The sequence below is a fragment of the Hansschlegelia sp. genome, assembly GCF_035538955.1.
GTDB lineage: Bacteria > Pseudomonadota > Alphaproteobacteria > Rhizobiales > Methylopilaceae > Methylopila.
The window spans coordinates 279,821-370,380 of the sequence record NZ_DATLJK010000010.1 but is presented as its reverse complement, the minus strand read 5'-3'; the positions used below and the strand labels follow the sequence as shown (position 1 = coordinate 370,380).

85 protein-coding genes, 3 tRNA genes and 2 pseudogenes (1 of these 90 cut by a window edge) are annotated in these 90,560 nt (G+C 68.4%); 32 read left to right on the top strand and 58 right to left on the bottom strand.

The window, feature by feature from the left end; genetic code table 11:
* A pseudogene (locus tag VM780_RS08095) lies at positions 1-167 on the bottom strand (sulfate adenylyltransferase small subunit); the annotation flags it as partial.
* Positions 168-776: 609 nt separating this feature from the next.
* Between VM780_RS08095 and VM780_RS08090 the strand changes: the two are divergent.
* From VM780_RS08090 to VM780_RS08075, 4 genes are all read left to right on the top strand, one after another.
* Positions 777-1,142, top strand: coding sequence for a hypothetical protein (locus VM780_RS08090; protein ID WP_325446749.1), 366 nt, complete (start codon positions 777-779; stop codon positions 1,140-1,142).
* 211 nt (positions 1,143-1,353) lie between these two features.
* Positions 1,354-4,464: a CheR family methyltransferase gene (locus VM780_RS08085; RefSeq protein WP_325446748.1), complete on the top strand. Its 3,111-nt coding sequence runs from the start codon at positions 1,354-1,356 to the stop codon at positions 4,462-4,464.
* Between the two features lie 10 nt (positions 4,465-4,474).
* Positions 4,475-4,855: a response regulator gene (locus tag VM780_RS08080; RefSeq protein ID WP_325446747.1), complete on the top strand. Its 381-nt coding sequence runs from the start codon at positions 4,475-4,477 to the stop codon at positions 4,853-4,855.
* Positions 4,856-4,977: 122 nt separating this feature from the next.
* On the top strand, positions 4,978-5,412 hold the full coding sequence (locus tag VM780_RS08075; RefSeq protein ID WP_325446746.1) for a heme-binding protein: 435 nt from the start codon (positions 4,978-4,980) through the stop codon (positions 5,410-5,412).
* Between the two features lie 288 nt (positions 5,413-5,700).
* Here VM780_RS08075 and VM780_RS08070 read toward each other — a convergent pair whose 3' ends face one another.
* A complete protein-coding gene (locus tag VM780_RS08070) occupies positions 5,701-7,206 on the bottom strand; it encodes a GSCFA domain-containing protein (RefSeq protein WP_325446745.1) in 1,506 nt (501 codons plus the stop codon).
* A 250-nt stretch (positions 7,207-7,456) separates the two neighbouring features.
* Between VM780_RS08070 and VM780_RS08065 the strand changes: the two genes are divergently transcribed.
* A complete protein-coding gene (locus VM780_RS08065) occupies positions 7,457-7,762 on the top strand; it encodes a hypothetical protein (protein ID WP_325446744.1) in 306 nt (101 codons plus the stop codon).
* 322 nt (positions 7,763-8,084) lie between these two features.
* On the opposite strand, the gene VM780_RS08060 is transcribed toward VM780_RS08065, so the two are convergent.
* The 9 genes from VM780_RS08060 to VM780_RS08020 form a co-directional block, all read right to left on the bottom strand.
* Positions 8,085-8,161: transfer RNA gene (locus VM780_RS08060), tRNA-Asp, on the bottom strand.
* A gap of 167 nt (positions 8,162-8,328) precedes the next feature.
* Positions 8,329-8,404: transfer RNA gene (locus tag VM780_RS08055), tRNA-Val, on the bottom strand.
* Positions 8,405-8,487: 83 nt separating this feature from the next.
* Positions 8,488-8,763, bottom strand: coding sequence for an HU family DNA-binding protein (locus VM780_RS08050; protein ID WP_325446743.1), 276 nt, complete (start codon positions 8,761-8,763; stop codon positions 8,488-8,490).
* A gap of 230 nt (positions 8,764-8,993) precedes the next feature.
* Positions 8,994-11,426: an endopeptidase La gene (lon, locus tag VM780_RS08045; RefSeq protein WP_325446742.1), complete on the bottom strand. Its 2,433-nt coding sequence runs from the start codon at positions 11,424-11,426 to the stop codon at positions 8,994-8,996.
* A gap of 560 nt (positions 11,427-11,986) precedes the next feature.
* Positions 11,987-13,252: an ATP-dependent Clp protease ATP-binding subunit ClpX gene (gene clpX, locus VM780_RS08040; protein WP_325446741.1), complete on the bottom strand. Its 1,266-nt coding sequence runs from the start codon at positions 13,250-13,252 to the stop codon at positions 11,987-11,989.
* 214 nt (positions 13,253-13,466) lie between these two features.
* The gene (locus tag VM780_RS08035; RefSeq protein WP_325446763.1) at positions 13,467-14,099 is read right to left on the bottom strand and encodes an ATP-dependent Clp protease proteolytic subunit; all 633 of its coding nucleotides are present in this window, start codon (positions 14,097-14,099) and stop codon (positions 13,467-13,469) included.
* A gap of 67 nt (positions 14,100-14,166) precedes the next feature.
* A complete protein-coding gene (tig, locus tag VM780_RS08030) occupies positions 14,167-15,552 on the bottom strand; it encodes a trigger factor (protein ID WP_325446740.1) in 1,386 nt (461 codons plus the stop codon).
* 100 nt (positions 15,553-15,652) lie between these two features.
* Positions 15,653-15,737: transfer RNA gene (locus VM780_RS08025), tRNA-Leu, on the bottom strand.
* A gap of 115 nt (positions 15,738-15,852) precedes the next feature.
* Positions 15,853-17,325 (bottom strand): NAD(P)H-hydrate dehydratase, encoded by a 1,473-nt coding sequence (locus VM780_RS08020; protein ID WP_325446739.1) that lies wholly within the window; start codon positions 17,323-17,325, stop codon positions 15,853-15,855.
* 285 nt (positions 17,326-17,610) lie between these two features.
* On the opposite strand from VM780_RS08020, the gene VM780_RS08015 reads away from it, so the two are divergent.
* Both VM780_RS08015 and glnA read left to right on the top strand, forming a co-directional pair.
* Positions 17,611-17,949, top strand: a complete 339-nt coding sequence (locus VM780_RS08015) for a P-II family nitrogen regulator (RefSeq protein WP_325446738.1) — start codon at positions 17,611-17,613, stop codon at positions 17,947-17,949.
* Between the two features lie 70 nt (positions 17,950-18,019).
* Positions 18,020-19,429, top strand: a complete 1,410-nt coding sequence (gene glnA / locus VM780_RS08010) for a type I glutamate--ammonia ligase (protein WP_325446762.1) — start codon at positions 18,020-18,022, stop codon at positions 19,427-19,429.
* 85 nt (positions 19,430-19,514) lie between these two features.
* Here glnA and VM780_RS08005 read toward each other — a convergent pair whose 3' ends face one another.
* The 3 genes from VM780_RS08005 to VM780_RS07995 are packed head-to-tail and all read right to left on the bottom strand — an operon-like array spanning position 19,515 to position 22,686.
* Positions 19,515-19,931 carry a hypothetical protein gene (locus VM780_RS08005; protein WP_325446737.1) on the bottom strand — a complete coding sequence of 139 codons (417 nt, stop codon included), beginning with the start codon at positions 19,929-19,931 and terminating at the stop codon, positions 19,515-19,517.
* A gap of 11 nt (positions 19,932-19,942) precedes the next feature.
* On the bottom strand, positions 19,943-21,535 hold the full coding sequence (locus VM780_RS08000; protein ID WP_325446736.1) for a GMC family oxidoreductase: 1,593 nt from the start codon (positions 21,533-21,535) through the stop codon (positions 19,943-19,945).
* A complete protein-coding gene (locus VM780_RS07995; RefSeq protein WP_325446735.1) occupies positions 21,532-22,686 on the bottom strand; it encodes an acyltransferase in 1,155 nt (384 codons plus the stop codon). The genes VM780_RS08000 and VM780_RS07995 overlap by 4 nt, the downstream gene beginning before the upstream one ends.
* 628 nt (positions 22,687-23,314) lie before the next feature.
* Between VM780_RS07995 and VM780_RS07990 the strand changes: the two genes are divergently transcribed.
* Complete coding sequence (locus VM780_RS07990) at positions 23,315-23,674, top strand: hypothetical protein (RefSeq protein WP_325446734.1); 360 nt, start codon at positions 23,315-23,317, stop codon at positions 23,672-23,674.
* A gap of 61 nt (positions 23,675-23,735) precedes the next feature.
* On the opposite strand, the gene hflX is transcribed toward VM780_RS07990, so the two are convergent.
* The 8 genes from hflX to dusB all read right to left on the bottom strand — a co-directional run bounded on the left by hflX (position 23,736) and on the right by dusB (position 34,037).
* Positions 23,736-25,076 carry a GTPase HflX gene (gene hflX, locus VM780_RS07985; RefSeq protein WP_414652804.1) on the bottom strand — a complete coding sequence of 447 codons (1,341 nt, stop codon included), beginning with the start codon at positions 25,074-25,076 and terminating at the stop codon, positions 23,736-23,738.
* Between the two features lie 48 nt (positions 25,077-25,124).
* Positions 25,125-25,394, bottom strand: a complete 270-nt coding sequence (gene hfq, locus VM780_RS07980) for an RNA chaperone Hfq (protein ID WP_325446733.1) — start codon at positions 25,392-25,394, stop codon at positions 25,125-25,127.
* Positions 25,395-25,586: 192 nt separating this feature from the next.
* Positions 25,587-26,450 (bottom strand): D-amino-acid transaminase, encoded by an 864-nt coding sequence (locus VM780_RS07975; protein WP_325446732.1) that lies wholly within the window; start codon positions 26,448-26,450, stop codon positions 25,587-25,589.
* 139 nt (positions 26,451-26,589) lie between these two features.
* Entirely contained in the window at positions 26,590-27,954 is a 1,365-nt protein-coding gene (locus VM780_RS07970) for a sigma-54 dependent transcriptional regulator (protein WP_325446731.1), read from the bottom strand.
* Between the two features lie 41 nt (positions 27,955-27,995).
* Entirely contained in the window at positions 27,996-30,239 is a 2,244-nt protein-coding gene (locus tag VM780_RS07965; protein ID WP_325446730.1) for a PAS domain-containing sensor histidine kinase, read from the bottom strand.
* A 186-nt stretch (positions 30,240-30,425) separates the two neighbouring features.
* Positions 30,426-31,865, bottom strand: a complete 1,440-nt coding sequence (gene ntrC / locus VM780_RS07960; RefSeq protein ID WP_325446729.1) for a nitrogen regulation protein NR(I) — start codon at positions 31,863-31,865, stop codon at positions 30,426-30,428.
* A gap of 7 nt (positions 31,866-31,872) precedes the next feature.
* Positions 31,873-33,006, bottom strand: coding sequence for a two-component system sensor histidine kinase NtrB (locus VM780_RS07955; RefSeq protein ID WP_414652801.1), 1,134 nt, complete (start codon positions 33,004-33,006; stop codon positions 31,873-31,875).
* Positions 33,003-34,037 (bottom strand): tRNA dihydrouridine synthase DusB, encoded by a 1,035-nt coding sequence (gene dusB, locus VM780_RS07950; protein WP_325446727.1) that lies wholly within the window; start codon positions 34,035-34,037, stop codon positions 33,003-33,005. Before dusB ends, VM780_RS07955 begins: the two co-directional genes overlap by 4 nt.
* Positions 34,038-34,145: 108 nt before the next feature.
* Here dusB and VM780_RS07945 point away from each other — a divergent pair, with 108 nt between their 5' ends.
* Positions 34,146-35,396, top strand: coding sequence for a bifunctional 2-C-methyl-D-erythritol 4-phosphate cytidylyltransferase/2-C-methyl-D-erythritol 2,4-cyclodiphosphate synthase (locus tag VM780_RS07945; RefSeq protein WP_325446726.1), 1,251 nt, complete (start codon positions 34,146-34,148; stop codon positions 35,394-35,396).
* Positions 35,393-35,896 (top strand): nicotinamide-nucleotide amidohydrolase family protein, encoded by a 504-nt coding sequence (locus VM780_RS07940; RefSeq protein ID WP_325446725.1) that lies wholly within the window; start codon positions 35,393-35,395, stop codon positions 35,894-35,896. The genes VM780_RS07945 and VM780_RS07940 overlap by 4 nt, the downstream gene beginning before the upstream one ends.
* A 156-nt stretch (positions 35,897-36,052) precedes the next feature.
* Here VM780_RS07940 and nusB read toward each other — a convergent pair whose 3' ends face one another.
* The 10 genes from nusB to VM780_RS07890 form a co-directional block, all read right to left on the bottom strand.
* Positions 36,053-36,517 (bottom strand): transcription antitermination factor NusB, encoded by a 465-nt coding sequence (nusB, locus tag VM780_RS07935; RefSeq protein WP_325446724.1) that lies wholly within the window; start codon positions 36,515-36,517, stop codon positions 36,053-36,055.
* Between the two features lie 3 nt (positions 36,518-36,520).
* On the bottom strand, positions 36,521-37,003 hold the full coding sequence (gene ribH / locus VM780_RS07930; RefSeq protein ID WP_325446723.1) for a 6,7-dimethyl-8-ribityllumazine synthase: 483 nt from the start codon (positions 37,001-37,003) through the stop codon (positions 36,521-36,523).
* A 30-nt stretch (positions 37,004-37,033) separates the two neighbouring features.
* On the bottom strand, positions 37,034-37,648 hold the full coding sequence (locus tag VM780_RS07925; RefSeq protein WP_325446722.1) for a riboflavin synthase: 615 nt from the start codon (positions 37,646-37,648) through the stop codon (positions 37,034-37,036).
* 32 nt (positions 37,649-37,680) lie between these two features.
* Positions 37,681-38,766, bottom strand: a complete 1,086-nt coding sequence (ribD, locus tag VM780_RS07920) for a bifunctional diaminohydroxyphosphoribosylaminopyrimidine deaminase/5-amino-6-(5-phosphoribosylamino)uracil reductase RibD (protein WP_325446760.1) — start codon at positions 38,764-38,766, stop codon at positions 37,681-37,683.
* A 68-nt stretch (positions 38,767-38,834) separates the two neighbouring features.
* Positions 38,835-39,311: a transcriptional regulator NrdR gene (nrdR, locus tag VM780_RS07915; RefSeq protein WP_325446721.1), complete on the bottom strand. Its 477-nt coding sequence runs from the start codon at positions 39,309-39,311 to the stop codon at positions 38,835-38,837.
* 25 nt (positions 39,312-39,336) lie between these two features.
* Positions 39,337-40,644 carry a serine hydroxymethyltransferase gene (gene glyA / locus VM780_RS07910; RefSeq protein WP_325446720.1) on the bottom strand — a complete coding sequence of 436 codons (1,308 nt, stop codon included), beginning with the start codon at positions 40,642-40,644 and terminating at the stop codon, positions 39,337-39,339.
* A gap of 193 nt (positions 40,645-40,837) precedes the next feature.
* Complete coding sequence (locus VM780_RS07905; protein ID WP_325446719.1) at positions 40,838-41,056, bottom strand: DUF6898 family protein; 219 nt, start codon at positions 41,054-41,056, stop codon at positions 40,838-40,840.
* Positions 41,053-42,339, bottom strand: coding sequence for a L,D-transpeptidase family protein (locus tag VM780_RS07900; protein WP_325446718.1), 1,287 nt, complete (start codon positions 42,337-42,339; stop codon positions 41,053-41,055). Before VM780_RS07900 ends, VM780_RS07905 begins: the two co-directional genes overlap by 4 nt.
* A 325-nt stretch (positions 42,340-42,664) precedes the next feature.
* Entirely contained in the window at positions 42,665-43,177 is a 513-nt protein-coding gene (ldtR, locus tag VM780_RS07895; protein ID WP_325446717.1) for a transcriptional regulator LdtR, read from the bottom strand.
* Between the two features lie 268 nt (positions 43,178-43,445).
* Complete coding sequence (locus VM780_RS07890) at positions 43,446-43,895, bottom strand: DUF6163 family protein (protein WP_325446716.1); 450 nt, start codon at positions 43,893-43,895, stop codon at positions 43,446-43,448.
* A gap of 218 nt (positions 43,896-44,113) precedes the next feature.
* On the opposite strand from VM780_RS07890, the gene hemB reads away from it, so the two are divergent.
* Positions 44,114-45,160 (top strand): porphobilinogen synthase, encoded by a 1,047-nt coding sequence (gene hemB, locus VM780_RS07885; RefSeq protein ID WP_325446715.1) that lies wholly within the window; start codon positions 44,114-44,116, stop codon positions 45,158-45,160.
* 16 nt (positions 45,161-45,176) lie between these two features.
* On the opposite strand, the gene arsH is transcribed toward hemB, so the two are convergent.
* The 6 genes from arsH to VM780_RS07855 all read right to left on the bottom strand — a co-directional run bounded on the left by arsH (position 45,177) and on the right by VM780_RS07855 (position 49,651).
* Complete coding sequence (gene arsH / locus VM780_RS07880; RefSeq protein WP_325446714.1) at positions 45,177-45,887, bottom strand: arsenical resistance protein ArsH; 711 nt, start codon at positions 45,885-45,887, stop codon at positions 45,177-45,179.
* Positions 45,884-46,300: an arsenate reductase (glutaredoxin) gene (gene arsC / locus VM780_RS07875; RefSeq protein WP_325446713.1), complete on the bottom strand. Its 417-nt coding sequence runs from the start codon at positions 46,298-46,300 to the stop codon at positions 45,884-45,886. Before arsC ends, arsH begins: the two co-directional genes overlap by 4 nt.
* A gap of 10 nt (positions 46,301-46,310) precedes the next feature.
* Positions 46,311-47,366 carry an ACR3 family arsenite efflux transporter gene (gene arsB, locus VM780_RS07870; RefSeq protein WP_325446712.1) on the bottom strand — a complete coding sequence of 352 codons (1,056 nt, stop codon included), beginning with the start codon at positions 47,364-47,366 and terminating at the stop codon, positions 46,311-46,313.
* Positions 47,367-47,378: 12 nt separating this feature from the next.
* Positions 47,379-47,891: an arsenate reductase ArsC gene (locus tag VM780_RS07865; protein ID WP_325446711.1), complete on the bottom strand. Its 513-nt coding sequence runs from the start codon at positions 47,889-47,891 to the stop codon at positions 47,379-47,381.
* Complete coding sequence (locus VM780_RS07860) at positions 47,881-48,288, bottom strand: metalloregulator ArsR/SmtB family transcription factor (protein WP_325446710.1); 408 nt, start codon at positions 48,286-48,288, stop codon at positions 47,881-47,883. The genes VM780_RS07865 and VM780_RS07860 overlap by 11 nt, the downstream gene beginning before the upstream one ends.
* An 82-nt stretch (positions 48,289-48,370) precedes the next feature.
* Positions 48,371-49,651: an MFS transporter gene (locus VM780_RS07855; protein ID WP_325446709.1), complete on the bottom strand. Its 1,281-nt coding sequence runs from the start codon at positions 49,649-49,651 to the stop codon at positions 48,371-48,373.
* Between the two features lie 101 nt (positions 49,652-49,752).
* Between VM780_RS07855 and VM780_RS07850 the strand changes: the two genes are divergently transcribed.
* Complete coding sequence (locus tag VM780_RS07850; protein ID WP_325446708.1) at positions 49,753-51,621, top strand: ABC-F family ATP-binding cassette domain-containing protein; 1,869 nt, start codon at positions 49,753-49,755, stop codon at positions 51,619-51,621.
* A complete protein-coding gene (locus tag VM780_RS07845) occupies positions 51,618-52,850 on the top strand; it encodes a YeeE/YedE thiosulfate transporter family protein (protein WP_325446707.1) in 1,233 nt (410 codons plus the stop codon). The genes VM780_RS07850 and VM780_RS07845 overlap by 4 nt, the downstream gene beginning before the upstream one ends.
* Here VM780_RS07845 and VM780_RS07840 read toward each other — a convergent pair.
* The 4 genes from VM780_RS07840 to VM780_RS07825 are packed head-to-tail and all read right to left on the bottom strand — an operon-like array spanning position 52,847 to position 56,848.
* Positions 52,847-54,391 carry a S10 family peptidase gene (locus VM780_RS07840; protein WP_325446706.1) on the bottom strand — a complete coding sequence of 515 codons (1,545 nt, stop codon included), beginning with the start codon at positions 54,389-54,391 and terminating at the stop codon, positions 52,847-52,849. The genes VM780_RS07845 and VM780_RS07840 overlap by 4 nt on opposite strands.
* Before the next feature lie 25 nt (positions 54,392-54,416).
* Positions 54,417-54,860 carry a DNA polymerase III subunit chi gene (locus tag VM780_RS07835; RefSeq protein WP_325446705.1) on the bottom strand — a complete coding sequence of 148 codons (444 nt, stop codon included), beginning with the start codon at positions 54,858-54,860 and terminating at the stop codon, positions 54,417-54,419.
* 16 nt (positions 54,861-54,876) lie between these two features.
* Positions 54,877-55,317: a GNAT family acetyltransferase gene (locus VM780_RS07830; protein WP_414652803.1), complete on the bottom strand. Its 441-nt coding sequence runs from the start codon at positions 55,315-55,317 to the stop codon at positions 54,877-54,879.
* A gap of 7 nt (positions 55,318-55,324) precedes the next feature.
* The gene (locus VM780_RS07825) at positions 55,325-56,848 is read right to left on the bottom strand and encodes a leucyl aminopeptidase (RefSeq protein WP_325446703.1); all 1,524 of its coding nucleotides are present in this window, start codon (positions 56,846-56,848) and stop codon (positions 55,325-55,327) included.
* 543 nt (positions 56,849-57,391) lie between these two features.
* Between VM780_RS07825 and VM780_RS07820 the strand changes: the two genes are divergently transcribed.
* The 4 genes from VM780_RS07820 to rsmA all read left to right on the top strand — a co-directional run bounded on the left by VM780_RS07820 (position 57,392) and on the right by rsmA (position 62,872).
* Positions 57,392-59,932, top strand: coding sequence for an LPS-assembly protein LptD (locus tag VM780_RS07820; RefSeq protein WP_325446702.1), 2,541 nt, complete (start codon positions 57,392-57,394; stop codon positions 59,930-59,932).
* Positions 59,933-60,078: 146 nt separating this feature from the next.
* The gene (locus tag VM780_RS07815) at positions 60,079-61,002 is read left to right on the top strand and encodes a SurA N-terminal domain-containing protein (RefSeq protein ID WP_325446701.1); all 924 of its coding nucleotides are present in this window, start codon (positions 60,079-60,081) and stop codon (positions 61,000-61,002) included.
* Positions 61,003-61,004: 2 nt separating this feature from the next.
* Positions 61,005-62,033, top strand: coding sequence for a 4-hydroxythreonine-4-phosphate dehydrogenase PdxA (gene pdxA / locus VM780_RS07810; protein WP_325446700.1), 1,029 nt, complete (start codon positions 61,005-61,007; stop codon positions 62,031-62,033).
* Entirely contained in the window at positions 62,030-62,872 is an 843-nt protein-coding gene (rsmA, locus tag VM780_RS07805; protein ID WP_325446699.1) for a 16S rRNA (adenine(1518)-N(6)/adenine(1519)-N(6))-dimethyltransferase RsmA, read from the top strand. The genes pdxA and rsmA overlap by 4 nt, the downstream gene beginning before the upstream one ends.
* A gap of 10 nt (positions 62,873-62,882) precedes the next feature.
* Here the strand turns inward: rsmA and gmk are convergent, their stop codons facing one another.
* The 7 genes from gmk to fabD form a co-directional block, all read right to left on the bottom strand.
* Entirely contained in the window at positions 62,883-63,554 is a 672-nt protein-coding gene (gene gmk, locus VM780_RS07800; RefSeq protein ID WP_325446698.1) for a guanylate kinase, read from the bottom strand.
* A gap of 5 nt (positions 63,555-63,559) precedes the next feature.
* Positions 63,560-64,450: a YicC/YloC family endoribonuclease gene (locus VM780_RS07795; protein ID WP_325446697.1), complete on the bottom strand. Its 891-nt coding sequence runs from the start codon at positions 64,448-64,450 to the stop codon at positions 63,560-63,562.
* A 108-nt stretch (positions 64,451-64,558) separates the two neighbouring features.
* A complete protein-coding gene (gene mltG, locus VM780_RS07790; RefSeq protein WP_325446696.1) occupies positions 64,559-65,806 on the bottom strand; it encodes an endolytic transglycosylase MltG in 1,248 nt (415 codons plus the stop codon).
* 222 nt (positions 65,807-66,028) lie between these two features.
* Positions 66,029-67,294 (bottom strand): beta-ketoacyl-ACP synthase II, encoded by a 1,266-nt coding sequence (gene fabF, locus VM780_RS07785; protein WP_325446695.1) that lies wholly within the window; start codon positions 67,292-67,294, stop codon positions 66,029-66,031.
* Between the two features lie 60 nt (positions 67,295-67,354).
* Positions 67,355-67,597 (bottom strand): acyl carrier protein, encoded by a 243-nt coding sequence (locus VM780_RS07780; protein ID WP_325446694.1) that lies wholly within the window; start codon positions 67,595-67,597, stop codon positions 67,355-67,357.
* Between the two features lie 256 nt (positions 67,598-67,853).
* The gene (gene fabG / locus VM780_RS07775) at positions 67,854-68,591 is read right to left on the bottom strand and encodes a 3-oxoacyl-[acyl-carrier-protein] reductase (protein ID WP_325446693.1); all 738 of its coding nucleotides are present in this window, start codon (positions 68,589-68,591) and stop codon (positions 67,854-67,856) included.
* A 14-nt stretch (positions 68,592-68,605) separates the two neighbouring features.
* Entirely contained in the window at positions 68,606-69,565 is a 960-nt protein-coding gene (gene fabD, locus VM780_RS07770; protein ID WP_325446692.1) for an ACP S-malonyltransferase, read from the bottom strand.
* Positions 69,566-69,861: 296 nt separating this feature from the next.
* Here fabD and rpsF point away from each other — a divergent pair, with 296 nt between their 5' ends.
* From rpsF to VM780_RS07720, 10 genes are all read left to right on the top strand, one after another.
* Positions 69,862-70,299, top strand: coding sequence for a 30S ribosomal protein S6 (gene rpsF, locus VM780_RS07765; protein ID WP_325446691.1), 438 nt, complete (start codon positions 69,862-69,864; stop codon positions 70,297-70,299).
* On the top strand, positions 70,299-70,547 hold the full coding sequence (rpsR, locus tag VM780_RS07760) for a 30S ribosomal protein S18 (RefSeq protein WP_325446690.1): 249 nt from the start codon (positions 70,299-70,301) through the stop codon (positions 70,545-70,547). The genes rpsF and rpsR overlap by 1 nt, the downstream gene beginning before the upstream one ends.
* Positions 70,548-70,727: 180 nt before the next feature.
* Complete coding sequence (locus VM780_RS07755; RefSeq protein ID WP_325446689.1) at positions 70,728-71,699, top strand: DUF2232 domain-containing protein; 972 nt, start codon at positions 70,728-70,730, stop codon at positions 71,697-71,699.
* A gap of 33 nt (positions 71,700-71,732) precedes the next feature.
* A complete protein-coding gene (rplI, locus tag VM780_RS07750; RefSeq protein WP_325446688.1) occupies positions 71,733-72,323 on the top strand; it encodes a 50S ribosomal protein L9 in 591 nt (196 codons plus the stop codon).
* 233 nt (positions 72,324-72,556) lie between these two features.
* Positions 72,557-74,047 carry a replicative DNA helicase gene (locus VM780_RS07745; RefSeq protein ID WP_325446687.1) on the top strand — a complete coding sequence of 497 codons (1,491 nt, stop codon included), beginning with the start codon at positions 72,557-72,559 and terminating at the stop codon, positions 74,045-74,047.
* On the top strand, positions 74,044-75,156 hold the full coding sequence (gene alr, locus VM780_RS07740; protein WP_325446686.1) for an alanine racemase: 1,113 nt from the start codon (positions 74,044-74,046) through the stop codon (positions 75,154-75,156). Before VM780_RS07745 ends, alr begins: the two co-directional genes overlap by 4 nt.
* Positions 75,157-75,160: 4 nt before the next feature.
* Positions 75,161-76,558 carry a DNA repair protein RadA gene (radA, locus tag VM780_RS07735; RefSeq protein ID WP_325446759.1) on the top strand — a complete coding sequence of 466 codons (1,398 nt, stop codon included), beginning with the start codon at positions 75,161-75,163 and terminating at the stop codon, positions 76,556-76,558.
* Positions 76,559-76,643: 85 nt separating this feature from the next.
* Positions 76,644-77,306: a CvpA family protein gene (locus tag VM780_RS07730; RefSeq protein WP_325446685.1), complete on the top strand. Its 663-nt coding sequence runs from the start codon at positions 76,644-76,646 to the stop codon at positions 77,304-77,306.
* Positions 77,307-77,360: 54 nt separating this feature from the next.
* A complete protein-coding gene (purF, locus tag VM780_RS07725; protein ID WP_325446684.1) occupies positions 77,361-78,848 on the top strand; it encodes an amidophosphoribosyltransferase in 1,488 nt (495 codons plus the stop codon).
* 145 nt (positions 78,849-78,993) lie between these two features.
* Entirely contained in the window at positions 78,994-79,743 is a 750-nt protein-coding gene (locus tag VM780_RS07720) for an SDR family NAD(P)-dependent oxidoreductase (RefSeq protein WP_325446683.1), read from the top strand.
* An 11-nt stretch (positions 79,744-79,754) separates the two neighbouring features.
* Here the strand turns inward: VM780_RS07720 and der are convergent, their stop codons facing one another.
* The 4 genes from der to VM780_RS07700 all read right to left on the bottom strand — a co-directional run bounded on the left by der (position 79,755) and on the right by VM780_RS07700 (position 82,789).
* Positions 79,755-81,110: a ribosome biogenesis GTPase Der gene (der, locus tag VM780_RS07715; protein ID WP_325446682.1), complete on the bottom strand. Its 1,356-nt coding sequence runs from the start codon at positions 81,108-81,110 to the stop codon at positions 79,755-79,757.
* 64 nt (positions 81,111-81,174) lie between these two features.
* Entirely contained in the window at positions 81,175-81,402 is a 228-nt protein-coding gene (locus VM780_RS07710; protein WP_325446681.1) for a hypothetical protein, read from the bottom strand.
* 42 nt (positions 81,403-81,444) lie between these two features.
* Positions 81,445-82,128, bottom strand: coding sequence for a tetratricopeptide repeat protein (locus VM780_RS07705; RefSeq protein WP_325446680.1), 684 nt, complete (start codon positions 82,126-82,128; stop codon positions 81,445-81,447).
* A gap of 91 nt (positions 82,129-82,219) precedes the next feature.
* A complete protein-coding gene (locus tag VM780_RS07700; protein WP_325446679.1) occupies positions 82,220-82,789 on the bottom strand; it encodes an NnrU family protein in 570 nt (189 codons plus the stop codon).
* A gap of 152 nt (positions 82,790-82,941) precedes the next feature.
* Here VM780_RS07700 and VM780_RS07695 point away from each other — a divergent pair, with 152 nt between their 5' ends.
* Together VM780_RS07695 and queC are read left to right on the top strand one after the other, a co-directional pair.
* The gene (locus tag VM780_RS07695) at positions 82,942-83,355 is read left to right on the top strand and encodes a L,D-transpeptidase (protein ID WP_414652802.1); all 414 of its coding nucleotides are present in this window, start codon (positions 82,942-82,944) and stop codon (positions 83,353-83,355) included.
* A gap of 33 nt (positions 83,356-83,388) precedes the next feature.
* On the top strand, positions 83,389-84,105 hold the full coding sequence (gene queC, locus VM780_RS07690; RefSeq protein ID WP_325446677.1) for a 7-cyano-7-deazaguanine synthase QueC: 717 nt from the start codon (positions 83,389-83,391) through the stop codon (positions 84,103-84,105).
* Between the two features lie 80 nt (positions 84,106-84,185).
* On the opposite strand, the gene VM780_RS07685 is transcribed toward queC, so the two are convergent.
* Together VM780_RS07685 and VM780_RS07680 are read right to left on the bottom strand one after the other, a co-directional pair.
* Entirely contained in the window at positions 84,186-84,335 is a 150-nt protein-coding gene (locus VM780_RS07685) for a lmo0937 family membrane protein (RefSeq protein ID WP_325446676.1), read from the bottom strand.
* Positions 84,336-84,446: 111 nt separating this feature from the next.
* Entirely contained in the window at positions 84,447-86,264 is a 1,818-nt protein-coding gene (locus tag VM780_RS07680; protein ID WP_325446675.1) for a chloride channel protein, read from the bottom strand.
* An 87-nt stretch (positions 86,265-86,351) separates the two neighbouring features.
* Here VM780_RS07680 and VM780_RS07675 point away from each other — a divergent pair, with 87 nt between their 5' ends.
* Positions 86,352-86,804: a MarR family winged helix-turn-helix transcriptional regulator gene (locus tag VM780_RS07675; protein WP_325446674.1), complete on the top strand. Its 453-nt coding sequence runs from the start codon at positions 86,352-86,354 to the stop codon at positions 86,802-86,804.
* 4 nt (positions 86,805-86,808) lie between these two features.
* On the opposite strand, the gene VM780_RS07670 is transcribed toward VM780_RS07675, so the two are convergent.
* Complete coding sequence (locus VM780_RS07670) at positions 86,809-87,153, bottom strand: ArsC family reductase (RefSeq protein ID WP_325446673.1); 345 nt, start codon at positions 87,151-87,153, stop codon at positions 86,809-86,811.
* A gap of 141 nt (positions 87,154-87,294) precedes the next feature.
* Here VM780_RS07670 and VM780_RS07665 point away from each other — a divergent pair, with 141 nt between their 5' ends.
* Positions 87,295-88,386: a hypothetical protein gene (locus VM780_RS07665; RefSeq protein WP_325446672.1), complete on the top strand. Its 1,092-nt coding sequence runs from the start codon at positions 87,295-87,297 to the stop codon at positions 88,384-88,386.
* Positions 88,387-88,640: 254 nt separating this feature from the next.
* Here the strand turns inward: VM780_RS07665 and VM780_RS07660 are convergent, their stop codons facing one another.
* Both VM780_RS07660 and VM780_RS07655 read right to left on the bottom strand, forming a co-directional pair.
* Positions 88,641-89,909: a type II toxin-antitoxin system HipA family toxin gene (locus VM780_RS07660; protein ID WP_325446671.1), complete on the bottom strand. Its 1,269-nt coding sequence runs from the start codon at positions 89,907-89,909 to the stop codon at positions 88,641-88,643.
* Positions 89,906-90,148 carry a helix-turn-helix transcriptional regulator gene (locus VM780_RS07655; RefSeq protein WP_094472265.1) on the bottom strand — a complete coding sequence of 81 codons (243 nt, stop codon included), beginning with the start codon at positions 90,146-90,148 and terminating at the stop codon, positions 89,906-89,908. The genes VM780_RS07660 and VM780_RS07655 overlap by 4 nt, the downstream gene beginning before the upstream one ends.
* 302 nt (positions 90,149-90,450) lie before the next feature.
* Here VM780_RS07655 and trbB point away from each other — a divergent pair.
* A pseudogene (trbB, locus tag VM780_RS07650) lies at positions 90,451-90,560 on the top strand (P-type conjugative transfer ATPase TrbB) (it continues 879 nt past the right edge of the window).

The window sequence follows — 90,560 nt, the reverse complement described above, 5'->3', positions numbered from 1 at the left end:
ATCGCAAGATGAAGCATCACCGAGGAGTCCTTGCCGATCGAATACAACATCACAGGATTGCGAAACTCAGCCGCAACCTCCCGAATGATGTGAACCGACTCCGCCTCCAAAGCACGCAAATGAGACGATAAACGTGATGGCCGCGCCGCCTGAACCTGCTCCGTCATTGTCCCCCGCTGACCAACGCGCTGCGTCCCGGGACGCCGATCGGCGTCGTTTGTGACGCTAGCATGACTATCATGCACCGCAATAAGAGCGATCAGGAAAGCGGCAGGCCTACAATATCATCAAATGATCACCTGCTCTGCGGCGGCGATCCATACGGTCAGTCGGCCTGACGGGATAGGCGGCAGGGATGGAGCGCCTGAGCGGAGAACCCCGGCGCACCGGCGCGGCGGCGGCCCAATTGCAGCGCGCGTCTTCTGCATCCATCGCAGTGTCTTTCGCAGTTATGATGCTCCCAGCTCCAGATTAGCGGATGTAGGATGCTTAATTCTCCGGTTCATCAAATCCGTTCTATGGCATAGGCGACGAAAAGTCTGACAATAATACTTTTGTCTTAACGCGCCCTGCACGCTTCTTCATACGACCTAGCGTCGCGCTTAAATCACATACTCATTTGTGAAATAGCTTGACTGACTCTTGGTGGCCAGTGGTTGACGCTGTGTTTACCAGCGCAGGAAGTGCTCAATTGAAAACGCGCGCTTCCGACTACTTCCCGGCGTGGCGGTCGAGGCGTTCTCGCCCGCCGATTGCAACCAGCACCGGAGGAAAGCATGAGCTCGACAGCACTGGACGGCGTTCTGCACGCGGCGCTCGAGGACGTCAGCGGCCCGGGGGGCGTTCTCGACGACCTTCAGAACAGCCCCGACCCGACGGGAGTCCAAAGCTCGATCGACGACGGCAGCACGGTCCTCGGCGACCTCTTCGGCAATAGCGGCGTAACGGACGACCTCACGGCGGGCGACGGCAACACGGTCGGCGACGTCGGGCAGGACATCGCAGGCCCCGGCGGCGTGATCTACAATCTCGCCAATGACGACGGCCTCGGCCTTGGCCATCTGTTCGGCAGCGACACCGTCCTGGGCGATCTCGCCGGCGACGGCGGCACGACGGACCACGCCCTGAGCCTGCTGTTCTGATCGTCCAGGGGAGAGCGGCCCGGAAAGCGGCCCCTCTCCCCGCCAGCCGGCGGAGGCTTCCTCCAGGACTCCCGCGCTGACCGGAGGCGCGGCGGCTCCCTGCCTTTGCCCGGCCGCCGAGACGCGGGCCCCATGTGCGGCGGCGCCCGGCGTGCTAGGTAACAAGGCGCGGGGGTGCCGCGCCGCTCAGACCTCTGGGCTGGAGAAGCCCATGTCGTCTGAGCCGCAGCGCTTTCCAATCGTCGGCATCGGGGCCTCCGCGGGCGGCATCCAGGCGCTGGAGAGCTTCTTCCGGCCGTTCCCGGCGGAATGCGGCCTCGCCTTCGTGATCGTCACGCATCTGAGCCCCGAGCGCGAGAGCCTGCTGCACGAGATCGTGGCGCGCTACAGCGCGATGCCGGTCGCCGTCGCCCAGGACGGCCTGCGGGTCGAACCCGGCAACATCTATGTGATGCCACAGAACGCAATTCTCTGGATCGAGAGCGGCGCGCTCCGGATGCGCGGGCTGAACGCAGTGCATCGCGAGCGCAAGCCGATCGACATCTTCTTCGCCGCGCTCGCCAAGGATCAGGGGGAATATGCGGTCGGGGTGATCCTGTCGGGGGGCGACGGCGACGGCACCCTCGGGGTCAAGGCGATCAAGGAGCGCGGCGGGCTGACGCTTGCCCAGACGGCGGACGGGACGCGGCCGCGGCATCCCGCCATGCCGGACAGCGCGATCTCGAGCGGCCTGATCGATTTCGCCACGCCGGCCGAGGAGATGGGCGAGAAGCTGGTCGCGTTCGAGCGCGGCCTCGGCATGCTGGACAGCATGATCAAGGCTGGGCTGGACGAAACCGACAGGGAGCTTCAGCAGGCGAAGGAGGCGATCTACGCCATCCTGCGTGAGCAGGCTTCGCACGATTTCTCGGGCTACAAGACCAGGACCTTCCTGAGGCGCGTCCGCCGCCGCATGCAAGTGGTGCAGGTCGACACGATGGCGGCCTACGCCACGCGGCTCAGCGAGGACCGCGCGGAGGTCCGGAACCTGTTTCGCGACCTGCTGATCAGCGTCACCAACTTCTTCCGCGATCCGGGAGCCTATGAGTCGCTGGAAGCGCTGGTCGTTAGGCCGCTGTTCGAAAGCCGCGCTCCCGAAGACCCGATCCGGGTGTGGGTGCCGGGATGTGCGACGGGCGAGGAGGCCTACTCGCTCGCCATATTGATGCGCGAGCGCATGGCGGCGAGCGGCGCGAAGCGCCACGTGCAGATCTTCGCGACTGACATCGACGAGCCGGCGCTGTCGGTGGCGCGCAGCGGACGCTATCCGGAGACCCTGCTGGAAGGCGTGGCGCCGGCCCGGCGCGAGCGCTTCTTCACGCAGGACGGCAGCAGCTATGTGGTCAACCGGGAGGTGCGCGACATGTGCATCTTCTCGTCGCACAGCGTCATCCGCGACCCTCCATTCTCGCGCATGGACATGGTCTCCTGCCGCAACCTGCTGATCTATTTCGGGCCCGACGTGCAGGAGCGGATGCTGCCGACGTTCCACTACGCGCTGAAGACCGGCGGCTTTCTGTTTCTCGGCACGTCCGAGCACATCCGCAAGCACGGACAGCTGTTCGCCACGCTCGACAAGAAGCACCGCATCTTCCAGAGCCGCGACCATCCGGCCGCGATGCTGCGCCTGCCGACCGGTCTGCTGCAGAACGCCCGCCCCAGGCAGCACACCGGTCGGGACTGGCGGCCGGACCGCAACCCGTCCCGCCTGAGGCAGGCGGTCGATTCACAGCTGCTCGAACGCTTCGCGCCCGCCCATGTGGTGGTCAACGCCGAAGGCGACGTCGTGCATTACTCGGCACGGACCGGGAGGTACCTCGAGCCGCCCGCCGGCGTGCCTAGCCACCAGTTGATGACGATGGCCCGGAAGGGCCTCAGGCGCGACCTGCGAGCGGCGCTCCGGGAGGCGGTTGAGAGCCGTCAGCAGGCGGTCCGCGACAACATCGCCGTCGAGGGCGATGACGGCCGAATCCAGATGATCACCCTGACCGTCGAGCCGCTGGAGAACCGCGCCGACGCGGAGCCGCTCTTCCTGATCCTGTTTCAGGATCACGGCGCCGAGCGGCCGTGGTCGGAGGATGGCGAATCCGGTCACGGATCGGGCGACGCCACCTCGGCGGAGCTGGAGCGCGAGCTCCGGGACACACGGGAACGCCTGCAGGCGACCATCGAGCAGTACGAGACCGCGCTCGAGGAACTGAAATCCTCGAATGAGGAGCTGGTCTCCATCAACGAGGAAGCGCAGTCCAGCAATGAGGAGCTCGAAGCGTCGAAGGAGGAGATGCAGTCTCTGAACGAGGAGCTCAGCACGATCAACGCCGAGCTCAACCAGAAGATCGAAGAACTCGACCACGCCAACAGCGATCTCAGGAACCTGTTCGAGAGCTCGCAGATTGCGACCATCTTCCTCGACCGCAATCTGGTGATCCGCATCTTCACGCCGGCCGCCTCCACCTTCTTCCGCCTGATTCCGGCCGACATCGGCCGTCCGCTGACCGACCTTGCGGGGCAGATCGCGCATGCCGGGCTGAAGGAGCAGATCCAGCGGGTGTTCGAGACGGGCGAGCTCATCGAGCACCAGCTGCGGGACGCGCAGGGGGCGCATTATCTGGCCCGCATCCTGCCCTATCGGAACTCGGACACGCGGATCGACGGCGTCGTCGTCGCGTTCCTCGACGTCACCAATCTGGCCGAGGCGGAGGAGCACCAGAAGGTTCTGATCGCGGAGCTAAACCACCGCGTGAAGAACATGCTCGCGGTGGTCATCAGCATCGCTCAGCAGACCATGACGCGGACGACCTCCCCGGAGCAATTCTACGAGTCCCTCGTCGGCCGCCTGTACGCCATGGCGCGCGGCCACGAACTGCTGTCCCGCGAGCAATGGACCGACGCCTCCCTCCGTCAGCTGGTCGTGCAGGAGCTGTCGCCGTTCGGAACCGACAGGATGCAGATCAATGGCGCTGAGGTTCGGCTCAAGCCGAAGCAGGGCCTGTCGCTCGCCATGGTGGCGCACGAACTGGCGACGAACGCCGCGAAGTATGGCGCGCTTTCCAAGTCGGACGGCCGGCTCGAGATCGAATGGTCGGCGGACGGCGAAGCCGAGCGCGTCCTGACGTTTCTCTGGAGGGAGCGGGACGGCCCGCCGGTGGAGATGCCCAAGAAGGACAATTTCGGGCTCAGGCTCATACGGCGCGAGATCGAGTACGGCCTTGGAGGCGAGGCGCAGGTCGATTTCGCGCCTGACGGACTGATCGTGAAGCTCAAGATCCCGCTGAAGGACTGAGGTGACGTCGGTGACCGGATCATCACAGGGAGCTTCGCGGAGGGGGCGTTACGTCCTCGTCGTCGAGGACGAATGGCTGATCGCCGACGCCGTGGCGCATCAATTGAGCGGGGCGGGTTTCGAGGTCGTCGGTCCGGTCCCGACGCTCGCCAAGGCGCGACGCCTGCTGGAGACCTCGACGATCGACGCCGCCGTTCTCGACCTGCGCCTCGCCGACGAAGCCACCTACCCGCTCGCCGCCGAGCTCGCCGGCCGGTCGATTCCCTTCCTGTTCCTCACCGGTCACAACCGGGAGGACATCGATCCGGCGTTCCGAGGGCGGCCATGCATCGGCAAGCCGCTCGCGGACGGCGCGCTGCCGCCGATGCTGGACGAGCTTTTGCGCCTGTAAGGCGGACCGCCGCCGTCGCCGGAGACGCGGCGCCGCCACGGGCGGCCGATCTCGCGCGCCGGCATCGCTCGCCGCCGGCTGCGCCCTATCTCCGGCGCATCACCGGCCAGAAGGAGAATGCCATGCACGTGACAATCGAGAACGCCGAGCGCGCGATCGCCAGGGCCGTCGAGAAGGCCCGCGAGATCGACACCTTCATGTGCATCGCGGTGGTGGACTCCGGCGCCGACCTCAAGGCGTTCCGCCGGATGGACGACGCCTGGGTCGGGAGCATCGACATCGCGATCAAGAAGGCGAAGACCGCGGTGTTCTTCGGCATGCCGACCGGCGAAATCGGCAAGCTGTCGCAGCCCGGCGGCTCGCTTTACGGCATCGAGCACTCGAATGGCGGCCTCATCACCTTCCCGGGCGGCCTGCCGATCGTCGACGAGAACGGCGTGATGGTCGGCGCGATCGGCGTCAGCGGCAGCTCCGTCGACAATGACCACGCAGTCGCGCTCGCAGGCGCGCAGGCGCTCGGCTCCGCCGAACTGCCGTCCCACCCCTGGCGGACCTGAGCCCCGCCGGCGGACGGCGGCCTCCAGTCGCCGCCGTTCGCCGGCCGCTCATGGTGGCGTCTGAACACGCGCTCGCCGCAGGCGCGTGTCGCCCCAGGCAGGAGCGCGGAAAGTCTTGCCGCTGCTCAGTTGCGGATGAAGCCGGGCGACCACGACGGCGCTTGAGCTGGGCCGCCGCTCGTCGCCTTCCGACCTGAAAAGATCCAGCGTCGGCCCCCAGGGCGGACGGGTCGCGGGCGCAGCTGAAGGACATGGGGGCTGGCCGCGGAGGGCCAGCCCAAGAGGGCGTCAGGCCGGGACCGCCTCAGCGGGCAGGAACGGCCGCAACTCATTCAGCTTGTCGCTACGACCGGCAGCCGCGAGCACAGCGACCATTCGTTTCGTGACCCAGCGCTTCTTAGCCGCCGCCGTCTGGTCGCTGAGGATGGCGTCAGCGGCGGACAGCGCGCCTGCCAGTTCGACCTGAGCGTCTCCCATGTCGCGGCCGACCTGCATCTCCCAGCCGCTGGCGTGGATAGCGGTGCGCGGGTTCTCTCGCGCCTTGCGAATGAGAGACAGCGCGGACGAGTAGTCTCCGCCGAGCGCCAAGGCTCTGCCGCGGAGAATCTCCGCCCACGGACCGGGGTTCTTCTCCATGAGGACGAGCGATACCCGATCCGCCTCCTCGGCCTTCTTGGCCTCGACCGCCGCCAGGCAATAGGAGAGCCAGAAGGAGCGGTCGTCGGCGAAGTTTGGCTCAAGGGCCTTGAACGCCTTGAACGCCTCCTCCGCACGACCTGCATCGAGATCGTTCTTGGCTTTTGCATAGGCCGCCGTCGCGTCCTCGGCCTTCGCCGCGTCATCCCCTGTGAAATAGCTGGCGAAGAACTTCTTCATCACCTCGCCGACCATCGTGTCCCTGACGTGTCGGAGATCCTGCTCCCAAGCCATGTCCGGAGGAGACATGGTTACGATTTCATAGCTCGGGAAATAGTCGACGAACGAGTATTTCCTGGCCATCTCCTGCGCGATCACACGAAGGACCGCCTTCGAATAGGCATTGGCGACGATGACGTCGTCCTCGGTGAATGTACGACCGAGCGGGACCGGAGAAGTTGTGAGGATGACATGCGCAGACGGGTTTACGTCATGAACGATATCGAGAGACGCCTCGACTAATGCGCGATTTTCCGCAAGATCCAGCTGCCTGAACGCGAACCGCCCGGGGTAGAGCTTCTCCACCCGGGGACCAGGCCGAGAATTGATGTAGATGCCAAGCTCGTTGTCGTACCAGTGCTCGATCAAGCCCAGCGTGATAACGACGACGGAGACATTGGCGATGCCCGCGAACAGCTCCCTTATCTGCCTGCGCCGTTCCATCCCCCGCTCCAGCGTCACGGCCGGGTAATCGAACGGCAGCATGACGTCATGGTAGCCGCCGTTCTTGTCGGTGGCGACGAGGTACCTTTCATCAGGAAGCGGATCTACGCGTCCGAACGCTGACGCGATCTCCAGGTGGATCGACCCGGGCGTGTACTTCACAAGCAGATCGTTGCGCCTGGAGTTCGCCTTCAACTCGCTGTTCGGGAAATCAAGGTCGTATGTAGCGACCCGGACGCCGGCGCGTCCCAGATACTCTTCGATGTTTCGGGCAAAGCACGACCCGATCGTAAAGAAGCTGCTCTCCTTGGAGAACTTGAAGCGCGGCTCATGGTAGGGATCGCATCCCCCGACCAGCCGCGAGCCCGCCTCACGTTTCGGCCATTGAGAATGGAACAGCTTCTTCCCGCTTCTCAAAGGAGCGCCCTCGTTCATCTTGCCCCGCATCTCTCGACAGCGATTGACGATATTACCTGCTGTTGGGCTGATATTGCCCCTGCGGGTGGAGAAGCACAAGGCAGGCGAGTCTGCCCGACTCCGTGGACGAGCCGCCGCTTCGGCTTAGCGCGTCCTGCGCGGAGCGCCGTCCGCCATTAACGAACCGGCAACCATGGCGGGGTTCCATCGTCGCTCGATCACGCGTTGATGGAGAGACGCCATGAACACGATCAGCGTGGGGGAGGTCATGGAGCTCGCCGCCGCACAGGCGGCGCGCTACGCCGCCGCAGGGGGGCCGGATCTCGAGCAGCATGTCGAGACGTTCGTCGACGGAATCGCCGAGGCGGTCGAACGCCCGACAGTCAATGTCGAACGCTTCGCAGACTGCCTGTTCGAGCGGCTCGATTCGGCGATCATCCGCCTCGAAAGCTGCGATTCGCCCAAACGCGGCGGCCCGGACGGCGATGAGCTTCACCGCCAGAAGGTGTTTTTCGCGGCCGTCGCCGACCGCCTGAGCGCAAGGCTGCAGCAGCGGCTGGACGCGGAGGCATGACGTCCTGAAGGGAATTCGTTCGCCACAGCGTCCGCCGGCCGGGACGTGCGGACACCGGCCGTCCTGGCGGCGAGCGGCGCGATTCCTCGGCGTTCCGCGGCCGGGTCGGCTGCCCCTCCGCCGCGAGCGCCGGCCAGCCCCGGGCATCGCGCCGTTCGGCCCAAGGCCATTCACGGCCAGCCAGACGCATGCGAACTGAAGGTCCTGGCGGCCCAGAAGGCCGCGGCGGCCCGCAACAACGAGATGGGTGGATGATCTATCGTCTCGCCGGCCCGCTTGGCGGAACCGGGTCCAGAGGTTCTGTCCAACCTCTGGAGAGTAATGGCGGGAGTGACGGGACTCGAACCCGCGGCCTCCGGCGTGACAGGCCGGCGCTCTAACCGACTGAGCTACACCCCCGAAACGGGGCTGGCCCCGTGACGTGCGGCGGTTGGTACGGGACGGGGGGGCGCCTGTCAAGCGGGCCGAAGCCCCCTGCCGTCTCTGTCCCCAGGGCGACCGCCGTCGCTCTAACCGCTTTGAGAGACCGGCTTTTCCGGACTCCACGCGCCGCCTAGGGGCGCCAATGGTGGGCGGTGACGGGCTCGAACCGCCGACCCTCTCGGTGTAAACGAGATGCTCTACCAACTGAGCTAACCGCCCATCCGCGGCGTAGGCGCGCCGCTGCGACGGACAAGCCCCGCGCCGGGCCGGGACGCTCGAAGAACGCCCCGCCCGAACGCCGATCAGCCGTTGACGGCGTCCTTGAGGGCCTGGCCCGCCTTGAACTTAGGCGTGTTGGACTCAGGAATCTTGATCGTTTCGCCAGTGCGCAGGTTGCGGCCGACGCCGGCGGCGCGCTTCACGACCGCGAAGGTGCCGAAGCCTACGAGGCGGACTTCCTCACCCTTCTTGAGAGCCGCGATGACGGCGTCGAAGGTCGCGTCCACGGCCTTGGCGGCGTCGAGCTTCGACAGGCCGGAGGTGTCGGCGACTTCGGCGATGAGATCGGATTTGTTCATCGTTCTCTCCATTGAGCGACGGCGGGACTCGGGCCTGCAAAGAACCGGTCCCGAAAAGAGGCGCGCACCCTTGATCGAAAACGCTGCGGTGGCAAGGACGGACAGGGAGAAAACGGTGAGTTTCGACGCCTTTCGCGCCTGTTCGGCTGACGAAAAAGGCCCGGGACGGGGTCCCGGGCCTGTCTCATGCTCTCGAGCAGAGCGGGCGTGCCACAATGGCACGCTCAGCGTCAGTGCGCGCGGATGGCCGCGCCGTCTTCGTCGACCGCGGCGGCCCGCGGCGGAGCGGGCTGCTCCTCTTCCCACTCGATCGGCTCCGGCCGCCTCAGCAGCGCCCGGCTCAGCACCTCGTCGATGACGCGGACCGGCACGATCTCCAGACGGCTCTTCACGCTGTCCGGAAGGTCCGCCAAATCCTTGGCGTTCTCCTCCGGGATCAGCACCGTCTTGATGCCGCCGCGCAGCGCCGCGAGCAGCTTCTCCTTGAGCCCGCCGATCGGCAGCACGCGGCCGCGCAGGGTGATCTCACCCGTCATCGCCACGTCCTTGTGGACCGGGATGCCGGTCATCACCGACACGATCGCGGTCGTCATGGCGACGCCCGCCGAGGGTCCGTCCTTCGGAGTCGCGCCTTCCGGCACGTGGACGTGGATGTCCCGCCGGTCGAACAGCGGCGGCTCGATGCCGAAATCGATGGCGCGGCTGCGGACATAGGACGCGGCGGCGGAGATCGACTCCTTCATCACGTCCTTGAGGTTGCCCGTGACCGTCATCTTGCCCTTGCCGGGCATCATGACGCCTTCGATCGTCAGCAGTTCGCCGCCGACCTCCGTCCAGGCGAGACCCGTGACCACGCCGACCTGGTCCTCGCTCTCCGCCTCGCCGTAGCGATACCGCGGCACGCCGAGGAAGTCGGCGACCTTGGCTTCCGTCACCTTGATCGTCTTCTTCTTGCTCTTGGCGAAGACGAGCTCCTTGACGGCCTTGCGGGCGAGGTTGGCGAGCTCACGCTCAAGATTGCGCACGCCCGCCTCCCGCGTATAGCGGCGGATGACGGTGAGCACCGAGGCGTCGTCGATCGAGAACTCCTTCGGACCCAGGCCATGCTTCTTCATGACCTCGGGCAGAAGGTGACGCTTGGCGATCTCGAGCTTCTCCTCCTCGGTGTAGCCGGCGATCCGGATGATCTCCATCCGGTCCATCAGCGGGCCGGGGATGTTCAGCGTGTTCGCCGTCGTCACGAACATCACGTTCGACAGGTCGTAGTCGACCTCGAGGTAATGGTCGTTGAACGAGAAGTTCTGCTCGGGGTCGAGCACCTCAAGCAGCGCGGACGCCGGGTCGCCCCGGAAGTCCATGCCCATCTTGTCGATCTCGTCGAGCAGGAAGAGCGGGTTCGCCTTCTTCGCCTTCTTCATCGACTGGATGACCTTGCCGGGCATCGAGCCGATATAGGTGCGCCGGTGGCCGCGGATCTCAGCCTCGTCACGCACGCCGCCGAGCGACATGCGGACATATTCGCGGCCCGTGGCCTTGGCGATCGACTTGGCGAGCGAGGTCTTGCCCACGCCGGGAGGTCCGACGAGGCACAGGATCGGCCCGGTCAGCTTGTTCGCCCGGCTCTGCACCGCCAGGTACTCGATGATCCGCTCCTTGACCTTCTCGAGCCCGAAGTGATCGGATTCGAGAATCTTCTCGGCCGCCGGCAGGTCCTTCTTGACCTTCGACTTGACGCCCCACGGGATCGACAGCAGCCAGTCGAGGTAGTTGCGGACCACCGTCGCCTCGGCGGACATCGGGCTCATCTGCCGCAGCTTCTTGAACTCGGCGTCGGCCTTTTCGCGCGCTTCCTTGGAGAGCTTGGTCTTGGCGATCCGCTCCTCGAGCTCGGCGAGGTCGTCACGACCCTCGTCGTCCCCGAGCTCCTTCTGGATCGCCTTCATCTGCTCGTTCAGGTAGTACTCGCGCTGCGTCTTCTCCATCTGGCGCTTGACGCGCGTGCGGATACGCTTCTCGACCTGAAGGACCGAGACTTCGCTTTCCATCAGCGAGAGCACCCGCTCCAGCCGCTCGAGCACGTCGAGCAGCTCCAGCACCGACTGCTTCTCGGGAATCTTAACCGCGAGATGCGAAGCGATGGTGTCGGCGAGCTTGGAGGCGTCGTCGATCTGCGTGACGGCGCTCACGACCTCCGGCGACACCTTCTTGTTCAGCTTCACGTAGTTCTCGAAGTCGGAGACGACCGAGCGCGCCAGCGCCTCGACCTCGACCGGCTTCTCGACGACGTCCTCCACGGCCTCGATGCGGGCCTCGAAGAACTCCTTGCGGTCCGTGTAGCCGAGCACGCGGCCGCGCGATTGGCCTTCGACCAGCACCTTCACGGTGCCGTCCGGAAGCTTCAGCAGCTGCAGCACGGAGGCGAGCGTCCCGATCTCGTAGATCGCGTCGGGCGCGGGATCGTCGTCGGTGGCGTTCTTCTGGGTGGCGAGCAGGATCGGCTTGTCCGCCTTCATCACCTCTTCGAGCGCACGGATGGATTTCTCGCGGCCGACGAAGAGCGGCACGATCATGTGCGGGAAGACCACGATGTCCCGCAACGGCAGCACGGGATGGACGTCGGCTTCGCCCGGCTTCACGGGCGCGCGCGATTTGGCGGCGGTCATACTCTGATCCTTTCATGGCGCGCGCCGGGGAGGACGGCGGTACGCCTTGCGAGGCGCGGACTTGTCGCGGCCCAGATGGCCCCGCGAATGTCCGCCCTAGGGGATGCGTCGAACACCAAGCGGACTCGGAGATCGCAGCGTTGCTGATTAGGTGGCCACCGCCCCGTGGGGTGTCAAGAAGACGTTCCGCACGCTCCACCGCAGGCGCATGGCTCCCCCTCTCCCCGTGCGAGACGAACCTGGAGTGAGAGCCTGTCGCAGCGCGAGATCGCGCTTCTGGCCGTGGCCGACAAAGGCTCTCGCGTGAGGCCGACGCGCCCTCATCCTTACCTTCTCCCGCGAGCGTAAGAAGGGGGCGGCCATGTCGCCACGAAGCCTCAGAGGGCAGTGAGACGCTACGACCCCCCTCTCCCGCCTGCGGGAGACGGTCGGGGTGAGGGCCTCTGGCATCGCTCTCGCGCCGAACCCTCGATCACTGCTCCGCTCGCCGCATCGACGAAACAAAAAACGCCCGCGGGGACGACCCGCGGGCGTTTCGTGGTCTTAGCGGCCGGACGCGGTCAGGCGCTCGCGCCGGCCTCGCTGGCGCGGTCGGCGTAGATGTAGAGCGGCCGGCCCTTGCCGTCGGCGACGTCGCCCGAGATCACCACCTGCTCGACGCCTTCAAGGCCCGGCAGGTCGAACATCGTGTCGAGCAGAATCTGCTCCATGATCGACCTGAGGCCGCGGGCGCCGGTCTTGCGCTCGATCGCCTTCTTGGAGATCGCCGACAGCGCGTCGTCGTTGAACGAGAGCTCGACGTTCTCCATCTCGAACAGCCGCTGATACTGCTTCACCAGCGCGTTCTTGGGCTCCGTCAGGATCGTCTTCAGCGCCGCCTCGTCGAGGTCCTCGAGCGTGGCCAGCACCGGCAGACGGCCGACGAATTCCGGAATCAGACCGAAGCGCAGCAGATCCTCCGGCTCGACATGGCGGAAGATCTCTCCCGTCTTGCGATCGTCGGGCGCCGCCACCTTGGCTCCGAAGCCGATGGAGGTCGATTTGCCGCGACCCGAGATGATCTTGTCGAGGCCCGCGAAGGCGCCGCCGCAGATGAACAGGATGTTGGTCGTGTCGACCTGCAGAAACTCCTGCTGCGGGTGCTTCCTGCCGCCCTGCGGCGGCACGGAGGCGACGGTGCCTTCCATGATCTTGAGCAGCGCCTGCTGGACGCCCTCGCCCGACACGTCGCGCGTGATCGACGGGTTGTCCGACTTGCGGCTGATCTTGTCGATCTCGTCGATGTAGACGATGCCGCGCTGCGCCCGCTCGACATTGTAGTCGGCGGCCTGCAGCAGCTTCAGGATGATGTTCTCGACATCCTCGCCGACATAGCCGGCCTCGGTCAGCGTCGTGGCGTCGGCCATCGTGAACGGCACGTCCAGGATGCGGGCGAGCGTCTGCGCGAGCAGCGTCTTGCCGCAGCCGGTCGGGCCGATCAGCAGAATGTTCGACTTCGCGAGCTCGACGTCGTTGTGCTTCGTCGCGTGGTTGAGCCGCTTGTAGTGGTTGTGGACCGCGACCGAGAGCACTTTCTTGGCGTGGTCCTGCCCGATGACATAGTCATCGAGCACCTTGCGGATCTCCTTCGGCGTAGGGATGCCGTCACGGGACTTGACCAGCGAGGACTTGTTCTCCTCGCGGATGATGTCCATGCACAGCTCGACGCACTCGTCGCAAATAAAGACGGTGGGTCCGGCGATGAGCTTGCGCACCTCGTGCTGGCTTTTGCCGCAGAAGGAGCAGTAGAGGGTGTTCTTGGCGTCGCCGCCGCCGACCTTGCTCATCTCAATAGTCCCTTTCGGGTCGATGTCGCCCGCACTGAGTCGCGTCGCTCCATCAATGACGTGATACGCCGACCGAACTTAACCAATCGGCGCCGTCACGTAGGGACCCGGCCCGCGCGACGCAACGCCGAGGTGCGATGATAGGCCATTGTGCGCGCGCAGCAACAGCCTGCCGCCGCGAGCGACGCCGAAGATGGCTGACGATGTGTTTTCGTCACGCAGCCTTCTGATCGCCTTCGCCCTCGCTCGGGCGCTTCTCGAACACCTGGTCGATCAGCCCGAAGTCACGGGCCATGTCGGCGGTCATGAACGTGTCGCGATCGAGGGTGCGGTCGATCTCCTCATAGGAGCGGCCGCAGTGCTTCACATAAATCTCGTTCAGCCGACGCTTGATCTTCACGATGTCCTCGGCGTGGCGCTCGATGTCCGAGGCCTGACCCTGGAAGCCGCCCGACGGCTGATGGACCATGATGCGCGCGTTCGGCAGCGCGCCGCGCATGCCCTTCTCGCCCGCGGTCAGCAGCAGCGAGCCCATCGAGGCGGCCTGGCCCATGCAGAGGGTCGCGACCGGCGGGCGGATGTACTGCATCGTGTCGTAGATCGCGAGGCCGGAGGTGACCACGCCGCCCGGCGAGTTGATGTAGAGCGAGATTTCCTTCTTCGGATTCTCGGCCTCGAGGAACAGCAGCTGGGCGCAGATCACCGACGCCATGTCGTCCTGGACCGGGCCCGACAGGAAGATGATGCGCTCCTTGAGCAGGCGGGAATAGATGTCGAACGAGCGCTCGCCCCGGTTGGTCTGCTCGATGACCATCGGGATGAGGAAGCTCGTCGCCTGATCGTACATGTCGCGCATCGTCGTCACCCTTGCGTGTAGGCGGTCTTGAGCGGCCCTGGGGCCGCTCCGCCGGAGGTCACTCCGACGCCTTGGCCTTGTCGCCGTCTTCGTCGGCTGCGAGGAGCTCCTCCTTGCTGACGGAGCGCTCCTCGACCGTGGCGCCCGCGAGAATCGCGTCGACGACCTTCTCCTCGAAGATCGGCGCGCGGAGCTCCGCGATCGCCTCCTGATTCTGGCGATAGTAGTCCCAAACCCGCTGCTCTTGGCCAGGGAATTGGCGCGCCCGCGCGATCAGCGCGTCGCGAACCTCGTCCTCGGTGACCTTCACATCGTGCTTGTCCCCGAGCTCCGCAAGGACAAGGCCGAGGCGCACCCGGCGCTCGGCGATCTTGCGGTAGTCGGCCTCGGCCTCCGCCTCGGTCGTGCCCTCGTCCTCGAAGGTGCGCTTCGACGCCACGAGATCGGCCGAGACCTGGCGCCAGACGTTCTCGAACTCCTGCTCGACCAGCGTCGGCGGCAGATCGAAATCGTACTGAGCGTCGAGCGCGTCGAGCACCTGGCGCTTGACCTTCTGGCGCGAGACGCGGGCGTATTCGGTCTCGATCTGCTGGCGCGCGGCGGCCTTGAGCGCGTCGAGGCTGTCGAGCCCGAGCGACTTGGCGAACTCGTCGTCGATCTTCAGCTCGGCCGGCGCCTCGATCGCCTTCACGGTGACGTCGAAGGTCGCTTCCTTGCCCGCGAGATGCGGCGCGCCGTAGTCGTCGGGGAACTTCACCGTCACGACCTTCTGGTCGCCGGCCTTGACGCCGACCAGCTGGCTCTCGAAGCCGGGGATGAAGCTGTTCGAGCCGAGCTCGAGCGGCTGGTCTTCCGCGGCGCCGCCCTCGAACGGCTCGCCGTCGATCTTGCCGACGAAATCGATCGTGACGCGATCGCCCTCGGCGGCCGTCGCGCCTTCTTCCTTGGCCGAAAAGCCCCGATTCTGCTTGGCGATCCGCTCGACCGCCTCGTCGACCTCGGCGTCCGTGACCGCAGCGGTCAGCTTCTCGACCTTGAGCTCCGCGAGCTCCTTGAGCTCGACCTTGGGCAGCACCTCGAGCTTCACCGTCAGCGCGAGGTCGTGCTTGCCGGCCATGACGCCTTCGACGGCGGCCTGCTCGTCGTCCTCGCCCTCGGCGGTCACGCGCACCTGCGGCTGCATCGCGAGCCTGAAGCCGTTGTCGTCGACGATCTTGCGGTTCGCGTCGGCCACGACCTGCTCGAGCACCTCGGCCATCGCGGCCTTCCCATAGAGCTTCTTGAGGTGCGGCAGCGGCACCTTGCCCTTGCGGAAGCCGTTGATGTTGACGCGGTCCTTCATCGTCGACAGGCGCTCATTGACGCGGCTGTCGAGATCGGCGGCCGGAACCACGATCTTGAACTCGCGCTTCAGGCCTTCGTCGAGGGTTTGCGTCACCTGCATGGCGTCGGTCTCTTGTAAGAGTCTGTGCGGGGCGCCGCGCCTGAGAAGCGCGCGCCCGCGCAAAACGTTTCACGGGAAGCGGCGGGCTTGAGGTCCGGCTTGGTGCGGGCGGAGGGGCTCGAACCCCCACGGCTTGCGCCACGGGAACCTAAATCCCGCGTGTCTACCAGTTCCACCACGCCCGCGCCGGGCGCAACGCCTCGCCTGAAACAACGGCGCGAAGCGCGCGCGGTCTATAGCATGGCGATCACGGCGCGCACCAGAAAAGTGAGGCCCCCGTTCGCGCCTCGCCACCGGGCGCTACAGCCGCCGCAGCACCGTCGGCAACGCTCCCGGCAGATCGTCGGCGATCAGGCCGCGTCCCACCACCCTCGCCGCCTCGCCGTGCAGCCAGACCGCCGCCGCCGCCGCCTCGAAAGCCGGGACGCGCTGCGCCATCAGGCCCGCGCAGATGCCGGCGAGGACGTCGCCGGCGCCGGCGGTGGCGAGATCGGGCGGCGCATTGTCGGCGATCGCGGCGCGGCCGTCCGGCGCGGCCACGACGGTGTCGGGCCCCTTGAGCGCGACGACAACGCCGAGCCTTGCGGCTGCGGCCTTGGCGCGCTCGAGCCGCGAGCCGGCCGGCGCGGCGTCGCCGAACAGCCGCCCGAACTCGCCGTCATGGGGCGTGAGCGCCGCCCCGCCCTGCCCTGTCGCGATGAGCTTCGCGAGCCCTTCCGGGTCGCCCGGAAACAGGCTGAAGACGTCGGCGTCGATTACTGTGGCGCAGCCGGCGGCGCGCGCCTGGGCGAGCGCGAGCCGCGTGCGGTCAGTGATCCCCGCCCCCGGCCCGACCACCACGGCTGCGACCCGGCGCTCGTGCAGAATATCGGCCCAGCCGCCATCGGCGCTCGGCTCCCGCAGCATGATGGCTGTGACATGCGCGGCATGGACCTGGAGGGCGTCGCGCTCGCCCACGATGGTGACGGCGCCGGCGCCGGCGCGGAAGGCCGCCATGGCGGCGAGCCGGGCCGCGCCGGTGCGCAGCGCCGGTCCGCTCCAGACGGCGGCGTGTCCGCGGGTGTATTTGTGGGCATCGATCGCAGGCGTTGGCACGGCGGCGCGCCAGAGCTCGGGCCGGTTGAGCCAGGCGGCGGGCGTGGCCGCGGCGAGCGCGGAGCCCGGCGTGCCGATGTCCGCAAGGTCGACCGGACCGCAGAGCGACCGGCCGGGAAGCAGGATGTGGCCCGGCTTCAGCCGCACGAAGGTGACGGTGGCCGCAGCCTGAACGCAGAGCCCGCCGAGCGCCGCCCCGGTCGCGCCGTCGAGCCCGCTCGGCACGTCGACCGCAAGCGCCGGCGCGCCGGCTGCGTTGGTCCGCCGGACGGCCTCCGCCGCGTCGCCCTCGAGCGGACGCGACAGGCCGGCCCCGAAAAGAGCGTCGACGATCAGGTCCGGCCACGCGTAATCGGCCCGCGCGAGCGGGCGCGTCTCGCCCGTCCAGGCCTTGGCGGCCTCCGCCGCGTCGCCACGCAGGGCCTCGCGCTCGCCCAGCGTCGCGACTACGACCTCGAGGCCGCGCTCGGCGAGAACCCGCGCCGCCACAAAACCGTCGCCGCCATTGTTGCCCGGACCGGCGAGCACCAGAATGCGGCGCGCATCGGGCCAGCGGCGGCGGGCGCAGGCGGCGACAGCGCGGCCCGCATTGTCCATCAGCGTGGCGCCGCTCACCCCCGCCCTGACGGAGGCGCGGTCGACCTCCGCCATCCCCTCCGGCGACAGGAGCTCGATCATCGCGTCGGCTCCCAGCAGTGCGGCGCTGCTGGTCCCTGCCCAATTCGCGCGCGGCTCGGGCGCATCGGCGGGCAATCTGCGGCGTATTTTTTCATCAGTCTGCCTAATTTGCGCTCATGACGGATGGCGCCGACTTCTGTTTGACTCCGTCACGTCGTAGGACACCTTGCCATCGGCGGCGGGGGGAGCGGCTGGGCGGATTGGCATGCTTGCTGCTATCAGGCGGCGTCCCGTCCGCGCGGCCGCCAGGCGGCGCGACCGGACGGGACGAGGAGGCTCAGCGACGTGAAGAAAATCGAAGCGATCATCAAACCGTTCAAGCTCGACGAGGTGAAGGAGGCGCTGCAGGAGGTCGGGGTGCAGGGCATCACGGTGACCGAAGCCAAGGGTTTCGGCCGCCAGAAGGGCCACACCGAACTCTATCGCGGCGCTGAGTACGTGGTCGATTTTCTCCCCAAGGTGAAGATCGAGGTCGTGCTCGGAGACGATATGGTCGAGCGCGCCGTCGAGGCGATCCGCAAGGCGGCTGCGACGGGCCGGATCGGCGACGGCAAGATTTTCGTGTCTCCGGTCGAGGAAGCCATCCGCATCCGCACCGGAGAGGTCGGCGTAGAGGCCATCTGATTCTCGGACGGCCGTCGGGGGGCGGCGTCCAACGCCAAGAACACCAGCTCAAGGAAAGAGAAGAATGGCGATGAAATCCGCCGCCGACGTCATGAAGTTCATCAAGGACAACGACGTCAGATATGTGGACCTCCGGTTCACCGACCCGAAGGGCAAATGGCAGCACGTCACCTTCGACATCACGATGGTGGACGAGGATTTCTTCGCCGAAGGCCAGATGTTCGACGGCTCGTCGATCGCCGGCTGGAAGGCGATCAACGAGTCCGACATGCTGCTGATGCCGGACGTGAAGACCGCCTGCATCGATCCGTTCTTCGCCGCCTCCACGCTCTCGGTCGTGTGCGACGTGCTCGAGCCGACCACCAACGAGCCCTATGAGCGCGACCCGCGCGGCACGCTGGTCAAGGCCGAGGCCTATCTGAAGTCGCTCGGCATCGGCGACACCATCTATTTCGGCCCCGAGGCCGAGTTCTTCGTGTTCGACGACGTTCGCTTCGCGGCGACGCCGTACAACACCGGCTTCAAGCTCGACTCCGACGAGCTGCCGACCAATTCCGACGCCGAATACGACACCGGCAATCTGGGCCACCGGATCCGCACCAAGGGCGGTTACTTCCCGGTGCCGCCGATGGACAGCGCGCAGGACATGCGCGGCGAGATGCTCGCCGCCATGGCCGCGATGGGCGCGAAGGTCGAGAAGCACCACCACGAGGTGGCTTCCGCCCAGCACGAGCTCGGCCTCAAATTCGAGGAAGCCGTGCTGATGGCCGATCACACGCAGGTCTACAAATACTGCATCCACCAGGTGGCGCAGTCCTACGGCAAGACCGCGACCTTCATGCCGAAGCCGGTCTATGGCGACAACGGCTCGGGCATGCACTGCCACATGTCGATCTGGAAGGACGGCAAGCCGCTGTTCGCCGGCGACAAATACGCCGGTCTGAGCCAGGAGTGCCTCTGGTACATCGGCGGCATCATCAAGCACGCGAAGGCGGTCAACGCCTTCACCAACCCGACGACGAACAGCTACAAGCGCCTCGTCCCGGGCTTCGAGGCGCCGGTGCTGCTGGCCTATTCGGCCCGCAACCGCTCCGCGTCCTGCCGCATCCCGTTCACGACCTCGCCCAAGGCGAAGCGCGTCGAGGTCCGTTTCCCGGACCCGTCGGCGAACCCCTATCTGTGCTTCGCCGCGCTGATGATGGCCGGCCTCGACGGCATCACCAACAAAATCGATCCCGGTCAGGCGATGGACAAGGATCTCTACGACCTACCGCCGAAGGAACTGCGCAAGATCCCGACCGTCTGCGGCTCGCTGCGCGAGGCGCTGCAGTCGCTCGACAAGGACCGCGAGTTCCTGAAGAAGGGCGGCGTGTTCACCGACGACCAGATCGACAGCTTCATCGAGCTCAAGATGCAGGACGTGATCCGCTTCGAGCACACGCCGCATCCGGTCGAGTTCGACATGTACTACTCGGTCTGAGGACTTCCTTCCGTCGGGCCACGGGCCCGCGATCGTCAGGGGACGCCGCGAGGCGTCCCCTTTTTTCGTTTCACGGCGATCCGGTTCAGACCGGTTGAGCGCTCAGCATCCGGGCGGCGCAGAGGCTGGCCTCGGTCTCCGAGAGCACCCAGCCGTCGACCACGACGGTGCGGTCGTCGGCGAAGTCCAGCGCGCACTGGTCCTGCACCAGCGTCTTGCGCGTGGTCGGGCAATCCTCGGCGATCGCCTGCCGGATGAGCGGGCGGTCCGTCAGCGCGGCCGCGAGGCTCGGCAGGTCCCGCGCCAGCCCGTCGGCCGCGAGCGCGCTGCGGCCGAGCCGCCGGACCGCCGGCTCGTCCGGCACCATGTCGAGCAGCGAGAAGAAATCCGGATGGTTGCGCGGCACGAAGCGGCAGGCGACGCGGCTGCCGCCATAGGCCAGGCCGCCGAGCGCAACCACGCCGACCGAACCCAGCAGCGCGCGGCGGGTGAAATTTCCCATGCGGGCCTCCGTTAAGCCGCGACGGCGAGATGCTCGGCGAGCCGGATCGCGAGCGTGACGACGGTGAGCGTCGGGTTGGCGCAGCCGCCGGTGGTGAAGGTCGAGCTGCCGGCCATGTAGAGATTGGCGACCGAATGCAGCCGGCAGTCGCGGTCGACCACGCCCTGGCGCGGATCGTCATGCATGCGGGTCGTGCCCATGTGGTGGTAGGCCGAATAGGCGAGCTCGAGGTCGGGCTTCTCGCCGATGCCGAGCCGCATGCGGCCGAGCCCGGCGGCCCCGATGGCGGCGCCGATCACCTCATGGGTACGGCGCAACTTGAGCAGATCGTCGGCCGAGACGCGCCAGTCGAGGGCGATGCGGTTGAAGCCGAGCGGGTCCTTGTCGGTGATCAGCGTGACGCGGCTGTCCGGGTTCGGCGACTGTTCGGCGTCCTGCCTGAGCTTGTAGACGCGGGCAGGATGCGCCGGCGGCATGAAGCTGCGCACGGCGTGCCGATACACGCCGGTGGCGACCTGGCCAAGATCGTCGGTCATGTCGCAATAACGCTCCGCGAAGCGGTCCGGAACGTGCCCGCGGCTGAACGTCTTCAGCATCGTGGAGAACGCGATCCAGCCATAGTTGCGGAAGTCGTCATTGTAGACGTCCTTCTCATACTGCGGCACGAGGAACGCCGAATTGTTGTTGAGGCCCATGGACTTGATCAGGTCCGGGTTGAGCTTCAGGCCGATCAGCAGCTTGGTCCCGCCGGCCTGCATGTCGGCGGCGTAGAGCGAGGTGTCGACGCCCTCGTTGAACATGATGGTGGTGGTCTCGACCGTCATGTGATCGGTGTAGTAGCGGCCGACGAGATCATGCTCGTTGCCGAGACCCGCAGGCCGCTGCTTGCGGCAGTTCAGCAGGATGCGGGCGTTCTCGAGCCCGCCGCAGGCGATCACATAGGTCTTGGCCTTCACGGTCGTCCGGCGGCCGTCGAGCGTGCTGGCGGTGACGGACTGGACCACGTCGGAGCCGTCCCGCAGCGTCACGTCGGTCAGGCTGGCGTGCAGCCAGCACTGGATGCGCGGCTCGTTGGCGACGGCGTCATAGAACTTCTCGGCGAACCGCGTCGGCGGGCTCTCCTGATAGACGTCCGTGAACACCTTCGCCGGGTCGAGCGGCAGCGCCTTGTGCGGGAGCGCGGCGCTCCAGTCGGCGAGGTCATATTTGAACGGGCCGAGGTCGAGATAATCCTGGGCGCGGGCGTAGAACGGGTTGAGCTCCTCGCGCGTCACCGGCCAGCCATGGGTCGGCATGTCAGCGCGCTTCTCGAAATCGAGCGGGTCGAGCGGCGCGCAGAGGCCGGTCCAGTGGCCGGACGTGCCGCCGAACTGCCTGAGCCGGGAATTGGCGACGTCGATATTGTCGTGGCCGGTGACGGCGCCTCGGTAGAGGTCCTGGGAATCTTCCTCATAGGCCGGGCCGCCGCCTTCGAGCAGCACCACGGTCTTGCCCTTGCGGGCGAGCTCCAGCGCAAGCGTGATGCCTGCCGGGCCCGTGCCCACGACGCAGACATCCCCTGTGATCTCGGCCGGCGCGGCTCCGGACCTGAGGTCTGCGATCATTTTCCGGCGCCTGCCTGATCGGCCGCCGCCGCCAATGCGCGGGCGGGCCGGGGTTGCGAAAACAGGCGCGCCATCAGGCCGCGCCCGGGCTTCTCCACGAGCGTGTAGGCCGCTTGCGCGACGAACACCGTCGCGGCCAGCGCCGCGAATCCGAGCGCCGCCCGCTGCGCGAACGTATGACCGAACCCTAAAAATTTGGCGCCTGTGAACGCGATCTGCAGCACGATCGCGTGCGTCAGATAGATCGCGTAGGAGAGCTCGCCGAGCCACGCCAGGAGCCGGCCGCGCAGCAAGCCGGGCGCGGGCTGCGCGGCGCGGGACGCGAGCGCCGCGGTCAGCACCACCATCGGCGGCCACAGCGCGTCATAGGTCGCGTTCATCGCGATCAGCGCGGCGCAGACCGCCAACACCCCGCCGACGACCGCCGCATAGCCGCGCGGGCTCATGGCGAGCAGCGCGGGCTCGTCGTCGAACATCCGCCTGAGCAGCATGCCCGCGAAGAAGGAGGGAATGATGCGGAACGCGCCGCCATCATAGGTCAGCGTGACGAGATCCGCGCCGAGCGCGAGCTCCGAGAACGCCGCGCAGGCGACGAACAGGCCGAGCGCCACCGCGATCCGCGCCGTCGATCCGCGCACCCGGTCGGCGGCGAGGAAGAACAGCGGGATCGCCAGATAGGCGCACCATTCCGCGCTGACCGACCAGGACGGCCAGTTCCAGGCGAGGTCGCTGGTCGCCCAAGTCGAGTGCAGCATCAGAAAGGTGACGGCGAAGCTCCAGAGCGTGTGCGGGTTCTCGGTCTCGAGCCCGACCCCGCGGCCCGCCAGCACCAGCGCCGCCACCACGACAAGGGTCGCGACATGCAGCGGCCAGAGCCGCGCCAGCCGCTTGCCCAGGAAGGTGAAGTAGCGAAACCGCCCCTCCCGCCACGCCGGATCGTACACATGAGCCAGCACGAAGCCGCTCTGGACGAAGAAGAAGTCGACGATGATCCGGGCGTATTCGACGGAAGGCGGCACGCCGCCATGGCCGCGCGTCGCCATCGACAGCGCATGCGCGCTCACGATCGCGACAGCGGCGATCCCGCGCACGGCGATGAGCTCCGGAAGGAGCGCGCCGGCCTGCAGAGTTCGTCCCGAAGCAGTCGTCATGGCGCGGCCCTGGCGCATTCCGGAGCGCCCGGGTCGGAGGCTGCGGATGGGCGTCTGGACGCGATTCTACGCGGCGAAGGTTGAGAGGACGTTGGCGCGAGCGCCGACTCGCGCCCGGCCCAAGAAGCGAATCGATGACGGGTTGACGACAGGATCGGACGGGCGCATCCTGATCTCGTCAACACAGACACCGGAGGTCTAGAAAAATGACTCCGCCGAAGCGTGTAGACTGACCGCTACGCCGCGTATCCGGATCGCGGACCGAGCGGAAAAAGGAAAAATTTAGCTGACTTGCCGAAGCGTGTGCCTTGAGTGACTCTGCGGATGCTTGCCGATGGATCGGAACGGCCGGTGACGTCGGGATCAGGCAAGGCAAATACTTCGGAATAGATCGACGACGCACAGGTTCATGACAAGCCGAGACACCTCTTCGAGGCCCGGCCCACACCCGTGAGAACCTGGATCATCGACGTCCATGAAACGCCTCGCCGGCCCTGTCGGCGGGGCGTTTCTGCGTTCAGGGCCTTTCTCCGCCGACAGCGAAGTCGGCAAGGCGACGTTTGCTTGTAGCGAAGCCGGCGCACTACCTTGGGCGTCGGCCGCAATGGCCGGCTTCGGGGGAAAGATCATGCGCAGTTTCGTGGCGGCCGGCGTCCTCGCCTGCCTGATGGCGAGCTCGGCCTATGCGGCCGAATTCGCGGCGCGCTACGACGTCAAAGGCGAGAGCCCAGGCGGCGGAGGCGAATATGAAGGCGTGGTCACGGTGAAGAAGACCGGCGACGCGACGTACCAAGTGGTTTGGACGATCGGTCCCGACAAATTCGTCGGCACTGGCATCGGCGGCCCGGATGGGCTCGCGGTCGGCTACAAGTCCGGCTCGAACACCGGGATCGCGATCTACAGCGTGGAAAAGGGCGGCGTGGTCGGGGGCTACTGGACCTATGCCGGTGGCAAGCAGGTCGGCACGGAGACCTGGACGCCGCGCTGAGCTTCAGCCCATCGCGAAACCGAGGCGGCGCCGCGCTGCGGCGTCGCCTCGGACAAGCGGGTTAGATGGCGTTCACCGAGTCAAAGCGCCGGCGCAGGCCATCGACCCGCTCCGGCTCGACCCGAACCGTGACCTGAACCGCGCCGTCCTCGGCGACCTTGCGGTCCATCACGTCGCCATGCCGGTGCAGCCAGTTCTCGCCCGCGCCGTCATCCGCCGCGATCGTGACGACCACCGTCTCGCGCCGCGCCGAGAGCCGCGCCTCGATTGCGGCCAGCAGGGCGTCCTCGCCCTCCCCGGTCAGCGCCGAAACCAGCACCGGCCGCCTGTCGGCCTCACGGCGGGCGACCGTCGCGGCGAGGCTCGCCCGCGCGTCCTCGTCGAGCCGGTCGACCTTGTTCCAGACCTCGACCACGCGCTCGTCCGTGGCCGGATCGATGCCGAGGTCGCGCAGCACCGCCTCGACGTCGGCGGCCTGCGCCTCCGCGTCCTCGTGGCTGACGTCGCGGACATGCAGGATGACGTCGGCCTCGATCACCTCCTCGAGCGTCGCCCGGAAGGCTGCGATCAGTTGCGTCGGCAGCTCGGAGATGAAGCCCACGGTGTCGGACAGGATCGCGTGCGCGCCGTGCGGCAGGCGGATCTGCCGCAGCGTCGGGTCGAGGGTCGCGAACAGCATGTCGGCCGCCGTGACCTCGGCGCGCGTCAGCCGGTTGAACAGCGTCGACTTGCCTGCGTTGGTGTAGCCGACGAGCGCGACCACCGGGTAAGGCACCCGCTTGCGCCCTGCCCGGTGCAGCCCGCGGGTGCGCCGCACCTGCTCGAGCTCGCGCTCGATCTTGAGGATGCGCTCGCCGATCACGCGGCGGTCGGCCTCGATCTGGGTCTCGCCGGGGCCGCCGAGGAAGCCGAAGCCGCCGCGCTGCCGTTCCAGATGGGTCCAGGACCGCACCAGCCGGCTCTTCTGCCAGGTCAGATGGGCGTGCTCGACCTGCAGCACGCCTTCCTTGGTGCGCGCCCGGCGGCCGAAGATCTCGAGGATCAGGCCGGTGCGGTCGATGACCTTGGAGCCGAGCTCCTTCTCGAGGTTGCGCTGCTGCACCGGGCTCAGGGCCGCATCGAGCACGACGAGCTCGACCTCTTCGGCCTTCACGAGCTCGGCGAGCTCCTCGACCTTGCCCTTGCCCAGATAGGTCGAGGGCCGGATCTCGCTCAGCGTCACCAGACGGCTTTCCGCCACGTCGAGGTCGATCGCCTCGGCGAGGCCGACGGCCTCTTCCAGCCGGGCCGCCGGAGCGCGCAACGGCTCGTCGGCGCGCCGCGAGGAGAGGATCGGCGTCACCACCAGAGCGCGCGTGCGCGCGTTCCGGCTGCTGTAGCCCTGCCCGTTGTGACCCGTGATTTCGTTCAATCGCTTACCCGCTCGCCGCAAGGGCCAACGAGAGCGCCATCAGCGTCCGCGGCCCGCACCCGCCGTCTCGGCCTCTTCCTCCGGCTCGAAGAGCTGGATCGGATGGCCCGGCATCACGGTTGATATGGCGTGCTTGTAGACGAGTTGCGAGTGGCCGTCGCGGCGCAGCAGCACGCAAAAATTGTCGAACCAGGTCACGACGCCCTGCAGCTTAACGCCGTTCACAAGGAAGATGGTGAGGGGCACCTTGTTCTTGCGGACATTGTTCAGAAAGGTGTCCTGGAGGTTCTGAACGCGCTCGGCGGCCATGTTCTTGTTCTTTCGTTTGAGCTCAAGCGATCGCGCGGACGCCTCTGACGGCGCGAGCGGAAGCGCTGCGGATTCTGCGCCGCGGCTTGCCCCCGTATCTCGCGCGTCGGCGGAGGATGACCGCGCGCGGGGTTATTAACGCCGCTGCGCGGGAATTTCGCAAGGGCGACAGGGCGTCGCCGGGCCGCCGGGTCACCCTCGCGCGCGCTCCGCGAACTCATGGAATCGGCGCCGAAGCTCGCGCGCGACCGGCCCGGGCGCGCCATCGCCGACTGGCGCGCCGTCGATCATGATCACGGACGTCACGATCGTCGTCGCAGCCGTGATGAAGGCCTCCCGGGCGGATTTGGCTTCATCCACAGAAAAGGCGCGCTCCTCGACGCTGAGGCCGAGCTCGCGCGCGATGTCGAACACCGTCGTGCGGGTGACGCCGCGCAGGATTCCCGCATCCGCCGGCCGGGTGACGAGCGCGCCGGCGGCGGTGACGATCCAGGCGTTGGTCGAGCCGCCCTCGGTGACGAAACCCTGCGGGTCGACGAACCAGGCCTCGCGCGCGCCTGCCTCGCGGGCCTGCTGCTTGGCGAGCACGTTGGGCAGCAGCCCGATCGCCTTGATGTCGACGCGCGGCCACCGGTTCTCCGGCACGGTGATGACCGCGGCGCCGGCCGCGGCGGTCGCCTCGACCTTCGCCCGGTCCGAAGAGCGCGCCGTCACCACCAGGGCCGGCGATACGTCTGCGGCCGGGAAGTAGTGGTCCCGACGCGCGACGCCGCGGGTGACCTGGAGATAGACGATGCCGTCGCGCACCCGGTTGCGCCTGACGGTCTCGCGCAGCACGATCTTGAGCGCCGCCTCCGGCATCGGCGGCCGGATCTTGAGCTCGCCGAGCGAGCGGGCGAGCCGCGCGAGATGCCGCGTCTCGTCGATCAGCGCGCCGTCGCGCACCTCGCAGACTTCATAGACGCCGTCGCCGAACTGGTAGCCGCGATCCTCGATGTGCACCGCCGCCCTCGCATGCGGGACGTAGCGGCCGTTCACATAGGCGATGCGGGACATGTGTTGGATCCGCAGATGGAGAAAGGCGTCATCCCGGCCGAAGCGCAGCTGAGAGCCGGGATCGTGCTCCGGAGGAGGCGCTTAAATAGGACGACGATCCCGGCTCTGCGCTGCGGCTTGGCCGGGATGACGATCGCTGTCACCCGATGCCGAGCGCCTTGAGCTTGCGGTGAAGCGCCGAGCGCTCCATGCCGATGAACTCGGCGGTGCGGGAGATGTTGCCGCCGAACCGGCTGATCTGGGCGAGCAGATATTGCCGCTCGAAGATCTCGCGCGCCTCGCGCAGCGCAAGCCCCATCAGCTGCTCGCCCCCCGCGCCGGCGGGGGTCGGCGGCACCATGGTGCCAATCTCGGACGGCAGCATGTCGGCCGTGACCACCGCCTCCGCGTCGCCGCCGGCGAGGATCATCAGCCGCTCGACATTGTTGCGGAGCTGCCGGACGTTGCCCGGCCAGTCATGGCTCTGCAGCACCGCCATGGCGTCCTCGCCGATCTTGCGCTTGGCGAGGCCGGTCGCGGCCGAGATCTGGTCGAGGAAGAAGTCGATCAGCTCGGGAATGTCCTCGCGCCGTTCGGCGAGCGCCGGCACCCGCACGGGCACCACCGCGAGCCGGTGGAACAGATCCTCGCGGAAGCGGCCCTCGGCGATCTCCTCCTCAAGATTGCGCGACGAGGACGAGATGATCCGCACGTCGACATGCACGCGCGTGGTCCCGCCGACGCGCGCGAATGTCTGCTCGACCAGCACGCGCAGGATGCGGTTCTGGGTCTCGCGCGGCATGTCGGCGATCTCGTCGATGAACAGCGTGCCGCCATGCGCCTCCTCGAGCGCGCCGATCTTGCGCTGGCCGTCGGCGCCTTCGACGCCGAACAGCTCCTCCTCCATCCGCTCCGGCGTGATCGCAGCGGCGTTGATCAGCACGAACGGGCCGCTCGCCCGCGCCGAGCGGGCATGGATCACCCGCGCCGCGAGCTCCTTGCCGGAGCCGGAGGGGCCGGCGATCAGGATACGGCTGTTGGTCGGCGCCACGCGTTCGAGGGCGCCGCGCAGCTGGTTCATCACCGTGGAATGGCCGATGAACTTGGTGGCTTGCCCGGAGCCGCGCCGCAGATCCTTGAGCTCGCGCTTCAGCGCGAAGGATTCGAGCGCGCGCTGCGCGATCAGCACGAGACGGTCGGCCTTGAACGGCTTCTCGATAAAGTCGTAGGCGCCGCTCTTGATCGCCGAAACGGCGGTCTCGATGTTGCCGTGTCCGGAAATCATGACGATCGGGATTTCCGGGTGGTCGCGGTGGATCGCGTCGAGGATCTCGAGCCCGTCGAGCTTCGAGCCCTGCAGCCAGATGTCCAGGAACACGAGCTGCGGACGCCGCTTGGCGATTTCCGCCAGCGCCTCGTCGGAATTCCGCGCGGTCCGCGTGCCGTGGCCTTCGTCCTGCAGAATGCCGGCGACGAGTTCGCGGATGTCGGCTTCGTCGTCGACGATGAGGATGTCGGTCGCCATGAGGAGAAAAGAAGCTCCGGAATAATGTTGGCTTGAACAGATCAGGCGGCGGGCGCCGCGGCGGTCGGTACAGTGGCGGAGGAGCCCGGACTGCGGGCCTGGAACCAGAGACGGACCATGGCGCCGCGCCCGCCGGATGCCACCGAGGGCGCATCGAGCAGCTCTACGCCGCCGCCATGCTCCTCCATGATCTTGCCGACGATCGCGAGACCAAGCCCGGTCCCCTTCTCGCGGGTCGTCATATAGGGCTCGAGCAGCCGCTGCCGATTCTCGGTCGGCAATCCGGCGCCGTTGTCGACGACCTCGATGACCGCGAGGTCGCCTTCGCGGCGGACCGCGACGTCGATCCTGCCCTGGCCGCGAATCTCTTCGGGCACCGAATGGACCGACTCGGTCGCGTTCTTGACGATGTTGGTGACGGCCTGAGCGATCAGCCTCCGGTCGAACCGGGCGAGCACCGGCGTGTCGGCGCCATGGGCCTCGATCCGGATGTCCGGATAGCCGACCCGCATCATGAAGACGCCCTGCTTCACGACGTTGGCGAGGTCCTCCTCCTCGATCGTCGGCTTCGGCATTCGGGCGAAGGAGGAGAACTCGTCGACCATCCGCTTGATGTCGTCGACCTGGCGGATGATCGTGTCCGTGCACTGGTCGAAGATGTCCCGCTCCTCGACGATGACCTTGCCGTATTTGCGCCGGATGCGCTCCGCCGAGAGCTGGATCGGGGTCAGCGGGTTCTTGATCTCGTGGGCGATGCGCCGCGCGACGTCGGCCCAGGCGGAGGTGCGCTGCGCGGCGACCAGCTCGGTGATGTCGTCGAGCGTGACCACATAGCCGTGGTCGTCAGCGGTCGAGGTCTCCGTCGTGAAGCGGACGTTGAGGTTCCGCTCGCGCCCGGCCCGCAGGATCGTCACCTGCCCCTGCACCAGGCGCTGCGAACGCCCGAGCGCGGCGTCGATCAGCGGCCCGAACTCCGGCGCGGCGTCGCGCAGCGGCCGGCCCAGCAGCGTCTCCTCCGGCGCGCCGATCAGCTTTTCGGCGCTGCGGTTCATCAGCGTCACGGCGCCGGCGGGGTCGATGCCGATGACGCCTGCGCTGACGCCGGCCAGCATCGCCTCGGTGAAACGGCGGCGGCTGTCCATCTGCTCGGCGGCCTCGACGAGCCGGTTGCGCTGGCTCCTCAGCTCCGAGGTCATCTTGTTGAAGGTTTCGGCGAGCGCGCCGAGATCGCCCTCCTGCTTGCGGGTGATCGGCACCTGGACGTTGAGGTCGCCGAACGAGACGCGGTCGGCCGCGGTGATCAGGCGGCGGATGGGCGACACCAGCCGGTTCGCGAAGGCGAGGCCGAGCCAGATCGCGGCGAGCAGCAGGGACAGGGAGACCAGCACGTAGAGCAGCGCGACCGTCGTCTGGATGTCGCGCCGCCTGAGCGTCAGCGAGCTGTATTCGGCGGAGCCCTGCTCGACGAGCTGCATGTAGCTGTTGGCGCGCGGATCGACGGGACGGGCCACGAACAGCACGAGGTCGTCATAGTTCGCGAGCTTGAGCACCGCGCCGATCGCGTTCTGCTTGCCCGGCGCGAGCAGCGTTGGCTCGTCGGTCGGCGCGTTCTCGACGTCGAGCTGCGGCGGTTTCGGAAAGTCGCGGCCGATCTGGATCTTGGCGCGCTCGACGACCGTCATGTCGGGCTTCAGGAGCTGCGCCTCCGGCAGGCCGCGGATCGTCGCCTGCGCGGTGAAGAACTCCGAAAAGCGCTCGTGGTCATTGTCGAACAACGGGCGGGCGCGGTTCACGTCGCTCGCCATCGCGAGGATCTCGCCTCGGATCGAGCGCGCGTGCTCGTTGAGATAGGCGCGTGCGACGACCAGCGAGTTGTCGACGATCTCGCGCACGCGGGTCGAGAACCAGCTGTCGAAGCCCTTGTCGATCGTGATCAGCGCAAACACGGCGAGCAGGGCCGCGGGCGTCACCGCCACGATCGAGAACAGCGCCACCAGCCGGCCGTGGATCTGCGAGCCGGCCTGGCCGCGCCAGCGCGCCAACACGAAGGCGCGGATTTCCCAGAGGATGATGACGACCAGCAGCGCCGCGAAGCCGCCATTGACGTAGATCGCGATCTGGCTGGCGTGCTCGGTCGGCTCGATGTCGGCGCGTCCGGTCAGCACCATGAAAGTGACGAGCGCGGAGATCAGCGCCGCGATGACGCAGACCGGCCCGAACACGCCTGGGCCGCGGCGCTCACGCGGCGCGATCGGCTCTGGCTGATGGTCGGCGTCGGCGGCCAAACACGGCTCCCGGGCGAACGGCGGTCATGGCGACGGGAGCCGCGGCGACGATGAATCGCTGGTCCCCCGATGATGCAGCCGTACCACACTGTTGTCGCAATGCGACAACTTCTGGGCAGCCAGAGCATGTTTTGAACGGGGCGCGGGCCGCCGCCCTCGGGCGCCCGCGCGCGTGCCGTCAGCCGGTCAGCGCGTCAGCCGCACCACCTGGACGTCGAGATCGCGGATTTTCTTGCGCAGCGTGTTGCGGTTCACGCCCAGCAGCTCCGCGGCCTTGATCTGATTGCCGCGCGTGGCGGCGAGCGCCGCCGAGATCAGCGGATACTCCACCTCGCGCAGGACGCGGTGGTAGAGGCCGGGCGGCGGCAGGTTCTCGCCGAAGTCCGAGAAATAGCTCGTCAGGTGCCGCTCCACCGAGCCGCCGAGCGTCTCGGCCGCCGCGCCGTCCTCGCCGAGGCTGTTGGTCGCCGGCTGGGAGAGTTCGGCGTCGATGATCGAGGCGCCGATCATCTCCTGCGGATAGAGCGCGGCCAGCCGCCGGATCAGGTTCTCGAGCTCGCGGATGTTGCCGGGCCAGCGATAGCGCTTCAGCCGGTCGAGCGCGGCGGCGTCGATCTGCTTGGCCGGCAGGCCCTCGCGCAGCGCAAGCGCGAAGAAGTGGCGCACGAGGTCCGGCACGTCCTCAGCGCGCTCGCGCAGCGGCGGAAGCCGGATCGGCACCACGTTGAGCCGGAAGAACAAATCCTCGCGGAACAGCCCCTGCTGGATCAGCAGGCGCAGATCCTTGTTGGTGGCGGCGACGATTCGTACGTCGGTCTTGATCGCGGTGCGGCCGCCGACGGTGGTGTACTCGCCCTGCTGGAGCACGCGCAGCAGCCGGGTCTGGGCCTCCATCGGCATGTCGCCGATCTCGTCCAGGAACAGCGTGCCGCCCTCGGCCTGCTCGAAGCGCCCCGACGAGCGCGCCTGCGCGCCCGTGAAGGCGCCCTTCTCATGGCCGAACAGCTCGGCCTCAATCAGGTCGCGCGGGATCGCCGCCATGTTGATCGCGACGAACGGCCCGGATCGGCGCTTGCCGTAGTCGTGCAGCGCGCGCGCCACGAGCTCCTTGCCGGTGCCGCTCTCGCCCGAGATCATCACGGTGAGGTCGGTCTGCATCAGCCGCGCCAGCACGCGGTAGATGTCCTGCATCGCGGGCGAGCGTCCGACCAGCGGGATCTCGTCGGTCTCGACATCGTCGGCGCGCTTGGCGCGGCCGCGCGGCTCGGTGAGCGCGCGGCCGACGATCGCGATCAGCTCCTTGAGGTCGAACGGCTTCGGCAGGTACTCGTAAGCGCCCTTCTCCGAGGCGCGGATCGCCGTCATGAACGTGTTCTGGGCGCTCATCACCACGACCGGCAGCTCCGGCCGCGCCTTCTTGATGCGCGGCAGCATGTCGAAGGCGTTTTCGTCCGGCATCACCACGTCGGTGATGACGAGGTCGCCGTCGCCCTGGCTGACCCAGCGCCACAGGGTCGCGGCGTTGCCGGTGGAGCGAACCTCATAGCCGGCCCGGCTGAGCGCCTGGTTCAGCACCGTGCGGATCGCGGCGTCGTCGTCTGCGACGAGGATGCTGCCCTGCGGCATGACCGGCTTAACTCCTTGGATTCTGGACGTCGTTCCCGACGAACATCGGCATCAGCACGCGGAACACGGTGCGCCGCGGCTGGGATTCGCATTCGATGATGCCGCCGTGATTGCCGACGATCTTGGCGACCAGCGCGAGGCCGAGGCCCGAGCCGGTCGGCTTCGTGGTCACGAACGGGTCGAACAGATGCGGCATCAGGTCCTCCGGCACGCCGGGGCCGTTGTCGCGGACGGTGAACTGCAGCGGCAGGCTCACCTTGGTCGAGGAGCCGGGCACGCTCAGCCGCACGCCGGGGCGGAACGAGGTCGAGAGGTGGATCTCGCCATCCGCTGCGTCTCCAATGGCTTCGGCGGCGTTCTTCACCAGGTTCAGGAACACCTGGATGAGCTGGTCGCGGTTGGCCAGCACCGGCGGCAGCGAGGGGTCGTACTCCTCGACGATCCGGACGTTGCGGCCAAAGCCTGAGAGCGCGAGCCGCTTCACATGCTCGAGCACGGCGTGGATGTTGACCGCCTCGCGCTCGATCGGCCGCTCGTCGGAGAACACCTCCATCCGGTCGACGAGCTTCACGATGCGGTCGGCCTCGTCGCAGATCAGGCGGGTCAGCGCCCGGTCCTCGTCGCTCGCCGACTGCTCCAGAAGCTGCGCCGCGCCGCGGATGCCGGACAGCGGATTCTTGATCTCATGCGCCAGCATGGCGGCGAGCGCCGTGACCGAACGCGCCGCGCCGCGATGGGTGAGCTGGCGATCCATCTTGTCCGCGATCGTGCGCTCCTGCAGCACGACCACCAGGATGCCGGGCCGCTCGGCGAGCGGGGCGACATGGACGTCGACGATGCGTTCGCCGCCGGTGCGCGGCATGCCGAGATCGACGCGGTACTCGTTCACGGGCGCGTTGCGCTCGAGCGCCTGCTCGAGCAGCGCGATCAACGGCGAGCCGAACGGCACCAGCTCCTTCAGGTCGTGGCGGCGGAGCACGATCGCGCTCAGCTCGAAGAACGCCTCCGCCGAGACGTTCACGTCGATGATGCGGCCATCTTCGCGGACGCACAGCACCGGATGCGGCAGCGTGTTGAGCACGGCCTCCGGCGCGCCGGCGCCGCTGCGCGGCCTGTCGCTGCTGGGCGGGGCCGCGTTCACGCCGCGAGCTCCCATTCGAGATCGGCCAAGGCGCGGTCGAACGCCGCGATCGCGGCTTCGGGCGCGCCGGCGGTCAGCGCCGCGGCCTTGGCGGCCGGCGGAACCACGCGCCCGACGCTCTGCGCAGCGGCGTCGAGATACCAGCCGAGGTGCTTGCGCGCATGCCGGGTCCCGGTGTCGCGGCCATAGAGCGCGAGCAGCCCTTCGTAATGTTCCAGCGCAAGCTCCCTCTGGGTCGCGAGCGCCGGCGTCGCGGTCTTGCCGCCGGTCGCCAGATAGTTCGCGACGTGGCCGGGGAACCATGCGCGCCCCTGCGCGCCGCGTCCCACCATGACGCCGTCGGCGCCTGACGCAGCGAGCATCGCCGGAGCATGCTCGACTTCCGTCAGATCGCCATTGGCGATGACGGGAATCGACACCCGCTCCTTCACCGCGCGGATCGCGGACCAGTCCGCCCTGCCCTCATAAAACTGCGCGCGGGTGCGGCCATGCACCGTCACCAGCGCGGCGCCTTCGGCCTCGGCGCGCGCCGCGAGCTCCGGCGCGACGATCGAATCGGCGTCCCAGCCAAGCCGCATCTTGACCGTCACGGGCGCGCCCGCCGCCGCCACCGCGGCCGCGATCAGTCGCGTCGCGAGGTCGAGATCCTTCAACAGGGCCGAACCGCCATGGCCGCCCACAACCTTCCTGGCCGGGCAGCCCATGTTGAGATCCACCACGTCGGCCCCGGCGCCGACGGCGAGCCGCGCGGCCTCGGCGATCCACGCCGGGTCGCGGCCGGCGAGCTGCACGACGTGGAGCGGCAGGCCCGAGCCCTCCGCGCGCAGCCGGGACTCCTCGTCCGCCCGGGCGAATTCCGCGCAGGCGACCATCTCGGACACCACCACGCCCGCGCCGAGGCGGGCGGCGATGCGACGGAACACGATGTCCGTCACGCCCGACATGGGCGCGAGCGCGACGCCGTTCGCCGCGCGGACTGCGCCGATGGGGAAGGATTTCGCGGACGGCTTAGGGATGCTGGTGGTGCTCATAAATTAGTCGCAGTCCTCTATGCACACATATTAGCCAGTTCGGCCTTTGGTACAATGCGCAATCTCGCGGCGGGACAGAACATCGCGGTTTGGCTAGAAGGCGGCGCAATGCCCGACGCGGATTCCACCTTCGAACAAGCCGGCGCGCCCCCCAAAGTGGCGGCGCTGATTTGCGCCGCCGGCGCAGGCTCCAGGGCGGGCTTCGCCGAGCCGAAGCAGTATCGCGATCTCGGCGGCGGCGAGCCGATGCTGACGGCGACGGCGCGCGCCTTCCTCGCCCACCCGGGCGTCGCGCGCCTGCGGATCGTCATAGGCGAAGGCCAGCTGGCCCGCTACGAGGCGGCTATCGCGCCGCTCCTGGGATCGGCGAAGCTCGGACCGCCGGCGATCGGCGGCGCGACCCGGCAGGCCTCGGTGCGCGCCGGCCTCGCCGCGCTCTCTGGAGAGGCGCCGGAGATCGTGCTGGTCCACGACGCGGCGCGGCCATTCGTCAGCGAAGCGCTGATCAGCCGCGCGATCGCGGCCGCGGCGGCGACAGGCGGCGCGACGCCCGGCGCGCCGGTGACGGACACGATCTGCCTCTTGGGCCAGGACGGCATGCGGGGCGAGACGCTCGATCGCGCAAAGGCCCGTCTGCTGCAGACTCCGCAGGCCTTTCGCTATGACGATCTCAAGGCCGCGCACGAGCGCGCAGCGGCCGAAGGGCGCGCGGATTTCACCGACGACGGCGCGCTGTTCGCCTGGGCCGGGCATGAGGTGGCGATGTTCGAAGGCGAGGCGCGCAATTTGAAGCTGACCACGCAGGACCAGTTCGACGACGCCCTGTTGCGCCGCGCCGCCGCGGCCCTGCTCGCGCAAGGCGACGTGCGGACCGGCTCCGGCTTCGACGTCCACGCTTTTGGCCCGGGCGATCATGTGATGCTCGGCGGCGTGCGGGTGCCGCATGAGTTCGGACTCGTCGGCCATTCGGACGCGGACGTCGCGCTGCATGCGCTGACCGACGCGATTCTCGGCGCCCTCGCCGACGGCGACATCGGGGCGCATTTCCCGCCCTCCGATCCCGCCTGGAAGGGCGCAGCCTCCGACCAGTTTCTCGCCGACGCAGTTCGGCGGGTGCGGGACGCCGGCGGCGCGGTGGCGCATCTCGACCTCACCATCATCGGCGAGGCGCCCAAGATTGGGCCGCACCGCGAGGCCGTTCGGGCGAAGATCGCGGAGATCGCCGGCCTCCCGGTGGGCCGCGTCGCCGTGAAGGCGACCACCACCGAACGGCTGGGATTCGCAGGCCGGCGCGAGGGGCTGGCGGCGCTCGCCTCCGCCACCATCCGCCTGCCGTTCCGCGAGGGGTTCGAGCCGTGACCGGGACCATCTACGAACTGGCCGAGGAGGCGCTGCGGCTCGCCCGCGGCGCCGGGCTGACGATCACGACCGCCGAATCCTGCACGGGTGGGCTCGTGGCCGGCGCGCTGACCGAGGTTCCCGGTTCGTCGGAGGCCTTCGACCGCGGCCTGGTGACCTATTCGAACGCCGCCAAGACCGCGCTGCTCGGCGTGCCCGAGGCGACGCTGGCCGAACATGGCGCGGTCAGCGAGGCCGTGGCGCGCGCGATGGCGGAGGGCGCGCTCGCGGCCGCCGGCGCAGGCGTCGCGGTCGCCATCACCGGCGTCGCGGGTCCGGGCGGGGGAACGGCGACCAAGCCCGTGGGCCTGGTGCATTTCGCCGCCGCCCGACGCGGTAGGCCGACGCTCCACCGCGAGCGCCGCTTCGGCGATCTGGGCCGTTCGGAGGTGAGGCGCAGATCGGTGATCGAGGCGCTGACGCTGCTCTGCGAGGCGCTCGGCGCCGAAGCCGCGGCGTAAGACGCCGTCACCGCAAGAAGAAGCTTGTCATCCTCCGGATCGACCGGAGGATCCACCTCGGGCGTCGAGCGCGGGAGCGACATGGATGGTCCGGACGAGCCGGACCATGACAAGGCCTCTGGAGCGGCGGCGCTTCAGCCCGTCGAAAAATCCGCCTCAGCCCTGCTTCTCAAAGTCCCCGGCGCGCACAGCGCGGGCGATGGCGTCCAGCACGGCGTTGACCATGCCGGCCTCGTCCCGGTCGAAGAAGGCGTGGGCGATGTCGACATATTCGGTGATGACGACCTTCACGGGCACGTCCTTGCGCTTGCCGAGCTCGAAGGATCCGGCGCGCAGGATGGCGCGCATGATCGCCTCGACGCGCTTCAGCGGCCAGCCGGCCTGCAGCGTCTTGTCGATCAGCGGATCGAGCGCGCGCTGCTCCTTGAGCACGCCCGTCACCAGGTCGCGGAAGAAGGCGGCCTCGGCGGGCTTGTACTCCTCGCCGTCGACCTCCTGTCCGAGCCAGTGCGACTCGAACTGCGCCAGCGTGTCCGGCAGCGGCGTGCCGGCGAGGTCCATCTGGTAGAGCGCCTGCACGGCCGCGAGCCGGGCCGCGGAGCGCTTTTCGCCCTTGGCCAATCCTCAGCCCTCCGCGCGGCGCTTGAGCCGCAGCATGGTAAGCGCAGCCTCCGCGGCGCCGCCGCCCTTGTCCATTTCCGTGACGCGGGCGCGCACCCGCGCCTGGACCTCGTTCTCAACGGTGAGCACGCCATTGCCGAGCGGCATGCGGCGCGCCACCGACAGGTCCAACAAACCGCGCGCGCTTTCGTTCGCGACGGTGTCGTAATGGCTGGTCTCGCCCCGGATCACGCAGCCGAGCGCGACGACGGCGTCATAGGGGTCGCCCTTGGCTTCCGCGGCGTCGAGCAGGATCGCGATGGTGGCCGGCAATTCCAGCGCGCCGGGCACGGTGACGACGTCATAGCGCGCGCCAGCGGCCTCCAGCCGGCCGGTCGCGCCCTTCAGCAGCTCGTCGGCGATAGGCTCGTAGAAACGGGCCTCGACCACCAGCACGCGGCCATGCGTGGGCTCGATCGCGGAGGCGCGGCGCTGCGGCTCGACCATGAAAAAATGCCTTCGATCGTCGGGGAGGCGTCAGTATCCGAGCGCGCTCGCCTCGGCAAGGCGTGCGGCGTAGCGGGCCATCATGTCGACTTCGAGGTTGACCCGGTCGCCGGCCCGCTTTCCGCCCCAGTTGGTCTCCGACAGCGTGTGCGGGATGAGATGGACAGAAAAGCGCGCGCCGTCGACCTCGTTGACGGTCAGTGACGTGCCGTCGAGGCAGATCGACCCTTTGACGGCGATGAAGCGCGCGATGGCGGCCGGCGCCTCAAAGCCGAAGCGGACGGTCTCGCCGAGATCCTCGCGCGTCAGAATATCGGCGACGCCGTCGACATGGCCGAGCACCAGATGACCGCCGAGCTCGTCGCCCATCTTGAGGGCGCGCTCGAGATTGACGCGGCCGCCCTCGATCCAGCCGCCGACCGTGGTGAGCGCAAGCGTCTCCGGGCCGGCCTCGACCGCGAACGCTGCGCCGCGCGGGCCGGGCTCGACCGCGACCACCGTCAGGCACACGCCGTCGCAGGCGATCGAGGCGCCGAGCGCGATGCCGGCGGGATCATAGGCGCAGGAGATCACGAAGCGCGTGACCGCCTCGGCCTCGCGCCGCGCCACGATCTCTCCGACGTCGCTGACGATTCCGGTGAACATGCGTCGCTTCCTTCAGGGGACCGCGGTGTCGGTCACGCCCGTTCGTATCTGGCCCAAAGATCCTCGCCCACGGCCGAGCGGCAGCCGGCCGCAAAGCGCGGCGAGGCGGTGAGATCGGAAAGCGCGCTGCCTTCCAGCGCGTCGACTGCGCCAGAGCCCAGCGTCCCCGGGCCGGTGACGATCGTCGCCTCGTCGATCAGGTCGGCCGCGAGCAGCGCCGATGCGACGGCCGGGCCGCCCTCGACCATCAGGCGGGTCACGCCGCGCAAGGCGAGCAGCCGGAGCGCTTCGGGGAGCGCGCAGCGACCACCGGCGGCGGCGACCCGCATGACCTCCACGCCCGCGGCGCGCAGCGCCTGTTCGCGGTCGACGGGCGCGTCTTCCGTTCCGATGATCCAGGTCGGGGTCTCGCGCGCGGTGGCGACCAGACGCGCGGCAGGCGGCGTCCGTAGCTGGGAGTCCAGCACCACCCGGATCGGTGAGCGCGCGGCCATCCCGGGAAGCCGGCAGGTCAGCGCCGGATCGTCGGCCAAAACAGTGCCGACGCCGATCAGGATCGCGTCCGCTTCGGCGCGCATCAGGTGGACCCGCGCCCGCGAGGCCTCGCCGCTGATCGCGACCGGCTTGCGGCCCGCCGCCGCGACCTTGCCGTCGCGCGAGACGGCGAGCTTCAGCGCGACATGCGGGCGGCCGAGCGTCACGCGCGCGATGTGGCCGGCGTTGAGCCGGGCGGCTTCGGCGCGGCCGACGCCGAGCGTCACCGCAAGCCCCGCCTCGCGCAGGCGCGCTACGCCGCGGCCGCTGACGCGCGGGTCCGGATCCATGGCGGCCGCGACAACGCGCGCCACGCCGGCCTCAATCACCGCGTCGGCGCAGGGCGGCGTCACGCCGTGATGGCTACAGGGCTCGAGCGTGACATAGAGCGTCGCGCCGCGCGCGGCTGCGCCGGCGCGCTCGAGCGCGATGCGTTCGGCGTGCGGACGACCGCCGCGACCGGTCCAGCCTCGCCCCAGCACGCGCCCGCCCGTCGGGTCGGGCGCGACCAGCACGGCGCCGACCGGCGGGTTCGGGGCCGTTGCGCCGAGGCCGCGCCGCCCCAGCCCGAGCGCGACCGACATCCAGCGCCGATCGATCGCGGCCTGCTCCGGCCGCAGCGCCGGGCGCTCGTCGGCCACAGCGTCCAGCCTCACGACGCCGCCGCGGGCTTCGGCTCGTCGCCCGCAAGCTCCCCGAGCAGCGTCTCGAAGTCCTTGGCTTCCCGGAAATTCTTGTAGACGGAGGCGAACCGCACATAGGCGACGTCGTCGAGCGCCTTGAGGCCCTCCATCACCAGCCGCCCGATGGTCTCGGCCTGCACCTCGGTCTCGCCGCTGCTTTCGAGCTGGCGGACGATGCCTGACACCATGGTCTCGACGCGCTCCGGATCGACCGGCCGCTTGCGCAACGCGATCGTGACGGAGCGGTGCAGCTTGTCGCGGTCGAATGGCACGCGCCGGCCGGACCGCTTCACGACCACGAGCTCGCGCAACTGCACGCGCTCAAAGGTCGTGAAGCGTTGGCCGCAGGCGCCGCACACCCGCCTTCGGCGGATGGCGGCGCCGTCTTCGGTCGGACGGGAGTCCTTGACCTGGCTGTCAGGCGCGCCGCAGTGCGGACAACGCATTCAGGGAACTCCCGCTGGCGTCAAATCACGCCGCGTAGATGGGGAACCGCTCGACGAGGTTCGAGACCTGCTTGCGGACCTTGGCCTCGACCTCGGCGTCTTCTTCGACGCCCTTCGCCGAGAGCGCGTCAAGCACCTCGGAGATCAGGTCGCCGATCTCCTGGAACTCCTTCACGCCGAAGCCGCGGGTGGTGCCCGCCGGGGTGCCGAGGCGGATGCCGGAGGTCACCATCGGCTTCTCCGGGTCGTACGGGATGCCGTTCTTGTTGCAGGTGATGTGGGCGCGGCCGAGCGCGATCTCCGAGACCTTGCCGGTCAGCTTCTTCGGCCGCAGGTCGACCAGCATCAGATGCGTGTCGGTGCCGCCGGAGACGATGTCGAAGCCATGCCCCTTGAGGTTCTCGGCGAGCGCCTTGGCGTTGGCGATGACGTTCTGGATGTAGACCTTGTAGTCCGGCTTCAGCGCCTCGCCGAAGGCGACCGCCTTCGCCGCGATGACGTGCATCAGCGGGCCGCCCTGCAGGCCGGGGAACACGGCCGAGTTGAACTTCTTGGCGAGCGCCTCGTCATTGGTGAGGATCATGCCGCCGCGCGGACCGCGAAGGGTCTTGTGGGTGGTCGTGGTCGCGACGTGGCAATGATCGAGCGGGTTCGGGTGCTGGCCGCCGGCGACCAGGCCCGCGAAATGCGCCATGTCGACCATGAAGAACGCGCCGACTTCGTCCGCGACCTTGCGGAACGCCGCGAAGTCGATCTGGCGCGGATAGGCCGAGCCGCCGGCGATGATCACCTTCGGCTTGTGCTCGCGGGCGAGCTTGGCGACCTCGTCCATATCGATCCGCTGGTCTTCCTTGCGGACGTTGTAGTTCACGGCGTTGAACCACTTGCCCGACATCGCCGCCTTGGCGCCGTGCGTCAGGTGGCCGCCGGCCGCAAGATCAAGACCGAGGAAGGTGTCGCCCGGCTGCATGAGGGCGAAGAACACCGCGGTGTTCGCCTGCGCGCCCGAATGGGGCTGCACGTTCGCGAACTGGCAGTTGAAGAGCTTCTTGGCGCGATCGATCGCGAGCTGCTCGGCGACGTCGACGAACTGGCAGCCGCCATAGTAGCGCCGGCCCGGATAGCCTTCGGCGTACTTGTTGGTCAGCACGGAGCCCTGCGCCTCGAGCACGGCGCGCGACACGATGTTCTCGGAGGCGATCAGCTCGATCTCGTCGCGCTGGCGGCCGAGCTCGGACTTCACGGCGTCGGCGAGCTCCGGATCGACCTCGGCGAGGCTCGCCTGAAAGAAGCGCGTCTCCGCCGCCTGCGCCTGACCTTCGGTGATGGACATGTCGGTTTTCTCCCTGAGGGTCGCACGACGCTTGCGCGGCCACGCCGACCTGAATTCCCCAGCCGCGACGCGGTTTTCCCGCAGGGCGCGTCGCGACGCTCTCGACGCCTCGCCTACCATATGTTGCGAAGCCGAGGAAAGCGCGCCGCCCGGTGTCGGCGCCTTCGCGGGACGCGACCTTGGGAGAAGACGCTTACCCTCTGGCGAGGCGCAGCCTGAGCTTACGCAGGGCGACGGCCTTCAGATGGGCCTCGCTCGCCGCCGCAGGACCGACCACCACGACCTCGACGCCGGTCGCGGCGTCGATCGCCGCGCAGCGCGTGGCGTTTCCGCGGACGATGAACTCGAACAGCACCTCGCCCGGCGTCGCGACGTCCCGGTGAACCGGGCCGCCGCCGGGCGCGCGACTCACTGGCCGGTCGCAGCCGAGGCCCCGCCGCCCGCCATGGCGAGCTCGCCGGTGCCGTCCATGCCGTAGATGTCCTCGCGGAACTGGACCGAGCCGTCGGCCGCGCCCCAGCCCGAAATGTAGCGCCAGTAGACCGGAACGTTCGGATTCACCTGCACGTCGATCCGCTCGCCCGATTTGATCGCCGCCGCGATCGCGCGGCGGTCCCATTTCGGGTCGTTCTTGAGCAGCCAGGCGACCAGCTCCTTGACGTTCTGGACGCGCATGCAGCCCGACGACTGGAACCGGTCATTGCCGCCGAACAGGTTCTTGGACGGCGTGTCGTGCATGTAGACGCCGTATTTGTTCGCCATGTTGAGCCGGACGGTGCCGAGCGAATTGGTCTCGCCCGGGTCCTCGCGAAACATGTAGTTGGTGGCCTCGTCCGAGAACCAGTTGACCTGCTCGGGCTGCAGCTCGTTGCGCGCCTGATCGTAGATCCGGATGTGGTTCTTGGTGAGGTATTGCGGGTCCTTCTGCATGTGCGGGATGAGGTCCTTCTTCACGATCGAAGCCGGGACCGTCCAGTACGGGTTGAAGTTGACCTGCAGGATCTTCGCGTCGAGCACCGGCGAGGCGCGGTCGACCTTGCCGGCGACGGTGGTGTAGCGGGCGACGACCTGGTCGCCCTCCACCGCTTCCGCCTCAGCGGCCGGGATGTTGGCCATCACGTAGCGGTCGCCGAGATTGCCGTTCGACATGGTGCGGATGCGCACCAGATTGGTCTGCAGCTGCCGGAGCCGCGTCTCGGCCGGGATGTTGAGCGAGGTCATGGTGTCGTCGCCGACGACGCCGACCGGGATCAGGCCGTGACGGGCCTGGAAGCGGCGCACCGCGCCTTCGACATAGCTGTCGAAGGTCGAGGACATCGAAAGGTTCGGGTCGAGGTCGCCGCTCGCCATCAGGCGCTGACGGAGCGCCACGACACGCTCGCCCTGCGAGCCAAGCTTGAGGCGCGGCCCGTTCGGCACCTGGGCCCAGCCGCCGCGGCTGACGATCGCGTTGTAATCCTCGATGGCGCGCTCGGTCGCCTGCGCCGTCTGCGGGCTGAGCGTCGGAATCCGCGAGGCGGAGGTGCGGGTGGCGGCGCCGCCGGCGGACGCGTCGAAACGGTCCTTCCACTCCGCCTGCCCGAACAGCTCCTGAGCCGCCGCCGGACCGGCGATCACGCCCGCCGCAGCCGCCCCTAGGCCGAACCGAAGCGCCTGGCGGCGCGTCGCCGCGATCATCGAAGGCCGTTCCGTCACGATTCCAAGCTCCCGCAATCTCGCCGCCAGCTTAGGCCCGGCCAAACCTGACGCGAGGCTGTCAGACCGTGGTTAACGAAACCCGACCCGACGCTCTCCGCCCTACCCGGCCCTCATCGGGCCGACAGGGTCGCAGATTCCGCAAGACGATCAGGACGGCGCTGGCCCCGAATACCTCCTCCGAAAGGCCATCGGTTTGAGGCGGAACAATGTCGAAGGCGGCGGCCGTCGGCTTGCGCAAGCGATCGTGTTCGGCGCGTCGCGGGCGCGTCAAACAAAAAAGGCGCCGCGGGCGCGGCGCCTTCAGAAGGGGTCGGGCCGCAGCTCAGAGGCGGAAGCGGATCTGGTCGGTCCAGAAGCGCTCGAGACGGACCAGCGCGACGTTGAGCGTCTTGAAGTCCTCGGCGTTGACGCCGCCCACCTGCTCGATCGTGCGGACATGCTTGGCGTAGAGCTGGTCGACGATGTCGTGGATCTCGCGGCCGCGCTCCGTCAGGCTGATGCGCACGGAGCGGCGGTCCATCCGCGAGCGCTGATGGTGCAGGAAGCCCATCTCGACGAGCTTCTTGAGATTGTAGGAGACGTTCGAGCCGAGATAGTAGCCGCGGGTGCGCAGTTCGCCGGCGGTCAGCTCGGCGTCGCCGATGTTATAGAGCAGCAGCGCCTGAACGCTGTTGATGTCGGAGCGGCCGCGGCGGTCGAACTCATCCTTGATGACGTCAAGCAGACGGCGGTGAAGCCGCTCCACCAGGGTCAGAGCCTCGAGGTAAAGCGGGCGGACTTCCGACTGGCGAGGATCTGCGGCTTCGGGCTCAACCCGGCGGGCGACGTTCTTCATGGCTGACGCCTTCCTGTATTCTCAATCATCTTGAGGCATCGACACAGTCACGCGCCTCGTTGATCAGGAAGATAGGATTGCGCCTGTGAAAATGCGCTTAAATGGCGTGATGAAATTTGTATTTATTTCTTAGACTGAACAAAGGGTTGTCGGCCTAAGTCAACAGGACCTTACCCGCTCGTTCGTGAATCGATCTTCATTTTTCCTTCAAATGCCTGAACAATTGAAAATGGTTACTGGAAAGTAGCCTGGCCGGTTGGCGGGAGGCTCAGGAGACCTCGCGGCGCGCGCGCATCGAGAGGTAGATGTAGGCCCCGATCAGGGCGAGGGAGACCAGCGCGGCGAACCAGCGTCCGGGCGCCGCCGAAGCCGCCGTCGCAGCCCAGAGGAGCTGGCCGAGCGCCGCCAGCAGCCAAATCACCACGCCCCAGGAGGTGGCGAGCCATAGCCCGACCGCCGCCACCGGATCGGCGGCGACGAAGAACGTGCAGGCGACGAACCAGGAGACGCGCGCGCCTTCGAGCGGGTTCGGCGAGCCGCCGGAGCCGATCAGCAGCCCCCAGAAGACCAGCCCCTTCACGAGTTCGAAGACCGCGACCCCGCGCAGGAACATCACGAGTCGCCAGCTCCAGGGCCGCGCCACACGGTCGGCCTGGAGGTGAGAATCCCTCAGCGAAATGCCGGGCAGTCCGGCCTCGTCGTCTGCGCCGGCCGTCATGCCGCCTCCCGAAACTCCGGCCGCGTCGGAGGTCGCGGCCGCGCGCCAATCTCGGCGACTCCGTCGCCTGGCGCAACGCGCCTGCCCTGCGCGTGGCGGGCGCCGCTTCTGCGCCCCGCCCCTGTCTGCCGGCCCTGCGCGGTGCTATGTCCCCGCCATCGGACCAGGCCGCCGGCGGATGACGGACGGCGATGCGCCCCAGTCGGGAGGCCGCAACTATGCATGAGACGATCGGCAAGCGCCGCGCTGGCGGCGAGGCTCCGCGCCCCGCGGACGGGACGCTCGACCTGCCCACCCGGTTGCGCCGCAACCGCCGCGCCGACTGGTCACGCCGCCTGACCCGCGAAAACACGCTGACGGTCGACGACCTGATCTGGCCGATCTTCCTGATCGACGGCGAGAAACGCCGCGAACCCGTCGCCGCCATGCCGGGCGTCGACCGCCTGACCGTCGACGAGGCGGTCCGGGACGTCGAGCAGGCGGCCGCGCTTGGCATTCCGGCGATCGCGCTGTTCCCCTACACCGATCCGTCGCGGCGCGACCCGGAGGGCACGGAGGCGGAGAACTCGGGCAATCTGGTGTGCCGGGCGCTGCGCGCGTTGAAGGCCGCGGTTCCGAATATCGGGCTGATCACCGACGTGGCGCTCGACCCCTATACGAGCCACGGCCATGACGGGCTGATGGAGGGCGAGCGCATCCTGAACGACGCCACCGTCGCGGCGCTGGCGCGCCAATCGCTCGCTCAGGCGGAGGCCGGCGCCGACGTCATCGCCCCGTCGGACATGATGGACGGCCGGGTCGGCGCGATCCGCGCCGCGCTCGACGATTCCGGCTTCGCGGACGTGCAGATCATGTCCTACGCGGCCAAATATGCCTCGGCCTTCTACGGCCCGTTCCGCGACGCCATCGGCACCAGGAAGGCGCTCATCGGGGACAAGAAGACCTATCAGATGGATCCGGCGAACGGCGACGAGGCGCTCCGCGAGGCGGAGCTCGACGTGCTCGAAGGCGCCGACATGCTGATGGTGAAGCCGGGCCTGCCCTATCTCGACATCGTGTGGCGCCTCAAGGAGCGCTTCAGGATGCCGACCTACGCCTATCAGGTGTCAGGCGAATACGCGATGATCCGGGGGGCCGCCGAGCGCGGCTGGATCGACGGCGACCTCGCAATGTTCGAAAGCCTGATGGCTTTCAAGCGCGCCGGGGCCGACGGCGTCCTGACCTATTTCGCCCCGGAAGTCGCGCGGCGGCTGAAGGCCGGCTGAGGCGCCCGCCGCCGGCTCAGATCGCGCGCTTCAGCGCCACCCGCGCCTCGAGCGCCGCGGCGCTCTCCTTGCGCTCGCTGTAGCGGTCGGTGAGATGCTCTGAGACGTCGCGGGTGAGCCAGGTGAACTTCACCAGCTCCTCCATCACGTCAACCACGCGGTCGTAATAGGCCGACGGCTTCATCCGGCCGTCCTCGCCGAACTCCTGGAAGGCTTTCGCGACCGAGGACTGGTTGGGGATCGTCAGCATCCGCATCCAGCGGCCGAGCACGCGCATCTGGTTGACGGCGTTGAACGACTGCGAGCCGCCCGAGACCTGCATCACCGCCAGCACCCTCCCCTGGGTCGGCCGCACCGAGCCGACCGCGAGCGGGATCCAGTCGATCTGCGACTTCATCACGCCCGTCATGGCGCCGTGGCGCTCGGGACTCGTCCAGACCTGCGCCTCCGACCAGAGCGACAGCTCGCGCAGCTCGGAGACCTTCGGATGATCGGCCGGCGCGTCGTCCGGCAGCGGCAGGCCGGCGGGGTCGAACACCCGGGTCTCGCAGCCGAAGCGCTTCAGAAGACGCTCGGCCTCGAGCGTCAGCAGCCGGCTGTAGGAGACCGGCCGCAGCGAGCCATAGAGCAGCAGCACGCGCGGCGGATGGGGCGAGCGCGGGCCGTGCAGCCGCGAAAGATCGATCGGGCGGAAACAGTCTTCGTCGAGGTTCGGCAGGTCGGTCACGCAGATTTTCCCTTCACGACCTCACCGTCCTCCTTGGTGAAGTCGCCCGTCAGCGGCTCGGGCAGGATCTCCAGCACCACCTCGGAGGGCCGGCAGAGCCGCACGCCGCGCGAGGTGAACACGAAAGGCCGGTTGATCAGGACCGGATGCTTGAGCATCGCGTCGAGGATCTGATCCTCCGTCACGCCGGGGTCGCCGAGCCCGAGCTCGGCGAAGGGCGTCCCCTTCTCAAGCGCCGCCTGGCGCGGCGTCAGGCCGGCGTCCGCGACCGCCCTGGCGAGTTCATCGCGCGACGGCGGCGTTTTCAGATACTCGACCACGACGGGCTCGATGCCGGCCGCCCGGATCATCGCCAGGGCGTTGCGCGACGTGCCGCAGGCGGGGTTGTGCCAGATGGTGGCGGAACCGGACATCTCAGCCTCCTCAGCTCGTCGTTTCGGGGGCGACCGCGCGAACCCCGCGGGCCTCATACCAGGGCTTCGAACGGTTCACGATCCACACCACCGACAGCATCACCGGCACCTCGATCAGCACGCCGACCACAGTCGCGAGCGCCGCGCCGGACTTGAAGCCGAACAGGCTGATTGCGGCCGCGACCGCGAGCTCGAAAAAGTTCGAGGCGCCGATCAGCGCGGAGGGACCCGCGACGCAGTGTGCCTCGCCGCTCGCCCGGTTCAGCAGATAGGCGAGCCCGGCGTTGAAATAGACCTGGATCAGGATCGGAACCGCAAGCAGCCCGATCACCAGCGGTTGCGCGACGATCTGCTCGCCCTGGAAGGCGAACAGCAGGACGAGCGTCGCGAGCAGCGCGACGAGCGACGCCGGCTGCAGCCGGGCGAGCAGCCGGTCTAGCGCCGGCCGGCCGCCGGAACCCAGCACGCTTCGCCGCAGGAGCTGCGCCGCCGCGACCGGAACCACGATGTAGAGCCCGACCGACAGCACCAGCGTGTCCCACGGCACGGCGATCGCCGACAGGCCGAGCAGCAGGCCGACGATCGGCGCGAAGGCCACGATCATGATCGCGTCGTTGACTGCGACCTGGCTGAGCGTGAACAGCGGGTCGCCCCGCGTCAGGTTCGACCACACGAACACCATCGCGGTGCAGGGGGCGGCCGCGAGCAGGATCAGGCCGGCGACGTAGCTGTCGATCTGCTCGGCCGGCAGCCACGGCCGGAACAGCCAGCCGATGAACAGCCAGCCGAGCAGCGCCATCGAGAAGGGCTTGATCGCCCAGTTGACGAACAGCGTCACCGACACGCCGCGCCAGTGAGAGGCGACCTCGCGCAGCGCCGCAAAGTCCACCTTCACCAGCATGGGCACGATCATCAGCCAGATCAGCAGCGCGACGGGCAGGTTGACGCGCGCGACCTCGATCGCGCCGATCGCCTGGAACAGGCCGGGCGCGGCGTAGCCGAGCGCGACCCCGACCACGATGCACAGCGCCACCCATAGGGTGAGCCAGCGTTCGAACAGCGACATGTCTCTCGCTCGTCAGGCGGCGGAAGGGTGGTTCTTGCCGATCTCGGTCAGGCGGCGCTGCAGCGAGAGCTTGTCGATCGACTTCAGCGGCAGGCTCGTGAAGATCGAGATGCGATTGGTGAGCATCCTGAGCGTCTCGGCGAAGGCGAGCGCCTTCTGGGCGTCCGTTCCCTCCACCGCCGCCGGATCCGGCATGCCCCAATGCGCAGACATCGGCTGGCCGGGCCAGAACGGGCACTGCTCGCCCGCCGCGTCGTCGCAGACCGTGAACACGAAATCGAGCGCCGGCGCGCCCGGCCTCGCGAACTCGTTCCAGGACTTCGAGCGCAGCTGCGAGACGTCGAAGTTCATGCGCCGGAGGAGATCGAGCGCGAAAGGGTTCACCTCGCCGCGCGGATGGCTGCCGGCCGAGTACGCGTTGAACCGTTCGCCGCCGTGTCGGTTCATCACGCATTCGGCGATGATCGAGCGGGCGGAGTTGCCGGTGCACAGAAACAGCACGTTGTAGGGACGCTCAAGCGACATCGCAGGTCTCCTTGGCCGGGGCGCCGTCCCGCTCGCATCGGCAGCGGTCGGCAAGCGCGTCGAAAACAGGCGCGCAGACCTCCGGGCGGCCGTTGCAGCAGTCCTCGAGCAGATAGTTCACGAGGCCGCGCATGCCGTCGAAGTCGGCGCGATAGAGGATCGAGCGGCCCTCCCGGACGCCGACGATCAGGCCGGCGCGGGAAAGGATCGCGAGATGAGTCGACAGCGTGTTCTGCCGGCAGCCCAGCGCCTGCGCGAGGACGCCGGCCGCGACCGGCTCGGGACCCATCGCGACAAGACGCCGGAAAATCCTGAGGCGCGTCGACTGCCCGAGCGCAGACAGAGCGTCGAGCGCGACGGCTTCGCGCGCTTCCTGGGACGTTGGGGACAGCGGCATCTCGACTCGACCTCCACGGCCAAAATATCGATAGTTCGGCGTTTGTCGATATATTTCGATGACCTCGGACCGGGGTCGGGGGCTAGAGCGCTCCGACGCGGGTCTCCGGCAGCCTCAGCACCACCGGCAACACGCAGAGCGCCACCACGCTGATCATCACGCCGGGCGCCATCGGCCAGCCGGCGCGCTCCGTCAGGATCTGCGCGACAAAGGGCGCGACGCCGCCGAACAGCGCGGTCGCGGTGGTGGCGCCGAGCGCGAGCCCCGACAGGCGGCCCTCCCCGGGAAACAGCTCCGCGGTCACCACCGCGCCGAGCGCGCTGACGCCGCCGGCCACGCAGGCGAGCGCCACCGCGCCGAGCAGCGCCGCAGCCGCCGAACCGCTCGTCATCAGCGCGAACATCGCGACCGGCAGCGTCGCCCCGGCGAGGGCGAAGCCGGTCAGCACGGGCTTTCTGCCGAACCGGTCTGACAGCGCGCCCGCGGCCGGCGTCACCAGGATCACCGCGAAGGCTGCGGCGGTCGAGAGCCAGAGCGCATGGCCTTCGGCGAACACGCCGGTCGAGGTCAGATAGGCCGGCACATAGGTGATGCCGACATAATAGGTGACGGAGCCGAGCGCCGAGATTGCGAAGCCGCGCAGCACGCCCCGATGGTGATGCCGCAGCGCGTGGCGCAGCGGCCTCTCGGGGGCGCTTCCGGCGTCGCGCTGGCGTTCGAAATCCGGCGATTCCTGCATCGCCGCGCGGGCGATCCAGACGCCGAGCGCCAGCGCCGCGCCGAACACGAAGGGGATGCGCCAGCCCCAGGAGTCGAGCGCCGCCGGGCTCAGCCAATGCACCGTCGCGGCGGAGGCCGCGACCGCGAGCAACGCTCCGATCTCGCTCGCCGCCGAGGCCGAGGAGGCGACGAGCCCGCGCCGCTCCGGCCGCGCGCCCTCGAGCAGATAGGCCACCACGCCGACATACTCGCCGCCGACCGCAAAGCTCATCAGGCAGCGAAGCGCAAGCAGCATCCAGCCTGCCGCAGGACCCACGGCGGCGTAGGTCGGCAGCATGGCGGTCATGAGCATCGCGCCCGTCATGACGCCGACCGAGAGCAGCATCGAGCGCCTGCGCCCGAAGCGGTCGCCGATATGGCCGAAGGCGATCGCGCCGAACGGGCGCAGCAGATAGGCCACCGCAAAGGCCGCAAGCGTCGCGGCGAGTGAGCCCGCGCCCGGGCCCAGGAACACGCGCGACAGCACGGTCGCGAAATAGAGATAGAGCGTGAAGTCGTACCACTCGACCACGGTCGACACGGTGGCGATGACGGTCGAGGCGCGGGAGACGGGAGGACGCGGCGCGCCCGGGTCGGTGATCATCCCGCCGTCTTGGGGCTGTGGCGGCCAAGTTCAACGCGCGCACCGGCCCCGCGCCTGCGCCTCTTGCGGCGCAGCAAGGCACGCGGCACAAGAGGCGCGCCATGCTTCACGCCAACGACCTCACCTGCCGCGTCGCCGGACGCGTGCTGATCGATCATGCGACCGCCGCGCTGCCGGACGGCGCCCGCGTCGGCGTGGTCGGCCGGAACGGCACCGGCAAGACCACGCTGTTCAAGCTGATCGCCGGCGACCTGCACCCGGACGACGGTTCGGTCTCGATCCCCAAGGGGACGCGCATCGGCCGCGTCGCGCAGGAGGCGCCCTCCGGACCGGAGGCGCTGATCGACGTGGTGCTCGCGGCCGACCTCGAGCGCGCCGCCCTGCTCAAGGAGCAGGAGACCGCGACCGATCCGCACCGCATCTCCGACATCGTCACCCGGCTGATCGACATCGACGCCTATGAGGCGCCGTCGCGCGCCGCCAAGATCCTCTCCGGCCTCGGCTTCGACGAGGCGGCGCAGCAGCGGCCCTGCTCGGATTTTTCCGGCGGCTGGCGGATGCGCGTCGCGCTTGCGGCGGTGCTGTTCTCCGAGCCCGACCTGCTGCTGCTCGACGAGCCCACGAACCATCTCGACCTCGAAGGCACGCTCTGGCTGCAGGACTATCTGGCCAAATATCCGCGCACGGTGCTGGTCATCAGCCATGACCGCGACCTGCTGAACGCCTCGGTCGACCACATCCTGCACTTCGACAACGGCAAGCTGACCGTGTGGAAGGGCAATTACGACGCGTTCGACCGGATGCGGCGCGAGAAGCTCGCGCTCGACCAGAAGGCCGCCAAGGCGCAGGCCGAGGAGCGCGCCCGGCTCGAGGCGTTCATCGCGCGCTTCAAGGCCAAGGCCTCGAAGGCCACGCAGGCGCAGTCGCGCGTCAAGCGGCTCGCCAAGATGCAGCCGATCTCGGCGGTCATCGAGCGCAGCGTCGTGCCGTTCCGGATTCCGGAGCCCGAGCGGGAGCTCGCGCCGCCATTGATCGCGCTCGACGGCGTCTCGGTCGGCTATGGCGATCACACGATCCTGCACAAGCTGTCGCTGCGCATCGACCCCGACGACCGCATCGCGCTGCTCGGCGCCAATGGCAACGGCAAGTCGACCTTCGCCAAGCTGCTCGCCGGCCGCCTGCAGGCGAGCTCCGGCCGGGTCAACAAGTCGGAGAAGATCCTCGTCGGGTTCTTCGCCCAGCACCAGGTCGAGGACCTCAACATCGAGGCCACGCCCTACGATCACATCCGCGCCCGCATGCCGGCCGCGAACGAGGCCCAGGTGCGGGCCAAGGTCGCGCAGATCGGCTTCACGGGCGACCGCGCGAACACGGTCGTCGGCAAGATGTCGGGCGGCGAGAAGGCGCGCCTGGCTTTCGGGCTCGCGGTGTTCGAGGGGCCGCACCTGCTGATCCTCGACGAGCCGACCAACCATCTCGACATCGACAGCCGCGAGAGCCTCGCTCAGGCGCTGAACGAGTTCTCCGGGGCCGTCATCCTGGTCAGCCATGACCGCCATCTGCTCGACGCCACCGCCGACCGGCTGTGGCTGGTCGCGGACGGCGACGTGCAGGCCTTCGACGGCGACCTCGACGACTACCGCCGGTTCATCCTCTCGGCCGAGGGCTCGGGGCGCGCCTCCAAGAAGCCCGGCGGCGGCACCGGCAAGTCGGCGGAGGCCGCGGCGAAGCGGACCGACCCCGGAACGCTGAAGAAGAAGATCGCCGCGCTCGAGGAGCTGATGGGCCAGTGCGCGCAGGAGCTCGCGCGCATCGACGGCGAGCTCGCGGCTGGCGCGGGCTTCCCGTCGAAGCCGCAGAAGGCGGCCGAGCTCGGCCGCAAGCGCGACGAGGTCGCCCGTGCGCTGGCCGAGGCGGAAGAGACCTGGCTCGCCGCAAGCGCCGACTATGAGGAGGCGGCCGCGGCGTGACGCGGCCGCTTCTCCCGAAGCACCTTTCGGTCCCCCGGCCGCGCGCGGCCGGACTTGTGATCCTCGCGGTGCTGGTCGCGACCGCCGCCCTTGCATTTCACGACGGCGGCCTGCTGCCGCGCGCCTGGGCGCTCGCCGCCGGGATCGTGTTCGGGATCGCCCTGCAGCGCGGCGAGCTGTCGCTGGTGCGCGCCTGGCGCGACCTTCTGATACTCGGCGATTCCGGCCAGCTGCTCGGCTTTCTGGCGGCGCTCGCCGTCGCCGCGAGCCTGACGCTCGGCGGACTCGCGCTCGCCGGCCATGCGGCGCCGCCTGAGGCCGCGCGGATCGGGCCGGTCAGTTGGCTGCTGCCGGTCGCGGGCCTCGTGTTCGGCGTCGGCGCGGTAATCGCGCGCGGCGGGGTGATGGTCCACATGCGGCGGCTGAGCGAGGGCTCGCTGGTCGCCGCGCCGGCGCTGCTGGCGATCTTCGTCGGCTTCATCGCGGGGCTCGCGACCTGGCCATGGGCCTACCGGACCGCGATCGCGTCCGCGCCATCGCCCTGGCTACCGGACATTTTCGGGCTGGCGCCGACGCTCGCCCTCGAGATCGCCGCGCTCGGCCTCTGCGCGGCGGCGCTGTGGCGTTGGCGACCGCGCCGCGACGCGCCGGGCCGGACGCTCGCGGTTCGCGTGCTGGTCGAGCCATGGCCAGGCGCCGCGGCTGGCGCGGTTCTCGGCGGCCTCGTCGCGGCGAGCTATGCGGTCGGCGAACCGCTCGGCCTCATCGGCGAATGCGCCGCTACGGCGCGCTGGGTCGGCGCCGGTCTCGGCCTCCTGCCGGACGCGCTGCCGGGACTCGACGACGGGATCGCCGGTTTTGAACTGCCGCCCGCAGGCTTTGGTCTGACCGGCGACGTGCTCGTGCTGTTCGGCTTCCTGGCGGGAGCCTTTGCGGCGGCGCTCGCCTCCGGCCGGTTCGCGCCGGCGACGGCGACCTTTCGCGACGTCGTCGAGATGGTCGCGGGAGGGCTACTGGTCGGCTGGGGCGCGATGACGGCGCTCGGCGGCCTCACGGGCGAAGCGGTCGCGGGCGTCGCGGTCGGCGCGGCCTCCGGCTGGTGCTTCTTCGTCTTCGCCTCGCTCGGCGTCGCGCTGGCGCTGCAGTTCGACCGGCGCGCGCCCGTCACCCATCCTGAGCCGGCGACCGAAGCGCCGCCGGAGGACGCGCCCGATCCGTTCGCGCCCTAGCGCGCCGTCGCCTCGTAGAGCGCCCGCACGTCCTTCTCGAACGCCGCGCGCGAGGCGTCCCGCGTGTAGAACATGTGGCCGCCCGGATAGACCTTCAGCGCCACCCGCTCCGGATCTCCGAAGGCCGGAAGCTGGTCGAGGACCATCTTGGATTCCATGTAGGGCGTAACGAGGTCGGTCGAGCCATGCGCGACCAGCACCCGAAGCTTGGGGTCGAGCGCGAGCGCCTCGCGCAGCGCGCCGACGGACTCCGCGGGACGCTGCCGGTCGCCCCAGCGCCACTTGCCGCTGACCTCCCCGTTCAGCAGTTCGTAGCGCCGGTCGACCCGATAGCCCATTTCGCGACCGTAGAAGTCGACCGCCGCGCGCGTGAGAGGAGCGCGCGAGGCGTCGAGAATGGCGTCTTCGAAATTACCCTCCGCCTCATACGGGCTTGGATCGAAAGCCGTAACGTTGGCGTCGTAGAGCGAGCCCACCCGGCCCTTGTCGCGGCCGAGCTCGCGCACGAACGCCTGGATGTCGACCCGGCCGCCGAGACGTCTCACGAAGTTCGGATCGAGGCCGGTGAGCTGCGAGACCTGCGTCACGATCCGCTCGACCGCCTCCTTGTCGCGTGGCCCGCGCATCAGGTCGGAGAGGAATTGCCCTGTCGCATAGCTCTCGACGTCGGAGAGGTCGGCGCGGGTCACCGGCGCTTTGCGCTCGCGCGCCGTGGCCGCCATCGAGGGCAGCGCGTTGACCCAGGGGATTGGCGAGGTCTGCTCAGCCTGCCTGATGCCGAAGTCGAGCACCGGCGAAATGGCGATCAGGCCGCGGACGCCGACGCCCTCCTTCGTCTGCAGCGCCCGGGCGATGCGCGGCGCGCGGAACCCGCCATAGCTTTCGCCGGCGAGGTAGACCGGCGACATCAGCCGGTTCTTGGCCGCAAGGTGCTTGGCGACCACCCGCGACAGCGCGTCGATGTCGCCGTCGACGGACCAGAAGTTCTTCTGCGCCTCGTCTGAGCCAAGCGCGCGGCTGTAGCCGGTTCCGACCGGATCGACGAAGACGAGGTCGGTGAAGGCGAGCCAGCTCTCGGCATTGTCGGTAAGCGCCGGCGGATCGGACGGCCCGTTGCCCTCATTGCCGAACGGCAGGCGCTTGGGGCCGATCGCCCCGAAATTCAGATAGGCGGAGGCCGCGCCCGGCCCGCCGTTGAACGCGTAGGTGATCGGCCGCGTGGCGGGATTCTCGCGGATCAGCGTGTAGCTCGTGACCACCACCTCGGCGAGCCGCTCGCCCTTCGGATCGCTGAGCGGCACCGCCTCGACGCTCGCCGTATAGGCCAGCGTATCGCCGCCGACGACGGCGTTCTGTTTGGAGGTGACGTCGGCCGGCAGGCCGCCGGGCTTCGGCTCCGGGATGGGCCACGGGCTGTCGTCGGCGCGCAGCGGAGACGCAACCGAGAGGGAGACGAGAAGCGCCGCGGCGGCGGCCCGAATGAGCGCAGGGGTCATGGCGCGGAAGGTGGAGCGCGAGCGTTCGCAAACGAGGGACTTCACGAGCTTGTCGACTCCGAGTTTGCGATCAGGCCTCGCGCTTCCACCGGCCATCCTCGCTTTGCCGCCAATAGGTCACCTCATGGCCGGCCGATTTCAGCGCCCGCCACTGCGCCCGCGTGGCGTCGAGCGCCTCGGGATCGTGGCCATCGAACAGGATCAGCGCGCGGGCGTAAGACGCGAGGTCCGGCGGCTGCGCGCCGTCGACCAGCACTCGGACATGAGCGTCGTTCGGGTTGAGCTCGGTGGTGGTGAGCCAGATGGTCTCCTCCGCCCCCTCGCCGTCTGCGGCGTGCGGCAGGAAACCGTCGTCCGAATAGGTCCAGAGCGCGTCGTCGAGCGCGGAGACGCGCTCCGGCGCGGAAGCCTGCACCACGACCTTCCAACTCCGCTCCAGGCACTTCTCGAGCAGCGCCGGAAGCGCCTTTTCGAGCGGTTGGCTGGTCAGCTGGTAGAACAGGACTTCGGTCACGCCCTACCCCTCGGCCTCACGCGATGACCTTCTGGAAGCAGGCCGCCTCAACGTCGCGATAGCCCAGGGCCTCATAGAACCCTCGCGCCGCGGCGTTGTCGCCTCGGACCAGCAACTGCAGCTTCCACACGCCACGAGCAGCGAGCCAGCGCTCCGCAGCCTCCATCATGGCGCGGCCGAAGCCTCTCCCCTGATGTTCCGGATCGACAGCCAGATAATAGACCCAGCCGCGATGGCCGTCCTCGCCGACCATCACGGTCGCCGCGACGGCCGTCAGGCAGGCGACCAGCACCGTCGAGTAGGGTCTCGAGCGGGCGAAGGCGAGGTCGCGCGACGGATCGTTCCAAGGACGTGCGACGCCCGCGGCGTTCCAGACGGAGATCACGCCGTCGACGTCGCGGTCCTCCATCTCCCGGATCAGGAGGTCCGGCGGCGAACCCGCGTGGACCGGCCGCAGGTTCACCTCACCCCTCGTAGAAGTCGCTCACCAGGCGGTCGAGCAGGCGCACGCCCCAGCCGGAGCCCCAGCTCTTGTTGATGTCGGTCGCCGGCGAGCTCATGCCGGTGCCGGCGATGTCGAGATGCGCCCAGGGCGTGCCGTTGACGTGGCGCTTGAGGAACTGCGCCGCGGTGATCGAGCCGCCATGGCGGCCGCCGGTGTTCTTCATGTCGGCGAACCGCGAGTCGATGAGCTTGTCGTATTCCGGGCCCAGCGGCATGCGCCACACGGTCTCCCCCGTCGCCTTGCCGGCCTTGGAGATGTTCTCCGACAGCGCGTCATCGTTCGAGAACAGGCCGGCATGGTCGACGCCGAGCGCGATCAGGATGGCGCCCGTCAGCGTCGCGAGATCGATCATGAACTTCGGCTTGAAGCGGTCCTGGACGTACCAGAGCACGTCGCCGAGCACGAGGCGGCCTTCCGCGTCGGTGTTGATCACCTCGATGGTCTGGCCCGACAGCGAGGTCAGGATGTCGCCCGGGCGGTAGGCGTTCCCGTCCGGCATGTTCTCGACCACGCCGATCGCGCCGACGACATTCGCCTTCGCCTTGCGGGACGCGAGCGCGTGCATCAGGCCGACCACGCAGGCCGCGCCCGCCATGTCGCCCTTCATGTCCTCCATGTTGGCGCCCGGTTTGATGGAGATGCCGCCGGTGTCGAAGATCACGCCCTTGCCGATGAAGGCGACCGGCTGCTCGTCCTTGTCCCTGGCGCCGTTCCAGCGCATCACGACGACGCGGCTTTCCTGCTCGGAGCCTTGGCCGACCGCGAGCAACGCGCCGAAGCCCGCCTTCCTGAGCGCCTTCTCGTCGAGCACCTCGACCTCGACCCCGAGGGCCTCGAGCTCCTGGGCGCGCCTGGCGAACTCCTTCGGGGTCAGCACGTTCGGCGGCTCGTTAACGAGCGTGCGGGCGATCTCGACGCCCTCCGCGAGGCCTTCCTTGGCCTTCCAGGCTTTCTTGGCCGCAGCGTCATCGGCCACCGCCAGGGTGACTTTGGCGATCGGCTGCGGCTCGTCGTCCTTCTTCTTCGTCTTGTAGGTCTCGAACACATAGCTGCGCAGCCGCAGTCCGACCCCGATCTCGGCGGTCGCCGCAAGGTCCGGGGCGACCGCGCCGGCCCCTTCGACCATCACCACCACGCTGTCGGCGGTCGCGGGTAGCTTGCCGCGGATCTGGCCGCCGAGCTTCACCCAGTCGGTCGGCTCCTTGCCGTCGCCGAGCCCGACGACGATCAGCCGATCGACGTCGGCAAGCGCCGGCGCAAGGATTTCGAAGCTCTGGCCGGCCTTGCCCTTGAAGCGCTCGGCGGACGCCGCTCGCGCGAGCGCCGCCTCGATGGGCGCGACGAACGCGGCGGTCGACGCTCCGAACGCGAGTTCCGGCGCAGCGAAGATGACGACCACGCCTGCGGGTTTCGCATCGAGCTTCTGGAACCCGATCTTGAGCGGCGTGGCGTTCTGCGTCGTCGGCTCGGAATGCTTGGACATCAGGACTCGCTCCTGCGGGAGGGGATCGGCGCCGCGGTCGTGGCTGGGAAGAACGCGGACGTAAGGGTGTTTCCTCTATACGACACGTCCGTCACGTTCCAGCGCTCGGCCGAGGCCGCAGGCTGGAACGACCTTGCATTGAACGCTGCGCGGCCCTCAAGCTGTCGCAGGGGAAGCGCTTCGCGGTCGGCCAGGCCACCGCGCGTGTCATCGGGTCAGCATGAGACTGGTGGGTCCGGACAGAACGAAGCTCGAAACGGGCTCCGGGAAACGGCTGTCCGGCTTCGAATCGACGATCGGCCGCGGCGGCCCGGCGGCCGCCGGGCCGCGCGTGCGGGCCGCGCACGGCTCTGATTGCAGCGGCGCGGCCGCGGCCGGCGAATTCGAGTGGCGCATGGGCGGGCTTCGTGCTTTATCTCGCCACCGAGTTCGCTGGCGTATCGGGGGCGGCCGGACTCGTTTGTTCGGCGTCCGCCGTCATTCTGTTTACCGCCCTCTTCTCGCGCCGAGCGACGCGGCGCCCCAGATGACGAGGGAGGACGGATGACGCTCGCGCCGCGCGCCGCCTCCCGTCGGTCAGGCGCCGTTCTCGCCGCCCTCTTGCTCGCATCCACCGCGATCGCTCTCGCGACGGGCCGCGCGTTTGCGCAGGGCGTGCAGTCCAGCAACGAGCTCATCCCGCCCCAGCCGCGCGACGCGGACAAGAAGCACGGCTCGAAACTGTTCTCCTCGAAGGCCGAACCCGTCGTCGCGGGCGCCAACGGCAAGAAGAGCGGCGGCCTCGGCCAGCGCGATCCGAACGCGCGCATGCTGATGGAGGCCAAGGAGCTCGTCTACGATTACGACAAGGAGATCGTGACGGCGGTCGGCGGCGTCGACATCTATTATGACGGGCGCGCCCTGCAGGCGGACCGCGTCGCCTACGACCAGAAGCAGAACCGCGTCCACGCCTTCGGCCACGTCAAGTTCACGGAGCGCAACGGCGACGTCGCCTATGGCGACACGATGGACGTCACCGACGACTTCAAGGACGGCTTCGTGACGCCGCTGAGAGTCGAGACCACTGACCGCACGCATTTCGCCGCCGCCAAGGGGCGCCGCGAGAACGGCAACCTGATGGTGTTCGACCGCGGCGTCTACACCGCCTGCGAGCCGTGCCGGAACAATCCCGAAAAGCCGCCGCTGTGGCAAATCCGCGCCAAGCGGATCATCTGGCGGCAGGACGAGCAGACCATCTACTACGACGACGCGACCTTCGAGCTGTTCGGCAAGCCGATCGCCTGGCTGCCCTATTTCTCGAGCCCCGATCCAACGGTGAAGCGCAAGTCCGGGGTGCTGGGGCCGAACCTGACGCGGTCGAGCCGAGTCGGCTACGGAATCGAGGTTCCGTACTTCTGGGTGCTGTCGCCCGAGTCCGACCTCACGCTCAGCGCGATGGCGACCTCCAAGCAGGGCGTCATGCTGAAGGGCGAGTACCGCCAGCAGCTGATGGACGGCTCCTATTCGATCCGCGCGGCCGGCATCCACCAGCTCAACTCGGACAAGTTCAACGGCAAGGTCCCGGCCGGGATGACCGACGCCGGCCTAAGCGTCGGGCCGGGCGACAAGGACAACCGCTGGGCGTTCCAGACCAAGGGCTCGTTCGACATCAACGAGAAGTGGTCCTGGGGCTGGGACATCAACGCGCTGTCGGACAAATGGGTGCGCGGCGACTACGACCTGTGGGGCTCGCGCACCGACGCCACCTCCACGCTTTTCCTGAAGGGCCAGGGCGACCGCAGCTGGTTCGAGATCCGCGGCTACAAATTCTACGGGCTCACGCGTTACGACCAGCAGGATCGCCTGCCCTGGGTCGCGCCGGTGCTCGACTACAACTACACCTTCGAAAATCCGGTGGCGGGCGGCGAGCTGTCCTTCGACATCAACGCCACCAACCTCTACCGCGAGGACAGCGACTACGCGCGCTACCTCAAGCGGACTCAGCCGCGCACCGACAACGCGCTGGTCGGCGCGGCCGGGACCTACAGCCGGATCTCGGGCGACATGGAGTGGCGCCGCCGCTTCATCGATCCGATCGGCCAGGTCTGGACGCCGTTCGCCTTTGTGCGCGGCGACCTGATCTACACGAAGCCCGACTACGACTCGAGCATGCCTGCCTTCCTGGATCATGAGCAGGACGTGCTGCTGCGCGGCATGGTCGGCGTCGGTATGGAGTACCGCTACCCGTTCATCGCCGTGAGCTCGTTCGGCACGCACCAGATCGAGCCGATCGCGCAGGTGATCTTCCGCCCGAACGAGAGCAAGGTCGGCAAGCTCCCGAACGAAGACGCGCAGAGCCTGCTGTTTGACGACACGACGCTGTTCTCGTGGAACAAGTTCTCCGGCTACGACCGGATCGAGGGCGGCAGCCGGGCGAATGTCGGCGGTCAGTACACCCTGACGACCAACTCCGGCGCGAGCGTCAGCATGCTGGTCGGCCAGTCCTTCGCGCTGTTCGGCAAGAACTCCTTCAACGAGCTCGACCCGACTCAGATCGGGCCGGGCTCCGGCCTCAACACCCGTCGCTCCGACTATGTCGGCGGCCTCACCATCGTTCCGAACGAACATTTTGGGCTTGCGACCCATATCCGGCTCGACGAGGACAGCTTCGCCTTCCGCAGCGCCGAGGTCGAAGGCCGCGCGACGTTCGAGCGGGTTCAGGCCAACCTGGTCTACGGCCGTTACGAACAGGCGCCGCTGCAGGGTTATGATGAAATCCGCGAAGGCGTGCTCGGCGGCGCCCGCGTCTTCCTCACGCAGGATTTCTACGTCGAGGCGGGCGCGCGCTACAATTTCGACCGCGACGCGTTCGACCGGACGCAGCTCGGCTTCGGGCTGAACGACATCAGCCAGTGCCTGTCCTTCGGCTTCAGCTACATCCGGCAGGTGGACAACACGGCAGATTCGATCAGGCTCTCGCAGGTCGACAACAAGTTCCTGGTGAAGCTGGACTTCCGGACCCTCGGCAAAGTCGGGCTTTCGACCAGCAGCAAGTCCAACGTCGAGCCCGACATGTTCGGCTCGCAGGCGTCCTTCGCTCCCTGACGGCGCCGCGTCAGCGCGCGCAAAAATCTGCGAGGCGCGCGTCATCAGGCGCTTCCCAGCGCCTCCGCAATGTTGACGACGGCCGGCGGAACACTGAAAACGGCCGGCGTGCCCGGACTGGCGGGCGTCGAAACAACGGGAACCGCATGTCCAGCTTAACGCGTCCTCGGCTCCTTCAACTCGCCATAGCGGCGGGCTTCGCGGCGACGCTGTCTTGCGTCGCGCCGGCCAGCGCTCAGTCGATCGCCGTCGTGGTCAATGGGCAGCCGATCCTGACCAGTGAAGTGCAGGCGCGGCTCGCGCTGATGAAGCTGTCGGGCGGCGCCAAGGCGAGCGTCGACGCTGCGCGCGAAGAACTCGTCGAGGACAAGCTGAAGGTCACGGAAGCGAAGCGCTACGGCATCGCGGCCGACCCGTCACAGGTCGACGCGGCCTATAGCTCGATCGCCGGCCGTATGAAGCTCACGCCGCAGCAGTTCACGCAGGCCATCCAGCAGCGCGGCGTGAACGCGCAGACGCTCAAGGACCGGATCAGCGCGGAGATCACCTGGGCGCAGCTCGTCCGCCGCAAGTTCGCCGCGCAGATCGCCTCGCGGGAGCAGGATTACATCGGCAAGGCGGCCGGCAAGGCCGACAACAAGGCGATCCAGTACACGCTGCGGCAGGTGGTGTTCGTTCTGCCGAAGGGCGCGAGCGACGCCCAGATCGCCCAGCGGCGCTCGGAGGCGATCGCCGCCAAGGGCCGCTTCCCGGGATGCGATCAGGCGGTCGAGTTCGCGTCGAAGCTGCGGGACGTCGCCGTCAAGGATCCCGTCGTCCGCTCGAGCGGCGGCATGGGCAAGGAACTCAACGAGATCCTGGCGAAGGTCAAGATCGGCGGCCTTACCGAACCGCAGCGCTCGGACGAAGGGATCGAGATGATCGCCGTGTGCGGCCGCAAGGACATCGCCGACGACAGCGTGTTCCGCCAGCAGGCCATGGACCAGGCGAGCGGCAAGCAGGTCGAGGAACAGGCCAAGAAATATCTCGAACAGATCAAGTCGCGCGCGATCATCCAGGTCCGCCACTGAACATGCCGGGCGAGCGCCGCCGGGACGCGCCGCTCGCCCTCTCCATGGGCGAGCCCGCCGGAATCGGGCCCGAGCTCGCCCTCGCCCTCTGGTCCTCCCGCCGCGTCCGGCCGATCCCGGCCTTCGTCGCGGTCGGCGATCCCGGCGTGTTCGCCTCCCGCGCCGCGCTGCTTGGCCTCGACCTCGCGATCGCAGAGACAGAGCCGGAGGGCGCGCTCGCGCTGTTCGACGACCGGTTCCCGATCTACCCGGTCGGAGCGGCGTGCCGGGCCACGCCCGGCCACGCGTCTATCGAGGACGCGGCTTCCGTCGTCGACGCGATCCGTCGAGGGGTCGAGCTCGTCCATGGCGGCCGTTGCGCCGCGCTCGTCACCCTCCCGATCGCCAAGGCCCCGCTGGTCGCCGCCGGGTTTCCACATCCGGGCCACACGGAATATCTCGGCGCGCTCGCGCAGTCGCTGTGGGGCGCCCCGGCGCGCGCGGTCATGCTGCTCTGGTCGGAGGAGGTCGCGGTGGTTCCCGTCACCGTCCACATTCCGCTCGCGGAGGTCCCGGTCCGACTGACCGAGGACGACATCGTCGAGACCGGGCGGATCGTAGCGCGTGACCTACGCCGCCGCTTCGGGATCGAACGGCCGCGGCTCGCCGTCGCCGGACTCAACCCGCATGCGGGCGAGAACGGCGTGCTCGGGCATGAGGACGAGTCGGTCGTCGCGCCCGCCGTCCGGCGCCTGCAGGCGGAAGGCATAGACGCCAAGGGCCCGCTGCCGGCCGACACGATGTTCCATGCGGCGGCGCGCGCCCGGTATGACGTGGCCCTCGCCATGTACCACGACCAGGCGCTCATCCCGGTGAAGACGCTCGCCTTCGAGACCGCCGTCAACGCGACGCTCGGCCTGCCCTTCGTGCGGACGTCGCCCGACCACGGCACCGCGTTCGACATCGCCGGGACCGGAAAGGGGGATCCGGAAAGCCTGCGCGCAGCTTTGCGGCTGGCGGAGCGGCTGTCCCACGAGCCGGCGCTGGCGTGAGCCCGATCGACGACCTGCCTCCGCTACGCGAGGTCATCCGCCGCCACGAACTGGCCGCGAAGAAGTCGCTCGGGCAGAACTTCCTGCTCGACCTCAACCTGACGGCGCGGATCGCCCGCGCCGGCGGGCGGCTGGAGGGTGTAACGGTCGTCGAGGTCGGCCCCGGTCCGGGCGGCCTCACGCGCGCGCTGCTCGCGGAGGGCGCGAAGCGCGTGGTGGCGATCGAGAAGGACACCCGCGCGCTCGGCGCGCTGGCGGAGATCGCCGCGCGCTATCCGGGCCGGCTGGAGGTCGTGGAGGCTGACGCGCTCGCGACCGACATGGCTGCGCTCGCCGGCGAAGGATCGGCTCGGGTGATCGCGAACCTTCCGTACAATATCGCGACCCCGCTGCTGACCGGGTGGGTCGCGGCCGACCGTTGGCCGCCCTGGTGGGACGGCCTGACCCTGATGTTTCAACGCGAAGTCGCCGAGCGCATCGTGGCGAAGCCGGGCGACGAAGCCTACGGCCGCCTCGCCGTGCTCTGCGGCTGGCGCTGCGAGGCCAACATCGCCTTTGACGTGAACCCGCAGGCCTTCACGCCGCCGCCGAAGGTGACCTCATCCGTGGTGCGGCTGACGCCGCGCCCGGCGCCCATGCCCTGCCGGGTCCGCGACCTCGAGACCGTCACCCAGGCGGCCTTCGGCCAGCGCCGCAAGATGCTGCGGCAGAGCCTGAAGAGCCTGGGCGACGCGGCGGCTCTGCTCGAGACCGCCGGAATCGAGCCGACCCGACGCGCTGAAGAGATTCCCGTCGAGGGATTTGTCGCGCTGGCGAACGCGCTGGCCGCCCGGCGCTAGCCGGATCGCGTCAGGACGGCTGCAGCGCAGCCAGATCCTTCACCAGGCCAGCCGCGAAGTCGGTGATCGCCGGACGGCGCGCCCGGCGCACCCGCTCGGCATGAAGCACTGCGCGGATCTCGTTCAGGCACCGTTCGAAATCGTCGTTGATGACGGCGTAGTCGTATTCGTCGACATGGCCGATCTCGACCGCCGCGTTGCGCAGGCGGCTGGCGATGACCTCCGGCGAATCCTCCGCCCGCCGTTCGAGCCGGGAGCGCAGCTCGGCGGCCGAGGGCGGCAGCACGAAGACGGTGGCGACATCCGCCCGCATCGTCTCGCAGACCTGCTTGGTGCCCTGCCAGTCGATGTCGAACAGCACGTCACGGCCTTCCGCCAGCGCCTTCTCCACGGGCTCGCGCGGGGTGCCGTAGCAATTGCCGTGGACCTCGGCCCATTCGAGCAACTCGCCGGCGTCCTTCATGGCGTCGAAATCGCGCTGCTTCAGGAACCGGTAGTGCACGCCGTCCGCCTCGCTAGGCCGCCGGGCGCGCGTCGTCGCCGAGATCGACAGCGTGATCTCGGAATCGGTGTCGAGCAGGGCCCGCGTAAGCGTCGACTTGCCCGCGCCGGACGGGGACGAAAGGATCAGCAGCACGCCGCGCCGCGGAAGCGCCGGAAGCTGCTCGGACGAGGGCGTCATCCCGCTCACTCCACGTTCTGGACCTGCTCGCGGAACTGTTCGACCACGGCCTTGAGCTCGAGGCCGATCGCAGTCAGCGAGCGGTCGTTCGATTTGGCGCACAGGGTGTTCGCCTCGCGGCTGAACTCCTGGGACAGAAAATCCAGCCGGCGGCCGACCGCGCCGCCCTCGGCGATCAGCGTCCGGGCCGCCTCGACGTGGGCGGCCAGCCTGTCGAGCTCCTCGCGCACGTCGGCCTTGGTGGCGAGCAGCGCCGCCTCCTGGTGGAGGCGGTCGGGATCGAGGCCGACGCCGGTTCCGATCAGCGCCGCCACCTGCTCTGCGAGCTTGCGACGCACCGCCTCCGGCGCGCGCGCCGGACAGGCGTCGGCCCGCATCGTCAGCTCCGCGATGGTCGCGAGCCGCTGCTCGAGCGTGGCGGCGAGCGCCGCCCCCTCGCTGGCGCGGGCCGCGGCGAGCGCGTCCAGCGCCTTGCGGAAATCCTCCAACACCGCCGCCTCGAAGCGGGCGCGCTCCTCAGGGCTCTCCTCCGCCTCGACGAACTCGACCACGCCGCGTTGTGCAAGCAGACCGTCCACCGTCGGAGGCGCCGCGCCCGGCGCCTGGGCCGCGACGGCGGCAGCGGCGGCGAGAACCGCTTGAAGCGCGTCCTGATTGATCCTGACCTCAGTCCGCCCGGCCGACCGGTCGAGGGTGAGCGCTGCCTGAACTGCGCCCCGCTTCAGCCGGACCGAGGCCTCTCCGCGAGCCGCCTGCTCGACGCCTTCGCAGCCCGGCGGCACGCGAAACCGCAGATCGAGGCCCTTCGCGTTCACGCTGCGCAGCTCCCACGTCCAGCGCGCGGCGCCCTCCCCGCCGGGAACGCGCGCAAAGCCGGTCATGCTGGCCAGAACCATTTGGGACCTTTCATCACCTGAGGCGGACGACCGCCGACCTTTGAGCACAGCCGAGGCCCCGCCGCGAGGCTGGGTCGCGCACATCCTTAAGCTCGCGGATCGCTCGGCCTACTGTCGGCGAGGCTTGCGGGAGTCGTTCGGCTTCGACTTGGGAAGAGGCGTGGAGGAAGAGGCCGCCGCGCCGGTCTCGTCGGGGTCGGCCGCCTCGTCGGCCGAGGCGTCGGGCGCCGCCTCCGCAGCGGCGTCGTCCGGCGCAAGGCGATCAGCCGGCGCGCCGCGGGCGCGCTCGACCTTCCGCCACTTGGCCACGTTGCGGTTGTGCTCGACCAGGGTGGGAGCGAAGGCGTGCCCGCCGGAGCCGTCGGCCACGAAGTAGAGGTCGCGGGTGTCCGCCGGCTGCGCCGCCGCCATCAGCGCGTCGCGCCCGGGATTGGCGATCGGCCCCGCCGGCAGGCCGGAGATCACATAGGTGTTGTAGGGGGTCTTGGAGGCGATGTCGGACCGGTTCAGGCTGCGGCCCAGGGTCCCGCGACCGCCGACGAGGCCGTACACGATCGTCGGGTCGGACTGCAGCCGCATGCCCTTCTTCAGGCGGTTCGCGAACACCGCAGCGACGCGCGGCCGCTCCTCCGGAACGCCGGTCTCCTTCTCCACCAGCGAGGCGAGCGTCACCAGGTCCTCAGGCGTCTTGACGCCCGTCACCGGCTTCCGCTCCTTCCAGATCTGCGCCAGCACGTCCTTCTGGTGCTGCTGCATCCGCGCGATGACCTGCTCGCGCGAGGTTCCGCGCGCGAAATTGTAGGTCTCGGGCAGCAGCGAGCCTTCCTCCGGGACTTCCTTGATCTCTCCCGTCAGCAGCGGCTGATCGCGCAGCCGCTCGACGATCTGGAGGCTCGTCAGCCCTTCGGGGATGGTGATGGGGTGCTCGATCGACTTGCCGGAGGCGATGATGTTCATCGCCTCGTGCATGCTGACATGGGCCGGGAACGCGTATTCGCCGAACCGCAGACGATCGTTGACGCGGTAAGCCCGGACGCCGATCTCGAAAAGCCTGGGATGCTCGATCACGCCTGCGCGCTCGAGCGCCTCGGCGATGTCGGCGACGCCCTGGTTGCGGGCAATCAGGACCGTGGTGTCGGCGGCGAGCGGCCCCGGCCGCTCGAACAGCGATTTGCCGTAGTAGAGCGCGCCCCCGGCGCAGAGCGCGAGCAGGCTGAGGAAGGTGAACAGCCCGCTCAGATAGCCGACGAGCGCGCTGTCGCGCCGTCGCCGCGGCTTGGCCGGAGGAGCGGCGTCGCCAGGCGCCGGCGCGCGCTCGGCTGCCTCGGACGCCGGCGGCTGCTCGCTAGGGCCCACAGCGCGGGGCGACGGATTCGAGGCGACGAGCCGCGGACGAGGCGAAGAGGCGCCGTCGCGACCGGCGGCGGCCTCAGTGTTTGCCTTGGGATCCGGCGGGGCTCCCTCGCTCGACACAGTCGGTTTCTCCTCTCGCCGCGTCGGAACGTCTGGCCGACGCGGTCCTCGCCCGATGCTGGCTCGGGATTGTGGCGAAAGCCGCCACGTCCGCCTGGAAGCTCGTCAGGCGGCGTAGCGCCGGAACACGAGCGACGCGTTGGTGCCGCCGAAGCCGAAGGAGTTCGAGAGCGCGATGTCGATCGTCATCGGCTTCGCCTTGTGCGGCACCAGATCGAGCGCCGTCTCGACCGACGGATCGTCGAGATTGAGCGTCGGCGGCGCGACCTGGTCGCGGATGGCGAGCAGCGAGAAGATCGCCTCGACCGAGCCGGCGGCGCCGAGCAGGTGACCGATCGCCGACTTGGTCGACGACATGGTGATCTTGCCCGCGGCGTTGCCGACAAGCCGCGTCACCGCCCCGAGCTCGATCTCGTCGCCGAGCGGCGTCGAGGTGCCGTGGGCGTTGATGTAGTCGATCTCGCTCGGCTCGACGCCGGCCCGCTTCAGCGCAGCTTTCATGCAGCGGTAAGCGCCGTCGCCGTCCATCGCCGGCGCGGTGATGTGGTAGGCGTCGCCCGACATCCCGTAGCCCACGACCTCGCCATAGATCTTGGCGCCACGGGCCCGCGCGTGCTCGAGCTCCTCGAGCACCACGATCCCGGCGCCCTCGCCCATGACGAAGCCGTCACGCAGCTTGTCATAGGGGCGCGAAGCGCGTTCCGGTTCGTCGTTGAACGCAGTGGAAAGCGCGCGACAGGCTGAGAAGCCCGCCACCGCAATCCGGCAGATCGGCGATTCCGTGCCGCCGGCGACCATCACGTCGGCGTCGCCGAGCGCGATCAGACGCGAGGCGTCGCCGATGGCGTGTGCGCCGGTGGAGCACGCCGTGACGACGGCATGGTTCGGCCCCTTCAGCCCGTGGCGGATAGAGACCTGCCCGGAAGCCAGGTTGATCAGCCGGCCAGGAATGAAGAAGGGCGAGATCCGCCGCGGCCCCTTGTCCCGAAGGATGTGGGCCGCTTCCTCGATGCCCTGCAGGCCGCCGATGCCGGAGCCGATCAGCACGCCGGTGGCGCAGCGATCGTCCTCCGTCTGCGGCGCCCAGCCGGCGTCGGCGAGCGCCTCTTCGGCCGCAGCCATCGCGAAGGTGATGAAGTCGTCGACCTTGCGCTGCTCTTTGGGCTCCAGCACCGCGTCGGCGTTGAAGGCGCCCTCGGAGCCGTCGCCGCGCGGAATGACGCCGGCGACTTTGGCGGGCAGATCATCGACCTGGAACTGGTCGATCTTGCGGAGCCCGCTCTCTCCGGCGATGAGCCGGCGCCAAACCGTCTCGACCCCGGCGCCGAGCGGGCAGACGATGCCGAGACCCGTGACGACAACCCGCCTCACGTCGTCGCCCCGAACGATCGAATCTCGTACAGCGTCATGCGCTTCGCCGCTCGCTCAGGCTCAGGCCTGAGCGGCGTTCTTCTCGAGGAAACGCGTGGCGTCTCCGACCGTCAGGATGGTCTCCGCCGCATCGTCCGGAATCTCGCAGCCGAACTCTTCCTCGAACGCCATCACGAGCTCGACGGTGTCCAGGCTGTCCGCGCCGAGATCGTCGATGAAGCTGGCGTTCTCGGTGACCTTTTCGGCGTCCACGCCGAGATGCTCGACCACGATCTTCTTCACGCGTTCGGCAATGTCGCTCATCGTTCTCAATCCCTGGCTTAGTTCCGTTCGGAAGATCGTCCCGCCGGACAGACGATCCGGACGTTTAGTCCGGTCGCGATTCCCCCGGGCGGGCTTTTTTGAAGGCGCAGCGCAATCCGGGCAACGTTTTTGTTCAGACGACCGCCCGGCCGCGGAAATAAAACGCGCCAACTGCGGCTTTATCCCCTCAAGATGGCCGGGTTCGTAGCATGATCCCAACACCCGCGCCAGACGCCCGGCGCGGCCGAAGATCCCGTCAGATCATGGCCATGCCGCCATTCACATGCAGCGTCTGGCCCGTCATATAAGCCGCCTCTCCGCTCGCAAGATAGACGGCCGCGGCGGCGACGTCCGGACCGACGCCGAAACGGCCGGCCGGGATGCGCTCGAGCGCGCCGGAGCGCTGCTTCTCGTTGAGCGCGTCCGTCATCGGGCTCTCGATGAAGCCGGGCGCGATGCAGTTCACGGTGACGTTACGGCTCGCAACCTCGGCCGCGAGCGACTTCGACATGCCGATCAGCCCCGCCTTCGAGGCTGCGTAGTTGCCCTGGCCGGGATTGCCGGTGACGCCGACCACCGAGGTGATTCCGATGAGCCGGCCGTAGCGGCGCTTCATCATGCCCTTCAGCGCCGCACGATAGAGCCGGAAGCCGGCCGCGAGATTGACCGCGATGACCTCCGACCACTCGTCGTCCTTCATGCGCAGGAAGAGATTGTCCCGCGTCACGCCGGCGTTATGGACCAGGATGTCGAGGCCGCCCATCGCGGCTTCGGCCTCTCCGGGCAGCGCGTCGACCGCGGCCTCATCCTTGAGATTGGCGGGCAGCACGTGGGCCCGCTCCCCGAGCTCCGCGGCGAGCGCGTCCAGCGCTTCGCGGCGCGTGCCGGAAAGCGCGACGGTCGCGCCCTGGGCGTGCAGCGCCCGGGCGATCGCGCCCCCGATGCCTCCGGTCGCGCCGGTGACGAGGGCGAAGCGGCCCGTGAGATCGAACATGAGGGTTCTCCGGATCAAACGGCGGACGCGAACAGGCCTTCGGCGCGAATGCGCTGGACGTCATCAGGCGAGCCGACGGACTCGCCCGAGGCTTCCGGCGCGACCCGCTTCACGAGGCCTGAAAGAACCTTGCCGGCCCCGATCTCGATAAAGCGCGTCACCCCGGCCCCCGCCATGAATGCGACCGACTCGCGCCAGCGCACCGCGCCGGTGACCTGCTCGACGAGCCGCGCGCGGATCGCCTCCGGATCGGTCAGGGGGCTCGCAGTGACATTGGCGACCACCGGCGCGCGCGGCGCGTTGATCTTCACGCCCGCGAGCGCCTCGCGCATCGCCTCGGCGGCAGGCTGCATCAGCGCGCTGTGGAACGGCGCCGACACCGGCAGCAGCACGGCGCGCTTCGCGCCCCTCGCCTTTGCGATCGGCAAGGCGCGCTCGATCGCAGCCTTCGTCCCCGAGATCACCACCTGGCCAGGAGCGTTGTCGTTGGCGGCCTGGCAGACTTCGCCTTCCGCCGCCTCTTCGGCGACCGCGCGGGCCGCGTCGAGGTCCAGCCCGAGCAACGCCGCCATGGCGCCCTCGCCGACTGGAACCGCCTTCTGCATGGCGTCGCCGCGGATCCTGAGCAACCGCGCCGCGTCCGGAACAGCAAGGCTGCCGGCGGCGGCGAGCGCGGAATATTCGCCGAGCGAATGGCCGGCGACGAACGCCGCATGGCGCGCGACGTCCAGCCCTGCTTCGGCCTCCAGCACCCTCAGCGCCGCGAGGCTGACCGCCATCAGCGCCGGCTGGGCGTTCGCGGTCAGAGTGAGCTTATCCTCCGGACCCTCGAAGATCGTGGCGGAAAGGCGCTCGCCGAGCGCCGCGTCGACCTCCTCGAACACCGCGCGCGCGGAGGCGAAGGAGTCGGCTAAGGCGCGGCCCATGCCGACCTGCTGGCTTCCTTGGCCCGGAAAGATCAGAGCGATGCTCAAGGCGCGTTTCCCGTTTAATGAAGGCGGCTGCAAAGCAGGCGGGCGCACGGCCTGTCAAGCCGCAGGGCGGCGTCGGCTCCTCTAAGCCTCCTTGTCTTGCAGTCCCTGATCCTCTATACGCGCCGCTTCACGTCGTTCGGCTGGGGGCTGAACGGAGGGGCTTGGGCTTCGCCCAGCCAGGATCGCAGGATCCGGCCTCCCGTGTCTCCGCCTTCGAGAAATCGTTCGGGCCTTTGCGGGCTCGGAGGGCTTCGCGCCGAACGGCTGACGCAACTGAACCTGAAGGTCCCGACCCCATGCCGCTCTACGAACACGTCTTCCTGGCCCGCCAGGACGTGACGTCGCAGCAGGTCGAGGAGATGACGGCCCAGTACACGCAGGTCCTGACCAGTCAGGGCGGCGAGGTCAAGAAGACTGAGTACTGGGGCGTGAAGCCCCTCGCCTACCGCATCAACAAGAACCGCAAGGCTCATTACACGCTGCTCAACATCGACGCTCCGGCCGCGGCCGTCGCCGAGATGGAGCGCCAGATGGGCATTTCCGAAGACATTCTCCGCTTCATGACCATCAAGGTCGACGAGCTTGAAGAAGCCCCGTCGGCCATGCTGCAGCGGCGCGACCGCGACGATCGTGACGATCGTCCGGGCGGCGGCCGCGGCGGCCGTGACGGCGGCTTCCGCCGTGACCGCGAAGATCGCCCGCGTCGCAGTGAATCCGGACAGGAGGCGAACTGATGGCCCCCGCAGCTTCCGGCGGCCAGCGCCGCCCGTTCTTCCGCCGCCGCAAGACCTGCCCGTTCTCCGGCGCCAATGCGCCGAAGATCGACTACAAGGACGTCCGGCTGCTCCAGCGTTACATTTCCGAGCGCGGCAAGATCGTGCCGTCGCGCATCACGGCGGTGTCGGCCAAGAAGCAGCGTGAGCTCGCGCGCGCCATCAAGCGCGCCCGCTTCCTCGGTCTGCTGCCTTACGTCATCAAGTGACTGTTCGCGGGCGCTGAGCCCGCGATCTGTCATCCCGGCCGCCGAATAGCGAACAGCCGGGATTGCGCTTCCGCTTCCGCGCCCCGGCGCGGAAGCCCCTTCCAAGGCGTCGGCTCCGGCCGAGGCCGTTGAGCCGAATGGCTCTAACCGCGCCTCGCGCGGGACAGCAGGACGAACGGCATGCGCGGCTCTCCCATCATGATCGGCCTCGGGGCAGGAGCGACCTCCGCCCTGCTCTACGCCGCAGCCGCTTCAGGCTCGCCGCTCGCGCTGCTCCTGCTTTACGCCGCTCCGCTGCCGATCCTGATCGCCGCGGCGGGCTGGCGGCATCTCGCAGGCCTCGTCGCCACCGTGTTCGGCGCCGCCTGCCTCGCCCTCGTGGTGGGCCCCAAGACCGCGCTCTACTTCACCATCGCCGTCGGGCTTCCCTCCTGGTGGCTCGCCTATCTGGCTCTGCTCGCCCGCCCTGGCGACGCGCCGGGCGCAGTGGAGTGGTACCCACCGGGCCGCCTCGTGATCTGGTGCGCGGCGCTCGGCGCGCTGCTGGTCGCGGCCTCGATCCCGCTGGTCGCGACCTCGCTGGAAGAATACCGCGCCGCCCTCCGCGAGCTTTTCACCAAAGCCTTCGAGGCGCGCAGCGATGCGCCGGGAATGGTTCCGGGCGACGAAGCCAAGCCGCTCATCGAGCTGATGACGGCGCTGGCGCCGAGCATGGCGGCGGGCTTCTGGACGGCGTCGTCGCTGTTCAACCTGTGGCTCGCCGGCCGGATCGTGCGCGCCTCCGGCCGTCTGGCCCGGCCATGGCCGGACCTGCGCCGGATCACCTTCCCCAACAAGGCCTTCCTCGGCCTTCTCGGCGGGTTCGCGGGCTCCCTTTTGCCTGATCTCGCGGGGCTCGTAGCGGAGCTGTTCGCCGGCACCTTCCTGATGGCGTTCGCGCTGCTCGGCCTCGCGGTGGTGCACGTCATGACCCAAGCCACGCCCGCGCGCGGCCTCATCCTTTTCGCCATCTACGCGATGCTCGTCCTGCAGCCCTGGATTCTGCTCTTCCTCGCAGGACTCGGCGTCGCCGAGCAGATCTTCGGCGTCAGACGACGCTTCGGCCCTCCTCCGGGCGGTCCGCCGGCCACGGCGACCGCCCCTCTTCCCTGATCACGCCTCAAACGACGGAATGGAGACTCCCCGATGCAAGTGATTCTGCTGGAACGCATCGCCCGGCTCGGCCAGATGGGCGACGAAGTGCGCGTCAAGGACGGCTACGCCCGCAACTTCCTGCTGCCGAACCGGAAGGCGCTCCGCGCGAACGACGCCAACCGTAAGGTCTTCGAGAGCCAGCGCGCGCAGCTCGAGGCCCGCAACCTCGAGCTCAAGAGCGAAGCCGAGAAGGTCGGCGAGAAGATCGACGGCACGGTGCTGGTGCTGGTGCGCCAGGCCGGCGAAACGGGCCAGCTTTATGGCTCGGTGTCGACCCGCGACGTCGCGGAGGCCCTGACGAAGGATGGCCTCACCGTCTCGCGCAACCAGATCGTGCTGAATACGCCGATCAAGACGATCGGGATGCACCCGCTTCCGGTCCGCCTCCATCCTGAAGTCGAAGTGACGATCACCGTCAACGTCGCCCGCTCCGAGGCCGAGGCCGAGCGTCAGGCCGCCGGCGAGGACCTGAGCCGCCGCGAGGAAGGTCCCGCGTTTGAGACTTACGATCCCGACGCCGACGAGAACCGCGGCGATCGTGACCGTGACGAAGAGCCGGCTGGCGACGAAGCCGAAGCCTGATCGCTTCTCCCTCGACGTCTTCAAGCGCCCGGCTCACCGCCGGGCGCTTTTCGTTTGCGCCGCCTGGCGCGACGATAGCCTGCCACGGTCAAGCGATTCGCACGCCGATCGCCGCCGCCATTTCGCGGCCTGTGGGAATCGGGGGCCGCGTCATCGCAGGCCGCATCAGGCCACGCGATCCCGACGCGGCCTGTTAAGAGTTCGTCAACTCCGTCGCACCCAAGCCGGACGCTATGGCCCTCGCTGATTCCCTCGCCCGCCGCCTGCTCGAGCCGGAGCCCGCCTACCGGCAGGCGCCGAACAACATCGAAGCCGAGCAGGCCCTGCTCGGCGCCGTGCTGGTCAACAACGACGCGTTCTGGCGGGTCTCCGACTTCCTGCTGTCGGAGCACTTCTACGAAGGGCTCCATCAGCGCATCTACGAGATTGTCGCGAGTCTGGTGCGCGCCGGAAAGGCCGCGACGCCGGTCACCATCAAGACCTTCCTGCCGCCGGACCTCGATCTCGGCGGCCTCAGCGTCGCGCAGTATCTCGCCCGCCTTGCGGCCGAGGCGACGACGGTCATCAACGCGGAGGATTACGGGCGCACGATCTACGACCTCGCGCTGCGCCGGTCGCTGATCGGCATCGGCGAGGACGTCGTGAACGTCGCCTACGACGCGCCGGTGGACATGCCGCCCCGGCAGCAGATCGAGGACGCCGAGCGCAAGCTGTTCGAGCTCGCCGAGAACGGCCGCTACGACGGCGGCTTCCAGACCTTCTCCAACGCGCTCAAGACGGCGGTCGACATGGCCGCCAACGCCTACAAGCGCGACGGCGGGCTTTCTGGCATCGCGACCGGCCTCGACGACCTCGACCGGCTGATGGGCGGCCTGCAGGCCTCCGACCTGATCATCCTCGCGGGCCGCCCCGGCATGGGCAAGACGTCGCTCGCCACCAACATCGCCTACAACATCGCCAAGGCCTATCAGGGCGAGACGCAGCCGGACGGGCGGACCAAGACCATCAATGGCGGCATCGTCGGTTTCTTCTCGCTCGAAATGTCCGCCGAGCAGCTCGCCACCCGCATCATCGCCGAGCAGGCCGAGATCTCGTCGTCGAAGATCCGTCGCGGCTCGATCGACGAGCGCGACTTCTTCAAGCTGACCGAAGCCGTCGCCGAGATGCAGCGCGCGCCGCTGTTCATCGACGAGACCGGCGGCCTGTCGATCGCCCAGCTCGCCGCCCGCGCCCGCAGGCTCAAGCGCTCGAAGGGGCTCGATCTGCTGGTCGTCGACTATCTTCAGCTGCTGTCCGGCTCCGCCAAGCGCGGCGAAAACCGCGTTCAGGAGATGACCGAGATCACCACGGGGATGAAGGCGCTGGCCAAGGAGCTCGCGGTGCCGATCATCGCCCTGTCGCAGCTCTCGCGACAGGTCGAGAGCCGGGACGACAAGCGCCCGCAGCTTTCGGACCTGCGCGAATCCGGCTCGATCGAGCAGGACGCCGACGTCGTGCTGTTCGTGTTCCGCGAAGAGTATTACGTGAAGAACAAGAAACCGCGCGAAGGCACGCCAGAGTTCGATCAGTGGCTGACGGAAATGGAGAACGTGAGCGGCAAGGCCGAGGTCATCATCGGCAAGCAGAGGCATGGTCCGACAGGGACGGTCGAGCTGCAGTTCGAGGCCGAGTTCACGCGGTTCGGGAATCTGGCGCAGACCGACCATATGCCGGAGCGGATGTGACGGCTGGCTGCGCCGGCGGACGTCTCACCATCGATCTCGGAGCGCTCCAGGACAATTGGCGGACGCTCGCCGCGCTCGCGCCGGGCAGCGAATGCGCCGCTGTGGTCAAGGCAGACGCCTATGGCGTGGGCCTGCCGGAAGCCGTGCAAGCGCTGACCCGCGCTGGCGCCCGCACCTTCTTCGTCGCGCATCTCTCTGAGGCCGCGATCGCGCGGGCGGCCGCGCCCGACAGCGCGATCTACGTGCTGAACGGCCTGCCCCCCGGCGCCTGCGCGGCCTATGCGGCCGTCGGCGCCCGGCCGGTCCTCGGCTCGACCGAGGAGATCGCCGAGTGGGCCGGCTTCGTGGCCGCGACCGGAGCGGCCGAATCCGCAGCCATCCATTTCGACACCGGCATGACGCGGCTCGGCCTGTCGCCCGAAGAGGCGCGCGCCCTTTTCGCCGCGGGCGGCCCGGGCTTCCGGCCGTCCCTGCTGATGAGCCATCTCGCCTGCGCGGATGAGCCGGATCGGCCGGAGACCGAGCGCCAGCGGGCGCTGTTCGCAGAGTTGCGCGCGCTCGCGCCGGACGTTCCCGCCAGCCTCGCGAACTCCGCCGGAAACCTACTGGGCAAGACCGCAGGCGGAGATCTCGGTTTCGACCTGCGGCGTCCGGGAGTCTCGCTTTACGGCTCGAATCCACTGAGGGCCCGATCCGCGGAGTTGAAGCCGGTGGTGCGTCTCGAGGCGCGCGTCATCCAGCTCCGCCAGGCGCCCGAGGGCACCCCGGTCGGCTATGGCGGCGTCGAGAGAACGCGGCGGCCGACGAAGCTCGCGATCCTCTCCGTCGGCTATGCGGACGGCGTGTTCCGCGCCGCCGGCGGCGCGGACGGCGCGCCCGGCGCCTGCGCCTATGTGGGCGACATCTGCTGCCCCTATATCGGCCGGATCTCCATGGACCTGATCGCGATCGACGTCACGGACGCGCCCGAGAACACGGTGAAGCGCGGCGACTGGGTGGAAATTCTCGGCGACCATGTCGGGGTCGACGACCTCGCCCGCGCCTCCGGCACCATCGGCTACGAGGTTCTGACCGCTCTCGGCAGGCGCCACGCGCGCCGGTATGTCTGAGCCGATGGTTCGTCCTAAAACCGCCTTCGTCTGCCAATCCTGCGGGGCAATCCACAACCGCTGGTCGGGCAAGTGCGACGCCTGCGGGGCGTGGAACTCGATCACGCAGGAGGCCGCTTCTGCTCCACTGCCCGGCGGGACGTCGCGGAGCTTTGGCCGCGGGCGGGTGGTCGTCCTGGAAGGGCTATCGGGCGCGCCCGACGAGGCGCCGCGGCTTGTCTCCGGCGTGACCGAGCTCGACCGCGTGACCGGCGGCGGGTTTGTTCTCGGCTCGGTTCTGCTGCTCGGCGGCGATCCCGGTATCGGCAAGTCCACCCTGCTGCTCCAGGCGAGCGCCGCGCTGGCGCGCGCCGGCCACCGCGTCGTCTATGTCTCGGGCGAGGAAGCGGCGGCGCAGGTACGGCTGCGCGCGCAGCGGCTCGGGCTTGGCGACGCGCCGGTCGCGCTCGCGGCCGAGACCTGCGTCGAGGACATATTGGCGACCCTCAAGGAGGGTCCGACGCCGCGGCTCGTGATCCTCGACTCCATCCAGACGCTCTGGACCGGCCAGGCCGAATCCGCGCCCGGCACCGTCACCCAGGTGCGCGCCTCAGCGCAGGCGGTGATCCGCTACGCCAAGACGACCGGCGCCTGCGTGATCCTCGTCGGCCACGTCACCAAGGACGGCCAGATCGCAGGGCCGCGGGTGGTCGAGCACATGGTCGACGCGGTGCTGTCCTTCGAGGGCGACGCGGGGCGCGACTTCCGCATTCTGCGCGCCCAGAAGAACCGCTTTGGCCCGACGGACGAGATCGGCGTCTTCGCCATGACCGGAGCGGGCCTCGAGGAGGTCCGAAACCCCTCCGCTCTGTTCCTCGGCGACCGCGAGCCGGACGCGCCCGGAACGGCCGTGCTCGCAGCCCTCGAGGGTTCGCGTCCGCTGCTGGTCGAGATCCAGGCGCTGGTCGTGCCATCGAGCCTCGGCACGCCGCGGCGCGCCGTCGTGGGCTGGGACGGCGCGCGGCTCGCAATGGTGCTCGCCGTGCTCGAGGCGCGCTGCGGCGTGCGGCTCGGGCAGCACGACGTGCATCTCGCGGTCGCGGGCGGGCTGCGCGTGCAGGAGCCGGCGGCCGACCTCGCGGTGGCGGCCGCGCTGGTGTCCTCGCTGATGGGGGCGCCGCTACCGGTGGACGCGGTGTTCTTCGGCGAGATCGGGTTGACCGGGGCGGTGCGCCCCGTGGCGCACCCGGGACCTCGCCTGAGGGAGGCGGCGCGGCTCGGCTTCAAGCGCGCGGCCTTGCCGCCCTCGGCCGCGGAAGCCGCGGAGGAAGCGGGCGTCGCCGCCCTTGCGGTCCCCACGCTGGACGCGCTTGTCGCCCGTCTCGCGGCCCGCGCGGACGACGCGCGTATGAAAGGCGCGTGACGGCGGCCGGCGCGCGCGTTATAGAGGGCCGCGCCCGCCCCAATGGGGCTTCGCACAGGCTCTAGGCGCGAGTTCGGCCCCGCGTATGACCATCACGCTTCTGGACCTCATCCTGCTCGCCGTCATGCTGATCTCGGCGGCTCTGGCGATGGTGCGCGGCTTCACGCGCGAGGTGTTGTCGATCGCGTCCTGGGTCGCGGCGGCCGCGGCGACCTTCTATTTCTTCGAGCCGGCGCGCGCGCTCGCCCGCGAATTCATCCACGTGAAGCCGGCGCAGATCGCCGACGTGATCGGCGCGGGCGCGGTGTTCATCATCGTGCTGCTGGTCGTGTCCTTCATCACGATGAAGATCTCGGACGCCATCCTCGACAGCCGGGTCGGCCCGGTCGACCGCGTCCTCGGCTTCATCTTCGGCGCCGCGCGCGGCTTGCTGCTCGTTGTGGTGGCCTTCATGTTTTTCACATGGCTGGTCCCCGCAAGCGGACAGCCTGAGTGGTTCAAGACGGCCCAGTCAAAGGCTATATTGCAGGACGCAGGACAGAAGCTTCTGGCGATGTTGCCGGAAGATCCTGAGAGCGCAATCCTGCAGAAGCTCAAGCATCCGGACGGATCGGGGGACGCGGCGAATAGCGCTGCGCCGCCTCCTGCGGACGCCGCCCCGGCGCCGGATGAAGGTCAGGACGTGAGCCCCGCCGACAAGCAGGGCTTAAACAAGCTGCTGGATCAGGACGCGAAGCCGCAACAATAAGGGCGGTCGCGCGTTCGGGAATGAGGCGGCCGATGCCGCCTCCGGGAGACGGACATGATGATCGGAACCCCGCCTGCGGCAGAGGTCGACGCGGAAGACCCGTTCGATCTCGACAGCGACCGCCTGCACGAAGAGTGCGGCGTCTTCGGAGTCTACGGCCATCCTGAAGCGGCGGCCTTGACCGCCCTCGGCCTCCACGCCCTTCAGCATCGCGGACAGGAAGCCGCCGGCATCGTCAGTTTTGACGGGGCCAGGTTCCACGCCGAGCGACGCCTCGGGCTGGTCGGCGACCACTTCTCGGACGCCAGGGTCATCGGCCGGCTGCCGGGCCGCTCCGCCATCGGCCACAACCGTTACTCCACCACCGGCGAGACGATCCTGCGCAACGTCCAGCCGCTGTTCGCCGAGCTCGACGCCGGCGGCCTCGCGGTGGCGCATAACGGCAACCTCACCAACGCCCTGACGCTGCGCAAGGAACTCGTAAGGGCCGGCGCCATCTGCCAGTCGACCTCCGATACGGAGGTCATTCTCCACCTCGTGGCGCAGAGCCGCCGCCCCCGTCTCATCGACCGGTTCGTCAACGCGCTGCGTGAGATCGAGGGCGCCTACGCGCTGGTCGCCCTGTTCGAGGGCAAGCTCATCGGTGCGCGCGACCCGCTCGGCATCCGCCCGCTGATCCTCGGCGAGCTGGACGGCTGCCACATCCTCGCCTCCGAGACCTGCGCGCTCGACATCATCGGCGCGAAATATGTTCGCGACATCGAGAACGGCGAAGTGGTCGTGATCTCGGAGAGCGGCGTGCAGTCGCTGCGGCCCTTCCCGCCGCAGAAGATGCGGCCCTGCATTTTCGAGTTCGTGTATTTCGCCCGGCCGGACTCCATCGTCCAAGGCAAGTCGGTCTACGAGGTCCGCAAGCAGATGGGCGTCGAACTCGCCCGCGAGTCGATGCCGGAGGCCGACGTCATCGTTCCCGTGCCGGACTCAGGCGTGCCCGCGGCGATCGGCTTCAGCCAGGAAAGCGGCATCCCGTTCGAGCTCGGCATCATCCGCAACCACTATGTCGGCCGAACCTTCATCCAGCCGACGCAGGGCGTTCGCGAACTCGGCGTGCGGATGAAACACAACGCCAACCGCTCCCAGCTCGAGGGCAAGCGCATCGTGCTCGTCGACGACAGTCTGGTCCGCGGCACGACGTCGGTGAAGATCGTCAAGATGATGCGGGACGCTGGCGCGACCGAGGTGCATTTCCGCCTCGCCTGCCCGCCGATCACCCACTCCGACTATTACGGCATCGACACGCCGGAGCGCGAAAAGCTGCTCGCCGCCACGCACACGCTCGAGCAGATGCGCGAATTCATCGGCGCCGACAGCCTCGCCTTCCTGTCCGTCGACGGCCTCTACCGCGCGATGGGCTACGAGTATCGCGACGACACCCGCCCGCAGTTCACCGACCACTGCTTCACGGGCGACTATCCCACCCTGCTGACCGACCTGATGGGCGAGGCGCCTAGGCAGCTTTCGCTGATTGCGGAAGCGAGCTGAGGCGGCTCTTTCGTCGCCTCAGTCGGGATCAGGCGCAGTCCTCCTCAGCTGAGCGAAAACCGCGCCTCAAGCGGTTCTTTTCCGCTGGCGATTGCGCTATGGGGCGCCGCTGGGCTTGAGAGCCTTGAGCGACGCAGGGATTTTCATGTCAGCAGACAAGCCTCTGTCAGGCCGCGTGGCGGTCGTCACCGGAGCGACGCGCGGCATCGGCTTCGCGACCGCGCTCGCGCTCGGCCGCGCCGGCGCTCACGTCGTGGCGACAGGCCGCACGCAGGGCGGCCTCGAGGAACTCGACGACGCCATCAAGGCGGACGGCGGCTCGACGACGCTGGCGCCCTTTGACCTTTCGGATTTCGACGCCATCGACCGGCTCGGCGGCGCGCTCTATGAGCGCTTCGGCAAGCTCGACATCCTGGTCGGCAACGCTGGCGTGCTGGGCCCGCTGTCTCCCCTCGGACATGTCGACCCGAAGGATTGGGACCGGGCGATCGCGATCAACCTGACGGCCAATTGGCGGCTGATCCGATCCCTCGATCCTCTTTTGAGAGCGTCGGACGCGGGGCGCGTGGTGTTCGTGACCTCTGGCGTGGTTCACAAGGACCGCGCCTATTGGGGGCCCTATGCCGTCACCAAGGCCGGTCTCGAGGCGCTTGCGCGCTCCTACGCCGCGGAGACGCTCAACCACACGCCGGTGCGCGTGAACCTGATCAATCCCGGGCCGCTCGCCACCGCGATGCGCGCGCGCGCCATGCCGGGCGAGGACCAGGCGACGCTCAGGAAGCCGAGCGACATCGCGCCGAAGATCCTTGAGCTGTGTCTCCCGGCATGGAGCGAAACCGGCAAGCTCTATGATTTTCCAAGCGACACCCTGCAGAGCTTCCGCGCGCCCGAGTAGCCCAAGGCGACCTACTTCTTGTCGTAAGGGTTCTCGGAAGTGCGGAAGCTGAGGCGGATCGGGACGCCTGGCAGATCGAAGGTCTCGCGCAGCCCGTTCACCAGATAGCGCACATAGGATTCGGGGAGTTCGTTCGTCCTTGTGCCGAACAGCACGAAGGACGGCGGGCGCGCCTTCGGTTGCGTGCCGTAGCGCAGCTTGATGCGCTTGCCCGCGACGGCCGGCGGCGGATGACGCTCGAGCGTGGCCTCCAGCCAGCGGTTCAACGCCGCCGTCGACACGCGCTTGTTCCAGATCTCGTGGGTCTTGACGACAGCGCCCATCAGCCGGTCGACGCCCTCGCCCGTCTCGGCCGAGAGCGGCGCGATCATCGCGCCCTTCACCTGCGGCAGCAGGCGGTCCAGCGCCTCCCGCGCCCGCGTCAAAGCGGGCCCCCGGTCATTGACCAGATCCCATTTGTTGAGTCCGAAGACCAGCGCGCGCCCCTCGCGGGCGACGAGGTCGGCGATCGACAGATCCTGCTTCTCGAAGGGGGTCGCTGCGTCGAGGAGCAGCACCACCACCTCCGCGAACTTGATCGAGCGGATGGCGTCGGCGACCGAAAGCTTCTCGAGCTTGTCGACCACCCGGGCCTTCTTGCGAAGCCCGGCCGTGTCGACGAGCCGCACGCGGCGCCCGCGCCACTCCCAGTCGACCGAGACGGAGTCGCGGGTGATGCCAGCCTCCGGGCCGGTCAGCATGCGCTCCGAGCCAACGAGCCGGTTGACGAGCGTCGACTTGCCGGCGTTGGGCCGACCAACGATCGCGATCCGAAGCGGCGCGCCCTCTTCGCTCTCCTCGTCTTCGTCGTCCTCCGCCGCCGGGAAGAACGGCGCCAGCGCATCATAGAGATCGCCGAGGCCCTCGCCGTGCTCGGCCGAGATCGGCATGGGGTCGCCGAGACCGAGCGAATAGGACTCGTACGCCCCCTCCATGCCGGCGCGGCCCTCGGCCTTGTTCGCGACCAGGATCACCGGGCGTTGCGACCGACGGACCAGATCCGCAAAACGCTCGTCGTCGGCCGTGAGGCCGGCGCGCCCGTCGATCATGAACAGGACGACGTCCGCCTCGGCGATCGCCGCCTCGGTCTGGGCGCGCATGCGACCCTCGAGCGAGCCTTCGTCGGCATGCTCAAGGCCCGCCGTGTCGACGATGCGAAAGACGAGATCGCCCAGCCGGCCTTCCCCCTCGCGGCGATCGCGGGTGACGCCCGGACGATCGTCGACCAGCGCCAGGCGCTTGCCGACGAGTCGGTTGAACAGCGTCGACTTGCCGACATTCGGTCGGCCGACGATCGCCACGGTCAGGCGGGGAGCGGCTTCGGTCACAGGCTGGCGCCCTCCCAGGCGCCGGAACCGCGCGGGAGGCCGGGTTGCGGCCGTGCGGCGGTGGTCAGGCGAACTTGATCAAGCCGGCGTCCGGCAGGGCCGAAAGCGGCTGCGGCACGGCGTCCGGCGGCGGCGGCGCCACCTGCGGCACCGGATGGCGCTCGCCCGGAAGCGGAGTCTTCTTCTCGGCGAAGGGATTCATGCTCGACAGCGTGTCGCAGCCCGCGAGCGTCCCCACCACGGACAGCGCCAGCGCCAGCCGGAGATATTTTGCGATGCGACGGTCGGTCACGAAAAGCGCCCCCAGGATCGCCGGCGATACGAGCCGGTCAGTTCAGTCGGTCGATTTCGCCGGCTCGGCCGACTTGCCGGGCTCAGCCTCGGCCGGCGGCAGAACGGCGAGCAGAAGATCGGCGCGCTGCCGGACTGAGCCGGGCGCGTCCGCCTGCGAGACGACGGCCTCGAACTGGCGGCGAGCCTCGGCCGTGTCGCCGGCCTTGTAGGCCGCAAGCCCCATCGTCTCGCGCGCAAGCGCGCTCCACGGGCCGCCGGCGGCAAGCCGCTCGGCGAGCCGCCGGACGTCGTCCAGGGTTCCGATGTCAGCCGCGATATAGGCCCCGCGGATCCGCGCGGCGTCGCGCAGCATCTCGTCGCCGGTCCCGTTCGCGATGTCCTCGTAGAGTTTCAGCGCGGCCTTCTGGTCGCTCTTGGCGACCTCGTCGGCCTCGCGCAGCTTGGCCAATAGCGCATAGCCGGCCGGCCCGTCGGCGGCGAGCGTCGCAAAGGCCGCGCGCGCTTCGTCGCTGTTTCCGTCCGCCGCGAGCTTGGAGGCGGCCTCGTAACGATCGCCGGCCTGTTCGGCGGCGCGCGTCTGATAATACTCATAGCCCCGCCACGCGCCGACGCCGATCACGACCAGCGCCGCGAGCCCGATCAGCAGGCCGCCGTAGCGGTCCCAGAGCTGCTTCAGGCGCTCCCGCCGGAGATCCTCCTGAACTTCATTGAAAATGTCGGCCATTCGGTCGGTCGCTCGTCCTGCGGCGCGCCCTTGCGGGCGCGGCGGCACCATAGCGACGCGACTCCGCGCCCGCAAACGGTTTGGGGCCGGGCTACAGCCTGAAAACCGGCACGCCAATCAGGAGCGGATGAAGGAAGATGCCGAACAGCAGATAGGTCACCGTGCCGATGACGACCGCCAGGACGTCGTTCCGCCCCGATGCAGGTTGCGGCGGACGGCCGTCACGGCGCTCGGCGCGCTTGAGCGCGATCCGGTCCACGACCCCATAGGCGAGGAACGAGCCGAACAGGATGATGCTCGCCACGTCGCCGTTCGACAGCAGATGCGCGAAGGCCCAGAGCTTCAGGGCGGCCAGCATCGGGTGCTTCGCCCTGGCTCGGATATGGCCCGGCAGATAGGCGGCGACGAGCAGGATGGAGGCGGGCCACATCAGCGCGATGGTGACATGCCGGGTCCAGTCGGGCGGCGACCAGACAGCGATGAACGGCGAAGACCGCCAGCCCACGACGATCAGGACAAGTCCCGCAAGAGACAGCGCCGAATAGGCGATCTTGTACGGACCCTCGCCGAAGCGCGCGATCAGGCGGGCGCGGTTGTCGCGCGCGCGGGTCGACAGGTGAACGCCGAGGAAGACCAGAAGCCCCGCAACCAGAACCAGCATGCCACGCCCCCGCCCGAACGGCTCCAGACTATTCGACGCCCCAGGGGAGCGCCATCGCGGCTTTGCGATTCGACTCTCCGCCACGGCGCCGCCACATTTGCCGCGCGGCCGAGGCGGGAGCGGATCGCGGGGGACGTATTGTGAGAGTGGCGTTGCTTCTCGTCGCCGTCTTGTGGGGATCGGCGGCCTGTTCGACGAAGGTTTTCGCCAGCGCGCTGGCGGTGATCAGCCTTTCGCAACAGCGCATGAATGTGTCGGTCGACGGGACGCCAGTCTATTCCTGGCCCGTCTCGACCGCGCGCCCCGGCTACGTCACGCCGCGCGGGACGTTTCGGCCGATCCGCACCGAGCGGATGTGGTACTCGCGCAAATACGACATGTCCCCGATGCCGTTCGCGGTCTTCTTCCGCGGCGGCTACGCGATCCATGGCACGCAATATCTGCGTTCGCTCGGACGGCCGGCGAGCCACGGCTGCGTCAGGCTGCATCCGGCGAACGCCGCAATCTTCTACAGGCTTGTGCGCGAGCAGGGATTGCGGAACACGAGGATCGTCATCACGCGCTGAGCCTTCGCGCAGCGCACACACGGACGTTCGACAGTGACCGACGACCGCGCCGCGCTCGTGCTGTTCTCAGGCGGCCAGGATTCCACGACCTGCCTTGCATGGGCGCTCGACCGCTATGAGCGCGTCGAGACGGTCGGGTTCGCCTATGGCCAGCGGCACGCGATCGAACTGGCGCAACGCAGCCGGATTCGGGACGGTCTTTGCGAGCTAAATCCGGTCTGGAAGGCGCGACTGGGGGACGATCACACGATTGAACTGGAGGCGCTCGGAGCGCTCTCCGACACCGCCCTCACCCGCAACGTGGCGATCGGCATGGAGGCGAGCGGCCTGCCCAACACCTTCGTGCCCGGGCGCAACATCGTGTTTCTGACGTTCGCGGCCGCCCTCGCCTATCGACGCGGCCTGCGCCGGATTGTCGGCGGCATGTGCGAGACCGATTTCTCCGGTTATCCGGACTGCCGGGACGACACGATCAAGGCGCTGCAGGTCGCGTTAAATCTCGGCATGGACCGGCGCTTCACGCTCGAAACCCCGCTGATGTGGCTCGACAAGGCCGACACCTGGCGACTTGCACAGGAGCTAGGCGGCGACGCCATGGTCGAGCTGATCGTAGAGGAGAGCCACACTTGCTATCTGGGCGAGCGCGGGGAGCGCCACGACTGGGGTTATGGCTGTGGGACCTGCCCCGCCTGCGCCCTTCGTGCGCAGGGCTTCCGCCGCTTCGCGGCGGAGAGGACGGCGACGCGCTGAGCCAGAGGACTGCGCCTCCAACCGCGCGCGTCGCGGTCCGCGTCGTCGCTGGCCTGAGACGCCGGCCAGCGTTCAGATCATCAGACCGCTCTGCGTCCCGTGAAGAGCCGCACGAGCACGACGATCACCGCGATGACCAGCAGGAGGTGGATCAGCCCGCTAGCGACGTGAAACACGAGAAAGCCGCCCGCCCAGAGGATGAGCAGGATGATGGCGAGAGCCCAGAGCATGGCGAGTCCTTCCAACTGTACTAAGGGGCCGGCGCATCAGGCGTTCGGCCATCGTGACGCGAACGCGGCCGGCCTTTAGTGGTTCCTCACGCGATTGCGACTTGGGGATGATCAGGTCCGGTTGGGCTTTGCTGCGCCGACCGCCGGCAGGGGCCGGCTTCTCCGCGGCCCGACCAGATAGGCGGCCCTGGTCGTCTCGGCCTCACGAGCCGCGCCACGCGCCTGCAGCAGATCCTTCCGCGACAGCAGGCCCACGATCCGTCCGCCATCGCGCGTCACGATCGGCGCCCGACCGACATCCGCCGCCACCATGCGGTCAGCGAGGCGGGACAGCGGCTCGTCCGGATAGCCCAGCGTGAGAGAACTGTCGGAGGCGCGCTCGAACAGCGTCTCCTCGCCATGCGCCCGCTCTGCGCTCCAGCGCAGCACATCCGCACGATCGATGATTCCCTCGACCCGGCCATCGCTCCCCACCAGCGGGTAGGATTGGTGGCGATGCTCCGGTCCGGCGAAGAACGCGACGGCGTCATCGATCTTCATGTCGGCCGGCAAGGTGTCCACCGTGGTCGCCATGACCTCGCTGACGCGCAGCAGTTCCAGCGGATCGATGCTGTATTCACGCACGACATGCTGGCCGCGCCGCGCGATCTTCTCGGTGAGGATCGACCGCTTGAGCAGCAGAACCGTGACCGCATAGGCCGCCCCGGTCGCCATCAGCAACGGCCCGAGCAATGGCAGGTCCCCGGTAAGTTCGACGGCGAACAGAATCCCGGTGAGAGGCGCGCGCATCGTGCCGCCCATCATGGCCGCCATTCCGAGCAGCGCCCAGGCGCCAGGATCGCCGGGCAGCACCTGACCTTCCAGCCAGCCGGCGCAGCCGCCGAAGATCAGCAGCGGCGCCAGCACGCCGCCGGATGTCCCCGACGCGAGCGCGACGATCCAGATCAGCGATTTGACGATCAGAATGGACGTGACGGCCGACGCCGTCACATGGCCCGCGAGCAGATCGCCGATCACTTCGTAGCCGACGCCCAGCGCGCGCGGCTCGAACAGGCCGCCGAGGCCGACGACCAGTCCGCCGATGGCGGGCCACCACATCCAGTGGAACGGGAGGGCGCCAAAGAGGTCTTCCGCCCGATAGAGCAGTCCGGTCAGAAGGCCTGACTGAAGTCCCGCCAGAACGCCGACGACGACGCACAGCAGCGGGCCCCACCACGGCAGATCCAAAGCCCCGGCGAAGGGAAACAGCGCGCCTGAGCCGATGAGCGCGGGCCTCAGGGCGAACGACGTCACGCAGGCCGTGATGACAGGGATCAGGCTGCGCGGTTTCCACTCGAACAGCAGCAGTTCCACCGCCAGCAGGACGGCCGCGACCGGCGTTCCGAAGATCGCCGTCATGCCGGCCGTCGCGCCCGCCACCAGCAGCGTCTTGCGTTCCGCGGCGCTCAGGCTGAAGCACTGGGCGAACAGCGACCCGATCGCGCCGCCGGTCATGATGATCGGCCCCTCGGCGCCGAACGGGCCGCCGCTGCCGATCGAGATCGCCGAAGACAGCGGCTTGAGGATCGCGACCTTGAGGTGCATCCGGCTGCCTCCGATCAGGATCGCCTCGATCGCTTCCGGGATGCCGTGGCCGCGGATCTTCTCGGATCCGAAGCGCGCCATCAGCCCGATCACAAGGCCGCCAAGCGCCGGCGCGGCGACCATCCAGAGCCCAGGCGAAGCGCCGGCCAAGGACGCGGAGCCTGCGTCCAGTCTCTGAAACCAGATGAGGTTGGTCACGAGGGCGATCGCCCGCAGCAGAACCCAGGCGGCGCCGGCCCCGCCGACGCCGACCAGAGCCGCCATGACGATAAGCGCCAGAACCCTGCGGTCGGTGGTGAAGTCGCCGAGCCGGGGAGCCGCGCCGGCGTGAATAGGGCGGGACATGAGGTATCCTGAGTACGAGAACAGACCGAGGGATCAGCGCACCGAGCCGGCGTTATATCGTGATACGATATATTTGGAAGAGAGGCGATGGTTCAAACGCATGCGACCGACGGTGTCGGCGAGGAGCCGCTCGCGGAGGCCGATTACGCCGCGCTGGCGGCGTTCCGTCATTCGCTGCGGGCTTTTTTGGCGTTCAGCGAGAACGCCGCCCGCGAGGCGGGGCTGTCCCCGCAGCAGCATCAGGCGCTGCTGGCGATCCGTGGCGCTTCCGGTCGGTCAGGCATGACGGTCGGCGATCTCGCACGGCAGTTGCTGCTCAAGCCGCATACCGCGGTTGGGCTTGCGGACCGGCTTGAGCGCGCGCGGCTGATCCAGCGGACGCATGACGCAGGCGACCGCCGGCGGGTGCTCCTGACGCTTACCGAGGACGGCGAAGCGGCGCTGCGAACCCTGTCGGCGACGCACTTGGCTGAAATCCGGCGCAACGCGCCGGAGCTTGTCGAACTTCTGTCCCGGCTCGCCGGACGGTCCTCAGGCTAGGCGGTCAGCCGAACGCCGCTTCGTATTGTTCGGGCCTGAAGCCGACCAGCAGGCCGCCGCCCGTCTCGAGCACTGGGCGCTTGATCATGGACGGCTGCTCGAGCATCAGCGCGATCGCGCGCGCCTCATCCAGTCCCTGACGATCAGCTTCGGGCAGTTTGCGAACCGTCGTTCCGGCCCGGTTCAGAAGCGTCTCCCAGCCCACGGCCGCGACGCAGCGCGCGAGCCGCTCCCGGTCGATCCCGGCCGTCTTGTAGTCGTGGAACGCGTAAGCGACGCCGCGCTGGTCCAGCCAGACGCGCGCCTTCTTCATCGTGTCGCAGTTCTTGATGCCGTAGAGCGTGGTCATCTCAGAGCCCCGCAAAGGCGAGCGCGTCGCCGAGCGCCGCGCCCGACGCCGTGTTGTCGAAGACGCACCAGACAGTCGCTCTCTCGGCGCGGTCTGCGTCCGCGCGAGCCTTGAGAGCGGCGAGTCGACGGGACTGACAAGTTGCTTGACGCATATCGTCGATCAAGGGCACTGAGAAGCGGCAGCGCAACGCAGCCTATTCCTCAATTGAATGATGAGGATGAACTGGTTGCTCTGCTCTCTCACTGGATGATTAAGCCGCCGGAACAGGGTCCATACTACGGCAGACGTCTCCTTGATCCTTCGCCTGCGACGAAAGAGAGCCAAGGTGTGCCGACGCTGAGGCGCCGTTTCAGGATCGGTCGCTCTGCACAGGCCGGTGCATGGCAAATCAAGCTCGTTGAGTCGGATGTGAGTCATGCCGATGACGAGATTGTGGGCGCACTCGGGTCGCTAGTCGGATTTGAAGTGTTGGCGCAGGTCGCGGCCGGCGCGGCGGAAGGCCCGCGCTATGATGACAAGATTGGGAACTCGGAACGCTCAGCCTTGCTGAGGCTCAGTGTGCTTGACCATCCGTTTCACACTACGCGAGCGCGTGTACGGATCGTTCGAAATTGGATAGACATCGACGGCGATGACAAGCCGGACATCAATCCGGTTTTCGTTCTGGCGAGCGGGTATAGTGAATGGTCTTGCGAAGGCCGGACACCTCAGCACGTTGATGGAAAGCTGCTGGACCAGGCCAAGGTGCCCGAAGCTGGCAGAGAATTGAGGGTTGTGCCGACCAACATTCCGCCAGAGGCCCGGATGCGCGAGTGGCTGAGTAAGGCTGACGCAGGCGGAGTCTTTGATGCCGGCGACGCGCTGCCTGCCGTCCTCGACGTACCCGTGTTCATTGACGTCGATGATGGCGATAAAGCAAAATCGCTGTGGGAATCCGATTGGATGCGCCACGACGGCTTCACTGTATCCGCCATGATCAACCGTACAATAACGGATATTGGTGCACGGTACGGTATTGAAGTAAGTGTTTACCCAATCCCAACACGAGAGACGACGACCGTTCGGCAGGTCCGCAATGCGGTCCCCGCCGGGAATCTGGGCACGCTGCTCAACGACCTGCAGCCAGCCGAGATTCTGAGCCTCGATGCCTGGGCGCGTTTGGCCTGGCGCGACGGCGAGGGACATGCCGTGCTGGAAGTAGACATGCCATTGACATTCAAGAACCGCTAGACGGGACACCGCCGCTTTGCCGTAGGCAATTGTAGAAGCGATTTTCAGGCGCTTGTCGAAAACCTGCCAGTCTCCTTCCGGCCCCCTAAGCGAAGGGGGACGACTTGGTGCCGAATCGTCAGCGGTTCCATGCAGCCTCAAGCGGCGCACTAATGTTGCACACCGCGTTTGGGCCTGGGATCGCCGGTTGTCGGAAGATTCCGAAATCGTCGAAATCATGCTCGACCCGGGTGGGCGGTTCTGCGTCAACCGCACTACAGGACGATTCCCATAACCGTCAAAGCACAGCGATCGGCGCGGTCACGGATCATGTTGGCAAACTGCTCGATAGCCGGTCGGTTCAACTCGGGGCGCGAAAACTCCTCTGCGACGGCGGTTGCTTTCTCCAGGACACCTTTGCTGATCTCCGCAACCCGTCGTCGTATCAGCGGCAGACCGAGACCTGTGTCCGCCGCGAATGCTGCCCAGCCCTTGGCGTCCAACTCCGCGAGCGTTGCGCACTTTCCGATCTTCATGGCGAATTTCGGCGAGAGATCGGGGTAGGCAACCGTTGCCAGCAAGTCATAGAGCGGGGCGAGGCGTGGACCTTCGGCGTCATAGAGGATCGAGAAATTCTTGCCGTGCGCGTCGGCGTTCCCGGCGATCACATTGAAAATCACGGCATCGAGGAGCTTCAGCACATCGACCGCGGGCCTTGCGGCGACGCGGCGGAGCAGCGCGAAGCAATCCTTGAACGTCGGGCCGCCCTCGCTGGCGTACTTGGTCTCCGGCGGCACGCCGAGCGCCTGGCAGAAATCCTCCTGATGTATCCGGCGCACGAAGCCATCTTCGCCGATGGCGCGGTCATAGCGCTGAACCAGCAGAAACGTTCGATCCTGCACGATCCGCTGCTCGACAGGGGCAACGTCGAGACCGATCGCGGCGGCAAGGCCCATCACGAACGCCTCGTTCTCGGTCGTGGCCGCGAAGCGGGATATCGGGGGCTTCAGAATATGCGTCGTCGGCTGGCCCGGTGCAGGCAAGGTCACCACGCCATCCACCAGAACCACCGGAACCTTCGATTGCGCGCCAGCGAGAGAGAGACGCAGGCTTTCCTCGCCAGCCAGCAATGGTCGGACGGGCAGCGCATCCAGAACCTGGATCAACCCTGCATCGTCAAGCGGGGTTGGCGGCCTGTCGGGGGCAAGAGTGGCTGGTACTTCGCCGGGCGGCAGAAGCTGGAGCGCGCCCGCCACATCGCCGCCGAGGCGATCAAGAAGGGCGAAATCATTGGCCCGCGAGACGCCGAGTGCCTGAGCCGCGGCGTCGCGCTGGCTTTCTTCCGGCAGGAGACCGCCGAAAAACGGGCGGCACTCGCGACGACTGAACGGCTCCGCCCGCTTTGGCAGCGAGGCGGACAATGGCTGCGCCTGCTCATCGTCAAGCCAAGCCGGCGCATAGGCGAAGCCGAGTTCACCGTGCTTGTCCTGCGTCAGCTGGCCTACCAGGCGCCCGTCCCACCAAATATCGAGGGTGCGCGTCATGCCTTCCGCGCTCCTTTGGTGTCAGGCGGCGGTGTGATATCGAGCGAGCATCCGAGCGCCGCCAGGACCTGAAGCGTCTTGCCTATTTGCGCGGTCGGCTTGCCCGCCTCGAGATCGACGATGAAGCGCAGGCCGACGCCAGCGGCGCCGGCAAGCTCGTCCTGCCGCAGGCCAGCGGCCTTGCGGGTTGTCCGAACAATGTCGCCGATCTCGGCAGTGGTGAGGTTGCGTCTGGCCATGATATTTACCGAACGGGAAAGTATCATGGATTCCTGAAGAATGTCTATTAGAATTTCCCGCTCGGGAAATCATACGTCTCGGGGTGGCTCCTGGACCCGAAATATTCCCGCTCGGGAAAACAGTCTGATCGAAAGCCTCAGACGCTGCCGTGGCTCGATGCCGGTCCGCCGATCACCTGTCTCTCTTCGCCACAGTACGATGACCCCTTAAGCGTTGTTGCAACGCCCCAATTCCTGCCTTTCTTACTCATCCCCGATCCAGGGCCGCGCGTCGCGCGAGCCCGCAAGCGAACGGGGACGACGTGGCGGTCAACCATCAGCAATCGGAAGCAGCCTCCCGCGGCGCACGCATGTTGCGCACCGCCTTGGGGCCTGCTGTCGCCCGATTCCTGGAAGACCCCGCGATCATCGA

Coding starts and splice junctions, on each gene's coding strand:
- VM780_RS08090 (WP_325446749.1), top strand. CDS start 777: ATGAGCTCGACAGCACTGGACGGCGTTCTGCACGCGGCGCTCGAGGAC.
- VM780_RS08085 (WP_325446748.1), top strand. CDS start 1,354: ATGTCGTCTGAGCCGCAGCGCTTTCCAATCGTCGGCATCGGGGCCTCC.
- VM780_RS08075 (WP_325446746.1), top strand. CDS start 4,978: ATGCACGTGACAATCGAGAACGCCGAGCGCGCGATCGCCAGGGCCGTC.
- VM780_RS08070 (WP_325446745.1), bottom strand. CDS start 7,206: ATGAACGAGGGCGCTCCTTTGAGAAGCGGGAAGAAGCTGTTCCATTCT.
- VM780_RS08065 (WP_325446744.1), top strand. CDS start 7,457: ATGGAGCTCGCCGCCGCACAGGCGGCGCGCTACGCCGCCGCAGGGGGG.
- VM780_RS08050 (WP_325446743.1), bottom strand. CDS start 8,763: ATGAACAAATCCGATCTCATCGCCGAAGTCGCCGACACCTCCGGCCTG.
- lon (WP_325446742.1), bottom strand. CDS start 11,426: ATGACCGCCGCCAAATCGCGCGCGCCCGTGAAGCCGGGCGAAGCCGAC.
- clpX (WP_325446741.1), bottom strand. CDS start 13,252: ATGAGCAAGGTCGGCGGCGGCGACGCCAAGAACACCCTCTACTGCTCC.
- VM780_RS08035 (WP_325446763.1), bottom strand. CDS start 14,099: ATGTACGATCAGGCGACGAGCTTCCTCATCCCGATGGTCATCGAGCAG.
- tig (WP_325446740.1), bottom strand. CDS start 15,552: ATGCAGGTGACGCAAACCCTCGACGAAGGCCTGAAGCGCGAGTTCAAG.
- VM780_RS08020 (WP_325446739.1), bottom strand. CDS start 17,325: ATGATCGAGCTCCTGTCGCCGGAGGGGATGGCGGAGGTCGACCGCGCC.
- glnA (WP_325446762.1), top strand. CDS start 18,020: ATGAAATCCGCCGCCGACGTCATGAAGTTCATCAAGGACAACGACGTC.
- VM780_RS08005 (WP_325446737.1), bottom strand. CDS start 19,931: ATGGGAAATTTCACCCGCCGCGCGCTGCTGGGTTCGGTCGGCGTGGTT.
- VM780_RS08000 (WP_325446736.1), bottom strand. CDS start 21,535: ATGATCGCAGACCTCAGGTCCGGAGCCGCGCCGGCCGAGATCACAGGG.
- VM780_RS07995 (WP_325446735.1), bottom strand. CDS start 22,686: ATGACGACTGCTTCGGGACGAACTCTGCAGGCCGGCGCGCTCCTTCCG.
- VM780_RS07990 (WP_325446734.1), top strand. CDS start 23,315: ATGCGCAGTTTCGTGGCGGCCGGCGTCCTCGCCTGCCTGATGGCGAGC.
- hfq (WP_325446733.1), bottom strand. CDS start 25,394: ATGGCCGCCGAGCGCGTTCAGAACCTCCAGGACACCTTTCTGAACAAT.
- VM780_RS07975 (WP_325446732.1), bottom strand. CDS start 26,450: ATGTCCCGCATCGCCTATGTGAACGGCCGCTACGTCCCGCATGCGAGG.
- VM780_RS07970 (WP_325446731.1), bottom strand. CDS start 27,954: ATGGCGACCGACATCCTCATCGTCGACGACGAAGCCGACATCCGCGAA.
- ntrC (WP_325446729.1), bottom strand. CDS start 31,865: ATGCCGCAGGGCAGCATCCTCGTCGCAGACGACGACGCCGCGATCCGC.
- dusB (WP_325446727.1), bottom strand. CDS start 34,037: ATGAGCACCACCAGCATCCCTAAGCCGTCCGCGAAATCCTTCCCCATC.
- VM780_RS07945 (WP_325446726.1), top strand. CDS start 34,146: ATGCCCGACGCGGATTCCACCTTCGAACAAGCCGGCGCGCCCCCCAAA.
- ribH (WP_325446723.1), bottom strand. CDS start 37,003: ATGGTCGAGCCGCAGCGCCGCGCCTCCGCGATCGAGCCCACGCATGGC.
- VM780_RS07925 (WP_325446722.1), bottom strand. CDS start 37,648: ATGTTCACCGGAATCGTCAGCGACGTCGGAGAGATCGTGGCGCGGCGC.
- ribD (WP_325446760.1), bottom strand. CDS start 38,766: ATGTCGGTCGCGCTCGGGCTGGGGCGGCGCGGCCTCGGCGCAACGGCC.
- nrdR (WP_325446721.1), bottom strand. CDS start 39,311: ATGCGTTGTCCGCACTGCGGCGCGCCTGACAGCCAGGTCAAGGACTCC.
- glyA (WP_325446720.1), bottom strand. CDS start 40,644: ATGTCCATCACCGAAGGTCAGGCGCAGGCGGCGGAGACGCGCTTCTTT.
- ldtR (WP_325446717.1), bottom strand. CDS start 43,177: ATGAAGAACGTCGCCCGCCGGGTTGAGCCCGAAGCCGCAGATCCTCGC.
- VM780_RS07890 (WP_325446716.1), bottom strand. CDS start 43,895: ATGACGGCCGGCGCAGACGACGAGGCCGGACTGCCCGGCATTTCGCTG.
- hemB (WP_325446715.1), top strand. CDS start 44,114: ATGCATGAGACGATCGGCAAGCGCCGCGCTGGCGGCGAGGCTCCGCGC.
- arsC (WP_325446713.1), bottom strand. CDS start 46,300: ATGTCCGGTTCCGCCACCATCTGGCACAACCCCGCCTGCGGCACGTCG.
- arsB (WP_325446712.1), bottom strand. CDS start 47,366: ATGTCGCTGTTCGAACGCTGGCTCACCCTATGGGTGGCGCTGTGCATC.
- VM780_RS07865 (WP_325446711.1), bottom strand. CDS start 47,891: ATGTCGCTTGAGCGTCCCTACAACGTGCTGTTTCTGTGCACCGGCAAC.
- VM780_RS07860 (WP_325446710.1), bottom strand. CDS start 48,288: ATGCCGCTGTCCCCAACGTCCCAGGAAGCGCGCGAAGCCGTCGCGCTC.
- VM780_RS07855 (WP_325446709.1), bottom strand. CDS start 49,651: ATGATCACCGACCCGGGCGCGCCGCGTCCTCCCGTCTCCCGCGCCTCG.
- VM780_RS07850 (WP_325446708.1), top strand. CDS start 49,753: ATGCTTCACGCCAACGACCTCACCTGCCGCGTCGCCGGACGCGTGCTG.
- VM780_RS07825 (WP_325446703.1), bottom strand. CDS start 56,848: ATGTCCAAGCATTCCGAGCCGACGACGCAGAACGCCACGCCGCTCAAG.
- VM780_RS07820 (WP_325446702.1), top strand. CDS start 57,392: ATGACGCTCGCGCCGCGCGCCGCCTCCCGTCGGTCAGGCGCCGTTCTC.
- VM780_RS07815 (WP_325446701.1), top strand. CDS start 60,079: ATGTCCAGCTTAACGCGTCCTCGGCTCCTTCAACTCGCCATAGCGGCG.
- pdxA (WP_325446700.1), top strand. CDS start 61,005: ATGCCGGGCGAGCGCCGCCGGGACGCGCCGCTCGCCCTCTCCATGGGC.
- gmk (WP_325446698.1), bottom strand. CDS start 63,554: ATGACGCCCTCGTCCGAGCAGCTTCCGGCGCTTCCGCGGCGCGGCGTG.
- VM780_RS07795 (WP_325446697.1), bottom strand. CDS start 64,450: ATGGTTCTGGCCAGCATGACCGGCTTTGCGCGCGTTCCCGGCGGGGAG.
- VM780_RS07780 (WP_325446694.1), bottom strand. CDS start 67,597: ATGAGCGACATTGCCGAACGCGTGAAGAAGATCGTGGTCGAGCATCTC.
- fabG (WP_325446693.1), bottom strand. CDS start 68,591: ATGTTCGATCTCACGGGCCGCTTCGCCCTCGTCACCGGCGCGACCGGA.
- rpsF (WP_325446691.1), top strand. CDS start 69,862: ATGCCGCTCTACGAACACGTCTTCCTGGCCCGCCAGGACGTGACGTCG.
- rpsR (WP_325446690.1), top strand. CDS start 70,299: ATGGCCCCCGCAGCTTCCGGCGGCCAGCGCCGCCCGTTCTTCCGCCGC.
- VM780_RS07755 (WP_325446689.1), top strand. CDS start 70,728: ATGCGCGGCTCTCCCATCATGATCGGCCTCGGGGCAGGAGCGACCTCC.
- rplI (WP_325446688.1), top strand. CDS start 71,733: ATGCAAGTGATTCTGCTGGAACGCATCGCCCGGCTCGGCCAGATGGGC.
- VM780_RS07745 (WP_325446687.1), top strand. CDS start 72,557: ATGGCCCTCGCTGATTCCCTCGCCCGCCGCCTGCTCGAGCCGGAGCCC.
- radA (WP_325446759.1), top strand. CDS start 75,161: ATGGTTCGTCCTAAAACCGCCTTCGTCTGCCAATCCTGCGGGGCAATC.
- VM780_RS07730 (WP_325446685.1), top strand. CDS start 76,644: ATGACCATCACGCTTCTGGACCTCATCCTGCTCGCCGTCATGCTGATC.
- purF (WP_325446684.1), top strand. CDS start 77,361: ATGATGATCGGAACCCCGCCTGCGGCAGAGGTCGACGCGGAAGACCCG.
- VM780_RS07720 (WP_325446683.1), top strand. CDS start 78,994: ATGTCAGCAGACAAGCCTCTGTCAGGCCGCGTGGCGGTCGTCACCGGA.
- VM780_RS07705 (WP_325446680.1), bottom strand. CDS start 82,128: ATGGCCGACATTTTCAATGAAGTTCAGGAGGATCTCCGGCGGGAGCGC.
- VM780_RS07700 (WP_325446679.1), bottom strand. CDS start 82,789: ATGCTGGTTCTGGTTGCGGGGCTTCTGGTCTTCCTCGGCGTTCACCTG.
- VM780_RS07685 (WP_325446676.1), bottom strand. CDS start 84,335: ATGCTCTGGGCTCTCGCCATCATCCTGCTCATCCTCTGGGCGGGCGGC.
- VM780_RS07680 (WP_325446675.1), bottom strand. CDS start 86,264: ATGTCCCGCCCTATTCACGCCGGCGCGGCTCCCCGGCTCGGCGACTTC.
- VM780_RS07675 (WP_325446674.1), top strand. CDS start 86,352: ATGGTTCAAACGCATGCGACCGACGGTGTCGGCGAGGAGCCGCTCGCG.
- VM780_RS07670 (WP_325446673.1), bottom strand. CDS start 87,153: ATGACCACGCTCTACGGCATCAAGAACTGCGACACGATGAAGAAGGCG.
- VM780_RS07660 (WP_325446671.1), bottom strand. CDS start 89,909: ATGACGCGCACCCTCGATATTTGGTGGGACGGGCGCCTGGTAGGCCAG.
- VM780_RS07655 (WP_094472265.1), bottom strand. CDS start 90,148: ATGGCCAGACGCAACCTCACCACTGCCGAGATCGGCGACATTGTTCGG.